General features: G+C 45.6%; 87 protein-coding genes, 5 pseudogenes and 1 other annotated feature (1 of these 93 only partly in view). Of the genes and pseudogenes, 26 read left to right on the top strand and 66 right to left on the bottom strand.

Features of this window, described 5'->3' with window-relative positions; translation table 11 throughout:
* Positions 1-767: 767 nt before the first annotated feature.
* Both pykF and SC206_RS19280 read left to right on the top strand, forming a co-directional pair.
* Positions 768-2180 (top strand): pyruvate kinase PykF, encoded by a 1413-nt coding sequence (gene pykF, locus SC206_RS19285; protein ID WP_332739829.1) that lies wholly within the window; start codon positions 768-770, stop codon positions 2178-2180.
* A 293-nt stretch (positions 2181-2473) separates the two neighbouring features.
* Positions 2474-2710 carry a major outer membrane lipoprotein gene (locus SC206_RS19280; protein ID WP_009635919.1) on the top strand — a complete coding sequence of 79 codons (237 nt, stop codon included), beginning with the start codon at positions 2474-2476 and terminating at the stop codon, positions 2708-2710.
* Positions 2711-2960: 250 nt separating this feature from the next.
* Here SC206_RS19280 and SC206_RS19275 read toward each other — a convergent pair whose 3' ends face one another.
* The 7 genes from SC206_RS19275 to sufA form a co-directional block, all read right to left on the bottom strand.
* Entirely contained in the window at positions 2961-3929 is a 969-nt protein-coding gene (locus SC206_RS19275; RefSeq protein ID WP_332739825.1) for a L,D-transpeptidase family protein, read from the bottom strand.
* 332 nt (positions 3930-4261) lie between these two features.
* Positions 4262-4678 (bottom strand): cysteine desulfuration protein SufE, encoded by a 417-nt coding sequence (sufE, locus tag SC206_RS19270; protein ID WP_332739823.1) that lies wholly within the window; start codon positions 4676-4678, stop codon positions 4262-4264.
* Positions 4679-4731: 53 nt separating this feature from the next.
* Complete coding sequence (gene sufS, locus SC206_RS19265) at positions 4732-5952, bottom strand: cysteine desulfurase SufS (protein WP_332739821.1); 1221 nt, start codon at positions 5950-5952, stop codon at positions 4732-4734.
* Positions 5952-7253 (bottom strand): Fe-S cluster assembly protein SufD, encoded by a 1302-nt coding sequence (gene sufD, locus SC206_RS19260; RefSeq protein WP_332739819.1) that lies wholly within the window; start codon positions 7251-7253, stop codon positions 5952-5954. The genes sufS and sufD overlap by 1 nt, the downstream gene beginning before the upstream one ends.
* Entirely contained in the window at positions 7228-7974 is a 747-nt protein-coding gene (sufC, locus tag SC206_RS19255) for a Fe-S cluster assembly ATPase SufC (protein WP_332739817.1), read from the bottom strand. The genes sufD and sufC overlap by 26 nt, the downstream gene beginning before the upstream one ends.
* Positions 7975-8096: 122 nt before the next feature.
* Complete coding sequence (gene sufB, locus SC206_RS19250; protein WP_332739815.1) at positions 8097-9617, bottom strand: Fe-S cluster assembly protein SufB; 1521 nt, start codon at positions 9615-9617, stop codon at positions 8097-8099.
* A gap of 30 nt (positions 9618-9647) precedes the next feature.
* On the bottom strand, positions 9648-10019 hold the full coding sequence (gene sufA / locus SC206_RS19245; RefSeq protein WP_332739814.1) for a Fe-S cluster assembly scaffold SufA: 372 nt from the start codon (positions 10017-10019) through the stop codon (positions 9648-9650).
* 513 nt (positions 10020-10532) lie between these two features.
* Here sufA and SC206_RS19240 point away from each other — a divergent pair.
* Positions 10533-10937 carry a hypothetical protein gene (locus tag SC206_RS19240; RefSeq protein WP_332739813.1) on the top strand — a complete coding sequence of 135 codons (405 nt, stop codon included), beginning with the start codon at positions 10533-10535 and terminating at the stop codon, positions 10935-10937.
* 215 nt (positions 10938-11152) lie between these two features.
* Here SC206_RS19240 and SC206_RS19235 read toward each other — a convergent pair whose 3' ends face one another.
* Both SC206_RS19235 and ydiJ read right to left on the bottom strand, forming a co-directional pair.
* A complete protein-coding gene (locus tag SC206_RS19235; RefSeq protein WP_332739857.1) occupies positions 11153-11512 on the bottom strand; it encodes a hotdog fold thioesterase in 360 nt (119 codons plus the stop codon).
* An 82-nt stretch (positions 11513-11594) separates the two neighbouring features.
* Positions 11595-14648 carry a D-2-hydroxyglutarate dehydrogenase YdiJ gene (gene ydiJ / locus SC206_RS19230; RefSeq protein WP_332739811.1) on the bottom strand — a complete coding sequence of 1018 codons (3054 nt, stop codon included), beginning with the start codon at positions 14646-14648 and terminating at the stop codon, positions 11595-11597.
* Between the two features lie 209 nt (positions 14649-14857).
* On the opposite strand from ydiJ, the gene ydiK reads away from it, so the two are divergent.
* Positions 14858-15955, top strand: a complete 1098-nt coding sequence (gene ydiK, locus SC206_RS19225; protein WP_332739809.1) for an AI-2E family transporter YdiK — start codon at positions 14858-14860, stop codon at positions 15953-15955.
* Positions 15956-16582: 627 nt separating this feature from the next.
* On the opposite strand, the gene ppsA is transcribed toward ydiK, so the two are convergent.
* On the bottom strand, positions 16583-18979 hold the full coding sequence (ppsA, locus tag SC206_RS19220; RefSeq protein WP_332739807.1) for a phosphoenolpyruvate synthase: 2397 nt from the start codon (positions 18977-18979) through the stop codon (positions 16583-16585).
* 500 nt (positions 18980-19479) lie between these two features.
* On the opposite strand from ppsA, the gene ppsR reads away from it, so the two are divergent.
* The 7 genes and pseudogenes from ppsR (at position 19480) to SC206_RS19190 (ending at position 25752) form a co-directional block, all read left to right on the top strand.
* The gene (gene ppsR / locus SC206_RS19215; RefSeq protein WP_332739805.1) at positions 19480-20301 is read left to right on the top strand and encodes a posphoenolpyruvate synthetase regulatory kinase/phosphorylase PpsR; all 822 of its coding nucleotides are present in this window, start codon (positions 19480-19482) and stop codon (positions 20299-20301) included.
* A gap of 221 nt (positions 20302-20522) precedes the next feature.
* Positions 20523-21587, top strand: coding sequence for a 3-deoxy-7-phosphoheptulonate synthase (locus SC206_RS19210; RefSeq protein WP_332739803.1), 1065 nt, complete (start codon positions 20523-20525; stop codon positions 21585-21587).
* Between the two features lie 398 nt (positions 21588-21985).
* Positions 21986-22514 (top strand): annotated as a pseudogene (locus tag SC206_RS22115) (ChuX/HutX family heme-like substrate-binding protein); the annotation flags it as partial.
* A gap of 80 nt (positions 22515-22594) precedes the next feature.
* Positions 22595-23113 (top strand): annotated as a pseudogene (locus SC206_RS22110) (ChuX/HutX family heme-like substrate-binding protein); the annotation flags it as partial.
* Between the two features lie 44 nt (positions 23114-23157).
* Positions 23158-23940, top strand: a complete 783-nt coding sequence (locus tag SC206_RS19200; RefSeq protein ID WP_442976142.1) for a heme/hemin ABC transporter substrate-binding protein — start codon at positions 23158-23160, stop codon at positions 23938-23940.
* The gene (locus SC206_RS19195) at positions 23937-24965 is read left to right on the top strand and encodes a FecCD family ABC transporter permease (RefSeq protein WP_332739797.1); all 1029 of its coding nucleotides are present in this window, start codon (positions 23937-23939) and stop codon (positions 24963-24965) included. The genes SC206_RS19200 and SC206_RS19195 overlap by 4 nt, the downstream gene beginning before the upstream one ends.
* On the top strand, positions 24958-25752 hold the full coding sequence (locus tag SC206_RS19190; RefSeq protein WP_332739795.1) for a heme ABC transporter ATP-binding protein: 795 nt from the start codon (positions 24958-24960) through the stop codon (positions 25750-25752). The genes SC206_RS19195 and SC206_RS19190 overlap by 8 nt, the downstream gene beginning before the upstream one ends.
* A gap of 136 nt (positions 25753-25888) precedes the next feature.
* On the opposite strand, the gene SC206_RS19185 is transcribed toward SC206_RS19190, so the two are convergent.
* Together SC206_RS19185 and SC206_RS19180 are read right to left on the bottom strand one after the other, a co-directional pair.
* A complete protein-coding gene (locus tag SC206_RS19185; RefSeq protein ID WP_332739793.1) occupies positions 25889-27331 on the bottom strand; it encodes a protein adenylyltransferase SelO in 1443 nt (480 codons plus the stop codon).
* Positions 27332-27397: 66 nt separating this feature from the next.
* A complete protein-coding gene (locus SC206_RS19180; protein WP_332739791.1) occupies positions 27398-28123 on the bottom strand; it encodes a CerR family C-terminal domain-containing protein in 726 nt (241 codons plus the stop codon).
* A gap of 132 nt (positions 28124-28255) precedes the next feature.
* On the opposite strand from SC206_RS19180, the gene SC206_RS19175 reads away from it, so the two are divergent.
* The 4 genes from SC206_RS19175 to SC206_RS19160 all read left to right on the top strand — a co-directional run bounded on the left by SC206_RS19175 (position 28256) and on the right by SC206_RS19160 (position 32774).
* Positions 28256-29386, top strand: coding sequence for an HlyD family secretion protein (locus tag SC206_RS19175; RefSeq protein ID WP_332739789.1), 1131 nt, complete (start codon positions 28256-28258; stop codon positions 29384-29386).
* Positions 29383-30951: a DHA2 family efflux MFS transporter permease subunit gene (locus SC206_RS19170; protein WP_332739787.1), complete on the top strand. Its 1569-nt coding sequence runs from the start codon at positions 29383-29385 to the stop codon at positions 30949-30951. Before SC206_RS19175 ends, SC206_RS19170 begins: the two co-directional genes overlap by 4 nt.
* Before the next feature lie 6 nt (positions 30952-30957).
* Positions 30958-32367 carry an efflux transporter outer membrane subunit gene (locus SC206_RS19165; RefSeq protein WP_332739785.1) on the top strand — a complete coding sequence of 470 codons (1410 nt, stop codon included), beginning with the start codon at positions 30958-30960 and terminating at the stop codon, positions 32365-32367.
* Between the two features lie 182 nt (positions 32368-32549).
* Positions 32550-32774, top strand: coding sequence for a superinfection immunity protein (locus SC206_RS19160; protein ID WP_332739783.1), 225 nt, complete (start codon positions 32550-32552; stop codon positions 32772-32774).
* Here the strand turns inward: SC206_RS19160 and SC206_RS19155 are convergent.
* A complete protein-coding gene (locus SC206_RS19155; protein WP_332739781.1) occupies positions 32742-33269 on the bottom strand; it encodes a dihydrofolate reductase in 528 nt (175 codons plus the stop codon). The two genes, SC206_RS19160 and SC206_RS19155, sit on opposite strands and share 33 nt — an antisense overlap.
* Positions 33270-33695: 426 nt before the next feature.
* Positions 33696-34586 (bottom strand): annotated as a pseudogene (locus SC206_RS19150) (lipoate--protein ligase); the annotation flags it as partial.
* A 185-nt stretch (positions 34587-34771) separates the two neighbouring features.
* On the opposite strand from SC206_RS19150, the gene SC206_RS19145 reads away from it, so the two are divergent.
* A complete protein-coding gene (locus SC206_RS19145; RefSeq protein ID WP_332739778.1) occupies positions 34772-35455 on the top strand; it encodes a hypothetical protein in 684 nt (227 codons plus the stop codon).
* On the opposite strand, the gene lysC is transcribed toward SC206_RS19145, so the two are convergent.
* From lysC to SC206_RS19090, 12 genes are all read right to left on the bottom strand, one after another.
* Positions 35448-35660 carry an Rz1-like lysis system protein LysC gene (gene lysC / locus SC206_RS22105; RefSeq protein WP_442976141.1) on the bottom strand — a complete coding sequence of 71 codons (213 nt, stop codon included), beginning with the start codon at positions 35658-35660 and terminating at the stop codon, positions 35448-35450. The genes SC206_RS19145 and lysC overlap by 8 nt on opposite strands.
* Positions 35661-35670: 10 nt before the next feature.
* Positions 35671-36018 (bottom strand): hypothetical protein, encoded by a 348-nt coding sequence (locus SC206_RS19140; protein ID WP_332739776.1) that lies wholly within the window; start codon positions 36016-36018, stop codon positions 35671-35673.
* A gap of 239 nt (positions 36019-36257) precedes the next feature.
* On the bottom strand, positions 36258-36614 hold the full coding sequence (locus SC206_RS19135) for a hypothetical protein (protein WP_332739774.1): 357 nt from the start codon (positions 36612-36614) through the stop codon (positions 36258-36260).
* A 34-nt stretch (positions 36615-36648) separates the two neighbouring features.
* Positions 36649-37260, bottom strand: coding sequence for a hypothetical protein (locus tag SC206_RS19130; RefSeq protein WP_332739772.1), 612 nt, complete (start codon positions 37258-37260; stop codon positions 36649-36651).
* Positions 37248-37679, bottom strand: coding sequence for a hypothetical protein (locus SC206_RS19125; protein WP_332739769.1), 432 nt, complete (start codon positions 37677-37679; stop codon positions 37248-37250). Before SC206_RS19125 ends, SC206_RS19130 begins: the two co-directional genes overlap by 13 nt.
* A 3-nt stretch (positions 37680-37682) precedes the next feature.
* A complete protein-coding gene (locus SC206_RS19120; RefSeq protein ID WP_332739767.1) occupies positions 37683-38132 on the bottom strand; it encodes a glycoside hydrolase family protein in 450 nt (149 codons plus the stop codon).
* A gap of 85 nt (positions 38133-38217) precedes the next feature.
* Positions 38218-38478, bottom strand: a complete 261-nt coding sequence (locus tag SC206_RS19115; RefSeq protein WP_332739765.1) for a hypothetical protein — start codon at positions 38476-38478, stop codon at positions 38218-38220.
* A 178-nt stretch (positions 38479-38656) separates the two neighbouring features.
* Positions 38657-39655 carry a DUF6453 family protein gene (locus SC206_RS19110; RefSeq protein ID WP_332739763.1) on the bottom strand — a complete coding sequence of 333 codons (999 nt, stop codon included), beginning with the start codon at positions 39653-39655 and terminating at the stop codon, positions 38657-38659.
* Positions 39652-42756 carry a fibronectin type III domain-containing protein gene (locus SC206_RS19105; RefSeq protein ID WP_332739761.1) on the bottom strand — a complete coding sequence of 1035 codons (3105 nt, stop codon included), beginning with the start codon at positions 42754-42756 and terminating at the stop codon, positions 39652-39654. Before SC206_RS19105 ends, SC206_RS19110 begins: the two co-directional genes overlap by 4 nt.
* A 3-nt stretch (positions 42757-42759) precedes the next feature.
* Entirely contained in the window at positions 42760-43164 is a 405-nt protein-coding gene (locus tag SC206_RS19100) for a DUF6950 family protein (protein ID WP_332739759.1), read from the bottom strand.
* A gap of 19 nt (positions 43165-43183) precedes the next feature.
* A complete protein-coding gene (locus SC206_RS19095; RefSeq protein ID WP_332739757.1) occupies positions 43184-43819 on the bottom strand; it encodes a DUF2163 domain-containing protein in 636 nt (211 codons plus the stop codon).
* A complete protein-coding gene (locus tag SC206_RS19090; RefSeq protein ID WP_332739755.1) occupies positions 43816-44376 on the bottom strand; it encodes a hypothetical protein in 561 nt (186 codons plus the stop codon). The genes SC206_RS19095 and SC206_RS19090 overlap by 4 nt, the downstream gene beginning before the upstream one ends.
* Before the next feature lie 56 nt (positions 44377-44432).
* On the opposite strand from SC206_RS19090, the gene SC206_RS19085 reads away from it, so the two are divergent.
* Positions 44433-45266: a DUF6216 family protein gene (locus tag SC206_RS19085; protein WP_332739753.1), complete on the top strand. Its 834-nt coding sequence runs from the start codon at positions 44433-44435 to the stop codon at positions 45264-45266.
* 11 nt (positions 45267-45277) lie between these two features.
* On the opposite strand, the gene SC206_RS19080 is transcribed toward SC206_RS19085, so the two are convergent.
* The 12 genes from SC206_RS19080 to SC206_RS19025 form a co-directional block, all read right to left on the bottom strand.
* On the bottom strand, positions 45278-47545 hold the full coding sequence (locus SC206_RS19080) for a hypothetical protein (RefSeq protein ID WP_332739751.1): 2268 nt from the start codon (positions 47543-47545) through the stop codon (positions 45278-45280).
* Entirely contained in the window at positions 47545-47859 is a 315-nt protein-coding gene (locus SC206_RS19075; protein ID WP_332739749.1) for a hypothetical protein, read from the bottom strand. The genes SC206_RS19080 and SC206_RS19075 overlap by 1 nt, the downstream gene beginning before the upstream one ends.
* 74 nt (positions 47860-47933) lie before the next feature.
* Positions 47934-48218 (bottom strand): hypothetical protein, encoded by a 285-nt coding sequence (locus tag SC206_RS19070; RefSeq protein ID WP_332739747.1) that lies wholly within the window; start codon positions 48216-48218, stop codon positions 47934-47936.
* A complete protein-coding gene (locus SC206_RS19065; RefSeq protein WP_332739745.1) occupies positions 48215-48670 on the bottom strand; it encodes a phage tail tube protein in 456 nt (151 codons plus the stop codon). Before SC206_RS19065 ends, SC206_RS19070 begins: the two co-directional genes overlap by 4 nt.
* A gap of 68 nt (positions 48671-48738) precedes the next feature.
* Entirely contained in the window at positions 48739-51654 is a 2916-nt protein-coding gene (locus SC206_RS19060; RefSeq protein ID WP_332739743.1) for a pyocin knob domain-containing protein, read from the bottom strand.
* Positions 51655-51675: 21 nt separating this feature from the next.
* Entirely contained in the window at positions 51676-52173 is a 498-nt protein-coding gene (locus tag SC206_RS19055; RefSeq protein ID WP_332739741.1) for a hypothetical protein, read from the bottom strand.
* Positions 52174-52178: 5 nt separating this feature from the next.
* Positions 52179-52457, bottom strand: coding sequence for a hypothetical protein (locus SC206_RS19050; RefSeq protein ID WP_332739739.1), 279 nt, complete (start codon positions 52455-52457; stop codon positions 52179-52181).
* A 2-nt stretch (positions 52458-52459) separates the two neighbouring features.
* The gene (locus tag SC206_RS19045; RefSeq protein ID WP_332739737.1) at positions 52460-54304 is read right to left on the bottom strand and encodes a phage major capsid family protein; all 1845 of its coding nucleotides are present in this window, start codon (positions 54302-54304) and stop codon (positions 52460-52462) included.
* On the bottom strand, positions 54246-55775 hold the full coding sequence (locus SC206_RS19040) for a phage portal protein (RefSeq protein WP_332739735.1): 1530 nt from the start codon (positions 55773-55775) through the stop codon (positions 54246-54248). The genes SC206_RS19045 and SC206_RS19040 overlap by 59 nt, the downstream gene beginning before the upstream one ends.
* A 15-nt stretch (positions 55776-55790) precedes the next feature.
* A complete protein-coding gene (locus SC206_RS19035) occupies positions 55791-56264 on the bottom strand; it encodes a hypothetical protein (protein WP_332739733.1) in 474 nt (157 codons plus the stop codon).
* Positions 56265-56281: 17 nt separating this feature from the next.
* Positions 56282-58222 carry a terminase gpA endonuclease subunit gene (locus tag SC206_RS19030; RefSeq protein WP_332739731.1) on the bottom strand — a complete coding sequence of 647 codons (1941 nt, stop codon included), beginning with the start codon at positions 58220-58222 and terminating at the stop codon, positions 56282-56284.
* Positions 58137-58673, bottom strand: a complete 537-nt coding sequence (locus SC206_RS19025; protein ID WP_332739728.1) for a hypothetical protein — start codon at positions 58671-58673, stop codon at positions 58137-58139. Before SC206_RS19025 ends, SC206_RS19030 begins: the two co-directional genes overlap by 86 nt.
* A gap of 64 nt (positions 58674-58737) precedes the next feature.
* On the opposite strand from SC206_RS19025, the gene SC206_RS19020 reads away from it, so the two are divergent.
* The 3 genes from SC206_RS19020 (at position 58738) to SC206_RS19010 (ending at position 60746) form a co-directional block, all read left to right on the top strand.
* Complete coding sequence (locus SC206_RS19020) at positions 58738-59331, top strand: hypothetical protein (RefSeq protein ID WP_332739726.1); 594 nt, start codon at positions 58738-58740, stop codon at positions 59329-59331.
* A 129-nt stretch (positions 59332-59460) separates the two neighbouring features.
* Positions 59461-59964 (top strand): SLATT domain-containing protein, encoded by a 504-nt coding sequence (locus SC206_RS19015; RefSeq protein WP_332739725.1) that lies wholly within the window; start codon positions 59461-59463, stop codon positions 59962-59964.
* Positions 59965-59966: 2 nt separating this feature from the next.
* Entirely contained in the window at positions 59967-60746 is a 780-nt protein-coding gene (locus tag SC206_RS19010) for an SMODS domain-containing nucleotidyltransferase (RefSeq protein ID WP_332739724.1), read from the top strand.
* Positions 60747-60849: 103 nt separating this feature from the next.
* On the opposite strand, the gene SC206_RS19005 is transcribed toward SC206_RS19010, so the two are convergent.
* Entirely contained in the window at positions 60850-61374 is a 525-nt protein-coding gene (locus SC206_RS19005) for a dihydrofolate reductase (RefSeq protein ID WP_332739723.1), read from the bottom strand.
* 196 nt (positions 61375-61570) lie between these two features.
* Here SC206_RS19005 and SC206_RS19000 point away from each other — a divergent pair, with 196 nt between their 5' ends.
* The 3 genes from SC206_RS19000 (at position 61571) to SC206_RS18990 (ending at position 63818) form a co-directional block, all read left to right on the top strand.
* Positions 61571-62239, top strand: a complete 669-nt coding sequence (locus SC206_RS19000) for a hypothetical protein (protein WP_332739722.1) — start codon at positions 61571-61573, stop codon at positions 62237-62239.
* A gap of 108 nt (positions 62240-62347) precedes the next feature.
* Complete coding sequence (locus tag SC206_RS18995) at positions 62348-63127, top strand: GIY-YIG nuclease family protein (RefSeq protein WP_332739721.1); 780 nt, start codon at positions 62348-62350, stop codon at positions 63125-63127.
* A 13-nt stretch (positions 63128-63140) separates the two neighbouring features.
* Positions 63141-63818, top strand: coding sequence for a hypothetical protein (locus SC206_RS18990; protein ID WP_332739720.1), 678 nt, complete (start codon positions 63141-63143; stop codon positions 63816-63818).
* 93 nt (positions 63819-63911) lie between these two features.
* Here the strand turns inward: SC206_RS18990 and SC206_RS18985 are convergent, their stop codons facing one another.
* Both SC206_RS18985 and SC206_RS18980 read right to left on the bottom strand, forming a co-directional pair.
* The gene (locus tag SC206_RS18985; protein ID WP_332739719.1) at positions 63912-64268 is read right to left on the bottom strand and encodes a hypothetical protein; all 357 of its coding nucleotides are present in this window, start codon (positions 64266-64268) and stop codon (positions 63912-63914) included.
* 84 nt (positions 64269-64352) lie between these two features.
* Positions 64353-64598 carry a hypothetical protein gene (locus SC206_RS18980; protein ID WP_332739718.1) on the bottom strand — a complete coding sequence of 82 codons (246 nt, stop codon included), beginning with the start codon at positions 64596-64598 and terminating at the stop codon, positions 64353-64355.
* A gap of 545 nt (positions 64599-65143) precedes the next feature.
* On the opposite strand from SC206_RS18980, the gene SC206_RS18975 reads away from it, so the two are divergent.
* Entirely contained in the window at positions 65144-65950 is an 807-nt protein-coding gene (locus tag SC206_RS18975) for a chaperonin (RefSeq protein ID WP_332739716.1), read from the top strand.
* 458 nt (positions 65951-66408) lie between these two features.
* On the opposite strand, the gene SC206_RS18970 is transcribed toward SC206_RS18975, so the two are convergent.
* From SC206_RS18970 to SC206_RS18895, 16 genes and pseudogenes are all read right to left on the bottom strand, one after another.
* Positions 66409-67839: a hypothetical protein gene (locus tag SC206_RS18970; RefSeq protein ID WP_332739714.1), complete on the bottom strand. Its 1431-nt coding sequence runs from the start codon at positions 67837-67839 to the stop codon at positions 66409-66411.
* A gap of 53 nt (positions 67840-67892) precedes the next feature.
* A complete protein-coding gene (locus SC206_RS18965; protein ID WP_332739712.1) occupies positions 67893-68051 on the bottom strand; it encodes a hypothetical protein in 159 nt (52 codons plus the stop codon).
* 257 nt (positions 68052-68308) lie between these two features.
* Positions 68309-70033 (bottom strand): recombinase family protein, encoded by a 1725-nt coding sequence (locus SC206_RS18960; RefSeq protein WP_332739710.1) that lies wholly within the window; start codon positions 70031-70033, stop codon positions 68309-68311.
* Positions 70034-70076: 43 nt separating this feature from the next.
* A pseudogene (gene lplA / locus SC206_RS18955) lies at positions 70077-70211 on the bottom strand (lipoate--protein ligase LplA); the annotation flags it as partial.
* Positions 70212-70245: 34 nt separating this feature from the next.
* Positions 70246-70725, bottom strand: coding sequence for an NlpC/P60 family protein (locus SC206_RS18950; protein ID WP_332739708.1), 480 nt, complete (start codon positions 70723-70725; stop codon positions 70246-70248).
* Positions 70726-70883: 158 nt separating this feature from the next.
* On the bottom strand, positions 70884-71288 hold the full coding sequence (gene arnF / locus SC206_RS18945; protein ID WP_332739706.1) for a 4-amino-4-deoxy-L-arabinose-phosphoundecaprenol flippase subunit ArnF: 405 nt from the start codon (positions 71286-71288) through the stop codon (positions 70884-70886).
* Positions 71288-71617 carry a 4-amino-4-deoxy-L-arabinose-phosphoundecaprenol flippase subunit ArnE gene (gene arnE, locus SC206_RS18940; protein WP_332739704.1) on the bottom strand — a complete coding sequence of 110 codons (330 nt, stop codon included), beginning with the start codon at positions 71615-71617 and terminating at the stop codon, positions 71288-71290. Before arnE ends, arnF begins: the two co-directional genes overlap by 1 nt.
* Complete coding sequence (arnT, locus tag SC206_RS18935; protein ID WP_332739702.1) at positions 71614-73278, bottom strand: lipid IV(A) 4-amino-4-deoxy-L-arabinosyltransferase; 1665 nt, start codon at positions 73276-73278, stop codon at positions 71614-71616. The genes arnE and arnT overlap by 4 nt, the downstream gene beginning before the upstream one ends.
* Positions 73279-74220 (bottom strand): 4-deoxy-4-formamido-L-arabinose-phosphoundecaprenol deformylase, encoded by a 942-nt coding sequence (arnD, locus tag SC206_RS18930; protein WP_332739855.1) that lies wholly within the window; start codon positions 74218-74220, stop codon positions 73279-73281.
* A gap of 56 nt (positions 74221-74276) precedes the next feature.
* On the bottom strand, positions 74277-76250 hold the full coding sequence (gene arnA / locus SC206_RS18925) for a bifunctional UDP-4-amino-4-deoxy-L-arabinose formyltransferase/UDP-glucuronic acid oxidase ArnA (RefSeq protein ID WP_332739700.1): 1974 nt from the start codon (positions 76248-76250) through the stop codon (positions 74277-74279).
* Positions 76247-77233, bottom strand: a complete 987-nt coding sequence (gene arnC / locus SC206_RS18920; protein ID WP_442976140.1) for an undecaprenyl-phosphate 4-deoxy-4-formamido-L-arabinose transferase — start codon at positions 77231-77233, stop codon at positions 76247-76249. Before arnC ends, arnA begins: the two co-directional genes overlap by 4 nt.
* Positions 77234-77303: 70 nt before the next feature.
* Positions 77304-78437 (bottom strand): annotated as a pseudogene (gene arnB / locus SC206_RS18915) (UDP-4-amino-4-deoxy-L-arabinose aminotransferase); the annotation flags it as partial.
* A gap of 521 nt (positions 78438-78958) precedes the next feature.
* Positions 78959-79708 carry a vitamin B12 ABC transporter ATP-binding protein BtuD gene (gene btuD / locus SC206_RS18910; protein ID WP_332739696.1) on the bottom strand — a complete coding sequence of 250 codons (750 nt, stop codon included), beginning with the start codon at positions 79706-79708 and terminating at the stop codon, positions 78959-78961.
* A gap of 24 nt (positions 79709-79732) precedes the next feature.
* Positions 79733-80284 (bottom strand): glutathione peroxidase, encoded by a 552-nt coding sequence (locus SC206_RS18905; RefSeq protein ID WP_332739694.1) that lies wholly within the window; start codon positions 80282-80284, stop codon positions 79733-79735.
* 59 nt (positions 80285-80343) lie between these two features.
* Positions 80344-81351: a vitamin B12 ABC transporter permease BtuC gene (gene btuC / locus SC206_RS18900; protein ID WP_332739692.1), complete on the bottom strand. Its 1008-nt coding sequence runs from the start codon at positions 81349-81351 to the stop codon at positions 80344-80346.
* Positions 81352-81553: 202 nt separating this feature from the next.
* Entirely contained in the window at positions 81554-81976 is a 423-nt protein-coding gene (locus SC206_RS18895; RefSeq protein ID WP_332739690.1) for a DUF2502 domain-containing protein, read from the bottom strand.
* A 360-nt stretch (positions 81977-82336) separates the two neighbouring features.
* Here SC206_RS18895 and SC206_RS18890 point away from each other — a divergent pair, with 360 nt between their 5' ends.
* Positions 82337-82477 carry a hypothetical protein gene (locus SC206_RS18890; RefSeq protein ID WP_332739688.1) on the top strand — a complete coding sequence of 47 codons (141 nt, stop codon included), beginning with the start codon at positions 82337-82339 and terminating at the stop codon, positions 82475-82477.
* Positions 82478-82968: 491 nt separating this feature from the next.
* Here the strand turns inward: SC206_RS18890 and ihfA are convergent, their stop codons facing one another.
* The 9 genes from ihfA to SC206_RS18845 form a co-directional block, all read right to left on the bottom strand.
* Positions 82969-83265 carry an integration host factor subunit alpha gene (gene ihfA / locus SC206_RS18885; RefSeq protein WP_004717732.1) on the bottom strand — a complete coding sequence of 99 codons (297 nt, stop codon included), beginning with the start codon at positions 83263-83265 and terminating at the stop codon, positions 82969-82971.
* Between the two features lie 4 nt (positions 83266-83269).
* A complete protein-coding gene (gene pheT, locus SC206_RS18880) occupies positions 83270-85657 on the bottom strand; it encodes a phenylalanine--tRNA ligase subunit beta (protein ID WP_332739679.1) in 2388 nt (795 codons plus the stop codon).
* Positions 85658-85671: 14 nt separating this feature from the next.
* Positions 85672-86655: a phenylalanine--tRNA ligase subunit alpha gene (pheS, locus tag SC206_RS18875; RefSeq protein WP_332739677.1), complete on the bottom strand. Its 984-nt coding sequence runs from the start codon at positions 86653-86655 to the stop codon at positions 85672-85674.
* A 79-nt stretch (positions 86656-86734) separates the two neighbouring features.
* Positions 86735-86859: a sequence feature (Phe leader region), on the bottom strand.
* The gene (gene pheM, locus SC206_RS18870; protein WP_332739853.1) at positions 86810-86854 is read right to left on the bottom strand and encodes a pheST operon leader peptide PheM; all 45 of its coding nucleotides are present in this window, start codon (positions 86852-86854) and stop codon (positions 86810-86812) included. It overlaps the preceding feature by 45 nt.
* A 74-nt stretch (positions 86860-86933) precedes the next feature.
* Positions 86934-87290, bottom strand: a complete 357-nt coding sequence (rplT, locus tag SC206_RS18865) for a 50S ribosomal protein L20 (RefSeq protein ID WP_009635878.1) — start codon at positions 87288-87290, stop codon at positions 86934-86936.
* A 59-nt stretch (positions 87291-87349) separates the two neighbouring features.
* Positions 87350-87547 (bottom strand): 50S ribosomal protein L35, encoded by a 198-nt coding sequence (gene rpmI / locus SC206_RS18860; RefSeq protein WP_055770082.1) that lies wholly within the window; start codon positions 87545-87547, stop codon positions 87350-87352.
* Between the two features lie 99 nt (positions 87548-87646).
* The gene (gene infC, locus SC206_RS18855; RefSeq protein ID WP_332739851.1) at positions 87647-88198 is read right to left on the bottom strand and encodes a translation initiation factor IF-3; all 552 of its coding nucleotides are present in this window, start codon (positions 88196-88198) and stop codon (positions 87647-87649) included.
* A gap of 3 nt (positions 88199-88201) precedes the next feature.
* Positions 88202-90130, bottom strand: coding sequence for a threonine--tRNA ligase (thrS, locus tag SC206_RS18850; RefSeq protein WP_332739669.1), 1929 nt, complete (start codon positions 90128-90130; stop codon positions 88202-88204).
* A 248-nt stretch (positions 90131-90378) separates the two neighbouring features.
* Positions 90379-91011 carry a transglycosylase SLT domain-containing protein gene (locus SC206_RS18845; RefSeq protein ID WP_332739667.1) on the bottom strand — a complete coding sequence of 211 codons (633 nt, stop codon included), beginning with the start codon at positions 91009-91011 and terminating at the stop codon, positions 90379-90381.
* A 416-nt stretch (positions 91012-91427) separates the two neighbouring features.
* Here SC206_RS18845 and SC206_RS18840 point away from each other — a divergent pair, with 416 nt between their 5' ends.
* Positions 91428-91758: the start of a fructosamine kinase family protein gene (locus SC206_RS18840; protein ID WP_332739665.1), read on the top strand. It continues 533 nt past the right edge of the window; 331 of the gene's 864 nt are visible here — the first part of the coding sequence; its start codon is at positions 91428-91430; the stop codon falls past the right edge of the window.

Genomic DNA, 91758 nt, shown 5'->3' with positions numbered 1-91758 from the left:
CGTCCGTAGCTCAGTTGGTTAGAGCACCACCTTGACATGGTGGGGGTCGGTGGTTCGAGTCCACTCGGACGCACCAATGCAAATCCTGAAATAACCTTCCCTGCTCTATCCCAAACATCCCCAGCGCAATTTTTACTTTGCCAATTTTTACTTTGCCAATTGTTACTTTGCCAATTGTTACTTTGCCGATGATTACTTTGCCGATCGCTAAATCCTGCACGCGCAAAAGCTCTCTTTTTTTGATCTCTCTTCTCCCCTTTTGTTTCCGTTAATCGCGTCATGTTTCCTGATGTTAATGCCTTTACACTGCGTAGATTAAAACCATAAACAGCATGTTAGCCCGTTTTGACCACTTCTTCGCCTTTGCGCAACAAACACGCAGTTGATTGTGCCGTCTTGCGCATCACCCCATTTTTTATTTGGTTTCCCCTTGTCATAACCTCTATACTAGCGACAACGAAAACTGGCACAGCTTCTTAGATTGAATGGATTCAACCCCTTGATCTATCGATATCGTCATATAACAAGCGTCTTCATCCCCGAAGCGATTAAAACTCGTTCAGACCACGGCGTGCCCGTCGAACTTTACACTGCATTTCTCCCGTACTCGCCTACCCTTAATGATGCTTTGCATACTATTAATCGTGTTTTATTAAAACTGAATCGTTTCGTAAACCAGTTCGGAAAATCATTCAGCGCGGACGGTGAACGTCTTGCCGCCCTGCGCACTCTTATCCTATCCATCACAACTTGTAGAAAAAATCGTCATGAAAAAGACTAAAATTGTTTGTACTATCGGACCAAAAACCGAATCCGAAGAGATGCTGACCAAACTGCTTGATGCCGGCATGAACGTTATGCGTCTGAACTTTTCTCACGGTGATTATCAAGAGCACGGCCAGCGCATCACCAACATCCGCAACGTAATGGCTAAAACTGGCAAGAAAGCCGGCATCCTGTTAGATACCAAAGGTCCTGAAATCCGCACCATTAAACTGGAAGGCGGCAAAGACGCTTCACTGGTTGCGGGCCAGACTTTCGTATTCACTACCGATCAGAGCGTTATCGGCAACAGCGAACGCGTTGCTGTGACCTATGCCGGTTTCGCTGCCGACCTGAAAGTGGGCAACACCGTATTGGTCGATGATGGCCTGATCGGTATGGAAGTGACTCAGGTCAGCGATACCGAAGTGACCTGTAAAGTGCTGAACAACGGCGACCTTGGCGAAAACAAAGGCGTTAACCTGCCTGGCGTTTCTATCGCCCTGCCTGCCCTGGCCGAAAAAGACAAACGCGACCTGATTTTCGGTTGTGAGCAAGGCGTCGATTTCGTCGCAGCCTCTTTCATTCGCAAACGTTCTGACGTGATCGAAATCCGTGAGCATTTGAAAGCGCACGGCGGCGAGCACATCCAGATCATTTCCAAAATCGAAAACCAGGAAGGCCTGAACAACTTCGACGAAATCCTTGAAGCCTCTGACGGCATCATGGTCGCTCGTGGTGATCTCGGCGTTGAAATCCCGGTAGAAGAAGTTATTTTCGCGCAGAAAATGATGATCGAGAAATGTAACCGTGCACGTAAAGTGGTAATCACGGCGACTCAAATGCTCGACTCGATGATCAAAAACCCGCGTCCTACCCGTGCGGAAGCCGGTGACGTTGCCAACGCCATCATCGACGGCACCGATGCGGTCATGCTCTCTGGCGAAAGCGCCAAGGGTAAATATCCGTTAGAAGCCGTAGGGATTATGGCGACCATCTGCGAACGTACCGACCGCGTAATGCAGAGCCGTATTGATGGTCAGAATGACAGCCGCAAACTGCGTATTACCGAAGCAGTCTGTCGCGGTGCCGTTGAAATGGCCGAAAAACTGGATGCCCCGCTGATCGTGGTTGCGACCAACGGCGGAAAATCTGCTATCGCAGTGCGTAAATATTTCCCTAATGCGATCATCCTCGCATTGACCACCAATGAAGTGACAGCGCGCCAGCTGATCCTCACCAAGGGCGTTATTACCCAACTGGTGAAAGAAATCGCCTCAACTGACGATTTCTATCGCATTGGTAAAGATGCGGCACTCGAAAGTGGTCTTGCTCAGAAGGGCGATAAAGTGGTTATGGTTTCAGGTGCTTTGGTCCCAAGTGGCACGACAAACACCTCATCTGTTCATACGTTATAACTGTTGATGTGTTAACCATTCAAAAAACGTCGCCTCGTGCGGCGTTTTTTTTTGCCTATTTTCAGAAATTTTAAGAAAAGGTTGTCAAATACGATGTTCTGAAAATGGGACAAGTCTCATGGAATCAGTCTGTTTTAGATAACGTTTTTCAACTTTTATGTAAAAAAAGATGCTTCTTTGAGCGAATGAACAAAATAAAGCATTTGCCTGTAAAAATTTATTCTCATTAGAAAAAGGTTTGTGTAATACTTGTATCGCTACATGGAGATTAACTTAATCTAGAGGGTTTTATAATGAATCGCACTAAACTGGTACTGGGCGCAGTAATCCTGGGTTCTACTCTGCTGGCTGGTTGTTCAAGCAATGCTAAAATCGACCAACTGTCTTCTGACGTTTCAACTCTGAACTCTAAAGTTGATCAACTGTCCAACGACGTTGCAGCTGTTAAAGCTGACACTCAGGCAGCTAAAGACGACGCAGCACGTGCTAACCAACGTCTTGACAACCAAGCTCACGCTTACAAGAAGTAATATTTACTTCTCATAGCTAAATGGCGCACATTGTGCGCCATTTTTTTTGCTCGCGTTTCTCTATCCTTTCCCAGCTCTTTGCTTTAAACCTCCTCAAAAAGCGCCTGCTCAATTTTTATTTAAATCCCTCCCTGTACAAGACTTTCAAATAAAAACGCCGCCAAAGCGTTCTGGCGGCGTTTTAAAGCATTTAATAAAGGGCTAATGCGCTGAAGCTTAATGGCTACACCAAACTGTTGTCAAAAATGGCTTACAGCGTTTCTGCCTGCGGCGCAGTATTGGGCTTCTCGTTGCCCTTATTAACCAACACCGGCATGCCTGAGCGACGTTCAATCGCGCTCTTCAACATCTGCGCATTGGTCTCATCGCTGGCTTTAAATTTCTTCAAAGCCGCGCTGAGTGCAAGAGGCATGGTCTGCGGGTCATCTTTTTCAGTGCGCGACAACGGCTGGTGAACCTCAACGTAGCGTTTACCGTCCGGCTCAACGTCAAATTTGATCGGTTGGTTAATCACCTGTACACGCGTTCCTTTTGGCACGCTGTTAAACAGCGCTTCAATATCATCTGGGCGAAGACGGATACAGCCCGAACTCACGCGCATACCAATCCCAAAGTTGGCATTGGTGCCATGAATCAGATAATGGCCCTGCCCCGCCGCCAATCGCATGGCAAACAGCCCCATTGGATTTTCTGGCCCTGCCGGAACCACGCCTGGCAAGGTGATGCCCTGCTCTTTCAAATAAATTTTGCGAATATTTGGCGTGGGCGTCCAGGTCGGGTTCGGGATTTTCTGGCTAATCGAGGTCACCATTTCCGGCGTGTTGCGTCCGAGCTGGCCAATGCCAATCGGATAAACGATGACCTTGTTTTCGCCCTTCGGATAGTAATAAAGGCGAAGTTCGGCAAGGTTAATAACAATGCCTTCACGCTTGGTGTCAGGCAGCAGCATCTGGCTCGGAATAGTTAACACCGTGCCCGCTTTCGGCAGCAGCGGATCAACGCCCGGATTGGCCTCCAGCATGGCAATCAGCCCGATTTGATACTTGGCGGCGATATCTTCCAACGGTTTGCCATCGTTAGGCACCACGTAAGGCGTATTCTCGCCAATAAGGCGGCTATTTTCAGCGGGTAAAGGATATTCGGCGGCGCGCGAGGCCGTTATTCCGCCGGTAAACAGCGTGGCAACGAGCATTCCCAGTAAAGGTAAAGTGAGTTTCATGCAGATTCCTACTCATCAAGTTAATAACCCATGTTTTCTTGGCAAGGGTCGTCTATCTGATGAATTAATACTAGCAGTGCAACTCCTAAAGAGGCTTTAAATACCAGAAATCAATAAGTTAGAAAATTGATTGCGTAGCGCACGTTCAGGGTTCACTCAGGGAATAAGATAATGAAAAATCAGAAATAAATCAGGTTGGCGGGGTTGTAAATCAAAAATTAGCCCGACTCATTAGCAGATTATTCCTAACGAATCGGGCTTGGTATTAAAAGCCATTAAAGGCTGTTTAATGTTAATTAAGGCTGTTCAAAACAAACATGGCCCACTCGGGGTTAAGCCATGATTGTCGCTTTGGCGCGGATCGCACGGATCATCGCCTCAAGACCTTGAGAACGTGACGGCGTCAGATGCTGGCTAAGTTCAAGTTCAGCAAAGAAAGGTCGCACATCAAGCGCGATCACTTCTTCTGCGGTCAAGCCGTGGTAGAGGCTGAAGACCACGGCCAGCAACCCTTTGACGATCGCGGCATCGCTGTCGCCCAGAAACGCCAGTTGGCCGTTTTCAGCCTTGTTCATCACAATCCAAACCTGACTTTGACAGCCGGAGATCAGATTCTGCTCCTGACGATTCTCATCACTGAGCGGGTCTAACTGCCCACCCAGCTCGATCACGTACAGATACTTTTCTTCCCAGTTCGGGCACCGGGAAAAGTTTCTGACTAATTTCTGTTTATCTGGCAAATTTGCCATAAAAAACCATCCTGACTAATGTGGCGTCTGTTCTTTTACGCGTTTTAACGGCGTTAACCCAGCAACAGGCTAATACGTTTTAATCCTGCCACCAGACGGTCAACTTCTTCACGCGTATTGTACATCGCCAACGACGCACGACACATCGCCGGCACGCCAAAGAATGACATCAGCGGCATGGCGCAGTGGTGACCGGTACGAATCGCAATGCCGTATTGGTCGAGGAAACTGCCCACGTCATAGGCGTGATGCTTGCCCAGATTAAAGGCAATCACGCCGGAGCGGCTTGCGGGTCCATAAATGTGCAGATCCGGAATATCAGCCATTTGCTCGAGCGCGTAGCTCATCAGCTGCTGCTCATAGTCGTGAATAGCGTCGAGACCCAGCTCGTTAACATAATCAAACGCCGCGCCCAGACCAATCATGCCGCCAGTATTGGGAGAACCGGCCTCAAAACGCCACGGCGCTTTCACATACGTGGTGCCTTCGGTCAGGCTGACGTGCTTGATCATTGAGCCGCCACCTTCCCACGGTGGCATTTCGTCGAGCAGTGCCGCTTTGCCGTAAAGAATGCCGATGCCCGTTGGACCATAAAGTTTGTGGCCGGAGAATACGTAGAAATCGCAATCCAGCGCCTGCACGTCAACTTTATGATGCATCACCGCCTGCGCGCCATCCACCAGCACGTAAAGTCCGGCGGCCTTGGCCTGCGGAACAATCGTCTCGATAGGATTGCGGGTGCCGAGCACGTTGGAAACGTGAGTCAGCGCCAGCAGTTTGGTTTGTGGCGTCAGCAAAGAGTCGAACTGGCTCATGTCCAGCTCGCCTTGCGGCGTTAAATGCCAAACGTCGATGTGCAGCCCGCGCTCTTCGGCGATCATCTGCCACGGAACGATATTGGCGTGATGCTCCATCTCGGTAATGATGATGCGATCGCCCTTGACCAGCTTGGTGCGGCCAAAAGTATTGGCAACCAGATTGATGGCTTCGGTCGTCCCTTTAACAAAGACGATTTCTTCGGCAGAAGCCGCATTGATAAATGCGGCAGCCTGCTTGCGTACGTTTTCCATCTGCTCGGTAGCTTCAACGCTGAGAGTATGAATTCCACGGTGCACGGCGGCATAGTCGTGCTGATAGAATTCGCTCTCGCGCTCAATCACCTGACGCGGCTTTTGCGCACTGGCGGCGCTATCAAGGTAAGCCAATGGCTTACCGTTGACTTCGCGACTCAGCAGAGGGAAATCATTACGCACTCTTTCCAGTGGAAAACTCATTACTCACCTCGGTTCAGTCGGCCTGCAATTCGTGCAATCACAACTTCACGCAGCGTTTCGTTTTCGATAGCTTCGGTCAGCTCGGCCGCGAAAGCGAAAATGATCATGTTACGTGCATCAAGCCCGCTAATGCCGCGCGCGCGGAGATAGAACAGCTGCTCGTCATCCATGCGACCGATCGTTGCGCCGTGACCACATTTCACATCATCGGCGAAAATGACCAGCTGCGGTTTGGTATCGACTTCGGCTTTCGGACTCAGCAACAGGTTGTTGTTGGTCATCTTGCCGTCGGTTTTCAGCGCGTGTTTAGCCACCTGAATCATGCCGTTGAACACGGCTTTCGCCTTGTCGTTAACGATCACTTTATGCAGCTGCTGGCTGTTACAGTAACCTTTGTTGTGCTCGAGATAGGTGCGAGTATCCGCAATTTCACTGTCGATCGGCAGTAACAGGCTATTGATGTTCAGTTCGCTGCCTTCGCCGTTAAGCTGAGCGCTGGTGTTATGACGCGTCAAACCAGCACCCAGCAAGAAGCTGTGGCTGGCAACACGGGCATCACGACCGATAACCAAATCGTTATGCGCAAAGTGATAGCTTGCCTGACTTTCGAACGAAAGCTTGTAATGCGTGAAATCGGCATTGTCACCAATATCGACCGTCAAACGCGAACCCGTAAAATGGCCTGCATCGTCAAGGCTGACATAATGCTCAATAACTTCCGCATTCGCACCGCGCTCAACCGCCAAATGATAACGATGATGAACGGTGTTCAACTCGCGAGACTGCGCACGTCCGCTGCTAATGTGCAGCAGATACAACGACTTATCAGCCTGTTTGTTGGCAGCTAAACGAATTTTCAAACCATCCTGCGCCAGACTTTCGGTCAGATGCAGGAACACTTCCGATTGAATAGCCTCTGGAAGCGTCTGCTGACTCGCAGGCGTCAGTTTTTCAATTTCGAAAGCACCCGTGTCAGTGTCGCTGAGATCCGCGTCAAAACGGCCATCAACAAATACCAGACGGTAAGTGTCGAGCGGCAGACTCAGGGATTGCACCGTCTCACTTGAGACAGTCTGCTTTTCGGGGGCAAAAAACTGATTGCCCAGCAGCGGCGCGACCGGAGTATATTTCCAGTTTTCCAGCTTGGCATGCGGGAAACCAAGGCGCAGAACCTGCTGCCAATGATTGTGCGCATGAGAAGACTGTTCGCCACCTACGCTTTCGAACAGACGGTAGAATTGTTGCATTGCATGCGAACTACCGGCTGCAGGGGCATTACTCTTCGTCGGTAAGCCAGCCATAACCCTGCTCCTCTAACTGTTTAACCAAGCTGAAATCACCGGATTTTACAATGCGGCCCTGCCAAAGAACGTGCACGTAGTCAGGCTTGATATAGTCGAGGATACGCTGGTAGTGGGTCACAATAATAAATGAACGTTTACCGTCACGCAGGGCGTTAACGCCGCTGGAAACAGTTTTCAACGCATCGATATCCAGACCGGAGTCAGTTTCATCCAGAATGCACAGGCTTGGCTCAAGAGCCGCCATCTGCAGGATATCGTTACGTTTTTTCTCGCCACCGGAGAAGCCTACGTTGACCGAACGGCTCAACAGGTCTTCTGGCATCTTCAGCATCGCGATTTTTTCGTCCATAAAATCGGCGAAATCAAAGCGATCCATTGGCGGCTGTTCGCGATATTTGCGTACTGCGTTTACCGCAGTCTGCAGGAAGAAGTGGTTGGAGACGCCAGGAATTTCAACCGGGTATTGAAACGCCATGAAAACGCCTTCGCCCGCGCGCTCTTCTGGATCGAGCTCGAGCAGGTCTTTACCATTAAACTCGACAGTGCCGTCAGTCACTTCGTAATCTTCACGGCCCGCAAGGGTAGCGGAAAGCGTACTTTTACCTGAGCCATTCGGGCCCATGATAGCGTGCACTTCCCCAGGCTTGATCTCGAGATCGAGCCCTTTCAGAATTTCCTTTTCTTCTACACGGACCTTTAAATTCTTGATGCTTAACATGTGTATCCTTGATTGTGCGTCTGTGCGCTCGTAAATCTGTTGTTCTTCAAGTTAGGTGTCTTTTCAACTTTCACGTTATCGGCGTTGCAACGAATTCAGTCGCCGCGCCGACAGCCAGGAAGTTAGCCCACACTGTGTTCAAGACTGATTGCCAGAAGCTTCTGCGCTTCGACGGCAAATTCCAGTGGCAGCTCGGAGAAGACGTCTTTACAGAAACCGTTAACGATCATCGAGATAGCATCATCTTCACTGATCCCGCGCTGCAGGCAGTAGAACAGCTGATCTTCACCGATTTTCGACGTTGTCGCTTCGTGCTCCAACTGGGCGCTGTTGTTACGCACTTCGATATACGGGAACGTATGCGCGCCACACTCTGCGCCAATCAGCATCGAGTCACACTGCGTGAAGTTACGCGCGTTTTCGGCTGAAGGTAAAATTTTCACCAGGCCGCGATAGGTATTTTCGCTTTTACCTGCCGAGATACCCTTGGCGATAATGGTCGACTTGGTATTTTTACCAATGTGGATCATTTTGGTGCCGGTATCAGCCTGCTGTTTGCCGCTAGTCAGCGCAACAGAGAAGAATTCACCGATTGAGTTATCGCCTTTCAGGATAACGCTCGGGTATTTCCAAGTGATAGCGGAGCCGGTTTCGGACTGCGTCCACGACATTTTCGAACCGGAACCTTCGCAAATGGCGCGCTTAGTAACGAAGTTCAAGATACCGCCGCTGCTCTCTTCGCTGCCCGAGAACCAGTTCTGGACGGTAGAGTATTTCACTTCGGCATCTTTGTGGATGATGACTTCAACCACGGCCGCGTGCAGCTGGTAGGTATCACGAACGGGCGCTGAACAGCCTTCTATGTAGCTGACGTAGCTGCCTTCATCGGCGATCAGAATCGTGCGTTCGAACTGGCCGGTTTTCGCTGCGTTGATACGAAAATAGGTCGACAGTTCCATTGGGCAACGAACGCCTTTCGGGATGTAAACGAAAGTACCGTCTGAAGCCACAGCGGCGTTAAGCGCGGCGAAGAAGTTGTCTTCGGCAGGCACCACGGTGCCCAGATACTGTTTAACCAGCTCTGGATAGTCGTGGATAGCTTCGCCGAACGAACAGAAAATCACGCCGGACTCGGCCAGTTTCTCACGGTAGGTTGTGGAAACGGAGACGGAGTCGAAAATCGCGTCAACGGCGACTTCTTTACCTTCGCGCGTAGGAACGCCCAGCTGCTCAAAGGCTTTTTCAACTTCGCTGGTCAGGTAATTTTTGTCGAGCGCAGGCATGGCCAGCGAATCGGCAGTAGACTGCTGAGTCGCACCAGGTTGGGAACCGCAGGCATCGTCACAGCTGCCGCAAGAAGGTGCGGAATAGTAGCTATAGTCCTGATAGTCAAGCGGTTTATACTCGCCTTTCAGCCAATGCGGTTCGTCCATTTTGAGCCAAGCATGGTAGGCCTGCAGACGGAACTCCAGCATCCACTCCGGCTCATTACGCTTCGCGGAAATGGCACGCACGACATCTTCGTTGATGCCGGATGCGAGTTCATCGGTTGCCAGCGCGGTGAAAAATCCTTCCTTGTATTTATTTCCATCGCCGACCCAAGACTGCACGTTGTCTGGAATTTCTACGTTGCTTCGTGACATGTTGGTTACATCGCTTCGATTACATTAGAATTACAGGCCAAAGCTTTCCCCACACCCGCAGGCGTGTTGAGCTTTTGGATTATTGAACTTAAAGATCTGGTTCAGCCCTTCGCGGACAAAATCCACCTCAGTTCCATCGATGAAAGGCATGGCTTTCAACGGAATAAAAAGCTGTGCGCCCTGATGTTCAAACACCAGATCGTCGCTTGCTGGCTGCTTAGTCAAATCAAGCACATAGGCAAAACCCGCACAGCCTGACTGTTTGACGGAAAGCTGCAGACCTTTGACCTCAGGATCCTGAGTGATCAGGTTCTTGACCTGAGCTGCGGCTGAATCGGTCAGCGTCACGCCTTGCCAAACGTTATCATCAAGTGAAAACGTGCCGACATTTTCGGTTTGCATCTGTTTACCTCGTAACTTACGGGTGATAATTATTTACGGGCGATGGCTAATTACTGGCCATTGATAAATCTACCGGCCATTAATAGACAACCCTTTGGTCTCTATTTTAGTGATTACACTAATCACTTCAACCTCTTGTTTTAAGAGGGTATAGCAATGACGGATCGCAATGTAGCCTGAACGCGTCCGTCGATGAGCCGTCGCCATTTTAAGGCATTCTGACAACACCTCATCAACTAATTGAATAAATTGTCAATTTTTTGTTAAAAAGCGAAACATTCAAGGCTAATCTGCCGTTGACGATCCCCTCTTTTTACTACGATAGAACATCCATCGGAAATACCTATTTATGCGTTTCCTGAAACCTCAAAACAAATAAGGCTCTTTTTGCCTCATGACCCTACAAATAACAGGGACAAAAAAGGTATTCGAAAACGTTGATCCCACGCATTTTTGCCAATATGATTAATTTAATTATGATAATAGTTATCATTCAAATTGGAATGTGCGCTCATGGCTCAATCGGTAAATGCATGGCTTCAGGCTAAAATCGACGAATATAAATTTAACGTTCGCGACGCCACGGTAGACTTTTATTTGGCCGACGCGGCGTTAAAACGCCCTGAAGCGGATATATCGCAGCTCAAAAGCTTTAATAGCCTGTGTCTGGATATGGCGAACATGTGCCTGCAAAACGGCGACGATCACAGTTACCTGCACGCACTGTGCAAACTGCATAACCGCTTGATTCTCGAGATTAATAACCCAAAACGCAGCGAACTATTCCACGTACAAAGCTACCATTTTGCTCGCCATACCTTAAAGCTTATCTGCCACTATTATGCCATGTTAGGCATCTGGGAAAAAGCGACAGCATTTCAAACGGACTTTGTTAAACGCGTTCCCTTTCAACTTTAAGCTTTATATTTACCCTTTCAACGATTAATGACGATAATAAGCTTATTAACCTTGTGGCTATTAGTGGTAAATAACGGGTCGATAATTTAATGTCATTCGTATATTGCGGATAAATAAATCAAAAAGCGAAATCATTAACCGAAAACCTTATAAAGAATAAGGATGAAAGCCCGAAACAGCCTCACCCTTACCTATATTTTAGCACTAAACGCGGATTAAAGGTCGATCACTGCCGTTGTCAGCCGGGATATACAGCACAGCTGCTGATTTTCATCAAATATCTTGATTTCCCAGACCTGATTCCGCCTACCAACGTGCAACGGACGGCAAACGCCCGTCACTTTTCCGCTGTGCGCCGCGCGAAGATGGTTGGCATTAACTTCAATACCTACGATTTGCTGATCGCCACGAGTACAAAGATAACCCGCCATCGAACCCAGCGATTCCGCCAATACCACCGATGCCCCACCGTGCAATAGCTTAAACGGCTGCGTCGTGCGCGCATCTACCGGCATGGTCGCCTCAAGCCGGTCATCGGCCAGCAGGGTAAATTCAATGCCGACGTGCCCGACCATGCAGCCCTGACTGGTTTTATTCAGCTCTTCAAGCGTGGTGTCGCGTTTCCAAAGTGCCACGAGTCTGTCTTCTCCTTGCGGGTTAAATAAGTTCGACCAAGGCCTGAAGCGGATGCCGCAAGCCGTTTCCTTCAATACGTTTTACCTGACTGCGACAGGAGTAACCGGTCGCCAGGCAGCGCTGGCGCGGCAATCGCTGTAATGACTGATGCCACGACAGTTCATAAATGCCGAGCGAGTTCTCAATGTTCTTGGTTTCGTGACCATAAGTTCCGGCCATGCCGCAGCAGCCAACGCTGACGTTTTCCAGTTTGGCGCCAAAGCGGGCAAAGATATCGCCCCACTGCTTGCCGCTGGTCGGAAGCGCGGTGCTTTCGGTACAGTGACCAAACAGATACCACGATTCGCCGCTCTGCTGCATTTCAGGACGATCGGCCAGCAGTTTGATCAGCCACTCGTGCACCAGTTGAACCTGGAACGAGCCGCGCGATTCGCCAAGGATCTCTTTATATTCGTCGCGATAGCAAAGCACCAGGGCCGGATCTACGCCGACCATCGGCATGCCCAACTGGGAGACGCGATTAAGAAACAGCGAGGTTTTTTTCGCGGTTTTTGCAAAGCGTTGCAAGAAGCCTTTCACGTGCTGCGCCTTGCCATTCGGCGAAAACGGCAGCAGCACAGGCTTGAGATCAAACTTTTCCACTAGCCGCACGAAGTCGGCCACTACTTTAGCGTCGTAATAGCTGGTAAACGGATCTTGTACAATTAACACGTACTGCGCGCGTTCGGCAGGCGGAATGCTTTCGAGCTGTTCCAGCGTCATGGTTGCGGCGCTGTGTCCAGAAAGCTGTTCGCGCAGCGTTGGCGTTGAAAGCAAAGGCAAATCAACCATGCCGATACTTTTACGGCTAAGCTCGCGCACCCACGGCTGTTTAAAGAAGAAGTTAAACACTTTTGGCGCGCGTGACATCAGCGGGGTGTAACTCTCCACTTCGGCCACGACGTAATCGCGCACGGGGCGTAGGTAGCGCGTGTGATAAAGCTGCAAGAATCGAGAGCGGAATCCGGGAACGTCGATTTTGATCGGACACTGGGTCGAGCACGCTTTACAGGCCAGACAGCCCGACATTGCCTCTTTCACCTCGTGCGAGAAATCATATTCGCCCTTGCTGGCGTACCAGCTGTTGCGCGTTTTCTCGATTAAGGTTCTAAAACTCATGCTCTGCTGCGGCAACGCCTGTTCGAGCGCCAGCGGTTCTACACCCTGTTCGGAGAGTAATCTCAACCATTCGCGGACCATGCCTGCTCGGCCTTTTGGCGAATGAACGCGGCTGGCGGTAATTTTGAATGAAGGACACATCGGGCTTTTCACGTCATAGTTAAAGCACAATCCGTTGCCGTTACATTCCATCGCCCCACGATAGGCGGTGCGCACCTCAACCGGAATACGACGGTCGAGGGTGCCGCGTTTTGGCGCGTCGACCTTCATCATCGGCTCGTCACAGTCTAGCGGCGAACAGATTTTGCCCGGATTCAGGCGATTATCGGGGTCGAAAGAGGTTTTGATGCGACGCAACTCGTGGAAAAGTTCTTCACCGAAAAACGCCGGACTGTATTCGGCGCGGAAACCTTTGCCATGTTCACCCCAGAGCAACCCGCCATATTTGGCCGTCAACGCCACCACTTCATCGGAAATAGTTTTCAGCAGCATCTCCTGCTGCGGGTCACACATGTCCAACGCCGGACGAACGTGCAGCACGCCGGCATCGACGTGACCAAACATTCCGTAACTCAGATTATGGCTGTCGAGCAAGGCGCGGAATTCAACGATATAATCGGCCAGATGTTCAGGCGGCACGCAGGTATCTTCGGCAAACGGCAGAGGTTTCGCCGCTCCTTTGGCATTACCCAGCAATCCGACCGATTTTTTACGCATATTATAAATACGTTCGATCCCGGCGAGATCGGCGCAGATCTGATAGCCAATCACTCCGCCCTCTTGGTCACGGATCAGGCCATCGAGACGTTCACACAGCGATTCCATACGTTTTTCAACCAGCTGCAAGTCATCACCGGCAAATTCAACGATGTTTAAGCCCTGCATATCTTTGCCTTCAACATCCGTGATGTATTCACTCACTGAATGCCAGACGATATCTTCGCGGGCTAAATTGAGGACTTTCGAGTCTACTGTTTCAACTGACAGCGCTTCGGCTTCAACCATCAGCGGCGCGTTGCGCAGCGCCGAGTTAAAGGAGTCATATTTGATGTTGACCAAACGTCGGACTTTTGGAATAGGCGTGATATTCAGTCGCGCTTCGGTAATAAAGGCTAAGGTGCCTTCGGATCCGGTCAGAATACGGGTCAAATCGAAAGTTTGCAGGTCATCGCTCAACACGTGACGCAAATCATAACCGGTGAGGAAGCGGTTAAGTTTCGGAAACTTGTCGATAACCAGCTGGCGGTTGTCGCGACAGCTTTCTAAAACGGTGCGATAAATCGCGCCTACGGTCGATTTTTCTTCACCGAGCTGTTCGGCCAATAGTGTGGGCATCGCGCGGGTGTCGAGCAGTTCGCCGCCCAGTACGATAGCGCGCAGGCCGAGCACGTGATTAGAGGTTTTCCCGTACACCAGCGAGCCCTGCCCGGAAGCATCGGTGTTGATCATCCCGCCAAGCGTCGCGCGGTTACTGGTAGAAAGTTCGGGCGAGAAGAAATAGCCGAGCGGACGCAAGAAGTCATTTAACTGGTCTTTAATGACGCCAGCTTCAACTTTGACCCAGCCTGCTTCGGTATCAATATCGAGGATGCGATTCATATGACGGGACATATCAACCACGATGCCGCGGTTAAGCGATTGTCCGTTAGTGCCCGTGCCGCCACCGCGAGGGGAAAACACCAGCGTTTTGAATCTTTCCTGTCCGGCCAGTCGGGCGAGCAGCGCGACGTCGGAGGTTGCACGAGGGAACAAAACTGCATCCGGTAACAGCTGATAAACACTGTTGTCGGTTGCCATGGTAAGGCGATCGGCGTAGCTGGTTGCCATATCACCCGTAAACCCGTCTTTCTTTAACGCTTCCAAAAAGTCGAGCACCAGCTGAATGACACCGGGCGCCTGAGAAATTTGTGGGATCATTGATTACGACTCTGTCTTTGTTGTTGTTTGCAGGCCTGTAGGCGGCCGCTGGATCCGTTAAACGTATCCACCCTGTCTAAAGCAATCTAAAAACTAACATACTTCGTTTTCCAGCGCTTCTAAAACACCGCATAATGCTCCATGCTTAACAGGATCGTTTTACGCCCATTTCCGGCCGTGCAGCCCTGCCTTTCAAAACGAGAACTACCATGAATCTCCCTAGTAATAATTATGATTTACCTAAAATCATGTTTGGCGTGCTGTTTATAGCCATGATGACTATCGCCAGTATCTGGGTGGTTAAGCCCTTTATACTGGGCTTTTCATGGGCAGGAATGATTGTTATTGCCACCTGGCCCGTGATGATAAGGATTCAAAATCTGCTGTGGGGAAGACGCAGCCTTGCCGTTATCGTTATGACCTTGCTGCTTATCCTATTGTTTGTCTTACCTATTGCGCTGCTGATTACCAGCGCGGTCGAAAATGGCGCGCCGCTTGCCAAACTTGCCGCTAACCCTTCCCAGCTTCATCTGCCGAACTTTGCCTGGCTGCGCGAAATACCGCTGGTCGGCAGAAAGCTGTATGTCGGTTGGCATACTTTAATCAACAGCGGCGGCAGCGCGCTGATGGCTAAAGTTCAGCCTTACGTTGGGCAAACTGCCGGCTGGTTTGTTTCTCAGGCCGCCAATATCGGACGTTTTATACTTCACTGTTCTTTAATGTTGCTATTTAGCGCCCTACTTTATAGTCGCGGTGAACACGTTGGCATGGGCATCCGTCATTTTGCCATTCGTTTAGCCGGCGGTCGCGGCGACGCGGCGGTTATCCTTGCCGGTCAGGCCATTCGCGCCGTTGCGCTGGGCGTTGTAGTGACCGCGATTGTTCAGTCCGTGCTCGGAGGCATTGGGCTGGCCATTGTCGGCATTCCTTATGCCACTTTATTGACGGTAGTGATGTTTGTTTGCTGTGTGGCTCAGGTTGGCCCGCTTTTGATCCTTATCCCGGCCATTATCTGGCTCTATTGGACCGGCGATAATACTTGGGGCACGGTGCTACTGGTTTGGAGCTGTATAGTCGGTTCTCTTGATAGCGTTCTGCGCCCGATTCTTATTCATATGGGCGCGGACCTGCCTATGCTGCTGGTGCTTTCTGGCGTAATTGGCGGTTTAGTTGCCTTTGGTCTTATCGGATTATTCATTGGTCCCGTCGTGCTTGCGGTTTCCTATCGCCTGATTTCGTTATGGATTAATGAAGCACCCGAGCCGCAGGAAGATCTCGAAGAGGTCAATAAACTGCTCGGCGAATAATTACCGCGTCTCTTGGCCGCCTCGACTCTTATTCAAATTTTGTACTCGAATTTGTTAAGCGTAGGGGCGGTCGTTGCAGTAAATACAATTTCTCTCTTTCTAAGCCCGAACACTCCGACATATTCAGAAACTTTTTTAAAAACGCCATTAATTGGTCTATTAAGATTATTCTTAGAGACTGTGAGCGGCATCGACCCTACTATAATTAACAGTAGGTTTTACAACCCCATGATTTATATGCAAGCTTTGCTCAAACCTGTATCCCAAAGAATTGCTGTGTGTAGTCTTTGCCTGTCATTTATGACGGGCCTTTTTTTTATCCAAATTTTGGTAATTAATACTAAATCTCCTAATTATTTTATTAAAATTAATTGTAGATTTCCAACAACCTATTTCTATTTATTTAATCCAAACGATTTACTTATTCTACTGCCCTGCGTTGGCTTGAGAATAAAAAAGCCGCAAAACAAACACATTTGCGGCTTCATTGTTAAGTCATGATTGTTAAATGTTAAGTCATGATTGTTAAATGTTAAGTCATGATTGTTAAGTAATGCTTTAATCAGTGCTGCGTCAAAAAGAAAAGTCACAGCACTTTAGTGATTAACAGCAGCTATTTTAAGAAAGCTATCTTGTTTCAGTCACAGTTTTATTTTCAGCAAGCGCCAACCAGGTTTGCACCACGGTATCTGGATTAAGCGACAAACTGTCGATGCCCTCTTCCATCAGCCATTGCGCAAAATCCTGATGATCGGAAGGGCCTTGACCACAAATGCCCACGTATTTGCCCTGCGCTTTTGCAGCCTTAATTGCCATTGAAAGCAGCATTTTCACTGCTTCGTTGCGCTCATCGAACAGCTCCGAGACGACGCCTGAGTCGCGGTCAAGCCCCAACGCCAGCTGAGTCATGTCGTTAGAACCAATCGAGAAGCCATCAAAGTGTTCAAGGAACTGTTCGGCCAGTAAAGCGTTTGACGGGATTTCACACATCATGATGACTTTGAGGCCATCTTCACCACGTTTAAGCCCTTGTCTTGCCAATTCCGCCACCACGGCTTCGGCTTGCGCTACCGTGCGTACAAACGGAATCATCACTTCTACGTTGGTTAGGCCCATATCATTACGCACACGCTTCATCGCTTCACATTCCAGCGCAAAGCAGTCACGGAAGTTTTCAGAGACGTAACGCCCAGCCCCACGGAAGCCCAGCATCGGGTTCTCTTCGTGTGGCTCATATTTCTCGCCGCCAACCAGATTGGCATACTCGTTTGATTTGAAATCTGAAAGACGCACAATGACGCGCTTAGGCCAGAAAGCGGCACCCAGCGTGGCGATCCCTTCGGTCAGTCGCGCCACGTAGTATTCAACCGGGGAATCATAGCCCTGAATGATTTTTTTAATCTCAGCCTGTAATTCTGGCTCTTGCTTATCAAATTCCAGCAGCGCTTTCGGGTGAACGCCAATCATGCGGTTGATGATAAATTCAAGCCGCGCCAAACCCACGCCTTCATTTGGCAGGCAGGCAAAATCAAATGCGCGATCGGGATTACCGATGTTCATCATAATCTTGAGTGGCAACTGTGGCAGTTCGTTGACTTCAGAGCTTTGAATGCTGAAGTCCAGTTCATCTTCATACACGTAGCCGGTATCGCCCTCGGCGCAGGAAACCGTCACTTTCTGGTTTTCCGTGAGGCGCTCGGTGGCATCGCCACAGCCTACGACAGCCGGAATACCGAGCTCGCGGGCGATAATCGCCGCGTGACAAGTACGCCCACCGCGATTGGTGACGATAGCCGAGGCTTTCTTCATGATCGGTTCCCAATCAGGGTCGGTCATGTCGGTAACTAATACATCGCCCGCCTTAACGTGGTGCATCTCACTGATATTATGGATTATCTTAACCGGACCCGCGCCAATGCGGTGACCGATGGCGCGCCCTTCGGCCAGCACCTTGCTCTTGCCGTTTAGCTGATAACGCTCCATGACCTGGCCATTTGAACGCACGGTTTCCGGACGAGCCTGCACGATATAGAGTTTGCCGTTATGACCATCTTTCGCCCATTCGATATCCATCGGACGACCGTAATGTTTTTCGATTAATACGGCCTGGCGCGCAAGATCCTGAATTTCCTGATCGGTCAGTGAAAAACGCTGGCTCAGCTCTTCAGGGACATCTTCAATGCGCACCTGCTCGCCGTGCTCCTGACTGTCGGCATAAACCATGCGGATTTTCTTGGAACCCATGGTACGACGCACAATAGACGGCTTATTTTTTTCCAGCGTAGGTTTGTGCACATAAAATTCGTCTGGGTTAACCGCGCCCTGCACCACCATTTCGCCTAAACCATAGGCTGAAGTAATAAACACCACCTGATCGAAGCCTGATTCGGTATCGATGGTAAACATGACCCCCGCCGCCGCGAGATCAGAACGCACCATGCGCTGAACGCCTGCCGAGAGCGCCACGCCACGGTGGTCGTAGCCTTGGTGCACGCGATATGAAATGGCGCGGTCATTGAACAGCGAGGCATAAACATGTTTAACGGCAATTAATACTGCGTCAAAACCCTGCACGTTAAGGAAGGTTTCCTGCTGGCCGGCAAAAGAGGCATCGGGCATATCTTCGGCGGTTGCAGAAGAGCGAACCGCAAAGGAAGCGTCTGGCTCGCCTTCGGAGAGCTGCTGATAGGCGTCACGCAGATCTTTTTCCATTTCAGGCAGGAATGGCGTTTCAACAATCCATTGGCGTATCTGATTACCCGCTTTAGCCAACTCTATCGTGTCGTCAACGTCGGTTTGATCAAGCAGGGCATAAATGCGCTGGTTCACGCCGCTTTGATCAAGAAAGTCATTGAACGCCTGAGAAGAGGTGGCAAAACCGTTTGGCACGGACACGCCAAGGTCGGTCAGGTTTGTGATCATCTCACCTAAAGAGGCATTTTTACCGCCGACTTTATCAACGTCATGCATGCCGAGCTGGTTGTACCAGATAACATTGCGTAAATCAGAGTCAAGATTGGCCATGAAACAATCCTTCAATGTAGGGCGAAAATTAAAGTTGAGTAAGCGTCATCAGACGACTTCATTTAATCAAAAGTTGAAGAGTCATTATGGTGAAAAATAATTATGGTTGAGAACTATTCAACTTTGTCAGCCTAGCATAATGATCCATATCCGAAAGACAGGTGAATCGATCCAGCTAATCGATATTTTACGCTTTAGGATTATTACCCCAGCATTATTTGTGCTGGATCACAAAATTTAAGAAACGTGATGTAAATCAGACGATAGACTTCTACATTTTGGGTATTCAGGCGACTTTACCTGCACTGCTGATGGCTTGCTGAAGTCAGTGTCAACTTCTCGAGGATTGCTGGAAAAAAGTTTGTGCCGTTGCAAACCTTGCAGGATAAATGCGCTACGTCTCGTAAATCTGCACTCAATCTTGAAGAAGCCTTTTTATTCAAAAAAAAGGCGTTAATAATGACGCCATCGTGTGATGCTTAAACAGCTAAGGAAGCAACGTGGATAGATGCGTGTTCTATATTTCTGACGGTACTGCCATCACTGCCGAGGTGCTGGGTCATGCCGTCTTGTCACAGTTTCCGGTTAACGCCACTACCTTTTCGCTACCGTTTGTCGAAAACGAAGGGCGCGCAAAAGCCGTCTGCCAGCAAATCAATGATATCTACGAGAAAACCGGCGTTAGGCCACTCGTCTTTTACTCGATTATTTCGCGGCAGGTGCGCGATATCATTGCCGGTAGCGAAGGTTTTTGTCAGGACATCGTTCAAGCGCTGGTCGCTCCGTTGCAAAATGAGCTGGGCGTTGACCCTTCACCCATTGCCAATCGCACGCACGGCCTGACGGCCAGTAACCTGACAAAATACGATGCGCGTATTGCTGCGATCGATTACACCCTGGCTCACGATGACGGTATTTCGCTGCGAAATATGGAAGAGGCGCAGGTAATTCTGCTCGGCGTGTCGCGCTGCGGTAAAACGCCCACCAGCCTATATCTGGCGCTGCAATTTGGTATCAGGGCCGCCAATTATCCTTTTACCGCCGATGACATGGACAACATCAAGCTGCCGCCCGAGCTGAAACCCCATCACCACAAGCTTTTTGGATTAACTATCGAGCCTGAACGCCTTGCCGCCATTCGTCAGGAAAGAGTCGAGAACAGCCGTTACGCCTCGCTAAGGCAGTGTCGAATGGAGGTGGCAGAAGTTGAAGCGTTGTTCCGCAAGAATCAGATTCGTTATCTGAACAGTACCAATTATTCGGTTGAAGAGATTTCGGCGAAAATTCTCGACAGCTTTGGCATGAGCCGTCGTATGTTCTAATCGCTTTGAAAGATGGATGGCTTTCAGTGAAATAATGACGTCGGTGAAAAGTCATTATCAATGCGAAAACAGGGTTTAGTTGGCCAGTTGTGCTGGAATTCACTGACCTGAGCCATATTATCTGTGGGCGCCTGTTGAATTGATCTGATTTTGGTTTATTGTGAGTTTCATCACTTCCCGGCACTCCTGCCGCTGCGAAGAACAATATTTCAGAGATTCACATGTCACAAACAGATGAACTGCGCACCACCCGTATTGGAAGCCTGATAACGCCAAAGGCTTTGGCAGACAAGCTGCCTGTATCAGCCACGGTTGCTGATAACGTTACCGCCTCGCGTCAGCGTATTGAAAAAATCATTAACGGCGAAGACAAACGTCTTTTGGTGGTAGTAGGCCCGTGCTCCATTCACGATGTTGAGGCGGCGGTTGATTACGCACGTAAACTCAACGTGTTGCGTGAAAAGTATCAAGACAGCCTCGAAATTGTCATGCGCACCTATTTTGAAAAACCGCGCACGGTGGTCGGATGGAAAGGCCTGATTTCCGATCCCGATTTAGACGGCAGTTTTAGAGTGAATCACGGGATTGAATTAGCCCGTAAAGTGTTACTGGCGATAAATGAAATCGGCATGCCAACCGCCACCGAGTTTCTCGACATGGTAATCGGCCAGTATTTTTCCGATTTAATCAGCTGGGGCGCAATCGGCGCGCGGACGACAGAAAGCCAAATCCACCGCGAGATGGCCTCTGCCCTCTCCTGCCCGGTCGGATTTAAAAACGGTACCGACGGCAATACGCAAATTGCTATCGATGCCATTCGCGCGGCGCGAGTAAGCCATATGTTCCTGTCGCCAGACAAAGATGGCCAAATGACGATTTACCGCACCTCCGGAAACCCGTTTGGTCACGTCATCATGCGCGGCGGCAAAACGCCGAACTTTCATGCCGAAGATATTGCCAAAGCCTGCGCCAACCTGGCCGAATTCTCTCTGCCGCAGCGTCTGGTGGTCGACTTTAGCCACGCTAACTGCCAGAAACAGCATCGTCGTCAGTTAACTGTGGCTGAGGATATCTGTCAGCAAATTCGTGAAGGAAGCAACGCCATTGCGGGCATCATGGCCGAAAGCTTCCTGATTGAAGGCACGCAGAAAGTGGTTAGCGGCGAACCGATGGTTTATGGACAGTCGATTACCGATCCGTGCCTTGGATGGGAAGATACCGAAACGCTGCTGGCGATGCTCGATGATGCCGTGGGTAGCCGTCTGCACGCAGCCGCCTCTTTGTAGTTATGTAGATTTAGTTACGTAGATTTAGTTATGTAGACTTGGTTACGTAGACTTGTTTGAAGACTTGGTTTTGTTGACGTAATAGTTAGTTACCGCTTATAGCTGCCTAGGCTTTGAGCGGTGAAACGCCTTGGGTCTGCAATCTTTTCAAATTCAAAGAGTAAATTTTCTGTTTATAAAGAGGCTTCACCGCCTCTTTTAGCATTTCAAGTTGTAACAAACGGACTCGCAGGCCAGCCCTGACGGCCCTCTGTACCTCTCTTAGCCATGAAATAGAACTTGATGTAACGCTTTATTAAATTGATAATGATTATCAAGTTGAGAGTAATTACCATTAACATCAAGATTAGTGTCCCTATTTGTTTTTAGTGTCCCTATTCCTTTGCGAGAAGCCCGCCATGACTTTAGCGACTAATAATGCATCAAGTAATAACGCAGCCAATAATAAAACAGCCCAATCAAAAACAGTCAGTTATGAAAATTATCAGCAAGCTAAAGAACAAAATCCCGGGAAATATGCGCGCGACCTCGCCGTCATCTTAGGCACCAGCGAAGCCGGGCTGACTCAGGCACGCGTGGGGCAGGATGCCGTTCGGCTTGATATTGATGCCCGCACTTTGCTTGCGGCGCTTGAAAATGTGGGGGGCACCAAGTCAATTACCCGTAATGAATTCGCCGTTCATGAGCAGCAGGGAGAATACAAAAATCAGCATCTGAATGGTCATGCGGGATTAGTACTGAATCCACGCGCGCTGGATTTACGCCTGTTCCTTAGCCAGTGGCAGTCGATTTTTGCGCTCACAGAAGCTTCGCCAACAGGTCCTCGTCACAGCTTGCAGTTTTTCGATGCACAGGGAAATGCCGTGCACAAAACCTATGCAACCGATGAAACTGACCTGCCAAAATGGACCGCGCTGGTTGAGCAATATGCCGCAAAATCTGCATTGCCGCTTGTTGTACAGCCCGCTGAAGCCGCTACGACGGTTGAAAGCAATGTGGAAGGATTAGACGCAGAATGGCGTGAAATGACTGACGTACATCAGTTTTTCCAAATCTTGCGCCGTCGACAACTCACCCGCCAACAGGCTTTTCGCGCGGTTAAGCAAGATTTAGCTTATCAGGTTGATAACGACGCGCTGACGCAAATCTTGAATCAGGCCCAGCACGATCAAAATGAAATCATGATTTTCATCAGCAATAAAGGCTGCGTGCAGATTTTCACCGGCAAGATTGAAAAAGTTATGCCTCATGGCGATTGGATCAATGTCTTTAACAGCCGCTTTACGCTGCACGTGGTGGAAACGGCGATTGCCGAAAGCTGGGTAACGCGTAAACCGACCAAAGACGGTTTCGTCACTAGCCTTGAGCTCTTCGCCGCCGACGGTAGCCAAATTGCCCAGCTGTTCGGCCAACGTACCGAAGGTCAGCCGGAGCAAAGCGTGTGGCGCGATCAGATCTCTGCGCTGGGTCAGAAATCCGCTAACAGCCAAAATTCAGCTATCAATCAACAGGTTGTCGACGCATGAAAAAAATCGGCAAACTAGCCCTGACCGGACTGCTGCTGACGGCAATGGTGTCGGCACAGGCCGCTGAGCGGGTGGTCAGTATCGGCGGAGATGTCACCGAAATCGTCTATGCGCTTGGCGCAGGCAATGAACTTGTCGCCCGTGATAGCACCAGCACCCATCCCGATCAGGCAACCAAATTGCCTGATGTTGGCTACATGCGCATGCTCAATGCAGAAGGGATTTTATCGACCAAACCTACGCTGGTGTTGAGTTCCGAGCTGGCGCAGCCTTCGCTGGCGCTGCAACAGGTTGCACAGAGCGACGTCAAAGTCGTGCGCGTGCCGGGTAATCCAACGCTCGATACCGTCGTGCAAAAAATTGAAGTGGTGGCCGCAGCGCTTAACCGTCAGGCGCAGGGCGAAAAGTTGATCAGCGATTATCGCCAGCAGATTGACGCCGTTAAAGGTGCACCGTTGCACGCCAAAGTGCTGTTTATTATGAGCCACGGCGGAATGAGTTCGATGGCGGCCGGACAAAACACGGCGGCCGACTCAATGATAACGTCGGCAGGCGCGCAAAATGCGATGCAGGGATTCAGCCGTTATCGCCCGCTTTCGCAGGAAGGCATCGTGGCCGCCGCGCCCGATTTGCTGCTATTAACCAGCGACGGCGTCAAAACGCTGGGCGGCATCGATAACGTCTGGAAGCTGCCGGGCCTTGCAATGACTCCCGCCGGACGCAACAAACGGGTATTAATTGTTGATGATATGGCGCTGCTGGGCTTCGGACTCGAGACGCCTGCGGTGCTCGCCAAACTGCGTCAGGCGGCGGAACAGGTAGAATGAGCAGCATGAGTACGCCGCACGCGCGGCGTCTTCCTTCTCAAGTCTGGGTGTTACTCGGGCTGATTTCACTGCTGATAATTCTGGCGCTCATCGCCGCCAACAGCGGCGCAATTGCCCTTTCAATCTCTACCCTGCTGCATCAACCTTTTGATCAACAGCTGTGGCAGATTTGGGTCACTATTCGGCTACCACGCGTTTTATTGGCGATGGTGGTGGGCTGCGGGCTGGCGTGCTCCGGCACCGTCATGCAGGGGGTTTTTCGCAATCCGCTTGCCGACCCGGGCCTGCTCGGGATAAGCAGCGGAGCCGCGCTCTTTGTCGCGCTGATCATCGTTTTTCCCCTGCCCTTGTTCGGCGTATTCGCCCTGTACAGCCAGATGATTGGCGCTTTTTGCGGCAGTCTGGCTATCTCATTTATCGTTTTTCTGCTCAGCCGTATGGGGGATAACGGGCTTTCTCGCCTGCTGCTGGCGGGAATTGCCATCAATGCGATTTGCGGCGCGGCGGTTGGCGTGCTGACTTATGTGAGTAATGACAGTCAGTTGCGACAGTTTTCGCTCTGGAGCATGGGCACGCTCGGGCAAGCGCAGTGGTCAACGCTGACCGTCGCCGCCTCCGTGATTATCCCCGCCAGCATCGCCACGCAGTTCTTGGCCCGCAAACTCAATCTGCTGCAATTAGGCGACGAAGACGCGCATTATCTCGGCGTTAACGTACGCCAAACGCAGCGCATTTTGCTGTTACTTTCCGCGCTGCTGGTTGGTGCGTCAGTGGCGGTGTGCGGCATTATTGGCTTTATCGGGCTGGTAATCCCTCACCTGTTGCGGATGCAAATTGGTGCCGATCATCGCTGGTTGCTGCCCGGCTCGGCGCTGGGTGGAGCCTGTCTGCTGTTGCTCGCCGACACGCTGGCACGCACGCTGGTCGCGCCTGCCGAGATGCCGGTTGGCCTGCTCACGGCACTGCTTGGCGGACCCTATTTTCTGTGGCTGATTTTGCGCGCCGGAGGACAACGTCGTGGCTGAATCGGCTGAACGCGGGCATCTTTCGGCCCACAAATTGAGTTATTCGACAGGCAACAAACGGCTGATAAAAGACATTTCGCTTGAGTTGGCAAGTGGCGAACTGGTGGCGTTAATTGGCCCGAACGGCGCAGGAAAATCCACCCTGTTGCGGCTGTTAACGGGTTATCTATCGCCGGAAGCGGGCGATTGTGAACTGCTAGGCAAACCGCTCAACCAGTGGGAGCCGCTGGCGCTGGCACGCACCCGCGCCGTCATGCGTCAAAACAGTGATTTAGCCTTTGGTTACAGCGTACGCGAAGTGATTAGCCTTGGCCGTTCGCCACACAATAACGCCCAGCTACAGCACGCCCTGCAACAGGTCATGCAGCAAACCGACTGTCTGACTCTGGCCGATCGCGACTATCGCCAGCTTTCCGGTGGCGAGCAGCAGCGAGTGCAGCTTGCGCGAGTGTTAATCCAACTCTGGAGCGCTACGCCAACGCCTCGCTGGCTGTTTCTGGATGAGCCCACCTCGGCGTTAGACCTTTATCATCAACAGCATAGCCTGAGATTATTGCATCAGCTGACGCTACAGTCGCCACTGGCGGTCTGCTGCGTGCTGCATGATTTGAATTTAGCCGCGCTGTATGCCGACCGAATTTTGTTGCTGCATGAGGGCGAATTAGTCGCGGCGGGAACGCCGCAAGAGGTGCTGCAAACCGAGATATTACAGCGCTGGTATCGCGCCGATTTAGGGGTTATCCATCACCCCGAAAGCCCGGTACCGCAGATATTTTTACGAAAATAAAAAGCGACGACGATAAAAGCTTCGTAAATAAAAAGCTAAGACGATAAAAAGTTAAGACAATAAAAAAGCGCCCGAAGAGTCAATTCCAGGGCGCTTTTTTGTCAGCGGTATTAGCGGGTGGGATCAGTTTTTACCATTAGCTTGAACAGGAGACTTCAAGATGTTTGCCCCAATCCGGCGGCAGCGCGGCCAGCGCATCAAAGCGCGGGTCATCGCTAAACGGCTGTTGCAGCGCCTGATGAAGGAGTTCCAAAGCAGTAATATCATCTTTTTCGGCCCCTTCTATCGCCTGCTGGGCCAGATAATTACGCAAAATAATCCGCGGATTAACCTGCTTCATCGCCGCCTGACGGGTCGCGTCGTCGACGTTTTCCTCGAGCAGTCGCTGACGATAAGCCTGATACCAGTTGTCAAAGGCTTCGCGGTCGATAAACTCATCGCGCAATAAAGACTGCGCCTCGTTTTGCCTTGTTTCACTTAGCAAACGGAAGGTACGCGTATAATCGCGCCCTTCTGTCGCCATCAGGCTAAGCAGGCCCGTGAGGATGTTATTGTCCTCTTTGCTTTGGGTGAATAACCCAAGTTTGGCGCGCATCAGCTGACCATATTCGCTCATCAGCGCCGGTTCATAGGCCGCCAACGCCGTCTGTAACTGCTCGGTTGACATTAATCCTGACAACGCCTGCGCCAGTCGATGTAAATTCCAATAAGCTACCGAAGGCTGATTATCGAAGCTGTAACGCCCCTGATTATCCGTGTGATTGCAGATAAAATCGGGCTGGTAGTCATCAAGAAAACCATAAGGGCCGAAATCGAGCGTCAGGCCAAGAATCGACATGTTATCGGTATTCATCACGCCGTGCGCAAAGCCCACACTCTGCCATTTGGCCATCAGCGTCGCGGTGCGCTCTACCACCTCGGTAAACCACAGTTGATAGGCATCATCTTTACCTGTTAACTGTGGCCAAAAATGTTCGATGCAATAATCAGCCAGCTGTTTGACCTGCTCCGGCTGTTTGCGATAGTAAAAATGTTCAAAATGACCAAAACGAATGTGGCTCGGCGCAACGCGAATCAGCATGGCGCCGCGCTCGGTTTGCTCACGATAAACGGGATCGTTACTGGTTACGATAGTTAGCGCTCGGGTGGTCGGAATGCCAAGATGATGCAGCGCCTCAGAGGCTAAGAACTCGCGAATCACCGAACGAAGCACCGCGCGGCCATCGCCCATGCGCGAATAAGGCGTTAATCCGGCCCCTTTGAGGTGCCAGTCCATAACACGGCCATCGGGCAATTTCTGCTCGCCAAGCAGCAGGCCGCGCCCGTCGCCGAGCTGTCCGGCCCAGACACCAAACTGATGGCCGCTGTAAACTTGTGCCAGCGGTTTCATGCCGTCAAACAGCTTTTCTCCACTCCAGTAAGCCGTGTTTTCGGCGCTAAACAGTTCTGGATCCAGCCCCAACTCGGCGGCCAGCGGCGCGCTGTGATACAGCAGGCGCGCGCCCATGAGGGGCGTTGGCTGGAGCTCGGTGTAAAAACCGGTGAGCCGGTCGAAATAGTGATGTTCAAATTGCGGCATACTTTTCTCCTTGAGGGAGGCCTCTTTACAGCCATCCTTTTCGTCCGGCGTGCCAAAATAGCGGGTCTATTTAACCTGCCAGCTGCGCATCAGGACCTGACACTGTTCGCGCACGGTGCTTTTTATCAGCGCCCTTTTCTCTGCCAAAAACTGGCTGTTTTCCTGTTCCGCGCTGCCATTTTCCGGCTCGGCGTTATAAAGCGGATGTTTAATGGTGTAAAAAGTCGTCGCTAGACCAAACAGCGCCAGCGTTCTGATTTGCGTGAGCTCGTCATCAGCAGAGGTTCCACAAACGCGCGCCACCAGCGTTACGCCAGCAAGATGAATATGATTAATCAACTTCTCGTTGAAAACACCGGCGGCCTTTTCCGGCCCCTGCCCCATCTTGATGCGCACATGGAACAACCGCCGTTGATGCACCGAATTATTGTTCAACACCCGTTCAAGAACGGTTTCGAGCATTTGGCAAAACATCTCGATGCAGGCTTCGTTATCAGGCTGTTTATTTAGCTCGATACGCTCCAGCAAAGGGGCAAACCATTGGTAGCTCTCCGTCGCCAACGAGTCTGCGCAGGTGATGTAAAGCCCCTCTTTATTTTCAAAATAATACTGCAACGCCGGCGTGTTAACGCCCGCGTGACGGGCGATTGCGCGAGTTGATGCCCCTTCGAAGCCCAGCTCGCCAAACAGCACGATAGCGCTGTCGATAATGCGTTGCCGAGTTTCATCCCCCCGGGCATAACCGCCGGACGGAGGATGACGCAACAGTTTGGGAAAAGCGTTATCAGTCATTAATCCATTCCTGTAGCAAAACATGCGAATTATAACAGTCAAATGACATAATAAAACTATATCACTTGACACAAATGTACCGTTTGGAATATTTATCTCAACCGGAATAATTTCATCGATAAGGTTTTCACTTTGCTACTTGCCTCTATTAACGCCTCATCGGCGCCAACACCAGAATCCGTCGAGACGCCTCAGCCTCGTCCGCAAAAAAGTAAAAAGCGTCGAATCTTGCTGCGCCTCGCCTTGGGTGTCGCGTTAATTGCGGTGCTGGCTTTCGCCTATTGGTATCTCTTCGCTCGTTACAATGAATCGACGGACGACGCCTACATTCAGGCCGATAGCGTGACCCTCGCGCCAAAAATTTCGGGCTATGTCGCTAAGGTGCTGGTGAAAGATAACCAGTGGGTGAAAGCGGGCGATCCTGTGGTGCAGATTGAAGACGACCAGTATCAGGCGCGACTCAATCAGGCGAGCGCCACTATTTTGGCGGATCAGGCGGCTATCGATCAGGCCAATGCTGAAATTAATCGCCAAAATGCTCAGATTGAAGAGGCGCAGGCGCAACAGCGCGCCGCCAAGGTGCAGCTCAACTATTCAAATCATGAATATCAGCGCTATTTGCCGCTCGCGGCCAGTGGCGCAGAAAATCAGGAGAAACTGGCCGAACTACGTCGCAGTCGTGATCAGGCACAGGCCGATTTTGATGCCAACGTGGCGGCGGTAAAATCGGCGTCGGCGCAGATTCAATCCATGCACGCGCAAATCGAGCAGGCCAAGGCGCAGTTAGCTTCCGCGCAGGCGAATCGCGCGCAGTCCAATATCGATTTCCGTGGCACGATAATTTATAGCCCGCTCGATGGCCGCGTGGGTGATCGCGCCGTTCGCGTGGGTCAATACGTGCAACCCGGCACCCGTTTGCTCACCGTGGTGCCTGAACATGACCTCTATCTAGTCGCCAATTTTAAAGAAACTCAGCTGACCCACATGCTGCCCGGCCAGCCTGCCACGCTGCATGTCGATGCTTTCCCAAGCCATGATTTTACTGGCGTGGTCGACAGTTTCGCGCCGGGCACGGGTTCGCTGTTTGCCCTGCTGCCGCCGGATAACGCCACCGGCAACTTTACCAAAATCGTGCAGCGCGTGCCGGTACGCATTCGGATTACCGACAACAGCGAGGCGGTGCAACGCCTGCTGGCGGGGATGTCGGTGACGGTTGATGTTAATACTCAACCGCAGCAGCAACAGCAACAGGCGCAGCCATGAGCAGCAGCGCCATTGTCGGCCAGCAGGCGCCACAGGAAAGCGCCTCGATCACTGACTGGATTGCCGTTTTTGCCGGGGCGCTGGGTGCGTTAATGGCGACGCTGGATATTTCAATAACCAACTCCGCGCTGCCGCAAATTCAGGGCGAAATTGGCGCGACGGGCACGGAGGGGACCTGGATTTCGACCGGTTATCTCTTGTCGGAAATTGTGATGATTCCCCTCGCTGCCTGGCTCAGTCGCCTGCTTGGCCTGCGTAATTTTCTGTTGTGGTGCGCGCTGTTATTTATCGTATTTTCGGTGATTTGCGGCACGTCGGGCAGCCTTACGCAGATGATTTTTGGTCGCGTCGGACAAGGTTTTGTGGGCGGCGCGATGATCCCGACCACGCAGATGATTATCCGCACCCGCCTGCCCCGTCGACAGCTGCCGCTCGGGATGTCGATTTTTGGCGTCATCGTGATCCTCGGGCCGGTGATGGGTCCCGTACTCGGCGGTTGGCTGGCGGAAAACGTCTCCTGGAACTGGTGTTTTTTCCTCAATCTGCCGGTCGGCATTGGTTTGATGGCGCTGCTGTTAGGTGGCCTGCCGAAAGAGAAACCGCACTGGGAAGGCTTCAAAGAAGCCGATTGGCTGGGCATTGCGGGCCTTAGTCTGGGCCTGAGCTGCCTGACGGTCGTGCTCGAAGAGGGTCAGCGCGATCGCTGGTTTGAGTCGACCTTTATTGTCTGGCTGACCATCGCCATGGTAATCGGTTTTATCCTGCTCGGCATTTCGCAGTTTACTGCCAAAAAGCCGGTGATCCGCCTTTCGCTGCTGCGCAATGCGCGCTTCGTTAGCGTGTTACTGATCGTCTTTGTGGTCGGCATGGGGCTTTACTGCGTGCTCTATTTACTGCCCCAGTTTCTCAGCAACATTGCGGGCTACAACGCCCAGCAGGCGGGCATGGTGCTGCTTATCTCGGGAATTCCGAGCCTGATGCTGATGCCGGTGCTGCCCAAATTACTGCGCAATGTCGACAGCCGCATGCTGGTGATTACGGGCATTGTGCTTTTTGCGGCCAGCTGCTTTCTTGATATTACCTTAACCACCCAGAGCACCGGCGATGACTTCTTCTGGTCGCAGTTACTGCGCGGTGCGGGGCAAATCATGGCGATGATGCCACTGAATCAGGCGTCGATGGCGGCGGTAAATGATGATGAGGTCGCCGACGCCGCGGGGCTATACAACATGATGCGTAACCTTGGCGGTTCGGTCGGGCTGGCGTTGATGGGCATCTTTATCGACAGGCAAAGAAAGCTGCATGACGACATTATCCGTGAATCGGTGACCGCCAATTCACCGCTGGCAGAGAGCCGAATGTCGGGCAGTGCGGGACAATTTTTCAGCCAAAGCGGCGACATGGTGCACGCCAAAATGCAGGCTTTCGGCCAGCTGGCGAACGAAATTTCACAGCAGGCGCTGGTGATGACCTATTCCGAATCGTTTTTCGTATTGGGTATCGCGCTGGTGTGCTGTATTCCGCTGGCGCTGCTGCTGCGCGCGCCGCGACTATCAAACAAGTGAAAAAAGATGAATAAAAACCTAGCTAAATTAGCATCATTAAGCGCCCTGGCCTTGCTGCTGGCGGGTTGCGCCGTGGGTCCCGATTATCAAGGCGCGCCCAAGCTGCCTCTAAGTGATAAATTTGCCCGGCTGCCAAACGCCGGAGTCAGCACGGGTCAGGCGCAATCGCAGTGGTGGCTGGCGTTTCATGATCAACGTCTCAGCCAGCTCATTGTGCAGGCGATGCAGCATAACCCGGACATGGCCATTGCCCGCGCACGGCTGCAACAGTCGCGCGCCTCGCTGGCTGGCGATCGCGCCCAGCAGCTGCCGAAACTCGATGCGACAGGCACTGCCGTACGTGCCGGTCTGCCTAACAGCACCGCCGGTTTGCCTATCGATAATCCGTTGAATCTTTACAGCAGCAGCTTCGACGCCAGTTGGGAGTTGGACCTGTTTGGACAGCAGCGTCGTACTACCGAGGCGGGCCGTGCCAATCAGCAGGCCAGCGAAGCCAGCCTTGCCGATACCCAAGTGGCGATTGCGGCAGAAGTCGCGAGCAACTACCTGAAGCTTTGCGGCGCACAGGAGCAGCTCGCCAATTTGCAGCAAAATATTGCGCTGCAACAGCAGATGCTGACTCTGACTCAGCAGCGGCAGGCGCGCGGCGCGGCAAACGAGAGCGACGTGAATCGTCTGCAAACCCAGCTCGAAAACAGTCAGGCAACGTTGCCAAACCAGCGGGCGCAAATCACTGATTACAAAGACCAGCTGGCGTTTCTGTCCGGCCTGACGCCGGGTGCGCTGGATTCCGTGCTGGCGGGCGCGGTCAAACTTCCTGCTCAGCCGCAGCAGGTGAATGTCGGTGATCCTCTTGCGTTGATACGCCATCGTCCGGATATTCGCAGCGCCGAACGCAAACTTGCTGCCAGTAACGCCACCATTGGCGAGCACGTTGCCGATCTTTATCCGAAAATCACCCTGCGCGGTATTCTCGGCTTCAGCAGTGACAGCGGCGATAACGTCTTCGACACCAACAATAAAACCTGGTTACTGGTGCCGATGCTACAGTGGAATATTCTCGATTTTGGCCGAATTCGCTCGCAAATCAACGTTGCCAAGGCACAGCGTGACGAAGCCGAGGCACAGTGGCGAAAAACCGTGCTCGATGCGCTGCGTGACGCTAACGGCTCACTGTCGCGCTATGGCGAACAGCGCCAGACGCTGGTTAATTATCTCAACGTAGAAAGCAGCACCGATCGCGACCAGAAGCTGATGCAGCAACGTTACAGGGCGGGCGTTGCCAGCCTGATTGACGTGCTGGACACCCAGCGCACCCAGCTTGATGCGAGCCAAAAGCGTATTCAGTCGCAGACCGATTTGGCGCTGGACTATGTGGCGTTGCAGAAGAGTTTAGGATTGGGCTGGCAGGCTTAAGAGATTGAAATGCTTTGTCAGGGTAAAACGCTATATTTACCCTGACAGAGCCAGATTTAATGCTGAAACGTGTGTGAGTTCAAAAAAAATACAACTTTGTTAACAGATGCAACAGTCGTTGAATTTCAAAATTAACGCTTTTAAAGTAGAGAAATTACCACATTATTATCAGTGAATTACTCATGACTACTGGCCAAATGCTCGTCCCCATCGCCGTGATTCTGGCCTGTGCGGGATACTTGCTTCCCTTTCTGATTGCCGATCACAAAAAACATTCCAGGTTGCCTGCTATCTTTGGCTTGAATCTACTCTTTGGCTGGACGCTTATTGGATGGATTGCCGCGTTAGTTTGGGCGTTATCCCCGTCAAACCTCTCAAACGACCAACAGGCCGAAGTCAGCCGTTAATTTTTTATTCTCAAACTCCTTAATGACAAAAGTTTGATAAGAATAGGCTGGGTTCTCCTTTATATTCTTGACCCACACCAGCTTGAATCTTTCCGTCGGGATCTTGGGGCCATAAACGTCGCCAATAACATTAACCAGCACGGTGGATTTGTATATTACATGACAAATCTTCACCGCCTCGTTATACAGCTTGGCACCGCCCGTAATCACCAGCTCCGTTCTCCCCTGCTCTTGAGCAATCAATAAAGCCTCGTCTAATGAGTGCGCCCTTTTAACCTGCGGATCGTCTATAGGATGAGAACTTAGAACGATGATGTTTTCACTGGGGACCCTGCGAAAATGGGTTTCATAGGTGAGTCTTCCCATTACAACCAGCTTGTTTTGCGTTGCAGCAATAAAACGTGCCTGTTCACCTTTAGCCTGCCAGGGAATGGTTTTTTTATGACCGAGTATATTGTCTTGCGATGTTGCGTAAATCATTGAAATCAATATCATAAAGCCATCTCGTTATATATTAGCCTGCCAGAAGCTTGGTTGATAGATGACTATACGATAGTTCCTAAAGTAGAAGTAATCAATTACCTTACATATAATTGCGAATTAGTCGTATTATTTAGAAGATGTCTATTTTTCAGAAAAGTATTATGTTGTGATTATCTAAACCAGACTAATAAGCTTTTCAGCTTGCTGTTTGAATAATATACAATTCGTACAGTTTATTAACAAAAGCCGCACATTTATATTTAACTTAAGCTTAGTGATTTGTTTAAATATTAGATTAACTTAATACACCGATTAACTTTATCAATACACCCATTACTGGTGGGAATGAATGCATTACTTTCAGGAATGAATTAGTCATTCGGCGCACTCTTCAACTTGGTAGATAAATAAAGTTGCGCCAATAGTTCTTGTCAGGCGCTACCTTATACAACTCGCCATCCATTCGGCCAGCTGTTGCAGTTCAACCCGATGCTGCGGAAACGCCAGCGAAGACAACTCGCATACCTGCATGACCTCTTCGGTGTGATATTTTCTTCCGACTAACCGCTGGGCAAAATCATTTAACGGCTCGGGATTAAGACTGTCGGTAAATAACTTGGCGCGACTGATAAACCCTTTTTCAATATCGAAATAGATATCTACACCGCCCCAAATAAAGCGTTCATTTAATTCGTGACTAAAAGCGGGCGCTTTACCAAAATTCCATTCCCAGCTGCTTTGTTTGGCAAACTGTTCGGCAAAGCCGGGCAGATCAGGATAGACGTCAGGGGAGATTATTTCGGGCTGCACCCGCGCGCCGTAATAGTCGAAAAACGCCTCGGCGATCGCCTCGCAGATTTTTAGATGATCGATGCCCTGCGCCAATTCGCTCAAGTTAGCCACCCGCGAACGCACGGAAGCAATCCCCTTCGCGAGCAATTTTTTTGGGTCCGGATTCAGATAATTTGCCAAACGGCTTAAATCGGCATCAAGTAATAACGTGCCGTGATGAAAACCGCTGTGCTGAGTCTCGCGATAGGCCGAACCGGAAATTTTGCGTTCGCCCTGCGCCGTAAGCGCCACTAAATCGTTACGCCCTGAAGCACTGGCGGTTATACCTAAACTTTTCAGCGCGTTAAGGATAATCTGCGTCGATACGCTTTTATCATATTCGGGCTTGCCCGCCATAAAGGTGAAGCAGGTATTGCCCAAATCATGAAATACCGCCCCGCCCCCGCTGCTGCGACGCGCAAGGCGAATGCCGTCTTGCTCCATGCGCGCGGTATTACACTCTTTCCACGGATTTTGCGCCTGTCCGATGACCACGGTTTTGACAAGTATTAAACACAAGATAATGCGTATCATTATTATTTTAAAATTATTAAATTACTGAAACCGCTTAATAGTTAAGAAATTTTTAAGTACTTGATTGTTCTTTTATGAACTTAGCAATACAATAAATTCAATGTGATTTATAAAATAAAATATTTCCTTTGATATGATTGGGTACTTAAATGGTCTTTAAAAAAGCAATGAATAAACTTAAAAAATTTGAAAAATTGAAAACATCTCACGTAATTTGTTTCTGTCTAGGTGCTATATTACCAATTTATTATGACTTGCTGTTTTTGAATTATTTTACAGCTCCCATCGTAACGTCAATGATGGCTTGTTTAACAGCAAGCACAGCAATAGTTGCTGCTTTTAAGGCATTAAATTGGTTTTCAACTAAAACAAATGATAAAGCTGTTGAAATTGCTGCTGACATTTGCAGTTGTTACAACAAAGTCTTCCTAAACAACGCTATGTTGATTGGAAATTTAGAATTATTGAAAGATGCAATCGATAACGACAACGAAATGCAAGTGCAGAGAGCAACAAATGAAATTAATAAAATTAGCTCAATTATTGTCGAGGCATCCTATGAAATACCTCACCATCTAGTCTTACTCGGATACTGGAAAGCACGTTTAAATGATGAGACAACACGACTTCAATACGAAGTAATGACAAAGTTCGATAAATACATGGCAAGTACTCAAACTCTAGCAATAGATCTGATGGAATCAAACAAGCAAACTCGCCATGAGAATTATAATAAAAATTTGAAAAAAATTAGAGAGTATGAGGCACTCACAGTCAAATTTCTAACGAAATTACGAGGTGGTTTTAATGACGCTTTTGAATTTATTAAATAGATTTGATCAAAGCATCCTTACTTACAGCACAAGTACTATACATGTCTTGCCACTCTTTTAGAGTACTGACTAAATCGGCACCGGTTATACCCCTTGGTATAGGGGTATCTCGTGTACAAGGTACGAGTAATGACTCCTGGACTTCAGGCTTCTGTACTTGTACTACGGGGCTTGTACATCCAACTAGACAAAGTACTATTATCATTCCAATCACTTTAATCATTTCCCATATCCCTGAGTTTATTTGATTCATCCTTGTATTTTTGAAGTACATCTATTGCAGTTTGATCTATACATACAGTCTGATATATAGGCTGCTTCACAATCGTTTGTACTTCATGGGTAACAGTATTCTTGTTCTGCTCAAGTACTATCTTTTGATCTTCGAACTGCTTGGCTATGGTTGCCTGAATTTTGTCATTCTGTTCTGCTACAATTGTTGCGGCTTCAAGAGCTTTAGTACTCTTATACCCATCCCAAATTGTATGGGCCTTCCAGCCTCCAAAAATGCAGACTAAAATCAGCAGTCCTAGGACTGTTGATTCCTTATATAATGCGGTCATTACCCCTACCCTTTTGTTCACGTATCTTATGCAGGAGGTCTTCAGATTGCATATCGGTACAATCCGTGGAGGCCCAATATAATTTTTCAAGCTTATCTATCAGGTCATCATCTTTAGTATTTTTGGTAAGCTTCACCATTCGATGAAGTACCATAAAAAGTACTTTTCCAATATTCTGCTTTGAGCAAATTGTCAGTACTATCTTCATTAATACCTGTAGAAGCATTTGCAGGAGAAAATTAATTATGATTATCATTTTTCCCCCTTAAGTACTGGCAAACGAAAGCGTATGCTCGATACCCTTTTTGCGTATAGTGAAATTGATTGAGAACCTTTACTTCGTAATCAACATCTTCAACACTGAACTTTGTAGTACTCCCGTCTAATAGCAAAGGATGATTATCATGCGTAAATGAAGTAACGAATATATCTCCTTCCTTTTTATTAAGTATTTTCTTGATTAATCTATGAGTTACTAATCCTTTCTCATAAGGATATGTAGTACTAATAGGCTTCTCGCCCGAGAAACTTTGTAGTACTAACTCATTGTGGGGGTAACAGGGGAACTGTAGTAATGCATCTTCCATTGAATTCATAATAACTTCCTTACTTTGTTATTTTATAATCGTATTATCTAAATGTGTAGCGGAATGAGCCTCTCATATCCTGTATTGCAGCTTCTGATTTATCCTTCGCTCTCTTGTAGAAATCAAAGATATTCTTTCGCTTCTTTTTCTCAACGATACCAATCACTCTTAACATTCGATTTCTTTTAGAAGCCTTAGTTTTGATTGAGGTATCAATTAAGTAAGTTTTTCCATTGTTGCCCTGTACTTTTTTATAGGCACCGCTTGCAAGTTTTGTTCTGAGGCTTCGTATATTACCTTGCTGGGTGAGCTTTGCTGAGCTTGTAGGGACAATATCCTGCCCCGCAATATTTGAGTACTTTGTATCGATTACATATCTCAGGTATTTGGCTTGGTTCTGCTTGACGATGATATGATTGTCAGCCGTACCATTACTATTGCGAGTAAATGTAAAGAATATTGCCTTACCGCTAAAAGCCACTCCCCCACCTTTGATATCAGCATTTAGTTCTACCTGCATCTCTTGTGAAACCTTACGGATCCTATTTGAAAGTTCTTTATTAAATGCATTTCCAAATTGAATACCATTCCTGATAATGAACTGTCCGGCTTCTCTAGGCGTTTGACCTTGCCATCCTGCGGTTATACCAGCCATCCCAAAATCTCCCTGATTACACCTATAGTACTTCTACTTTTCTTTATCTTGGTTTTAACCATAATTGCTTTATTGAGGCAATTTAGCTCGCTACCGTGTAAGGCAATCAATGCGGTTTCAACTTGTAACGCTTCTTGTAGAGTTTTGAAACACCATAAAATCTGTTTATTATAAGTTTCGCCATTTTCTATATACTCTTTCACGGTTGTTGAGCTACTCACGTAAGTTACCCAATTCGATTGAGTACTATCAGGTGTTATATTTCTCGCATCTTTAATACCTTTGTATACTTGTTTGATCCCGATGTAGTACTCACCGCTATCAGGAAATGTGATTAGGTATACGAATGCTGCATGATCATATACGTCATTAATACTCCAATCTTGAGGATTGAACATGGACCAAGGGGATAAATTCATAAATTACCCCTTAAGTACGTAATCAAACATGGAATCAACACGATTGGGCGTTTGTCTATACCAGTTAGAGTTTCTGATTTCTGCCACCGCTGTTGCATAATTACTATTGGTCATGGCTGCCAGGAATCTGTGAAATTCTTTGGTTTTAGTTAGTCCAAGTTGAAACACCATGAGTACTAAAAAGTCATTCCATCGTGAGTAGGTTGGTAGATTTAATTTAAGGCTTACGGCTCCCTTTCTAGCTTCAGCTAAATCTTCTTCTAGAAATGCATCAGCCTGTGCCTCAGTAATACCTTCAATATATAAACCGGCCTTGATTAATCTTCCATAACCGATTGTCCAGTACCCCAGACTGTCTTTATAAGGGTAAAATTTGTTATTACGAAATATCCCTCTTTTTTCCTGATATAGTTTAGTACCTTCATATTGTTTTAATTGTTCTGTAATATCCATATTATTCATTCCATAAATTAATTATCTTGCACTCTTATTTATGGAATCAAAATAAAAAAGCACTGAAATGAATCAGTGCTTTTGATTAGGGTTTCTCAAGAATAGTAAGTATTTTTTGCACATTCAAATTTAGAATATTAATTGATTCTTCAAGTTTTTTCAGTGATTGTTCTTGATCGGCCTGTTTTTCCTGAAGTTGTTTAAGTTCAGCTTTAAGTAAGAGATAATTAGTATCTTGTTGTGTAATTCTTTTATCAATATCAACACTATCGAGTCGTCTATCGCGGTAGATAGTCCATATACCGATCGCTATCGTTGCAATCAACGATATGGTAGTTAAGTCCATTTATATTATCCTAGGGATAGTACCAGCAATAGAAATGCCCACCACGGCAAACCGTAGATCACAAGTATTGCTAGTATTATTATTGTCATTGAGTTTATTAAGTAATTCATGATATTTTTACCTCTAGTTTTAGTTAATTCACGAGGTATTTATTTATTACTATGAAATTTGGTATGATTTAAAAATAGTCTGTACTCCAAAGGAATGGCAGTGGTCTTGAATTATAAACTACCTGCACATTTGGACTTGTCGATCCACCTGCCCCTAATCCTTTTCCACGTGCAGTACTGAGTATTCCACCCCCCATACTAAGGTTTCGATCATTGAAATCAAAAGTTTGTTTTTCAAGGCCAATTGCTCCAAATAATGGGATCATCGGTTGCTGTGCCCAATCTGCTGCACTGAAAGACGAAGAGTCATTGTTCAAAGCCGGAGTATTGATATATCCCCGATGTAGCATCGGTGTTTCATAGGAGGTGAATGAGAGACGATTATCAGCTCCATAGATAGCCATGCCATATGAGGGCATAACAGGCTGTTTAATGGAGAAAGCACATATCTTCATCGCGGTACTGATACCCGAAGTACTCCCATTTTGCCAACCCGTAATGGTCATGTTGTTCTGATTGAGCTGCAAGCCAATGTTTGCATTATCCCACCCAGCGAAAACTATTGAACCAGACGCGACCGGTACAGCGAATGAGCCAGTAAACGTGAAGCTGTTTTGATAACTTAAGAACATCCCTTGAGTACTGTCTACTACGCTAGGAAACGCCCCAGCGTCAGACGTGTAGAGACCAAAACCATTCAGCGAAACCGTATTGTTATAGATACAAAAAACATTAATATTATTAGGACGTGGCGTACTGATTTGATAACTATCACCTTGGTCTGCATTAAATGATGCCGTTACGGTAAGCCCATTAATTGAAATTGAAATTGGCTGTACTTTGACTGTTGTATATACAGTAGAATGAGCAACGCCTAATACGTATTCAGGGATTGCTACTAGCGTTGCATCGGCTGGACATCTTCCCGAGAAGTTTTGGCTAATAGTATTATTCGAGGCACTTTTATATAACCCCGTCATACTACCAAGATAACAAAGCGGCTTTGTTTGATTCATACCGTAGGCTTTTCCATTACTGCCATAGGTTACTAGTCCGTAAGTACTCATGATAACCTTCCTAGCTTAACTTTGAGTACTCCACTTGCGTCATAAATCGTAATACCGTCCCCATTTATTTGCACACGCCCGCCACCGCCGGTGCCCGTAATGTCAAAACCGCCGTTTTTATCTATTGCCCAACCAGAAGTACCAGCGACATAATTATCAGAAGAAATTAACCCTGATATTTTTGCATTTGTTATTTGGCCGTTTCCTAGGTGATAGTTCAAAATTGAGCCTGTAGCAATTTTCGCAGATTCAACTGCTGCTGTACCTATCTTGGATGCAGTCACTGAAAGGTCATTGATCTGTGCAGTACCAATAGCACCATTTTGGATCATGGCATTCTGAATATAGGTAGTACCATTTTGCACGACGAATGGATAAATCTTGGTATCAGCACCCGCCGTAGCTGAACTAATAATACTGAATCTATCTGCAACAACGGTGAATACTGATTGTTGTTCAACCCCATCTACTTTAATTGCAATGCCAGAAACATAGTTATTATTGTTTACAGATAAGTACCATGCAGTATCACTTTCATCAGTAATAATTTGAGTAACAGCATCATTGAATTTTGAATCACTAATAATATGGTCCACGGTATCATTTGCTAGTTTACTATAGGGCACTGTCGAGTTTTGGTTAAAAGGTAAAGCAGCCGTAAATTTGATATCGTCGTATCCAAACACATCTGTCATGCCGCATCGTACATAGTACTGACCATCAACCAGATTGAATGATGCCGAGTACCTTGCAGTACTGTCAAAGTACTGAACGCCTGAGCTGAAATCACTTGAAGCACTGCACTGTAATAGGATACCGCCATAATCACTGGGCTGGTTACTGTCATCCCATGATACAAATACAGAATCAATACCGCTCTTGATAACGAATCCCTGTAGTAATGGTGCCTGATCGTTCTTCACGGTTAGCTGAATTTCTTGGGAAAACGTTGCACTATCCTGCCCCCAAGCCACCAAACCGAACGTTCTTTTACGCCCCAACCCATCAGCCTTATTCATATCAAACGTGTATGAGAAGCTGTTAGACGTCGTGTAATATGACTTTAAGTATGTACCTGCACTATTATAAACCCTCACCTCGTAGTACTTGAAGTAGTCAGAGAAGAGTCGATCATTCACCTTTACGCTAGTCTGCACATCCCATGCAATATTGAAATCAGTACCATCAGTTGTATTCAAGTCACTTGAGTTGTTCACCAAGTGAAGATTTGTAACTGAGGGCATATCAAATTGCAACTGAGGAATAGTACCGGTTATGGTTAAAAGGCTACTCGCATAACCGATTGTGTTGTATGCACATACTCCAAAATCATAGGTAACCGTGCTGTCTAAGTTATAAATTGAATAAGATGTATTGTACTTATTGACTGAACCAGCATTTATCCAAGTACTATCACTACTCTTCTTATAGCGAATGCCATAAGACGTGACGGTACTATCTTGACTGGCTGTCCAGCTCAATACAACAACTCCCCCACTGGTAGTCGTGCCAGACTTGCGAACAATCAAGTTAGTTGGAGGTGCAACATAGGTCGCACTGGGTAACTGGTTGTCAGAAACGATTGGAAGAATACCGGCATCAGTACCAGAATATACCTCATCATAGTACTCAACACAGGTTAATTGAATTTGCCCAATATCAGTTGCCGCAAGGGGTATTTCTTTACTAATAATACGGTACTTCTTATTCACAAAACCAAGTTCTGCAAATGTCACGCTGATTACATCCCATACTGATACGCTCATACCATCTTGAGTAATAAACGAAAGTGAACTCTGTGAGTACTTAGATTTTAATAGTTCGCTATTACAAAGGAATGCCAATTGTTCGGGGTCTTGTACCCAAGTGTAATTGTTATCTTTTTTAATTACCCTACCATCACGTTTGAGTACATCTGAATTATACAGATTAGATGGATACCTAATTATATTTGAACTGTAAGCACCATTTAGATCATCAGAATCGTAATCATCGGATTCTTCATCTACCCATGTACTTGTTACGCTTGGATCTGTATAAGTAGCATCGATGCAGTTAATGTAATCATCGATCCCACCCGTAGTTAATGATACAGTACCAATAATATTACTTTCATTAAATGAATGGCTTGGTAAGGTTGCCGTATCAATTGCAAGGTGTAATTCACCAAAGGACTCATATAAAATACCAGCAAACGTACTTAAGATGTTTTCAACGTTTTGTTTAAAGCTGTCCGTATAAGATATTGTACCATTTGCGAATAATCCATGACTATTACAGTACTGAGCCGCCACTTGAAATGATTCCAAATTAATAGTATCTGTACTCAAACCGAAACCATATTCAGAATTTGTTAAAAAATCATATAAAATACTTGGTGGGTTACTCGTCGCTTTCTGAGAATTATCAGTCAAATCGTTAATTATCTTACCCTTCATGAGTACTGAAAGGCTGTAATTAAGATTAGTTAGAATACCGTCAATCAATGAGTCTTCTGTTTTCTTAATGACGACACATATTTGTACTAAACCATCGCCTCTATAATCATCAGTCCAATTACAGTACTGTTTTGCTAGGCTCATGCCGTTTGAATAGGATGATTTCCCAAAGCGAACTTCAAGCTGTAGATAAGGTCTGAATTTTGCAATCAAATAATCTGAGGTAACAATACCTTCACTCGTAATGGGTTTAACAAGTACTGCTACGTTATCAAAGTACAGTTGAGCAATTGAATTTTGTACTTCACCCACTGATACACAATGCACAGTACACAAGGTATCGCCAACGTCATTATAGACGTTCTGATCTGCAATAATTGAACCTGTTTTTATGTAGGCTTCATTTTGCTCACTTCGATACTGACCACCATAGATAATTGAGATACCCGTACTTGGAGATCGTGAAGTAGTGGCCGATGCCGAGGTACTTGGGTATTGTGTCCCCGTATCTCCAACTTTCATCATTGCTGAAGTACTGATATAGCTTAAGGCGGCAACGCTAACGCCCACAATAATTGCCCCAATCAATCCAATAGTACTATATACTGCGGCGGCAGCTGAGATGCCTGCCAATATTGCCGGTACTGCGACTGCTAAAGCCATAAATCACTCCCTGATTCTGTAATACTTCATCCCATCCGTGGGGTCGTATTTTTCTAATTGATATTTTTTGTTTAATTCATTGAGTACTACAATCTTACCTAACCAAAATATAGTACTGTTACTGCTATTAATTATGATATCGCCTTCACTGGGTACATCTACCGTATCCCCATAAGCCTTACATAAATCTTCGAGCATTGGATAATCTGTAGTTTTTGCGTATTTCAGTCCTTCCTTGGCGGTTGAGTACTTTCCCTTGTATGTAGCAAGATGATTTGTATCAGCAATAATATCGAGTACTCCAATTGCCAAGAGGTGACAATCATTAACTCCATATTCAAAATCCTGCTCCATGAGTTGTGATACATAGGCGGTAATCTTTCCGTGTTTACCATTTTTAAATTTCATATTTATGGTACTTCCTTGTTTAGCTCTTCCATTCCTGAGTTGCCTGTACTGCTCCAATTCGATTGAAAAAGAGATCACCATTATGCATGGATTGATGTACTGAGTTTGATGATAGAACGTTCTGTGTTTGATCTAACTTCTTCCATATAGAATTTAGATTTACGGTAGTTGTATTCTCAATACTTCCCGATGTATTATTCATGCTTGTCTGGAAGGTATCAATGTATCCAGTGAATACCCGCTCGAATGAAATGACGACCCCCGATGCGGGGTTGATAATTGCAAGGTACAAGTTAACTTTAGAATTATTTAATAATCCTTTTAAAGCCAATGAAAGATATGATTGATTCACATTACTGACTTTAAATGAAGTTGTATTATTACTAATTTGATTCTGCTGAGTCATGGATGAAAAGCTGGTATCGAGGAAATCTGGCACACTGGTATATGTGGCCCCATTAATTACCAAGTCTACATAAGCATCTGTTAAAAAGAGATTGGTTGTTTGACTATTTGTAGGATAGATATCTATACATTTGACCACTATCCCCATTTGAAATATTTCTGATTCTGTGAGTACTGTCTTATTACCACCTCGTGTAATATTCCAGTACTTGATGAGATCTGCATTGGTTAGTACTGAACTGTCTATCATGCTGTAACATCCTCAATTGCCTTAAATGTCATTTGGATCAAGTTTTCAGAGGGAGTTGCATATGCATTATTGTCCATCTGTAACTTAAACATTCCCGTCAATGCATTGTACTTAATATTTTCACCCACCTGTACGGGCTGTTTTAAGTTCGGAAAGATTGATAGTACTGAACCCGTATTTGCAATGACTTTGTATAGTTTCTTGTGATTGGTGAATTGAATGATACTTCCCACTTCAATCTTATTACCGGCTGCTACTGATATCTGATAGGTATTTGCCCCTGCCGCTTTACTTGCTGCAATGGCCCCAGTTTGAGCACCCGTGTAAGTACTATACCAACCTAGAGACATTTCAAAGGGGGCACCCTGCCCATACTGAGCAATAAACTGCTGTAGTTCCTGCCTACTTCTAGTATGTAAATTTACCTGAAATGAAATACTGTAGTACTGCACTCCAGTACTTCTAGTTATTAATTCACCCGTCCAAGATTGATTACTGAATAATGGGGCGTTATCTGTCAGTACAAATGTGTCTATTTTTATATTATTTGAAAACACTTCAGATTCCTTATGTTATATGATATATTTATTGTTTTTTATAGGAGAAATACAAAATGGACTTTGAAAGCTTAATAGGTTATGTCGGAAAGTTTGATGTGTTAATTAACACCATCACCACTATAATAATAGTCAGCTTTTTAGCATTTTATTTTTATAAGAGGTCTGGTAGTTCCTACAGTATAATCAACAGAATATGGTCGATCTTCTTTTCACATAAAGAATTTCATAACCATTCGCTTAAAACAAACCTTTTGGATAGACTGGACATTGACAAATATAATGCCTTATTCAATGTTAAAGCAATTAACATTAAGCAAATACATGCTTTTAATGACTGGCTTGAAAAATACAACATCAATGTGAAGCTTATCTCCAAGATTAAAGGTTGGTTCGACATCCAAGAACTCCAAACTATATCTCCTAATAATAAAGAAACAGCTTTCTTATTTGCTTCAATTTTACCTGTATTATTAGTGGGGGTTTTTTCTTTAGCAATAGGTACATCAGATCAAGCTATAGTTAAAACAGACAGTGACAATGTTTGGATTGCCATTTCACCTAAGCATATAAAACCTTTATTCTCTCACGAGGTAATTACCCCTTCCCTTTGTGATAAGCCAAATTTAGATTACTCCTATTACCAGAAAAATACAGGTCTTACTCCCGCTTCACTAAAAATATTATGTAACTCATTTACCGATTCTGAAGATCAATCATCTATCGCAAGAATTATCCATAGTCAACGCCCCCTCATAATATTCGGATTAATATTCATCACTTTCTCATTAAAGATTTATAGAGCTATCATGAGAAGAATCAATGTAAGTACCGCTGAAAAACACATCAAAGAATCTTATGAAATTTATCAAAGAAAAGCCCAGCAATAAGCTGGGCTTTTTTATGAGTTTCTCGATTGAGCAGATCGTACTGCCTGCAAAACATTCGTTTTATGCTGATCCAGCATGGCTTGGAATTTCTTGCTGTCATCAATATTTGAACCGCCTGATACAACTAACGGAGCAGAAATTTCATAGTTATGAGTTGCCCCAGTACTTCCAGTATTCTGCTTGAGGTACTTGGTTAAATCTTGGTTCTGGTCTTTTTTAATGACTCGTTCGCCCCCTTGGAGTACCCAAGTGCTATTACCGGAACCAGGGACTTCATCAATACCACTATGTGCTTGCCCTGATATGGACGTCCCTTTGATGGTACTCACGATGCTGGCGGTACTGGAAAGTACGCCTGCTGCGGCTGATATTCCTAGAGGCCATCCAAGTGACCATGCTTTCGCCATCCCCTGCTGTATATTGACAATAGCCTGTGCAATGGCGATCCCTTTACTAAGGGCGAATGCGGCTTTTGCGGCTGTATTACTCTTGCCAAAGGCACCTTCAAGAGTAGTCCCCAAGTCTCCAGCAGCAGTACTCATCATGGACATCTGAGCCATTGTATTTGCACGCTGCAAGGCAATGCTCTTATCACCATATGCCGTTTCCAGTTGCTGTTTACGCTGCAAGTACACAGTCAAACTTTGTGTTTTATCATCCAGCAATTGATGATTCAGTATCATTTCATCATTCATTTCTTTCTGATTACTTTTTAGAGAATCATCAAGATTTCGTGAATCAAATGGATTACTTGCATCGGGCTGATTTATACCTACACGCTTGTTCTGGTCCATAATCATCTTCTGCCCCTGTTCGGGAGTGATCGCAGTATTAATAGCAGCCAGATTACTCTGTAGTTGTTTTGGGTCACTTACAGACAACATCTGATCAGTCATCTCTTTGAACTTGGCTACGCGGCTTTGATTCTGCTTACTAAGATATTCTGAAGTTTCCTGAGCACTAAGCTTAATAGTTTTGGCACTGTCCTGAATCTTCTTGGTTATGGCATCTTGTTGGTAGTTGAACTGGGTAATTTGTACCGCTGCGGAATCAATACCAATCTGAGACATTGCGGTATCCAAATCCTTGCGAGCCTGTAGTACCTTGCCGGCCGCCGCTTTTGCTGCCGCTTCAACCTTACCGGTATCAACCCAACCACCCGTAGGCGTAGCTCCATTAGTCTTATTCTCTTGGGGAGCATCAGAGTTTGCTTCGTCCTGACTTGCCTTGATTTGGTCTCTCATCTTCTGTGCATATTCTGGGGTATAGATACTATTTGCACCCATCTTGTAACCCCATTCGCCTACAGTAATCTGTGACTCTTGGAAGGTATTACTCCAGTTTTTCACCTGATTATTGAGATCAACGAATGTATGAACAATATCGACTAACCCGCCGTACTTATCCTTGAGTGCATCAATTTGCTGTTGAGACTTTTCGGTACTAAATGAATCCATCAGCAGGCTAACCGTACTGATACCCTCTCCCATATCAGTTAAGGCAACAACAATGGGCGTTAAAGTATTAGCCAATGTACCTTTAGCTGTAGTACTAAAATTACTGATAGCATTATCGTATTTCTGATATGCCTTGGCATTTTCATTACTTAAACTGGCGGTTTGACTATTAACATTATTCCACAAATCTTGTTCAGTACTAAATTTCTTCATGGTAGAGATGAGTTTAGATCCGTCCGATCCCATAGTTTCTAATAAATTTGTAATTACAGCAGTATTCTTACCGGCTGCTTGAAGTTGATAAAATGTATGTACTAAAGCCTGAATACCACCATCAGTCTGGTTCAAGTACTTGTTGTATTCTTTAATATCAAGACCATTGGCTTTCATATCTGCTAATGGTCCACTTCCGTCCCTAAAGGAGTCGCCTAAATGGTCTAAAACATCACGGTTTAGGTCTCCAAACTTTTCAACATCTAATCCAACACCTTGGAAAGCTTTTGATAATTTTTGAAGTTCTTCTACTGAAACACCACTAGCTTTAGAAACTTCGTTGAGCTGCTTAGCATATTCATTACTTTGATTTACTAATTCTAGAATTCCGCCAACAGCAATACCTGCTCCAGCTGCAAGCCCTACTAATCCAGTACCAGTAGTACCGAACCTGTGTTGTAATTCATTGAATGAACTACTCAACTGCCCTAGTACGCCTCCAGTTTGTTGACCAAATTGGTTCAACGCCTGACCGGATTGATTTAGAGCATTTGTAAGACCTGTTGTATTACCCGTGATGGAAAATATGAGTGACTGTAAACTAGCCATTATTTCACATCCTTATTTTTATCATCAGTATCTTTTCCAGTACTCAATTCTGCTTGAGGGAAAATAGACATGATATTTTTATGTATTGTCTTTTTATGATCGTTACTACGTTCCTCAGTACTTTTACCTGTAATCAAACCTGCATAATCAAAGTTCTCGATACTGAGACTTTTCATACCCTGTTCAGTTAGATTCCCACTACTTTTATACATTGCTTCCATTTGCTGGGCGTGACGTAGTTGGTCAACCTTTGGCCCTTGGGGTTCAATGATTGCATCAAAAACATAGAGGTATTGGAATAGGGAAATAGGCATGTATTTTAATTCATCAAAAGATAAACCACGCCTAGAGAGCATTTTGAGGGAAAATTGTAGTACTGGATCGTTTCTTACTTTTTTTCAGTATCGCTACCAATTTGTTCAAGAAGGATTTTATTAATTTCATTACTCATTAATGTATGGTATTTGAAATCAACTTGTTCTACTTGTTCTTCATCCTTAAATATTGGCTTACCCTCTTCATCAACAATACAATGGAGAATGGTTGAGCTTGAACTATTACATTTAGCATAATCACGTACTGTTGGAAGTTTGATGTATACCGTAAATTCAGGTGTTAATTCAAGTGGAGTATGTTTAATTCCAATTACTCTAATTAATTCATCAAAATTCATGCTGTTAGTACTCCCTGTGAAACTGGGGCACCATCAACTGATAGTACAAACTCTTTTGTTACCACACTGTCCTTATCGCCTGCCACTTTATCTGAACTGATAAATCCATTGTAAACAACGAAGTATCCAGAAGTTTCAGTAGCATTTTCGAAGTACGAGATCTTTACTTGAATACGGGTTTGATTATCACTTGCAGTCTGTAGCATTAACTGAGAAACAGAATCAGGGATCCAGTTTACCGTAAGAGTAATATCAGCCACTGATTTAGTACCGACAAGTTTACGGTTATATGTACTTGAAAATGTTTTTACATCAATAACAGTACTGGTACCGCCAGATGTCGCGAAAGCTGCGAGTTCATCTAATTCAGTAAATGTAGTACTAACAGTTGAGCCAGCAGTATTTGATATTTGCACCTTAAGATTTGAGCCGGAAAAGATATCCTGTGCCATATTTTATATCCTTATAATATATTTAATACCTCCATCCTTGGAGGTATGTGTTATTTCTATTGTATTTATTACTCTGTAGTTGAATCAGTACTAGACATTTCATCACTTGCATCAAAATTTTCGGTACTATCAGATTCAGTACTTTCAGATTGTTGCAATGCAATCAAATCTGCCTCTGCCTGTTTCAGGTTTGTATTGTATATAGAGTCTTCCGGCATAATTAAACGCAAGTCAATCCAGCGACCATCTGGTATATCCATCGCATCGCCAGAAACAATCATTGCTGTATCAACATCAAACTTACGTTTAGTCACGGTTAAAGTAATTACAGCACTCTCATCTTGAGATGTTTCAACAAAACATAAGCGATTACCGTTCACGTCTTGAGGAATTTCTATTTGCCAACCGTCAGTACTTAAACCTAGTGAACCTGATACCGTATATACTCCAGTACTGGTTTTTTTGATTACAACCCCTTCTGCTTCAACGTTCGCTGCACCTGAGCCGGATACTTTAAAATTATTTTCTGTAAATCCAGTTGGCATTAAATCAACATCATTCGTTACTCGAACAATGGGGGATGCACGTTTGATGAATCCATTGCCATCTACCGTAGTATTGGCTTCTGTCCACAATCTGTATCTGCTAGCTCCGCTACTCCAGCCACCAACAGCCCATTGGTTATCTGTATCAATGCCAAAAAAATTAGCAAAGGCTCCGTCACGTATAAACGTCACTACAGCAGACGCAGAGTTATTACCGCCATTAGATATCACTATAGGGGACATCTTAGAACCATCCGCAGAAGCGGAAATAGTAGGGGTGTTGCTTGATGCAAATGTAAATGCCGATGTATTAGCGGTAGCAGTATACGTTGAACCTAAGATAGGTAGTTTACCTGCCCCACTAGACACATCAGTACTTCCAACTGCGGTATACACGCCTGCACTACCAATACCTAAATTCCCTCTCGCCGTAGCTGCTGTAGTCGCTCCAGTACCGCCATTGGCAACAGGCAAAGTACCGGTAACGCCCTGTGTAATATTAGCCGTACCATTAAATGAACCTGCTGTAGTACTGCCAAGGTTAGTGACAAAAGTACGAGCCGTTGCGAGTTTTGTAGAAGAGGCTGCCAAGCCGGTAGTATTACCAGTGCCACCCTGTGAAATGCTTAAGGCGGTTGTTAGGCCGGTAAGTGCGGTAATGCTGGAGTTGCTACCAGCTTCCGTGTATTGCTTCCAGCTTCCCCATGTACCTTGAAGCATCACACGCTGGAAGATTTGCGGGTTAACTGATGTTCCAGATTGCCCAATGTGGAAAGCCATTTGAGCACAATAACTAGGACTATAAGGCAGATGAAGTACAGTACCTGACTGCCCAGAGAATGGGCTATTTGTAGCTGTACTCGTATATCGATACATACCGGCAATAGTGATGGCATTGAAATCTGTTATTGGTGCAAGTGTATCTGTCCCTAATCCTAAAGCTTTAATACCAAGATTAGTTAAAGCTACATCTGAAGTACTTGCTCCAGTACCACCATTTATAATTGGTATTACTGAACTTGACGTGAAAATTTCAGCCCAATCAGACCACGCACCAGAAGCATATGTTCTCTGGAATGTTCGGTTGGCGGTTGATCCAGTTACTGTCTGTCTAATGGGAGTAACGTTTGCATATTGCTCGATTGAAACAAAGACATATGCCTGACCTAAAGCAGCTGGGCCATTGCTCATTGCATTGCCGTAAAATCTGGCGGCGGTTAAAGCTGTATTTAAGTCCTGGCCCGAGAGATTAGCGTAAGTATTGCCGACAAGATGCCATGTGTCCCAAGGTTGAGTAGTGGCATTCCAACTCGCATTTAGATTGCGTATATAAACGTTACCGTACCGATCAGTGAACTTCTGAGAACCCGAGTACCAGCCCGTCGCAGTTATTTCTAGAGTAGCCGGTTGAGCTACCGGTACATTTGGTAAACTATAATTAGCAGAATTGGTAAGATTCCAGATCCCGACATAATCTGAGGTCGGTCCCATCTGATTCAAATCGGTCACACCTACGCTTGTTGGAGTACTTCGCAGAGGCATTGCACCAATATCATTAGGGGTCAAAGTAACATTACTGCTTAAAGTTTTGCCGTTAATAGATGTCGTTTTAGGAACTAATGTAGCGTTCTTTGTATCGCTTTCTGTCTTACTGTAGCTAGCCACATTTAGAACATTCCCAATGCCTAATTCACTTAACGTTGGCTTTTCTGCGGTACTGTATACACGTGCAAATGCACCCTGAGATGTACCCGTAAGATTACGCACTCTGATTAGTGGACTTCCGGTAGTCGCTACCAGTACCTGAGTACCAGAATCTTGATCTGTATTGGTTATACCCAACATATCAATACCAAGAGGATTACCGGATACACTCCCACCGAACTTGAGGAAAGCGTTACCTGATAGAGTGGTAGTACTTTCATATTGGGGATAGTTGAGGGTATCTGCACCAAGGCCAAAATCGCCAATTTTTAAATCTGCCGGATCTTGGGTAGTTCCACGAGCTAGGATCTCATCTACCGCAAAAGTATAAGTGCGTTGTAGTGCCGAATTTTGATCCGAGGTATCCGAATAACCTGTAATGGCACCCTGCAAAATGATGTAATGCTGATCTACTGATGTCTTGGAGGCGTAGAGAGAAACTTTTATCGAAAATTGAGTACTTGATGATTTGAAAGCATCAAGTGCAGCGTGACTTGCATTTGAAGGTACATAATTCACCACTATCATTACGTCATCAACAGATAAACCTGCGGCAATAACGCTATTGTATTCCTGATTAAAAGTACTGATAGTTGTAGTACCACTCTTCAGAGTAACTTGGGGGAATTCAGCAAGATTATCAACTGGCAAGTAGTTGGGCGAATTTGGTAATACATTTTGTGCGTCTGATGTATAGAAAATCTGTGTTTGATTCCCTAAGAATATCCCTGACATAATTATCCTTATTCTTTATTATTATTCTTTGTCTGTTTCTGGCGTGTCTGGCGTATCTGGCGTGCCTGTACTAAGGCTAAGTACTTTCATGGTACTTTTAGAACTGCTATTAGCCGTGGTGGTTGTATAATTAACTTGAATTGTTAATCTTGTGCTATTAACAATATCAGTACTTTGGCTATCTATTTGAGATTCAGAACTTACAGGTTCAATTGAACTGGCATTAACACCAATATCTAAAAGTGCTACCAATGAAGTTTTATCTATAATCAATTCCAGCACTTGAGTAATAACGGAATCATTCTTTTCCTCATCATTACCCACTACTACAAAATCAATCTGTAATTGTGTTTGTACTTTACTACCACCCATTGGTACTGCCGTATACTGTTCAGTCATATCACCAATGAACAGAGTATAATCAGCATTGTTAACACTACTGCGATATGGATTGGTAAGTACCAGATTATTACCCGTCAATAATTGAGTGAGTAGCTGTTTAATTTCATATCTTTTCATAACTACTACACTCCTGACTGATGATAATAGGCATTAACAATGCCTGAGTGATCATCAACGACATTCACTACTTGATAGTTCTTGCCATTTAGGGTGAACGTATTACCAAGCTGAATATCAATTGATTTACAGGTAAAATAATTCTCGGTACTTGCCATATCTTCAAATACAACTTGTTCAGTTTCAAACAGCACAGTAATAGTGCTGCCAGAATTAAGAACAAGTTGTTCGCCAAATGCCGCCAATAATGCTAAAGAATCTTTAGTACTGAATTGGCGAGACATAATTAAGCACCAATCTTGATGATTTGGAATGCTTCTGGACGAGTTAGAACATAGTCAATATCAGCCCAAACACGAGCGATAACACTACCTTTATTTCGGTTAGTAGTATCATCAAGGTCAAGCTCAAGATCACCCCACGAGGCAATTGCAACGTTGCTGAAGTCGCCAAGAATAACAAAGTCGCCAGCACCGGCTAGTACTGATGAGCTGTAAGCAGGTAGACCACACAGATCGCCATCATCTAGCAAGTAAACAGCACCGGTATTAGCACCCACAAGAGTATTACGTAATTTTGCACGAGTAGTTTCACTCATGATTGCTGCAACATTTGCCATGTTTACGGATCGATCACCCAGTACACCTTGTGCAGTTACGAAAGTTTCATAGTCGTAGGCTGATACAGTAGTAACGTTACCAGCAGTCGTAGCTTGAGCCACGATTTCTTGTAAGATTAGAGTCTCAAGACGAATAGCAGATCCGGCTACAATTGCCTGAGAAATAAGTTGTTCAACTTGCGGCATTGATTTTACAACAGTGCGTGTTAAAGGTACTGAGCCAGTGAAAGAACTAGGAGTCATTTTTACCGCTTCAAAGTTTGCTGATACTTCAGGACTAGTGCCATCTTCTGCAATAAAACCGAAAGAGGAGGTAAAATCAGCTGACAATTTAGGGATACTAATTTCAGAAGTTAGACCTGTATACATCTGAATAGGGAAATTCTTTAAAATACTGTTTGCACGTAGTACATCTACAAATGAACCGTAGAGTACATCATTGTGAATTGCATCACCTGCTGTGGCAGTAGTAACGCCAGCACGAACGCTGTTCAATGCACGTTGAAACATATCATTAGAAATTTTCATGCCGTTTTTACCGGTTTCAACTTCTACTTTATCGCCATTGAGTGCCGAGCGAATTACTTGGTTTAGGGAAATGTTTTCCATTTTTTTATCATCCTTGATAATTTTTTTATTATTCAATTGGCGAACTGAGTTTTTAAATTCTTCAATACTCATGCCTTGTTTAATTGCTTCTTCGGCTAATCCGTTAGCCAAATTAAGAGTACGGGCAATAGCTTCTATTTCTGCTGCACGTTCTACATCTTGTGAATCTACCTCTGTATTTACTTCTTCTGAATCTTCGCCTTCTTCATAACTTACGGCATTATCAGGTTCAGTACTTTCATCCTGTTCAGGCTGATCGCTATCAGCTTCATCATTACTTTCATCCAGTACCCTATCTTTTGAATCATTATCATTTGTTTCAGTACTTTCATCTTGTGCATCGCCATTGGTACTATCCTGTTCCAATTCACGTACATATTTGAGTACTGAATCAATATCTTCAAATTGAAGAGAACGCCCTACTCCAACTGAATCGTCAGCAGGAATACTTACTACCGATATTTCATAAGGCATCCAACGGGTAATATTTAAATCATTACCTAAAATTTCATATTCCAGAATTTCATAGCCAACAGATACCTTGGTCAGAGTACCTTCCTGTACTTTTCCAAAATAATCAGGGCCATCACCATATGTGGAGAAACGAACTAAAGCACGCCCGACCATATCAGAACCAATGCTTGCTGTTTCAATCACACCAATGGGTTTGTCACAGTCATGATTGAATAATAAGGGGGCAGAGTTGACTAGACGTGATAAATCAACGTTATCAGTACCATGTAGGAGTACTTCATTGTAATCCACACCATTAATATTACGTACTACTGGAGTTTGGGAACTAAAGCTAAGGAGTACTGTATTCTCTTGAGGGGCATTATCAGCATCATTTAGTTGAGGCTGTATTCTCATCTCCCGCGTCTGGTTTTTGAGTTTGATTGTCATTATTGTTCATTCCTTGAACGTTATCCATATTGTTATTTATCTTTTGCTCATGTTCGATTTCCTCGAATACTTTATTTGGCTCATATCCCAAATCGCGAATGACCATTGATTTTGATTTAACGCCCATATCAACTAATGTTTGTTCATACTGAGCATCTTTATTAGGATCAAGTGATATTTGTTTTGGGAGAATATAAGTACTATTAGAAATACTATCAAAGTCTTTGAATGATAATCCATTCAGCTTAGTAATCATGACATCTGCCAACCACAGTTTGTATATTGGCTTGAGTACTTTGCTAATCATGAGATTACTTTTAGTTTTCATTCCATCGCGTTGAATGCGATCTGACATCTTAGCAGCTGAGAAACTCGCGTTAGATGTGTCGCCCGTGAGATTCATTTTTGTCACACCGAGACCAACTGAAATAGTTGTTAGTACTGAATCAGTAAACGCCTGTAAACCGTCTGTTCCTGCACTTGGAGAGACGGTTTGTATATTCTGCCCTGCTTTCAACTCATATATCTTCCCTGGGTCAAAGAACTCAGTATGTTCTCTTTCTTCTTCCTGCCCATCATATAAGGGATCTACGGTGGTATCCTGATTGGTAATGAATGCCATTGCACTTGAGGCAATTCTCTTTTGAATAATGCTGGCTTCATGAAATGCATTAAAGTCATGTAATGTTTTTATGCTTGCAATCAAATCAGGAATACCTCTTTGCTGAGAAGCATATTCAGGAATGAAATAATGTATGATTTCATCTGCTGGTATGCGTACTAAATCGTTGGTACTAATGGTGTAATTTAAGGGATGAACATTCGCTATCCAGTATGCCTGTACTACATTGTCGCTATTAAACTCAATTCCGTTAGAAATATAAGCACCATTTTTGAGTAACTCATTTTTAGTGCTCGGTACTCTGGCACTGTCTATGATTTCAAGTTGTAAGCCCTTACCCTTACGGATCCTAATGAAAGATTCCCCGTCGATCGCCCGTGTACGCTCAACCGTTTGCTGAAAGAGGTCCAGACTCATTGAGCCATCAAAGCTGAACCGGCTAGCGTCTTGTGCCCAGTCGTAGAACAGCTTTTCAAGAGTATCGGCGAGCTGTTGATTTACTGTGGCATCCAGCAAGGGCTGTGGGCGTACTGTAATACCATCAGCCCCGCAAACTGAGCTAGATGTGAGTACTACGTACCTACGGGCGTATGGGTTGTCAATACTGAGTTGCCGACAAGCTGAACGTACCGCAGTTAGTGACTGCCTTAGTACTGCATTGATTGAAACATTGTTGAGTCCATTACCGTATTCACCCAGTACCCTTGAAGGTACGCCGCCCAAATCATGTGACATACGTACATTATCAAGGACTCTATTCTTAGCATTGTTATGATAAGCACGGCGTGGTCGGTATGGCTTTACTACTGGCTGAGGCGTTTCAACCTCTTTTTTTCTTTTAAACCACATCCTTGTGATCCTCTTTTATCGTGTGAAGCGGCAATGAATGGTACTTTTGAAAAATGAACTATCCTTTTTCATAGACTTCCTGATTTCATTTACCTGCTTCTGATAAGTGTTTTTCATTGAAATGAGAGTACTCAATTCCTCTCGTATTAATGTCTTATTATTAATTGTAACTTGTGAATTATCGCCTAATATACGAGCAGTGATTAGTGTGTTGATATCATCGAGAATGGATTGATACTCGCTTAATTTATCAGTCTGTGCCAAAGGATTAATAACAGTCGTAATAGTTGGAGTTACCTTACCATCAGCAATAAGTACGACACTGTAAGTTCCGGCCTTCCAATTATTAGTATCAATCGTCTGACTTACTGTTTTATCAGTATCATTTGAATATTTATCAATTGTTTGAGTACTATCCCCTACTATCAATTTTGAAAATGATGGTAGTACTTCCTGAAATACTTCACCTATATATATCTTATCTTTCATCAGAATGAATCCTTGTTTTATCCGAACCAGCTTTTACCAAATGATTTGGTACTGGTTGTCTTTCTTGAATATTTATCATTATTTAGTTTTGGTGATTCAGGAGTACTTACAGGCTCATTCATTGCTATCTTATCTGGAGGTATAATGATTGCATTGGCTGCCGTAGCAGCTGTAGTTTTTTTATAATCACGTAAACGTTTAAATGGGTCTGTACCCAATTTATGTATTGAATAAGTCATTGCACATATTGCATAGACTAAACAGTCAAGCGATTCGTTACGTTTTACACCAGTTTTTAGTATCCAGCGGAAACCATCGCCTTTTCTTTTTAATTCTTCAGAGTTTAATTGGTCAAAGTAGTCTGCTGGTAAATCATGAGAAAAAAGCACTTTAAGCGGGGCATCATCGGGGTTGTCACTTAACGCGTTATTTAGAAGGCTACGTACCATCTTTTTGCCTTCATGAACATTCAATACCCAAAGTGGGTAACCTTTACTGGTTGTTGGGATACTTGGTACCAGCACGCCAGTAGTACTACTAGAACCCTTGATAGCTCCCAGTACTTCCATTGTCTGGCAGTAACTCATAATGGTATTGGTAGCTCTGCCGTTGCCGCTGTCTACAAACGTCTTGAGTACTTTCAGCTTGCGTCCCGTGACTGTCCTAAAATCGCCCTGTATAAACTTGCTCAGGTCGTTGTATGCCTTTGCTCCACGGATTTCACAGTTAGGTGAATAAAAGAATCTATGCCCTAGTACATAAATCTTTTCCTTGGTAAACCCGATTACAGTTGTTTCCAGACGGTCGAGCTGCTGATCTACGCCAAGGGTAAGAGCAAGTACTTCATCGGGAATATTATCCAAATCAAAAGTGGTATCACGAAGGTTCTCAAGGGCAATATTTTCAATATCGTTTTGGTACTCGTTGTAGTGAAGGCCCAACACCGTGTTGTAAAACGTCTGGTTCTGATACTCAAAAAAGGCCATACGAAATTCTTTAACGAGATCCTGTATGGTTGTAATGCTTGAGTACATGCGGTTCATATGGAAACCGGCAACATCCTTGATTTCTGGTCTTGTGATTATCCATCGACCGTTACCAATGGCTTTCAGTCTTTGTGATTCTGTAATTTCATCCCTACATTCGGGGCAATGAAGTTTTCCACTTACGGGTAGTGGTAGTTTACGGTTGCCGACCTGTTCAAAATCGAAAAGAACATTGGCCCATTCAAGAGTATGTTCATGCTTACAATGAGGGCACTTGATGAAGTACTGGCGTTGATCCGAGTTCTGGTACTCAATATCAATTGAGTCGCCCTGAAACGTAGGAGTACTTGATAAGATGATTTTGGCTTCCGCACCAAAGGTACTGGCACGTTGTTCAGCAAGCCTGACTACATTCCCTTCATCCCCATCAGTTTCAGTTGCTGCGATCTCATCGAGTAGAATGTACTTGGCACTCTTACCACGTAAGTGTTTTGCAGAACCGAGGGATACGTAGTACCAGAAGCTGCCATCTTTCATTTCTGTCTGGCTAGCGTTGTTGGTATGTTCTTTGGAATTTTTTTCAGTTACCAGTTCAGCAAGTTCTGGTACGGCATCTATCATTTTTTCAATTTTGCCAGATTTCCACTGGTTTAATTCTCTTGTAGTTGTCTGCCCTATTACGATATTTGAAGACTCTGTGTACAGCCAGTACAGAAGCATTGAGTTCATTAGCGTTGTTTTCGACACCTGTGCAGAGGTTTTGAAAACAACTTTTTGATATTGTGGGTTATCAATGATATTGAGAGGTTCGTACTGCCAGTTGTATAACTTTATTTTCTGCCCTGCACTTGGGCCATCGGGTAGAATTAGAAATTGTTCCGCAAAGTCACTTGGCAATATTTTTAGTGGTGGTTTCAACTTCTGTACTGACTTTTTCAGTACTTGATTTAACTTTCTTAGATTGTTGTCCATCCTTGGACTCCTGTAATTCAAACTCTGCTATTTCATTTAGCATTTCATCCATACGTTGATTGATAATTCGTTTAACGGAAATTGCAGAATCTTGTTCAAAGACTTCAACATATATCTTCTGCCCCAATGTTCTTAAGTAGTCTCTCTGTTTTTTAAAATATTTAGACAGTACCTGTTCAACATAATCAACATTGATAACATTCTTATGAGCCTCTGCTACTTCCATTTCTGCCAGTTCGGCAGTTGCGAGAGCAGTACGTAATTTTGCCTTTTCGATTTGTTCTTTGTAATCGGTATTACGTAATGGGTTAATAATATTATCAATAATCCACTTTCTAGTTTCTTCTTCTGGAATATCCTTGTCATGCGGCATACCCTGCCTTTTCCAGTTTCTTAAAGTACTTTCATCATACCCGTACTGCTGTGATAATTTTAAAATTGATATTGCCATTGATGCCCTTATTAATTAATGTACAGCCCTATAAGGTATTTATAAATTTAATGAGGATATAAAAGTGGCAGATTATCATGTAGATTTTAGAACTATAAAAAGTATTATGAAATTATTTCTGGATCAGCCAGAGATTATCAACAAGTTGAGATATATCAATAGCAAGAAAATTGGTGATTGGGAAAAATGGTTACAATTAGAACTTGAATACTTTATTCAAGAGTTGGATGGCATTGAAGTGGAAAGGGAATTACATAGCTCACTCGATAAAAGAATGGACAAACTTAAAAACAACGCGTTTGTGGATTTAATTTTTAGAAAGAATAAAACCATAAGAAACAGTTATTTTTTTGTTGAGTTGAAATGTAAGCCAAACCCAATGAGTTTGCTTGATGCTATGGAGGAAGATTGGGAGAAAGTCAGAAAAATAAAGTCCAACGCAAAAAATTACAATATGCGTACATGTTGGTTTATAGGTTTCTATCAAGATACAACTCGTTATAATGCAGCGGAAATAAAATCTCATTCGAAACTATGGTTTAAACGTCATAATGAAATTATTAATTTATGTCAATGTGAGCTTAAAGAAGGCGTTGATTTATTATGCGAACATTCTAAAATTGGTATGTTAATATTAGGTCATCCGGTTCGGGACTGATTAAAAACCAGATATACAATTTAAAGTACTCGCTCGTGAAACCATTCGTGAGAGCAGAGAGGCTGGAGAACCTTACATTTTTATCAAAAATGATCTAAAATATATTCTCTCTTATCTTGTGAGATCTTTATGAGCAATCAACTTATCGACAAAATTGTAGATGAATGCCATCGTATTGAAGAAGATGCATTGTACTCTTCTAAATCGCACTACAATGTATCGTCTAGATGGGAGAAATTTAATCTCATACTTGGGGTACCATTATCAGTTTTAGCCGCGGTAACTGGAATTGCCGCTTTAAAAAACCTACCTAATGCAACTATAATCATCTCTTTTATTCTTACAATTTTAACAGCCTTGAACACCGCACTTAACCCAAGCAAAAAAGGGAGTTTACATAAATCAGCGGCCGGAGATTATAATATTCTCAAGAATGAAGTCCGCGTTTTTCGTGAAATAGATTTGCATGATACTGTACTTACAGAAAAAGATTTGAGAAGCAAACTTAAAGTTTACTCTGACCGTAGAAACCAGTTAAATCATAGCTCCCCTAATATACCTCAATGGGCTTATAAAAAAACGCAACAAGATATAAAAAATAATTTTGCTATTTATCAAATTGATAAGGAGTAGTTATGACTGTAAGAAGCTACCTTGATTCATTGGCAACATATGCAGTACTGAAAGATGCAACAGTAAACACATCATTAAGTACTCTCAAGAAAAGATTAAACTATTATTATTCTACTGATAAAGTAAATGACCACTTTGCTTTTGGATCGAATACTAGATATACAATGCTGCCAAGAAAATATGATCGTTACTCTGATATTGATTACATGATCGTATTTGAAAATACAGGATATCAACCTCAAACTTACTTAAACTCATTAAGGTCATTTGTTAACGCTCACTATTCGAATTCAGAGGTAAAACAAAGTCATCCTACTATAAAATTAGACCTTAATCATATAACATTTGAACTAGTCCCAGCAGTATATAATATCTTTTATGGCTACCAAATTCCAGCACCAACCAATAACTATGAATCATGGTTGAATACCGATCCAAATGCTTTCAATAAAGAACTAACAAATAAAAACACCCAAAACAATTATTTAATTAAACCTCTTATTAGAATTTTAAAATATTGGAATGCAAATGCAGGTTATGTATTTGATTCTTATACTTTCGAGAAAAAAATAGTTAACATGTATTTTTATGGTTGCTATAACATAAAAGACTATTTTTATTCCGCTGTGGATCAAATTCAGGTTTCCTACCTTGAAGCAAAATGGAAAGAAATTGCAGTTACGAAACTTAAAAATACAGTTAGTAATGTAAAAAATTTTGAAAAAGATGAAATGCCATATTCAGCCGAAATAGAATTAAAAAAAATACTACCTGAGATTTAAAAGTATTTGAATAAGTACTGGCACAGTCAACGCCCCGTATCCTGTGCCAGTACTAGCAGTAATACTACTGCTTATTAATACTATAATGTATATTCACATATATCTAAAGCTTTAATAGCCCAGTAGAAGATAACTTTGATTTTGTGTAAGGATCTAAAGTATAGGTTTGATATGAGTGTGATGGATTTCCTTTATAGTTCCTTACCCAAATTAGCTGAAAGTTAGTAGGTATAGTTGGGGCATATACATTACCCATTGGCTCGACAAGGATAGTACTTTTATATATGACATCCGCAAGCAGCATTGCCTCAATCAATAGTTGACGACCACCTGAAATGACCATTTCCTGATACCCGCCAGCTCTGCCTATCTCCATCGCTTCAGCTAAAGATGCCGCAAAATGTATACTGCCCTCTGATGTAGTTTTAGTGGTACTCAAAACTAGCAAATCACATTCTAGCTTTATCTTAAGGGCTTCAAAGCTATGACGCCCGAGTACCAATAACCTTGAGCATGAAGCTCTAGTGAATTCATCACAACGTAACTCATTAAAATTCTCCCAAGGAATAGTATTTTTGTGACGAATAATTCCGTTTTGGGATGCTGTAAAAGTAACTGAAATCATCATTTTTATTTTCCTTTATAATTTTTACTCGGAAAATCTTCTCTAAGTTAGTGAAATCATCTTTTAGGAATTTTTAACTTCAGTTTGTTATGTTTAACATCCCAACAATTGCATAAAAAACATACTGGTACAAGTGCAATGAGTTATATTGAAGTTCCAGTCTTTTTAAGACATTTAAATCAATCAGTTGAGCTTAACTATGAGCATACCAGCTAAAATAATTAAAAATTTACTCAATGAAAACTACGATTTTTCGAAATTCCTAGAAGGGAATGATGACAAAAGAATGGTTAACTCACTGAGTGTACCGAAGTTGGTAGTACTTATGCTTACTCTAAAGAGATTCATACCCGATGTTCGTTTGTATCAAACAAAGCAAAAACACGAAAAAAACCGCAAAAGTGTATTGAACCAGCAAAGACTCACTAAGCTTCTAATTGATAATGACTTTGATTTGCAAGACATTGAATCACTTATAATAAGTAAAAAAGAAAAGGCCAAATCTATCATTATAGAAAGTGCTAATTATAAGGTAATTCAATATAAGATATTTTTTGATGAAGACACTTTTTTGACATTGAATGGAAAAGTTTTACCGAATAAATTGAGAAACAATCCAAGGTTTGTTGAGTTACTTGATAAAAAACCAAAATATCTGAATGTTGATCGTTTTCTTCGTGATTATTCTCCACAATTCCTTGAAAAATATCCTATAAATGCACAATTCCTCTCTGATACTTTTCATTGTAACCTGAAAGGCCGTCTTAACTCAGAAGCCCAGTTTTACTTTGAAAAATGGCAAGAGAAAAACCATACAGTCAGTCTACCCGAATTCAAGAAAGCCGTTTTAATTGGTAACGCTATGTGATTATTAAAATTACAACTTAATGCAATGCTTTAAGTCTTTAATTACAGTTGTGACTCAATGTAACTTGAGCCATATTGGAGAAAATCACTCGCTTGAGTACGACTTAATATGGATAGATTGTTAAAAATAGGTTTTATTAAAATTGGGTACTGGGAACTTCAGGATGATCAGTTGCACTACGTTATGACCGAATCATTTACAGATGGATGTAATAATCTTTATGCCTTTGTATGTGATGGTGAAGTGAAGTACATCGGTAAAACTACAAGATTGCTCAAGAAGCGTATGTATCATTACAAAAGGCCAGGTGCGACCCAATCAACTAACATCAAAAATAATGCAAATATTAGAGATGCATTATTACAAAGCATGGGGGTAGACATTTTAGTACTTCCCGATAATGGGCTAATGCATTACGGTCAGTTTCATCTAAATTTAGCAGCCGGTCTCGAAGATAGCATGATAAAGATCATCAATCCTGAATGGAATGGTAGTACTCGTATTACAGGGGGCGATAACATTTTGAGTACGAAAAGCATTATTGATGATGAAAGTGAAATTTTAAGCGATGAAGTTTCAGAGGAAATGGTGATTTTGGAATCAAAAGATTATACCTTCAATATGGCACCTACCTACTGGAAACGGGGTTTTTTCAATGTATCAGTGGCGTCTTCTGAGGAGTTTTCTTATGATGGGGATAAACTTACTATCGTTAATCATGATGGGTCAGTTATTCTCACAGCAATTATCAATCGAACTGCGAACAGAACTAAAGCACCAAGAATTATGGGAGGTACCGGATTGAGGAATTTTTTCCAAGAAAATTATAAAGTAGATGATGTTGTTAGCTATCGAATGCTTTCAATGAATACCATGCAATTGTATTAACAATGGAGACTTTATGTATTTAAATTTTTGGTATATCTCAGCTTTAGTAGTTATTGTTATTAAACTTTGCATGTACTGTTATTCAGCGGGTTTTAGGAAAGCAACAAACACAACCACATCGAATTGGTATAAATTCCACCTTGATACAAAAGAGTTATATTTAAAGAATTTATCCGATATAGTTTCAGACTCCTCAATAACTATCATTAAGCATAACAGTTCAACCACAAATGCCATCTTATCCAAATCTGAAAACGTTTTTAATCAATATTATAGACAATTGACAAATGAAATAGCTGAATGCAATTTATATCTTAACGAAATGGAATCGATAACTAATTTATTCTCACTTCATTATGATGATAAAGATGCAGAATGGTATGAGTTATGTTGCAAATATAATGAAAAGCACAACGAGCTTAGTACAAGATTATTTAATTTATCTGTTATAGATGAAAACGCTGATGACAAAAGAGTTTTTTCACATACAGCTCTCAACCAAGTTTATCAAAACTCATTAGCAACAGATAAACATTTCGCAACAATATTGACGTGGTTGATTGATGAAACCAAGTCTTTTGCAAATGAAGTTGATAAAATAAAAATTAATATCAACCCTTCAAATTACAAAAGCTTCGCATCTAACAATATTGCACGATTAAAGAAAACAGTGTGGTTAGATACATTATAAAATTAAAAGGGAGTTATTCAAGCTCCCTCTTATCAATTTAATAGGTTAGGAACCACAAGCATAACTAAGCTTCATTATTTAATTTTGTTCAACCTATGAAGTTTTGCAAACGACCTTAATCACTTCGTCATGTGGGCAACATGGACAAAAACTAGTGTTATAAACATACCATTGGCCGTTAGCTTGGAATGTTATGTCATTACTAGTAGATAATGCAATTGAGAAACTATCTGTATTGATTGATTGTGGCACATAGGTTTGTAGACCTTTTACCTTACAAGTCTCAATAAACGCATTAAGATATGGTTCAAAATCTGTATCTTTATCGATTATAATTTGACCGTGCTGCTTTGTTGCATTTGACAATTCGATTTCAATCATATCAATGGTATAATCAGTGATGAAAACATGTTTAAACAAATTAGCAAAAACTTTCATTGAAGTTTTCATTGGGTGTCCTTTATTCAAAATTAGCGATGGGTTAATTAGCATTAATTAATACTTTTTATTTCAGTTGATCGATACTGCTCATGTTTAGCTTAGTAAAAGAGGAATCTCTTCCCATTTGCTGTCTGATTTTTCAAAAACTCTTTCTTCCGTTGGTTGGTTTTTTTTTGTAAGTGTTATAGTTTTATTTCCATCAATTTCTTTAAACATTACAGTGTATTCTATTCCTTTTATTTCCGTCATGCATGGATACCCATTCACATTGCACTTCTTAGCTTCTTTAAATAACTCATCTAATGCACTTTGCGTCAAAAAAATATTAACTTGATTCATTACTAACCTCAGGAGATATGAATTTTATTTCTTACAAGGCATTAAGCAGCCCCGATGAATTGCATAGTAATAACCAAAAACTCATCTGTCAATTTTATTTTCTCAAAAAGCCAAGAAGACAATAAACTAATTATCAAACTTTTAAACTTATATATAAAAATTAAAAACCTTAATAGTACCTATACCATAAAATACTATTACCCAGAGTGCATGGTAATTACCTTTATAACTTTTACACTTTAAGAGTATTAGTACTATTAGATAACCATTCGATTCTTTATCATATCTTAAAGTACTTAGTTCTTTTGTTTTAGGTATAAGTACTTGCACCGGTAATGCTTGGTTAGTTACTTTGAGTACTTAAATGCTAGTGACTGTGGTACTAGATGCCAACTCTGCATTGCTGTAGCAGAAATTTACTGTTGTTAAAACACAATAAAGGAGATTAGTTTGTCGTACATCACCACACTCGAAATTATTGTTTACTGAGTTATAGTACTAATTAGCTACTACATTTTGACTCAGATTTTAAGGGGAATGCTTGCATGAAGTACATAAGTGAACGAATAGAGCATGTTGGAAAAGGTTATGGCTACTGTGTGATATGTGGTACTCAGGGGCGGTTATCTAAAGATCATGTACCACCTTCATGTGCTATCGTGCTTGAACCTATGCTTCAAAAATCTGTGAGTGAGTTTTACAGTCCTAAAGAGAAAATCAAACCGTTAAATGCTAAAACCGGATCTTACTTTCAAACTGTATGTGAAAAGTGCAATAACGGAATTAATGACAACTCCATTGCGTCTGTTACAAGCCAATTTAGGGCAAAGCTACTTAGGTACCTTTCTGGTGAGCATTTTATGTACAACACTATTAGGGTTGAGGTTGATTCATTAAATTTTGCGAGGGCCATGATAAGCCACGTACTGTCAGCTACTTCTGCTCGAGACTGTGAAAAAAAACCCAGCCATTCTGAATTTTATACTCCTCTCAGAGAATTTGTCCTCGGAATTAGGGGAACATTAGAAGATACTCACGACATTTATTATTGGTTCTACCCTTTTAGAATGCATATTTCAGCTCAGAATATAAATTTTTATAATAACGGTCATCATTGTTTCTGTGCAGTTCTACATTTTTTCCCCATAGCCTTTTTGATTACGCTTGCCAAACAAGGCACACATCCTGTACATGCTTCAAAGTTGGAAATGCAAGATAAGAATTTACATTTCAACATGATCCAATCAAATATGGACTATGCAACTTTCCCTTTTGTTCGCTTAGAAGGTAATCAAATGAATTTGTTCAGTAGCGGACATACATGTGTTAGCTATCCAATTAATAAAAATTAGGGCGTTATTTGTCAAATTCACTATCATAAGGGGATGATGAGGGATCGGGTTGGCTTCGCCGTAATGTATTAAACCAAGTAAAATTAATTTTTGTATTGCATTTCATTTAGAAGGTTTTAATACCGAAAAAATTTAAAGGAAAAAGGAATGCATTTGATTGTTTATGTAGTGAGGTACGAACGAAGTAAACAATCAAATGCAACAAGTCGGTAGGAACGTAGTGATACCGGCTTCTTATTATCAATTATGTATATCAATTATTTAACGAGGCAAGTACTCGTACCTCGTACTTACTCGGAAAAACCCTTTTCTTTTCGTTCCTCAAGAAATGGGTTTTCTTTTTCTATTTTCTTCTTTTTAATTTCTATAAAAAGATCAGAGTAAGACCTATATACTATAAGGTACAAATCTGATTTTTTTCCCATTTGGATTACACCTTTCTATGATGGTGAATTTGATTATTTGTATATCTGCTTATCAAAATTCTCGAAATCTTTATTTCCAAGTTTTTTATACGCTTCAAGCTGTTTTGTTTTCCACTTTTCATAACGTACTAATAAATCACTTTTCTCTTTATTACTTTTCTTCCATTGACTGAAAGCATCTTGCAATTTTTTTGGTACATCAATCAAAGATTCTTTTACCTGTCCACCAGATTTCTTAGGCTTTTCACCTTCATTATCATCCAATCCAATATCAATGTACTCAATATCTCCTCCCTTACTACACAAGCTCATTGCCTGTTTTTCATCGAATACATATACAGTCATGATTTCATCACTATCAAAATCCCTCAGTACTCCACGTTGAACGAATTGCTCCAATGCTTCGTACTCTCTGCACTGAACAATTTGTTTACTAGTTATGTTTAAGAATAACTCGACCATTTTCTCTTCTACTGGAGCAGGATGTGCACTCGACAGCCATACAGCAGTATTATACTTTTGCAAATTATTCATCCCCCTTGTTATGAATGGTACTTTAAGACCATTTAGCTCAAATCTTTCCTTCGAATTTTTTGTGTAATAATACTCAATTCCTTTTAGTTCCTTATTAATATAGTTAACTACCCTGCTAAAATCCTCTGCAAATGATGTTCGGTAATTCTTAGTTAATGAAAAACTTTTACAGAAGTACTTTACTTTCAGTCTTTCAGATACTGGTATTTTCCGTGCCCGAACAGGGATTTCCTTATGTGTAAAAAGGCTTGGGTTAGATAGATATAACAAGCTTTGTTTAAAATTATTTGCCATAAAAGTTAACTTGCACTTTGAGTACTTATTAATATTCGTCCAAGCTAATGTAGTTAATTGTGTTATCTCAGGGTTGTAATCTTTATTTTCTAATTTTGAGAAATATGATGCATTTAATGCAAAGTAATCATTACTTTGAATAACATCAAATTTCTTCGAAATCTCTATAAGGAAATCCCCTTTTATTTTTTGTTTTTTATTTGCTAACAAGTACTTTTCGCTAGCTAATGTTTTATTAAAATTTGTAAAGATATCATTTTCTAGTATTGCTTTTACTTTTGGATCACTTTCATTAAATGCATTGTAGTCATGAAAACTAACGATGTCATCTAAGTAAATATCCCAATTTAAAAGCAGATTAGGATCAATTTTTGCAAATGATTTATGTGTTATTCCCAAAACCCTAGCATTTGGAAATTTTAAAAATTCAACTATACTCATCTCAACATTTTTTTCATCAAAATCATTTGAGTCAATAATTTTACCGCTTGGTATTTCCTTGAAAGTTTGCACTAATAAATCTAATTTAGTTTGTACTATGATGTACCTTTCTTTTGTTGCATTTATTTCATTAATTAACCAATGAGTTTTTCCACTACCACATCCTTCATCAATATAATTATAAATATTAGACATTATTAAATTCCTTTTTAATTTTTACGCCTACATCCTTGCAGGCATTTTTTTGGTTAGATACTTTTGATTTGATGTTCATTCAACAAGTACTGAATTGCTGCTGATTTAGATTTTAGATTCAATTTCACTTTTAACTCTTCGACATATTCTGATTGTCTTTCTGATAATCTTACGCATATCGTCGCTTCCTTGATTTCCTTCTTTTTACTCATGGTACATCCTTCTGTATTACAATATATTGAATTATAGGCATGAAAAAACACCCGCTTTTTTATGGCGGGGTTATTTCAAGGAGAATTTATTTCTTACTACTTAGTATAACGCATAAAACACTTCTGTTTCATATTCTTTAATGGAGGATAATAGAATGTCAATTACTATTCTATTTATCATAAAATAAAAAAGTACCGCTATAATGCAGTACTTTCAAGCACTATAAATCATGAAGGTTACAATTTAGTACTTTTAACTAACTGTTCATTATTTTCAGATGCTCATTACTACCGAGGAAATCCACTACCCACTGTTTGTTCTTTAACCCACCAATGTAATTTAACAAAAGATAATAATCATTAGTGCTATACTCTTTGTAGGGGTTAAATTCAAATCTGCAAAGTTGGTCTAATACATGCTCCCTTACAGCAAATGATTCAGTTGCATAAGTAATTACATCACTTTCATTTACTATCGATATCTCATTAAGTACTTCAAAGTCTTTATTTATTATGATTACGTGTCTATAAACATCATTTTTGTACTTAAGTTCAATTAAGCAGTCCTTACCTATGTAATTAAAAGTAATAACGTCAAGTACTTGCACAAGGAACTTTCGAAGGCTCATACGTAGCGGTACATTACTCGCGTCCATTAGTTGTTCAACTTCTATCATTTGTATATCAGGCAGCGGTTCAGTAACTTTAAGTTGAGATAATTCTTCCTGTACTACTTCAATACGATCCTGAATATCAGTGAGAGCATTTGCAAGAGGTAATGATACCCGCTGCTTAGATTGTTTTCTCGCCTCAATCTGGTCAATACATTCTTGCTCTTCACTTTGAAGTACTAAAAGTTCAGATATTAAATTAGCTTCATCAGAAGTATCGATATCCAATGAAAGTACTTTAGCCATATCCACTTGCTTTACGTGATTGATAACTATCTTTTCAACCTCAAAAAGCTTAATACTTTTCTGACCACATATCTGGAAGTTCAAACGTGAAAGACATTTGATGTACTTCACCCCGCGGCCGTTGGTACTTGTGGTTACCCTAGATCCGCACTTCCCACAACGCACAAAGCCAGTAATAATATTATTAACTTCTCGAGTTTGATTGTTTTCTCTTGGTCTACCTTTCTTACCAATAGCATTAGTACTCAATATGCGATTAGCTAATACAAATAATTCATCATCAATTACCTTCGGGAATACATTGGGTATCAATGTTATCTTCTCTCTAACTAGATTACCTCTGAGGCGTTCATCCTTTATCAGTTTAGTAACCGTGTTTGGCCGCCATAAGGAAGTACCAGTACTTTTGATACCTTCCTCATTTAGACGGCGTGCAATCATAGGAGAAGTCATACCATTAATGTATTCACGGAAAATGCGTTTAATAATTTCTGCTTCATGCTCCAGTACTTTGTATTCGTCATTATTGGCTGTGAGCCATCGAGGCAGCTTTTTTGTGAATATAGTACCAGTTTCGACTGTTTCTTGAAGACGTTTACTCCACCCTGCTATTGATCGTTCTGATTTAATTTTACTTTCGTTATTGCCACGGGTAATGATTAATTCCATGATGATTTTAGACATGGAATCATTCTTGTTCAGTACTACAGGCGTTGATACATCATGGATTTCAACACCGTGCGATACGAGCATTTGTATGGTTGTTTCATCCCAAGATGATCGCCTACTGAGTCGGTCAAGCGAATAGATGATTAGTGCATCATCCTCACCAATCTCCCCTGCTTTCACCTTTATGATGAATTCGGCAAGCTGACCATCAAGTATGTTCTTATTCTTCCAAGCAGATAAACCTACATCCTGCCAGTACTGTACCTCCCCTTCAAAGAGATGACTTTTAACTTTTAAGTACTCTTCAATTCGGGAGGTTTGGTCCGTTAAACCGGCACCTTCAATCTGATTTGTTTTGGAGATTCGAGTATACACATGGGGGCGACGCTTCAACATATAGCACCTAATTAAGAATAGTTATCATGTGTCTATACTAAACCAAAACCACGGTTTCGGCATTACGCCACAAGAACAGCACGCGCTGGCTGGTCATTTGGCGGAAGATACAGTCTTCCACCGCCAGATTAAACCACGGGTCATATGAATCGGAGAGGAGGAGACGTAGAGCGGCCATAATGTGTTGTCCTGAAGTGTGATGCTTGAACCGATTAAATCCGTCGCGCCTGCCAATACGCCTTGCGCCAGTAGACGTTATCTAGCGACGAACGGATGACGCCCTGACTGGTCGAGGCGTGGATAAACTCGTCATCGGTATCGTAAATGCCAACGTGAAGCCCGTTCTCTCCGGCACCGGTCTTGAAGAAGACCAAATCGCCGGGCAACAACTCTTTACGGGAGACTTTGGTGCCGATTTTGGTTTGTGCGGCCGTGCTACGAGGAAGTACGACGCCAAAACGGTCGCGGAAGGTTCTGAATACGAAGCCCGAACAGTCGATTCCGCCGCGACCCAAACCGCCGTAGCGATAAGGCGTGCCGTGCCACTGGCCCAACTGATCGTTAAGCTGCGCCACTACGGCGACGGAATCGGCCAGATTGCCACTCGGCGGCGGCGCGTGGCTGCTACAGCCGCTGAGAATGAGGGCCAGCAATGCCAACAGTGAATACAAACGTTTTGAGTGCGTTAACATTTCTCTCTTTCCCTGGCTGACATCCAAAATCTTTTCGCACGCGGAGCGGGCAAAGGATAACGTGCAGTTATCTAAGGATTAAAAGAATCTAACGTCATTTCATCGTAGGTCCAACAAAAATCGCCTTTTGCTAAAGTAATTCTTAACGCACCCGCTGATTATTGGACCTTATCATCTTGAGTCGCGGACGTTGAGGTTTGGTTAATCAGCACGATGCCAGCAATAATAAAGATGACCCCCAACGATTTCAGCCCGTGCAACGGCTCGTTGAAAACGGGCACCCAAGCCGCCGTCAGATAAACCAGCGCATAACTCAGTCCTAACAGGCTGTAGGCGCGATTTAGCGGCAATCGCCGAAGAGCAAAAAACCAGCACAGCATTGAAAGCCCGTAACAGGCGATACCTCCAAACAGAGCAATCAGGGCAGACGCGGGGCTGGAGGTAATAGCAATCAGCGAGGTCGAAAGCAGTTTCGCAGGCAGCTGCATCATGCTCCATTTCATCAGCAGTTGCGCCACGCTGACCAGCACTACACTTCCGCTCGCCCATCCGTAGCCTTTCATTATCCGACTCCAATAAGAGTGATGCCGAGCATAATAAAAGCGATGCCTAACCATTGGCCTCGCCCGATCGGCTCGTCAAAGAAGAGGCGGGAAGCGATAGCAATCACGATGAAGTTGAGGCTAAGCATCGGATAGGCGGTGCTTAATGGCAGATATTGCAACACGTGCAGCCAGCTCAACAGGCCACAGCCCATAAACAGCAACGCCAGCAGCAGCCAGCACAGCAGCACTTTTTTGTGGGTCAAAGCCTGCTGCGCCGCGCGTTTCTGGCACAATTGCCCCGCGCAGGTCAGCAGGCTGGCGGTGATAAGCCCTAAATAGTCGCTCATGGCCGCGGTTTGAATATCAACAATCTTAAACGATTAGCCCAAATCACCAGGTCAGCCTGTGGGAAAGAGGCAGAAACATCATTCTCGCCATCGACCTTAAGCAACAGCACCACCTCACCTTGTTTACGCGCCTCAGTCAGCCAGCGCGAAAAGTCATCGCGACTGATAAATTTGCCCTTGGCGTCGGGATAGCCCAGCCCATATTCCAGCTCGCCTTTTTCGTCATAAAGCAGAATGTCGTCACGCTTGAGTTCCCACGCCAAGCCAGACGCTAACCCAACACTGTTGGTCATCACATAACGGCTGTGCTGCAACGCAGGAAGATTGAGCGCAATAAAAGACTGTGGCTGCTTGGAGTACACAATCCGTTGCGGAATAATTTGCCCCACCAGCAGAGAAAGCACCACCGGACAAGCCGCCGCCCAGTACCATCGACAAGGCGCAGAAGCACTCACTGCGCCCGCTAATGCCCAGCCAATGCCGCTTAACAGCGCCAGCAACAGCGGTAATTTTTCATATGGCGCATAAAGCAGGCCTTGAAGCGACGGCAAAAAGGCGGTTAATAACAGCGCGAGAGTAATGAATAATCCAAACAGGAGATTAATTAATCCATTGATTTTCAATATCCGCTGATTAGCTGACTGCCTGATTTGCTCGAGATAATCGGCCATCAGCAAGGCGATAGGGGCGAAACACGGCAGAATATAGGTCGGCAGCTTTCCGTGCGCGATACTGAAAAACAGCAGCGGCATGATGGCCCACGCCAGCAGGAAAAACAGCTCGCCACGTTGCGATCTGCGTTGCCATCCGGCTTTCAGCGCGCCGGGCAATAACGCCAGCCACGGTAACGTGCCGATCAACAAAATTGGCAGGTAATACCAAAAAGGCGCAGCGTGCTGAGCGTTTTTTTCGGCGAAACGCTGGATGTGTTCAATCCAGAAAAAGTAGTGCCAAAAATCGGGCTCACGCTGGCCAATAGCGATAACCCACGGCAAGCTGAGTAGCAAGGCGGAAACGATCGCCAGCGGGCCCCAGCCAAACAACGTTTTAATGCGTTTTTCGCGCCAGACGATTGGCAGCAAGGCGATCACCGGCAGCGCCAGCGCCAGAAACCCTTTGGTCATGAAGCCCATTGCGCAGGCTAAACCTAGAGCTATCCAGCTGATTATCTTGTGTTTCACCGCCGTCACGCGCAGGCAATAATAGCTGCACAGCATCGCGGCCGTCATCCATAGCGTAAGCATCGGGTCCAGCACGCTGTAAGTGCCGATGCTGAATACCAGCGTGCAGGAAAGATAGATTAGCGTCGCGCTGTAAGCTTTTTTTCGATTGCTCCACAGCAGATTTGCCAGCCAGAACACCAGCAAGGCGCTGACGGCGGTCGAAAATACTGACCCAAAGCGAACCGCAAAATTGGAATGGCCAAACAGCAGCTGACTAAGATTATTGATCCAGTAACCCGCGTCCGGTTTTTCGAAATAACGCAGGCCGAGAAAATGCGGGACAATCCAGTCGCCTCGTTGCAGCATCTCGCGGCTGATTTCAGCATAACGGGTTTCATCGGGCATCCACAAAGCGCGCCAGTTAAGCGGCAGTAGATACACCACGGCAAAAAATAGAAGCAGCCAAAAACCGTAGACGCGTTTTAATCCTGCGTGCATCTATTCGCCTCCTGCTGATTGCTGACCCAGCCAGCCTTCACGACCCGCAAAAGGCGCGCGAATCACCTGTCCTGATGGCAGCGAATCGAGGTCATCAGGAAGCAGATTGCCCAATGGGCAAAAATGAATCCCGCGCTGTTTTGCCTGCACCAGCAAGCTTTCAAACATCGCGGCCAGCGACATTCCCTCTACTTCTGCATGAATGGTGTAAACCGCCGTGCCTGTTTGTTGTTCAATCAGATCAAGTATATAGGCGTTATAATTTGCATTACTGACCTTGGCATTGGCTGCGCTAGTTTTATCATTGGCTACGTAAACCTTGCTGCCGATCGCTTCGTCATAGGTGGGTAAGGTAACGGGAATTTGCGGAGTTCCGCTTTCGCCATTGACGAGCTGCGGCCTAAAAATCCGCTCGCCTCGACAGTCGCTGTTATAACGGAAATTGAACCGCTCTTTTGTTTCAATAACACGCCGATCGGCACGCCAGCCCGCCACGGCCGAACAGTCAATCGGCCTGCCGAGCGCCCTTTCCAGCGTTTCGCGCCCCTTGCTAATCTGCTGTTCTAGCTCGGCGTCGCTCCATTTTTCGACTTTCGCCTGCCAACCCTGATGATCCCAGGCGTGCAGGCCGATCTCATGACCATGAACCGCGGCGGCCCGCATAATTCCGGCGCAGGCGTTAGCAATCACTCTGCCAGGCCACGCCGTGCCCGCCAGCAAAATATCAAGCCCATACAGCGACGCGGCATTTGAGCGCAGCATCTTCCATAGAAATTTGGGCCGCAGCAGCCGCCAAAGATGACGCCCCATGTTGTCGGGGCCGACGCTGAAAAAAAAGCTGGCGGTAATCTGCTGGCGCTCAAGAATACGCAATAATTCTGGCACCCCTTTTTGGGTGCCGCTCAGCGTATCGACGTCGATCCTGAGTCCGACATGTTTGATTGTGCTCAAGGCGTTATCCTTCCCTCGCCAAACTTTTTATCACTGCTGACATCACCTTAACGGTCAAAATCAACCGATCGCAGGAAAAAGTCGAGCGTGGCCGCGACCGTTTTATCCATACTGACTTCCGGCTGCCAGTCGAGCAGTCTGCGGGCGTTTTTAATGCTTGGCGTACGGTGCTCAACGTCTTGATAACCTTTGCCATAATAGCTGCTGCTTTCGACCTCTTTCATGCCGGCAAACGGCGGGAAGCGATCGCGAAGAGGATGCGCCTCAAAGCTTTCGAGCAGCATCTCGGCTAATTGGCGAATGCTCGCTTCGTTGTGCGGATTACCAATATTTATGATTTGACCGTCACACAGGTTGTCGCGATTTTCAATAATTCTAAACAGCGCTTCGATTCCATCGTTGATATCAGTGAAACAGCGCTTCTGCTCGCCGCCGTCTACCAGCTTAATCGGCGAGCCTTCAACCAGATTCAGGATCAGTTGAGTAATGGCGCGCGAGCTGCCCACTCTGGCGGCATCAAGATTATCCAGACGCGGCCCCATCCAGTTAAACGGCCTGAACAGCGTAAAGCGCAACCCTTCTTTCGCGCCGTAAGCCCAGATAACGCGATCCAGCAGCTGCTTGGAGATCGAATAGATCCAGCGCTGTTTGTTGATAGGCCCGACGATTAATCGCGAGGTATCTTCATCAAACTCTTTGTCGTCACACATGCCGTACACTTCAGAGGTGGACGGGAAAATAATGCGCTTTTTATACTTCACGCAGTCGCGAACGATTTTCAGATTCTCTTCAAAATCAAGCTCGAAAACGCGTAGCGGATTGCGGGTGTATTCAATAGGCGTGGCGATAGCGACCAGCGGCAGCACCACGTCACATTTTTTGATGTGATATTCAATCCATTCCGAATGAATGCTGATATCGCCCTCAACAAAGTGGAAATGCGGATTGTCCATGAAGCGGCCAATTGCATCGGCGCTGATATCAAGGCCATAAATTTCATAGTTATCATCGCGTAACAAACGCTCGCTGAGATGGTTACCGATAAAACCGTTAACCCCGAGAATAAGCACTCGCGTGCGACGTCGAGTTATCGCCGTGGGTTTGGCAGACAGGCAGACGTCGGGCATGATGCCCATTTCGGCCGCCAGACGCGCGCCCTGCACGTAAAGACCTGACTCGTTTTGGCCCGTTACAATCTCGACCGCCCCTTCACCACAGGCGACTATCAGCGGATCGCTGGACAGCACCGTACCCGGACGTTTTTGATGTTGAATCTCAAGCACGCGACTGCGCCACACGGTTAATTTACGCTCACCGAGATAGCTAAACGCGCCGGGATAAGGCTCGGTTACGGCGCGCACCAGATTGTGGATTTGCTGCGCTGATTGCTGCCAATGAATTTCGCCGTCGGCCGCGGTTCTGCGACCAAAATAGCTGGCCTGAGATTCGTCCTGCGGCGTCAGCGAAATCTCGCCCATCAACAGAGTGGGCAACGTTTTCTGCAACAGCGTTTGCGCAGCGTGTTTTAACTTGCCGTGCAGAATCAGCGCCGTATCCTGCGGCTCAATGGCGACAGCCAACTGACTGACGATATCGCCCGCGTCGGGCCTTTTGACCATTTTATGCAGCGTCACGCCCGTTTCTGTCTCACCGTTAAGCAACGTCCAATTAACCGGCGCGCGTCCGCGATAGCGCGGCAGCAATGAGCCGTGCAGGTTAAACCCGCCGACGGGAGCCAGCGCCAGCAGCGCCTCGCTCAGCATATTTCGATAATAGAAGGAGAAAATAACGTCGGGCTGCAACTGACGAATGCGCTCGAGCCACAGCGGATGATTGACATCTTCCGGCGCGTATACGGGCAGGTTGAGCTCGGCACCAAGGCGGGCAACCGATGAGAAAAAGTGATTTTCATCAGGTGCGTCGGCGTGCGTGAACACTGCCTGCACCTCGTAACCTGCAGCCACCAGCGCTTCAAGAGCAACACAACCAATATCGTGATAGGCAAAAACGATCGCTTTCATGAGTTATTTTCCTGATCTGTAACGTTATCTTTGGCCGTAGCCCCGATAACTTTTTGAACGAAATAACGGGGACGCGCGCGAACATCGGTGTAAATACGCCCGATGTATTCGCCGAGCAGACCCATGCCGACAAACTGCGCGCCAATAAACATAAACAGCACGGCAAAGAGCGTGAACACGCCTTCGGCCGCCCATTCCGAGCCAAATATCAGCCGCATAAATATCAGTGCCAAAGCCAGCAGGAAGCCGAACAGCGCAATGACGCTGCCGACCACGCTCAGCAAACGCAATGGCGTGGTGGTTAAACAGGTGATCAGGTCAAACATCAGATTGACCAGCTTCATAAAGCTGTATTTAGAATCACCAAATTCGCGCTCGGCGTGCAGCACTGAAATTTCGGCCGTGCGGCGCGCGAAGGTGTTGGCAAGGATAGGAATAAAGGTGCTTCGTTCGCGACACTCCAGCATGGCGTTGACGATGTGGCGACGATAGGCGCGCAGCATGCAGCCGTAGTCACCCATAGCTTTTCCCGTGGCCCGTTGAATCGTTTTATTAATAATTTTTGAGGCTTTCTTTCGAAACCACGAATCTTGTCGCTGGGCGCGCACGCTGCCGACCACGTCATAGCCTTCTTCGGCTTTCTGCACCAGTCGCGGGATCTCTTCGGGCGGATTCTGCAAATCGGCGTCCAGCGTGATGATCAGATCCCCTGAAACCTGATTGAATCCGGCCATAATGGCGGCGTGCTGGCCATAATTTCGATTGAGCAGCACGGCAATAACGCTATTTTCAGGCTGTTCAGCGGCGGCGGCCAACAGCTGCGCCGAGTTATCCGTGCTGCCATCGTCAATCAGGATAATTTCAAATGACTGCGTCAATTGATGGCAGGCCGAAAGGGTGCGAGTCAGCAGCGCAGGTAAACTCGCTTCCTCGTTAAATACGGGAATAACGACCGAGACTTTCTTGATTTCATCAAACTTCAACACGAGACGTCTCCGGCAGGGATTTTTCTAACATTGCTTTCTCAAGCTCTGATTTCTCAAACATTGATTTCTCGAGCAGGGATAACAGTACGCCCGTGACGCGGTCGACATCGCCTTCCTGCATGTCAGGAAACAGCGGCAAACTGCACAGACGCGCGCTGTTCCATTCGCTGTGCGGCAGGCTCAGCGCAGGATAGCGATCGCGGTAATATTTTTGGGTATGCGCTGCGCGAAAATGCAGGCCGGTGCCGATCCCCTGCTCTTTCAGCGCCTCCATCAGCGCGTCTCGAGTGATGCCGCAACTGGCTTCGTCAACGCGGATCATAAAGAGATGCCAGCTGTGCAAATGTTCATAATCAGGGCGTTGCAACGGTAAAAATGGCGTGCCTTCTAGTCTCTTCAAATAGCGTTGGGCCAGCTCTTTTCGTCGGGTATTCATTTCTGTTAAACGTTTGAGCTGCACTACGGCGATCGCGGCATGAATATCTGAAAGGTTGTATTTGTAACCTGGTTGAATAACTTCGGCCTGTGCGCGGCGGCCCTGTTGCTGGCGATCAAACGCATCGACCGCTAAACCGTGGAATTTCAACATTCTGACACTGGCCGCCAAGGCGTCGTTATCAGTGGCGACAATACCGCCTTCTGCGCAGGTCATATTTTTGATGGCATGAAACGAAAAGATAGCCGTGCCCTGCGCGCCAATCCAGCGGCCGTGATATTGACTGCCCGCCGCGTGCGCCGCGTCTTCAACTATTGCAATGTTATGCTGCTCAGCCAGCTGATAAAGCGGGTCGAGATCCAGCGGCGCGCCGGCGTAATGCACGGGAATAATGGCTTTGGTTTTTGGCGTAATGGCGGCGGCAACCTGCTCGGGGCGGACCATGAGCGTATGCGGATCGACGTCAATCATCACCGGTTCAGCGCCTAACAGCACAATCATGTTGAGCGTCGATACCCAGGTTTGCGAAGGCGTAATGACCTCGTCACCCGGCCCGATACCCAGCGCCAGCAGTGTCAGGTGCATGCCGCCCGTTGCTGAACTCACTGCGATGGCATGTTTACAGCCGAAACGCTCACAAAAGTCTTGTTCAAGCTGATGAGTTTGCGGGCCAGTGGTAATCCATCCGCTGCGTAATACCTGCTCGACGGCAGAGATCTCATCTTCTCCCATCGATGGACGTGAAAAAGGCAAAAAATTTTCCATGATGCTTATCCTGTAGTTAGCAGTTATGAGTTAACAACCAACAATTACGGGTTAACAATTATGAGTTAACAACTAACAATTAAAAGTTAACAAACAACAATTAACGAAGATTCGTTGACGCATTACAGTTAACAATCAACGAATATAAGCTGGACCGGTAATGCCGTTATTAATAAGACTGTAACGTCTAATTAATTAACAGTAAGTAAACGGCAGTCGTTAATAACAGGAGGATTATTTTCGTTTAAGCTTAATTTAACCTTAAGACAGCATCGTGCCGAACCAAGCCCGAGGGCTTAATATTTTAACCAATAAAATCAATAACATGAAAACAACAAACTGATAAACCTTCTTTTTTCGAGCAGTTTTACGCTCAGTTTATTAAGGTTTGCATCTCGTTTTTTTGATTCTGTTAATTCACCGTTTAATATAAATACGCTTTTTCTGATTATTTATAAAGAGAGTGAACTTCCTACTAAAAAAGAAACGTAAAGATTATCTTAAAGATGTTGAAGATATATTTAGACTGTCATCAGCCACGATTTTCCAGCAACCCGATGCTGCTCAAAATTAACGCCGTAAACCGGCTGCAAGGTGGCTGGTTGTAAAACCTCATTCGGCGTGCCCGTTTTGATAAATGCACCTTCTGCCATTAGCCAAACCTGTGAGGCGTGGTGCAAGGTATGATTTAGGTCGTGATCGCTGATAATCGCGACGCCTCCTGCTGCACAAAATTCTGCAACCAGCAGGTCGGTCGCCTGCTGATGGGCAATGTCCAGACTGTTTGCCGGTTCGTCGAGCAGAAGAATACGGCCCTGCGGATTAATTGTCGGCCACACCTGTAATAATGCCGCGACCAAACGCACGCGCTGCCATTCACCGCCAGAAAGTCGGGTGATGGCTTTACTCAGCTTGTCGAGCAGGTGCAGGCGGCTGCACAGTCTGGTTAAAGTACTTTCAAGCTCGGCAGGGCTGACACCCAGCGGCTGATGCAGTGAAAGATATTGATAGACCGGCATCGCCGAAAGCGGCAAATAGTGCTGACACAGGTAGCTTCGACAGCGGGAGAGTGCCTGTCCGGAAAATGCTGACAGCGGCTGACCCTCGATAAAACGTTGCCCTTCAGCAGGCAGCATTCCGGCAATGCTCGCCAGCAAGCTGCTTTTACCTGCGCCGTTCGGCCCGATAATATGCACGCGACTGCCTGCGGCAACCTCGGCACTAAAAGGCTGAAAACGGCCCGCAACGGCCAGTTTCTCCAGTGTCAGCATCGGCCTACCTCAACAAATTTTTAATTAGCTGGCCAGCGCGCGATTAATCGCCTCGACCAGAACTGGATCTTCTGGCGTCATATCAGGGGCAAAACGCTGTATGACCTGACCGTCACGACCTATCAGGAATTTTTCAAAATTCCACAGGATATTGCCGGGTTGCTTCGGCTCGCGTCCCTTGCTCGCCATACGCTGATAAAATTCGCTGCCTTCCGGTCTCATCGCTTCAGGCTGGGCGCTTACAAGAGCTTTGTAGAGCGGATGACGACCTTCGCCGTTGACTTCAATTTTGCTGAACAACGGAAACTTCACCCCAAATTGGGTGCTACAGAAGGTTTGAATTTCCTCTTCCGTGCCCGGCTCCTGCGCGCCGAATTCATTGCACGGGAAACCCAACACCTCAAAACCCTGCTCGTGACAGCGCTGATACAGACTCTCCAAGCCTTCATACTGTTTGGTCAGTCCACACTGCGAGGCCACGTTGACCACCAGCAAGACCTTGCCTTCAAACGCGCCCAAGGTGGTCGATTTGCCATCGATGGTCGTCAGAGGGGTGGCATAAATTGCATTACTCATGAGTCATATCCTGTTGTGATGGTGTAGTTGAATACTCTTGTGAGCGTTGAGACGAAACGTTAATCGCCTTTTTCGGCCCGTGATAGCAACCAGATAAACAGCGGCGCACCTAAAACTGAAGTCACCACGCCGATGGGGAGCTCGGCAGAATAGAGCGCGACGCGCGCGGTGACATCGGCCAGCAGCAATATACCGGCCCCCGCCAGCGCACAGGCGGGCAGCAAACGTCGTTGATCGGTCATGCCGATCAACCGTAATAAATGAGGAATAACCAGCCCGACAAAACCGATGACGCCCGCCAGCGCGACGCTAATCCCAACTATCCAGCCCATCGCCAGCACCAGCAAATTGCGCCACAGGGCGATCGGCAGCCCAAGCTGCTGCGCCTGACTTACGCCCAGCGCCAGTAAATTCAGCGTTTTTCCCTGAAAGCAGAGCCACAGCAGCACGGGTAATAACAGCATTCCTAACCATGACTGACGCCAATCGATGCCGCCAAAGCCGCCCATCATCCAGTACATCAGCTGACGTAAATCCAGACTCGAACTAAAGTACACCGCCCACGTCATGATGGCGCTACAGATAATGCCAATCGCCACGCCGACCAGCAGCAGCCGTGAGTGCGCAAACAGCCGTTTGCGGGCAAAGTGCAGCAGTAGTAACGTCACGGCCAGCGCGCCTGCGACAGCGCTCAGACTCATCATCCACACCGGTAACAGCCCGTGTCCGAGCATTACGCAGGCCACCAGCGCGACCCCGCCACCGCTGGCGACGCCCAGCAGCCCCGGTTCGGCCAGCGAATTTTCAAACAGCGATTGCATCACCGCCCCGCTCACCGCCAGACCCGCACCGACAAGCATCACGGCCAGCGCCCGCGGCAGACGAATCTGCCAGACAAACAGTTTTCCAGCGGGCGTAAGCCATTGATCGGGCCAAAGCCAGCTGTCACCGGCACACAGGCTCAGCGCCAGCACGCAAATCAACAGGCCAAGCAACAACCACAGCCGTTGGCCGTCGCGACGCTTTTGGCGAATTTCGAGCTGCGTGAAGGTAGGAAGCGATGACATAGGCAGAATACAGACTCCTTGCTGATTATCTTCCTATATTAACCAGTTAACGGGCTATTTGAATAATTTTGCGAGGCTTCGCGGAAAATTGACAAAAAAAACCGCCGCAGAATTTTTTACGATTCTTTGCGACGGTCCAGATTAGCGGTGTTTTCACGGGCCGGATTAATTAGCGCCCGAGATAACTCACCGGTATTCGCTGTTAGTGGTGCTGATCCTGCGGCGGCACGGGTTGGCCGTGTCCCTGATTGCCCTGCGGACCCTGTTTATCCTGTGGACGGTCGTTGCCGTGGTTCGGCTCACCGTGCGGCTGCGCGTGTTGCGGCTGCGGATGTGGTCGACCCCCCTCGTGTTTCGGTGGCGGCGCAGCTTCCCAACGGTTGCCATGCCAATACATGCCGCGATTATTGCGCTCGCCCATGCGTTTGTTCTGGTGGTTACGCCACCACTGCGGGGTACGCCAGTCATAGCCATCCCAATAGTCGCCGCGTGAGTTCTTATCGCCAATGTGAATGGATCCACCCGGGACGTTCAAATCGACAGAAACATTAGCCTGCGCAACATTAATCTGAGCGACGGCAGGCAGGGCCAACGCGAGACACAGCATCAAATGAGATTTTTTCACAACGTTCACCTTAATTATTTTTGATTCTGCTGAATTCATATTTTATGACTTCCTGCAAAATCCAATTTCTGCAGAATCTGAAGCTCTGCGGAATCAAAAGTTCTGCGATTACAGTTTTGCTGGAGTTTTTATAGCAGGGGGAATTTTGGCTGAATATGAGAATAAAGGAGTTTTTCAGTTAACTTGCAGCTTACTTACAATAAAAAAACAAATGTATCCTGACTGAAATATATCAGCAGGATCTTGCGTAAATATTATTCAGTTTTCATAACTGCGCTAACATCTCTTAACGTTAGTCTGACAACAGTTAAGTTTTGTTTTATCTATAATCGAACTGTTTAATCAAACAAAGGAATAATTATGCGTCGTATATTGGCATTTGTTACCGTAGCTCTGGTCGCCTGTAGCCTCAGCGGCTGCTTATTCCCTCCATTCTGGGGTCCAGGTGGCGGCGGTGGTCACGGTGGTGGCGGCGGCGGCGGTGGTTGGCACGGCCGTTAATTTCCACTAAAACTATTCTCGTACAACAACTTGCTCGTATTAGTTAACGTTATTACAGCTATTATTGCAGTTAAGTTGTTTAAAATGAGAATCTTTATCGCATGAACTGTTGTTATCAACGTGGGTGATAAACCCAATGATGCTGTTAAATCGAAAGCGTTTCATGCGAATAATATCAAAAGGGGCTTCGGTCCCTTTTTTATTGTCTATTTTTCGCCGGCGCACTATTTGGCTTAATGTAATTTTTGACCACGTTTATTAATGTCAAAAAGCAAAGTCTACTAAGTCAAACACGCTAGGTTAAATCAGTCTTTCTGCTACGAAATTTAATCTATCAGACTATTCTTGAAGATCCCAACACCTTAACAATATCTTTTCATTTCTGCCGAATACTTTTCAAACGACACATTTGGCTCATACTTTCGCGCCCTGCTGCCCTGAATTTTGCCCAAAAAAAAGGCCGCAAGAAGCGGCCTTTTTATTAGTATTGCTTATTCCTTCGGAGTGGCGTTTTCCACTCTGCTTTTCAACTTCTGTCCTGGACGGAAGGTCACCACACGGCGCGCCGTAATAGGAATGTCCTCGCCAGTTTTCGGGTTACGCCCCGGACGTTGGTTTTTGTCACGCAGATCAAAATTGCCAAAGCCAGACAATTTAACTTGTTCACCATTCTCTAAAGCACGACGTACCTCTTCAAAGAACAGCTCAACCAGGTCTTTGGCATCCCGTTTGCTCAGCCCGAGCTTCTCAAACAGGTGTTCTGACATTTCAGCTTTAGTAAGCGCCATAGGTTCAATCCCTCAAGGATGCTTGGAATCGCTGTTTTAGAGCCTCTACACATCTTGCAACAGTAGCGGCGATCTCCTCTTCTTCCAGTGTACGAGCGGTATCCTGCAATACCAGACTGATAGCTAGACTTTTAAAACCATCCGCTACGCCCTTGCCACGGTACACGTCAAATAAGTTTACGCCAACTACCTGATTTGCGCCAACTTTCTTACACTCGACCAAAATATCGTCTGCGGCGACGTTTTCAGGGACCACAATTGCGATGTCACGACGGTTCGCAGGGAAGCGAGAAATCTCGCGCGCATCAGGCAGGACGCGGTCTGCGAGCTTATTCCACAACATTTCGAACACGACAGTACGACCATTCAGGTCAAGCTTGCGCTCGAGTTCTGGATGCACTACTCCAATGAAACCAATACGTTCGCCGTGTAAATAAATGGCAGCACTTTGCCCCGGATGCAGCGCCGGATTCACTTCGGCCTTGAACTGAATGTGGTCCAATTTGCCGGTAAGCTCAAGAATCGCCTCAAGATCACCCTTCAAATCGTAGTAGTCAACGGCATTGCGCGCCAGATCCCAATGTTCCTCATTTCGGTTGCCCGCAATCACGCCAGACAGCATGACATCCTGACGGATACCCAAATAAGCTTCAGAATCAGGCACAAAGCGCAGGCCACTTTCGAACAAACGCACGCGATTCTGCTGGCGATTCTGGTTATTGACTACCGCAGAGAGCAGGCCCGTCCAGAGTGAGAGGCGCATAGCGGACATCTCTACGGAAATCGGGCTTGGCAGCATCAGAACTTCTTCACCCGGATGCAACCACGCTTGAACTTTAGGGTCCACGAAGCTGTAAGTGATCGCTTCCTGGAAACCGCGATCAACCAGCAGATTTTTAACGATTTTGAGAGATAGATCGGCTTCTCGATGCTGGGTCATGACCAAATCGGCTTTAACCGGCACATCAGGGATGTTGTTGTAGCCGTAAACGCGCGCCACTTCTTCAACCAAATCTTCTTCGATTTCCATATCGAAACGCCAGCTTGGCGCGATTGCCGTCCAGCTACCCGCCTGAACCTCAACCTCGCAACCCAGACGCTGCAGAATATCGGTAACTTGCGCATCTTCAACGTGGTGACCAATCAGGCGATCGAGCTTTTCACGACGCAGCGTGATTTTAGCCGCTTTCGGCAATGCCGAATCGGTAGTGACATCGATAACCGGTCCTGCCTGCCCGCCACAAATTTCCAGCAGCAGCGCGGTAGCACGCTCCATCGCCTTGTATTGCAGCGCAGAGTCAACGCCACGCTCGTAACGGTGTGACGCATCGGTATGCAGCCCCTGACGACGCGCGCGGCCCGTGATTGACAGCGGATTGAAGAAGGCGCACTCAAGCAGCACGTCCTGCGTCTCTTCGTTGACGCCAGAATGCTCGCCGCCGAAGATTCCGCCCATTGCCAGCGCTTTTTTATGGTCAGCAATGACCAGCACGTCTTCATTTAACTTGGCGGTGGTCCCGTCGAGCAAGGTCAGCGTTTCATCTTTCTGCGCCAAACGCACCACAATGCCGCCTTCGATACGATTCAGATCGAAAGCGTGCATCGGCTGGCCCAGCTCGAGCAGCACGTAGTTGGTGATATCGACTACTGGATCGATAGAGCGAATTCCGCAACGGCGCAGCTTTTCGCTCATCCATAGTGGCGTCGCGGCGGCAACGTTAATGCCCTTCACTACGCGACCCAGATAACGCGGACAGGCTTCTGTCGCCTGAACGTCGATAGGCAGCACGTCGCTGATGGTTGCTGGCACAGCGTCCATGGCAGGCGCGTTCAGCGGCAGCTGGTTGATTACCGCCACATCGCGAGCAACGCCTATAATGCCCAGACAGTCGGCGCGGTTAGGCGTCACGCTGATTTCGATGGTGTTATCGTCGAGTTTCAGGAATTCGCGAATGTCGGTGCCGATTGGCGCGTCCAGTGGCAATTCGATAATGCCTTCGCTTTCGACATTGATACCCAGCTCGGAGAACGAACACAGCATCCCTTCGGACGGTTCGCCACGCAGCTTGGCCGCCTTGATTTTGAAATCGCCCGGCAAGACTGCACCAACGGTCGCTACGGCCACTTTCAGGCCCTGACGACAGTTTGGCGCGCCACAGACGATATCTAGCAGGCGATCGCCGCCGACGTTGATTTTGGTCACGCGCAGTTTGTCGGCGTTTGGATGCTGGCCGCACTCCACCACTTCACCCACGACCACGCCGTGGAAAGCGCCGGCAACGGCATCGACGCCGTCAACTTCCAGACCGGCCATGGTAATTTGTTCGGATAATTCTTCGCTGCTGATGGCTGGGTTTACCCACTCGCGCAACCAGAGTTCACTGAATTTCATGTGATATTCCCGCCTTACTTAAACTGTTTGAGGAAACGCAGATCGTTTTCGAAGAATGCACGCAGATCGGTCACGCCGTAACGCAGCATGGTCAAACGCTCCATGCCCATACCGAAGGCGAAGCCTGAATAGATTTCAGGGTCGATGCCTACGCTACGCAACACATTTGGGTGAACCATGCCGCAGCCCAGCACTTCGAGCCATTTGCCGTTTTTACCCATCACGTCGACTTCAGCGGAAGGTTCGGTGAACGGGAAATAGGACGGACGGAAACGAATTTGCAAATCGGCTTCAAAGAAGTTGTTCAGGAAGTCGTGCAGCGTGCCTTTCAGATTGCTGAAGCTGATGTCTTTATCGACGATCAGCCCTTCCATCTGATGGAACATCGGCGTGTGGGTCTGGTCGTAATCGTTACGATAGACGCGGCCCGGCGCGATGATACGGATTGGCGGCTGCTGGTTTTTCATGGTGCGGATCTGCACGCCAGAGGTCTGGGTACGCAGCAAACGAGTAGCATCAAACCAGAAGGTGTCGTGGTCGGCACGCGCCGGGTGATGACCCGGAATATTCAAGGCATCGAAGTTATGATAGTCATCTTCGATTTCAGGACCGGTCTCGACGGAGAAGCCCAGTTCGCCAAAGAAAGTCTCGATACGGTCGATAGTGCGGGTGACCGGATGCAAACCGCCGTTTTCGATACGACGGCCAGGCAGTGAGACATCGATAGTCTCCTGTGCCAGACGCGCATTCAGCGCGGCAGACTCGAGCTCGTTCTTGCGCGCGTTAAGTGCGTCCTGAACTTCCTGCTTGGCCTGGTTAATCACCGCGCCGGCAGCCGGGCGCTCTTCCGCTGGCAGTTCGCGCAGAGACGTCATCTGCAGGGTCAAATGACCCTTCTTGCCTAAATATTCGACGCGAACCAAATCTAACGCGGCGACGTCGTGGGCACTCTCTACGGCTGCCTTGGCTTGGGCAACCAGTTCTGCGAGATGTGACATTGCTTTCCTCTTCTTCTGGCCGATATGACCCGATGTGAAATAAAAGTTTGAGTAATTCTTTTTTTAGTTCGGCATTAGCAAAAAAAAAGCCTCCACGAGGGAGGCTTTAGCGCTAGTTTCCGTTTCTTCTCTTACGCGCGAAAGCCTTCCTGAGTTAGGCGCTAAAGTAAAAAAAGAAGCGGAAAGTAGCAGCATTCATGCGTGCAGAACCTTAATAAAAGAAATGCGATCGGTCTTTCAAATATAAAAGAGGGAGCAAGCTCCCTCTTTCACCTGACTTACGCCAGAGCTGCTCTCGCTTTTTCGACCAGTGCAGAGAATGCCACTTTGTCGAATACTGCGATGTCAGCCAAGATCTTACGGTCAATTTCGATCGAAGCTTTTTTCAAGCCGTTGATGAACTTGCTGTAAGACATGTCGTTCTGACGAGCTGCTGCGTTGATACGCGCAATCCACAGCTGACGGAACTGACGTTTCTTTTGACGACGGTCACGGTAAGCGTATTGACCAGCTTTGATAACAGCCTGGAATGCAACACGATATACGCGCGAACGGGCACCGTAGTAACCTTTCGCCTGCTTTAAAATTTTCTTGTGACGTGCACGTGCAATCACACCACGTTTTACGCGAGCCATATGCTCTCCTGAGTTTTATTCTTGATTAAAAAAAAGTGATATATCTTAACGATATATTTTTAAGCGTACGGCAAACATGCAGCAACGAGACCCAAATCGTTCTTGGATACCATGCCTTTTGGACGCAGGTGACGTTTACGCTTAGTCGATTTTTTGGTCAGAATGTGACGCAGGTTAGCGTGCTTACGCTTAAAACCGCCATTGGCAGTCTTTTTGAAGCGTTTAGCGGCGCCGCGTACTGTTTTGATCTTTGGCATTATTAATAATTCCACTTCGCATTGTTAATAACATGAATCAGTAAGGCGAACATGACCCACAGTGTGCGAACACACCGTGAGCCAGGCTACTTGAGAGCCTTATTGTTTCTTCTTGGGTGCGAGCACCATAATCATCTGACGGCCTTCGATCTTCGTAGGGAAGGATTCGACCACTGCCAGATCAATATCTTCACACAGGTCTTTACGGACGCGGTTAAGCACTTCCATACCGATCTGCTGGTGCGCCATTTCACGACCGCGGAAACGCAGTGTGATCTTGGCTTTATCGCCATCTTCCAGAAAGCGAATCAGGTTGCGTAGTTTGACCTGATAGTCGCCATCATCGGTACCAGGTCGGAATTTGATTTCCTTAACCTGAATGACTTTTTGCTTCTTCTTCTGTTCTTTGGTCGATTTGCTCTTCTCGTAGAGGAATTTGCCGTAATCCATGATTCGGCAGACCGGCGGCTCGGCATTCGGACTGATTTCTACTAAATCAACACCAGCTTCCTCAGCTTTTTCAAGAGCTTCATTTAAACTCACAATCCCAATTGGTTCGCCATCGATGCCCGTTAAGCGAACTTCTTGCGCGCGAATCTCTTTGTTAATGCGATTTGGACGCGCCGGTTGAACTCGTTTTCCGCCTTTAATACTTTATTCCTCCAGTTGATGAAGACTTCTGTTGCGGATCTCCGCCAACAGTTTGTCTACGACTTCGCTAACGTCCATGCTTCCCAGGTCTTTACCGCTTCGGGTACGAACGGCAACTTTGCCTGCTTCGACCTCTTTATCGCCGCAAACCAACATATAGGGAACACGACGCAGCGTGTGTTCGCGAATTTTAAAGCCAATCTTCTCATTTCTCAAGTCGGCTTTAGCGCGAATACCTGCATCTTGCAGTTTTTTGGTCAATTCTTCGACGTAGGCAGCTTGTGAATCGGTAATATTCATTACCTCCACCTGTACCGGCGCAATCCAGGTTGGGAAAAAGCCCGCGTATTCTTCAGTGAGAATACCAATGAAACGTTCCATTGAACCCAAAATTGCTCGGTGAATCATAACCGGGGTCTTACGGTCGTTGCTTTCAGCGACGTAAGTAGCGTCTAAACGCTCCGGTAATGAAAAGTCGAGCTGCACAGTACCACACTGCCACGCACGATCCAAACAATCATGCAAGGTAAATTCAATTTTTGGTCCGTAGAATGCGCCTTCACCCGGCTGATATTCGAAAGCAATATTGTTTTCGACTAACGCAGCAGCAAGGTCTTTCTCGGCACGGTCCCACATTTCATCAGTACCAATGCGTTTGGCCGGACGGGTTGATAATTTAACCGCAATCTTTTCAAACCCAAAAGTACCGTACACATCATAGACCATTTTGATGCAACTATTTACTTCTTCACGAACTTGCTCTTCGGTGCAGAAGATATGGGCGTCATCCTGAGTGAAGCCACGCACGCGCATCAGGCCGTGCAATGCACCTGAAGGCTCGTTACGGTGACAGCTACCAAATTCAGCCATACGCAGCGGCAAATCACGATAAGACTTCAACCCCTGGTTGAAAATCTGCACGTGACCCGGGCAGTTCATTGGCTTGATACAGTATTCACGCTTCTCGGAAGAGGTAGTAAACATCGCATCTTTGTAGTTGTCCCAGTGCCCGGTCTTTTCCCAGAGCACGCGGTCCATCATGAACGGGCCTTTAACTTCTTGATACTGGTACTCTTTCAGCTTCATGCGCACGAAAGCTTCCAGCTCGCGGAAGATAGTCCAGCCGTCGTTGTGCCAGAACACCATGCCCGGCGCTTCGTCCTGCATGTGGTAGAGGTCAAGCTGCTTGCCGATTTTACGGTGATCGCGCTTGCCCGCTTCTTCCAGACGTTTCAGGTAAGCACCCAGCTGCTTCTTGTCAGCCCAGGCCGTGCCGTAGATACGCTGCAACATTTTATTGTCGCTGTCGCCACGCCAGTAAGCACCGGAGGTTTTCTGCAGCTTGAAATGATGGCAGAAACGCATGTTCGGCACGTGCGGACCCCGGCACATATCGACGTATTCTTCGTGATGATACAGGCCCGGACGATCGTCATGGCTGATGTTTTCATCAAGAATGGCAATTTTGTACTGCTCACCGCGACTTTCAAAGGTGTCGCGCGCTTCCTGCCAGCTGACTTTCTGTTTAACAACGTCGTAATTCTTTTCAGCCAGTTCGTGCATGCGCTTTTCAAGCAGATCGATATCTTCCTGAGTCAGCGTGTGGTCCAAATCAACGTCGTAGTAGAAACCGTTGTCGATGGTAGGACCGATAGCCATTTTGGTGTTAGGCCACAGTTGCTTGATGGCGTGGCCCAGCAGGTGCGCACAAGAGTGACGGAGAATTTCGAGTCCGGCTTCATCTTTTGCGGTAATAATGGCTAATTGAGCATCGTTCTCGATGAGATCGCCGGCATCAACCAGCTCACCGTTTACTCGACCGGCGATACAGGCTTTCGCAAGACCCGGACCGATATCCAGTGCTACATCATAGGGAGAAACGGGATGATCAAACTGACGCTGACTACCGTCAGGGAGAGTAATAACTGGCATGTTCTTTCCTTACCTACAGTGGTGCCCCACACGACAGAGCACATATAGAAAAAATATATGTATTTGACTTCATCTGGTTGATCGCGCTATTCGACTTTACCTTGCCAAATATGTACACGTCTGAGCTCAAAATACGGCAGAGCGTAGAGTGCGACGCGAAAAACTGGGTAGAGTGTAGCATCCGTAAAGCGCATTTTTCCAGCAACTTACGCGGATGCAGCACGATTTATTCGTTGGACCACGTAAACTTAGCGCATCGCCAGATAGGCGTTGTTCACTTTCCAGAGGTAACGCGGGGCCTGTGCGGCTGGATGGTTTTCCTGAATGTGTTTGTAAAACTGTTCAGGGGTCATCTGATTGATTTTCGCGACGGCATAAACCCTGTCTTTCGAGAAGGTTCTCAGAAGCGCGCCAGCGCCGTTTGCATAAGCAACTGTGGTGGCATAACGCAGCGTTTGCGGATTGTTAATCCCGGCCAGCTGCTGCTGCAACATGCTTAGGTAAGCGGTACCCAAATCAATATTTACGGTCGGATCTTTTAATGCCGAGGTTGAAGGCTGTCCGTTGCGCCCTTTCAGTCGGTAGGCGTCGCGCCCGGCGGTCGAGGCCTTGAGCTGCATTAATCCGACGGCATTCGACTTGCTCACTGCACCGGGGTTAAATCCGGACTCAACCTGAATAATCGCTTTAACGAGAGTTTCATCAACGCCATAAGTGCTGGCAGCCTGCTTGATAACACTTCCGTAAGGCCCCTGATGCATTAACGAAGGGGTGTCGGGAATACGCTGTTGAGGGAGCAATTTGCTTGTTTGCGTTGGGGTTTCTTTTGCGCACCCAACTAGAAATAGCGCTGTCGTCAAATAAAGAAATTTGAGTTTCAAATGAGTTATCTCGCAACCAGGACGAAAGCAAGCATATACATATTTTTTGAGCACCTAAATAAAATTTTCGACTAAAATCGATAATGGTAGATGAAACAAGGATCTGAGGTTTTAGTCGATCGGATAAATCCTGTATTAATGTCAGGTTTGGTATAGAAACGGCTATTCAGCACGTTTTAATCTTCAAAGCCTAATATTTGAATAAATTTAACTGCGATTGAATCTGCACATTCAAACTACACTGAAAGTGAAAATGAGTTGAATTTGAACTTATGCTTGAACTTGAAAAACTTGAAGTGAAACGGCTTATCTGCGGATTAACCAGTTTTAATTCAGGCTGTGCGATCGATCGGCGTTTTCACGCGGAATAAGCGCTAACGTAATGAATTATCAGGCCAGTCAGAAGGGGTGAAACCATGTGGCAAGCCGTTAATCGTCTGTTGAGTGAACATCTGGGCAGTGCCGAAATTCGTGAGCGTGTCGAGCTTCCCGGCGGTGAAATTCACGCAGCCTGGCGTCTCAGTTATGGCGATCGCGAAGTGTTCGTGAAGTGTAACTCCCGCGAATTATTGCCTATTTTTGCTGCCGAAGCCGATCAACTGGCGCTGCTGGCAAAAAGCCAAACCGTGAACGTTCCCGAAGTTTACGGCGTCGGCAGTGATCGCGATTACAGCTTTTTGCTGCTTGAATACTTCCCTATTGACTCGCTTGACGTTGATAATGCTCATCTTTTAGGCCAGCAGCTGG

Origin of the sequence: Rouxiella sp. T17, assembly GCF_036663475.1 — a bacterium.
GTDB lineage: Bacteria > Pseudomonadota > Gammaproteobacteria > Enterobacterales > Enterobacteriaceae > Rouxiella.
Note: the sequence above shows the minus strand (reverse complement) of the source record. Positions and strands in the feature narration are given on the sequence as shown.

Excerpts from the sequence above, each read along its gene's own strand:
- SC206_RS19075 (WP_332739749.1), bottom strand. The coding sequence starts at position 47,859 with ATGCCTATTTCCCTATTCCAATACCTCTATGTTTTTGATGCAATCATT.
- SC206_RS19015 (WP_332739725.1), top strand. The coding sequence starts at position 59,461 with ATGAGCAATCAACTTATCGACAAAATTGTAGATGAATGCCATCGTATT.
- SC206_RS19110 (WP_332739763.1), bottom strand. The coding sequence starts at position 39,655 with ATGAGTACTTACGGACTAGTAACCTATGGCAGTAATGGAAAAGCCTAC.
- SC206_RS19210 (WP_332739803.1), top strand. The coding sequence starts at position 20,523 with ATGTCACAAACAGATGAACTGCGCACCACCCGTATTGGAAGCCTGATA.
- SC206_RS18965 (WP_332739712.1), bottom strand. The coding sequence starts at position 68,051 with ATGAGTAAAAAGAAGGAAATCAAGGAAGCGACGATATGCGTAAGATTA.
- SC206_RS19130 (WP_332739772.1), bottom strand. The coding sequence starts at position 37,260 with ATGGCTGGTATAACCGCAGGATGGCAAGGTCAAACGCCTAGAGAAGCC.
- SC206_RS19105 (WP_332739761.1), bottom strand. The coding sequence starts at position 42,756 with ATGGCTTTAGCAGTCGCAGTACCGGCAATATTGGCAGGCATCTCAGCT.
- ihfA (WP_004717732.1), bottom strand. The coding sequence starts at position 83,265 with ATGGCGCTTACTAAAGCTGAAATGTCAGAACACCTGTTTGAGAAGCTC.
- sufD (WP_332739819.1), bottom strand. The coding sequence starts at position 7,253 with ATGGCTGGCTTACCGACGAAGAGTAATGCCCCTGCAGCCGGTAGTTCG.
- SC206_RS18975 (WP_332739716.1), top strand. The coding sequence starts at position 65,144 with ATGAAGTACATAAGTGAACGAATAGAGCATGTTGGAAAAGGTTATGGC.
- SC206_RS18995 (WP_332739721.1), top strand. The coding sequence starts at position 62,348 with ATGGATAGATTGTTAAAAATAGGTTTTATTAAAATTGGGTACTGGGAA.
- arnE (WP_332739704.1), bottom strand. The coding sequence starts at position 71,617 with ATGAGCGACTATTTAGGGCTTATCACCGCCAGCCTGCTGACCTGCGCG.
- lysC (WP_442976141.1), bottom strand. The coding sequence starts at position 35,660 with ATGATAATAGTACTTTGTCTAGTTGGATGTACAAGCCCCGTAGTACAA.
- SC206_RS19145 (WP_332739778.1), top strand. The coding sequence starts at position 34,772 with ATGGTCTTTAAAAAAGCAATGAATAAACTTAAAAAATTTGAAAAATTG.
- SC206_RS19195 (WP_332739797.1), top strand. The coding sequence starts at position 23,937 with ATGAGCAGCATGAGTACGCCGCACGCGCGGCGTCTTCCTTCTCAAGTC.
- SC206_RS18990 (WP_332739720.1), top strand. The coding sequence starts at position 63,141 with ATGTATTTAAATTTTTGGTATATCTCAGCTTTAGTAGTTATTGTTATT.
- sufS (WP_332739821.1), bottom strand. The coding sequence starts at position 5,952 with ATGAGTTTTCCACTGGAAAGAGTGCGTAATGATTTCCCTCTGCTGAGT.
- SC206_RS19240 (WP_332739813.1), top strand. The coding sequence starts at position 10,533 with ATGGCTCAATCGGTAAATGCATGGCTTCAGGCTAAAATCGACGAATAT.
- SC206_RS19065 (WP_332739745.1), bottom strand. The coding sequence starts at position 48,670 with ATGGCACAGGATATCTTTTCCGGCTCAAATCTTAAGGTGCAAATATCA.
- SC206_RS19135 (WP_332739774.1), bottom strand. The coding sequence starts at position 36,614 with ATGAATTCAATGGAAGATGCATTACTACAGTTCCCCTGTTACCCCCAC.
- SC206_RS18960 (WP_332739710.1), bottom strand. The coding sequence starts at position 70,033 with ATGTTGAAGCGTCGCCCCCATGTGTATACTCGAATCTCCAAAACAAAT.
- SC206_RS19000 (WP_332739722.1), top strand. The coding sequence starts at position 61,571 with ATGAGCATACCAGCTAAAATAATTAAAAATTTACTCAATGAAAACTAC.
- SC206_RS19010 (WP_332739724.1), top strand. The coding sequence starts at position 59,967 with ATGACTGTAAGAAGCTACCTTGATTCATTGGCAACATATGCAGTACTG.
- SC206_RS19280 (WP_009635919.1), top strand. The coding sequence starts at position 2,474 with ATGAATCGCACTAAACTGGTACTGGGCGCAGTAATCCTGGGTTCTACT.
- arnT (WP_332739702.1), bottom strand. The coding sequence starts at position 73,278 with ATGCACGCAGGATTAAAACGCGTCTACGGTTTTTGGCTGCTTCTATTT.
- SC206_RS19200 (WP_442976142.1), top strand. The coding sequence starts at position 23,158 with ATGGTGTCGGCACAGGCCGCTGAGCGGGTGGTCAGTATCGGCGGAGAT.
- SC206_RS18985 (WP_332739719.1), bottom strand. The coding sequence starts at position 64,268 with ATGAAAACTTCAATGAAAGTTTTTGCTAATTTGTTTAAACATGTTTTC.
- pykF (WP_332739829.1), top strand. The coding sequence starts at position 768 with ATGAAAAAGACTAAAATTGTTTGTACTATCGGACCAAAAACCGAATCC.
- SC206_RS19185 (WP_332739793.1), bottom strand. The coding sequence starts at position 27,331 with ATGCCGCAATTTGAACATCACTATTTCGACCGGCTCACCGGTTTTTAC.
- SC206_RS19125 (WP_332739769.1), bottom strand. The coding sequence starts at position 37,679 with ATGAATTTATCCCCTTGGTCCATGTTCAATCCTCAAGATTGGAGTATT.
- SC206_RS19120 (WP_332739767.1), bottom strand. The coding sequence starts at position 38,132 with ATGGATATTACAGAACAATTAAAACAATATGAAGGTACTAAACTATAT.
- SC206_RS19080 (WP_332739751.1), bottom strand. The coding sequence starts at position 47,545 with ATGGCTAGTTTACAGTCACTCATATTTTCCATCACGGGTAATACAACA.
- SC206_RS19070 (WP_332739747.1), bottom strand. The coding sequence starts at position 48,218 with ATGAATTTTGATGAATTAATTAGAGTAATTGGAATTAAACATACTCCA.
- sufE (WP_332739823.1), bottom strand. The coding sequence starts at position 4,678 with ATGGCAAATTTGCCAGATAAACAGAAATTAGTCAGAAACTTTTCCCGG.
- thrS (WP_332739669.1), bottom strand. The coding sequence starts at position 90,130 with ATGCCAGTTATTACTCTCCCTGACGGTAGTCAGCGTCAGTTTGATCAT.
- SC206_RS19045 (WP_332739737.1), bottom strand. The coding sequence starts at position 54,304 with ATGACAATCAAACTCAAAAACCAGACGCGGGAGATGAGAATACAGCCT.
- SC206_RS19100 (WP_332739759.1), bottom strand. The coding sequence starts at position 43,164 with ATGAAATTTAAAAATGGTAAACACGGAAAGATTACCGCCTATGTATCA.
- ydiK (WP_332739809.1), top strand. The coding sequence starts at position 14,858 with ATGAATCTCCCTAGTAATAATTATGATTTACCTAAAATCATGTTTGGC.
- rpmI (WP_055770082.1), bottom strand. The coding sequence starts at position 87,547 with ATGCCAAAGATCAAAACAGTACGCGGCGCCGCTAAACGCTTCAAAAAG.
- ppsA (WP_332739807.1), bottom strand. The coding sequence starts at position 18,979 with ATGGCCAATCTTGACTCTGATTTACGCAATGTTATCTGGTACAACCAG.
- sufA (WP_332739814.1), bottom strand. The coding sequence starts at position 10,019 with ATGCAAACCGAAAATGTCGGCACGTTTTCACTTGATGATAACGTTTGG.
- SC206_RS19030 (WP_332739731.1), bottom strand. The coding sequence starts at position 58,222 with ATGGACAACAATCTAAGAAAGTTAAATCAAGTACTGAAAAAGTCAGTA.
- SC206_RS19180 (WP_332739791.1), bottom strand. The coding sequence starts at position 28,123 with ATGACTGATAACGCTTTTCCCAAACTGTTGCGTCATCCTCCGTCCGGC.
- pheT (WP_332739679.1), bottom strand. The coding sequence starts at position 85,657 with ATGAAATTCAGTGAACTCTGGTTGCGCGAGTGGGTAAACCCAGCCATC.
- SC206_RS19055 (WP_332739741.1), bottom strand. The coding sequence starts at position 52,173 with ATGAAAAGATATGAAATTAAACAGCTACTCACTCAATTATTGACGGGT.
- SC206_RS19060 (WP_332739743.1), bottom strand. The coding sequence starts at position 51,654 with ATGTCAGGGATATTCTTAGGGAATCAAACACAGATTTTCTATACATCA.
- SC206_RS18890 (WP_332739688.1), top strand. The coding sequence starts at position 82,337 with ATGCGTCGTATATTGGCATTTGTTACCGTAGCTCTGGTCGCCTGTAGC.
- SC206_RS19160 (WP_332739783.1), top strand. The coding sequence starts at position 32,550 with ATGACTACTGGCCAAATGCTCGTCCCCATCGCCGTGATTCTGGCCTGT.
- SC206_RS19050 (WP_332739739.1), bottom strand. The coding sequence starts at position 52,457 with ATGTCTCGCCAATTCAGTACTAAAGATTCTTTAGCATTATTGGCGGCA.
- rplT (WP_009635878.1), bottom strand. The coding sequence starts at position 87,290 with ATGGCTCGCGTAAAACGTGGTGTGATTGCACGTGCACGTCACAAGAAA.
- sufB (WP_332739815.1), bottom strand. The coding sequence starts at position 9,617 with ATGTCACGAAGCAACGTAGAAATTCCAGACAACGTGCAGTCTTGGGTC.
- SC206_RS19235 (WP_332739857.1), bottom strand. The coding sequence starts at position 11,512 with ATGGTCGGGCACGTCGGCATTGAATTTACCCTGCTGGCCGATGACCGG.
- SC206_RS19115 (WP_332739765.1), bottom strand. The coding sequence starts at position 38,478 with ATGGACTTAACTACCATATCGTTGATTGCAACGATAGCGATCGGTATA.
- SC206_RS19040 (WP_332739735.1), bottom strand. The coding sequence starts at position 55,775 with ATGTGGTTTAAAAGAAAAAAAGAGGTTGAAACGCCTCAGCCAGTAGTA.
- SC206_RS18980 (WP_332739718.1), bottom strand. The coding sequence starts at position 64,598 with ATGAATCAAGTTAATATTTTTTTGACGCAAAGTGCATTAGATGAGTTA.
- arnF (WP_332739706.1), bottom strand. The coding sequence starts at position 71,288 with ATGAAAGGCTACGGATGGGCGAGCGGAAGTGTAGTGCTGGTCAGCGTG.
- btuD (WP_332739696.1), bottom strand. The coding sequence starts at position 79,708 with ATGCTGACACTGGAGAAACTGGCCGTTGCGGGCCGTTTTCAGCCTTTT.
- SC206_RS19005 (WP_332739723.1), bottom strand. The coding sequence starts at position 61,374 with ATGATGATTTCAGTTACTTTTACAGCATCCCAAAACGGAATTATTCGT.
- arnA (WP_332739700.1), bottom strand. The coding sequence starts at position 76,250 with ATGAAAGCGATCGTTTTTGCCTATCACGATATTGGTTGTGTTGCTCTT.
- pheS (WP_332739677.1), bottom strand. The coding sequence starts at position 86,655 with ATGTCACATCTCGCAGAACTGGTTGCCCAAGCCAAGGCAGCCGTAGAG.
- SC206_RS19165 (WP_332739785.1), top strand. The coding sequence starts at position 30,958 with ATGAATAAAAACCTAGCTAAATTAGCATCATTAAGCGCCCTGGCCTTG.
- SC206_RS19275 (WP_332739825.1), bottom strand. The coding sequence starts at position 3,929 with ATGAAACTCACTTTACCTTTACTGGGAATGCTCGTTGCCACGCTGTTT.
- SC206_RS19025 (WP_332739728.1), bottom strand. The coding sequence starts at position 58,673 with ATGGCAATATCAATTTTAAAATTATCACAGCAGTACGGGTATGATGAA.
- sufC (WP_332739817.1), bottom strand. The coding sequence starts at position 7,974 with ATGTTAAGCATCAAGAATTTAAAGGTCCGTGTAGAAGAAAAGGAAATT.
- SC206_RS19035 (WP_332739733.1), bottom strand. The coding sequence starts at position 56,264 with ATGAAAGATAAGATATATATAGGTGAAGTATTTCAGGAAGTACTACCA.
- SC206_RS19155 (WP_332739781.1), bottom strand. The coding sequence starts at position 33,269 with ATGATATTGATTTCAATGATTTACGCAACATCGCAAGACAATATACTC.
- SC206_RS18970 (WP_332739714.1), bottom strand. The coding sequence starts at position 67,839 with ATGTCTAATATTTATAATTATATTGATGAAGGATGTGGTAGTGGAAAA.
- SC206_RS18950 (WP_332739708.1), bottom strand. The coding sequence starts at position 70,725 with ATGTTAACGCACTCAAAACGTTTGTATTCACTGTTGGCATTGCTGGCC.
- SC206_RS19095 (WP_332739757.1), bottom strand. The coding sequence starts at position 43,819 with ATGATAGACAGTTCAGTACTAACCAATGCAGATCTCATCAAGTACTGG.
- SC206_RS19140 (WP_332739776.1), bottom strand. The coding sequence starts at position 36,018 with ATGACCGCATTATATAAGGAATCAACAGTCCTAGGACTGCTGATTTTA.
- SC206_RS19170 (WP_332739787.1), top strand. The coding sequence starts at position 29,383 with ATGAGCAGCAGCGCCATTGTCGGCCAGCAGGCGCCACAGGAAAGCGCC.
- SC206_RS18905 (WP_332739694.1), bottom strand. The coding sequence starts at position 80,284 with ATGAGTAATGCAATTTATGCCACCCCTCTGACGACCATCGATGGCAAA.
- ydiJ (WP_332739811.1), bottom strand. The coding sequence starts at position 14,648 with ATGATCCCACAAATTTCTCAGGCGCCCGGTGTCATTCAGCTGGTGCTC.
- btuC (WP_332739692.1), bottom strand. The coding sequence starts at position 81,351 with ATGTCATCGCTTCCTACCTTCACGCAGCTCGAAATTCGCCAAAAGCGT.
- SC206_RS19085 (WP_332739753.1), top strand. The coding sequence starts at position 44,433 with ATGGACTTTGAAAGCTTAATAGGTTATGTCGGAAAGTTTGATGTGTTA.